The organism is Micromonospora sp. SCSIO 07396, from assembly GCF_053667945.1.
In genome coordinates this window covers 1,112,102-1,227,444 of sequence record NZ_CM132210.1, presented here as the reverse complement: position 1 = coordinate 1,227,444, position 115,343 = coordinate 1,112,102, and the positions used below count along the sequence as shown (strand labels likewise).

97 protein-coding genes and 3 pseudogenes (2 of these 100 running past the window's edge) are annotated in these 115,343 nt (G+C 74.0%); 24 read left to right on the top strand and 76 right to left on the bottom strand.

The window, feature by feature from the left end; translation table 11 throughout:
• Both ACWCHM_RS05535 and ACWCHM_RS05530 read right to left on the bottom strand, forming a co-directional pair.
• A protein-coding gene (locus ACWCHM_RS05535; RefSeq protein WP_454221648.1) for a hypothetical protein crosses the window boundary here: on the bottom strand, nt 1-140 show its 5' portion. The gene continues 196 nt to the left of window position 1, outside the view; the window shows 140 of its 336 coding nt (coding positions 1-140); it begins with the start codon at nt 138-140; its stop codon lies beyond the left edge, outside the window.
• Nucleotides 137-328, bottom strand: a complete 192-nt coding sequence (locus ACWCHM_RS05530) for a hypothetical protein (protein WP_454221647.1) — start codon at nt 326-328, stop codon at nt 137-139. The genes ACWCHM_RS05535 and ACWCHM_RS05530 overlap by 4 nt, the downstream gene beginning before the upstream one ends.
• An 82-nt stretch (nt 329-410) precedes the next feature.
• Between ACWCHM_RS05530 and ACWCHM_RS05525 the strand changes: the two genes are divergently transcribed.
• The gene (locus ACWCHM_RS05525; protein ID WP_454221646.1) at nt 411-626 is read left to right on the top strand and encodes a helix-turn-helix transcriptional regulator; all 216 of its coding nucleotides are present in this window, start codon (nt 411-413) and stop codon (nt 624-626) included.
• Nucleotides 627-888: 262 nt separating this feature from the next.
• Here ACWCHM_RS05525 and ACWCHM_RS05520 read toward each other — a convergent pair whose 3' ends face one another.
• From ACWCHM_RS05520 to ACWCHM_RS05495, 6 genes are all read right to left on the bottom strand, one after another.
• Nucleotides 889-1,224, bottom strand: coding sequence for a DUF6204 family protein (locus ACWCHM_RS05520; protein ID WP_421487811.1), 336 nt, complete (start codon nt 1,222-1,224; stop codon nt 889-891).
• A gap of 187 nt (nt 1,225-1,411) precedes the next feature.
• Complete coding sequence (locus ACWCHM_RS05515; RefSeq protein ID WP_454221645.1) at nt 1,412-2,902, bottom strand: type I restriction-modification system subunit M; 1,491 nt, start codon at nt 2,900-2,902, stop codon at nt 1,412-1,414.
• 5 nt (nt 2,903-2,907) lie between these two features.
• Nucleotides 2,908-4,362: a restriction endonuclease subunit S gene (locus ACWCHM_RS05510; protein ID WP_454221644.1), complete on the bottom strand. Its 1,455-nt coding sequence runs from the start codon at nt 4,360-4,362 to the stop codon at nt 2,908-2,910.
• The gene (locus ACWCHM_RS05505; protein ID WP_454221643.1) at nt 4,359-7,796 is read right to left on the bottom strand and encodes a DEAD/DEAH box helicase family protein; all 3,438 of its coding nucleotides are present in this window, start codon (nt 7,794-7,796) and stop codon (nt 4,359-4,361) included. Before ACWCHM_RS05505 ends, ACWCHM_RS05510 begins: the two co-directional genes overlap by 4 nt.
• Nucleotides 7,797-7,986: 190 nt before the next feature.
• Nucleotides 7,987-8,418: a hypothetical protein gene (locus ACWCHM_RS05500; protein ID WP_454221642.1), complete on the bottom strand. Its 432-nt coding sequence runs from the start codon at nt 8,416-8,418 to the stop codon at nt 7,987-7,989.
• A 404-nt stretch (nt 8,419-8,822) separates the two neighbouring features.
• Nucleotides 8,823-9,044 carry a winged helix-turn-helix domain-containing protein gene (locus ACWCHM_RS05495; RefSeq protein WP_204959217.1) on the bottom strand — a complete coding sequence of 74 codons (222 nt, stop codon included), beginning with the start codon at nt 9,042-9,044 and terminating at the stop codon, nt 8,823-8,825.
• 389 nt (nt 9,045-9,433) lie between these two features.
• On the opposite strand from ACWCHM_RS05495, the gene ACWCHM_RS05490 reads away from it, so the two are divergent.
• Complete coding sequence (locus ACWCHM_RS05490) at nt 9,434-9,793, top strand: hypothetical protein (RefSeq protein ID WP_454221641.1); 360 nt, start codon at nt 9,434-9,436, stop codon at nt 9,791-9,793.
• 70 nt (nt 9,794-9,863) lie between these two features.
• On the opposite strand, the gene ACWCHM_RS05485 is transcribed toward ACWCHM_RS05490, so the two are convergent.
• From ACWCHM_RS05485 to ACWCHM_RS05470, 4 genes are all read right to left on the bottom strand, one after another.
• Nucleotides 9,864-10,541 carry a hypothetical protein gene (locus tag ACWCHM_RS05485; protein WP_454221640.1) on the bottom strand — a complete coding sequence of 226 codons (678 nt, stop codon included), beginning with the start codon at nt 10,539-10,541 and terminating at the stop codon, nt 9,864-9,866.
• Nucleotides 10,542-13,061, bottom strand: coding sequence for an FtsK/SpoIIIE domain-containing protein (locus ACWCHM_RS05480; RefSeq protein WP_454221639.1), 2,520 nt, complete (start codon nt 13,059-13,061; stop codon nt 10,542-10,544).
• Between the two features lie 81 nt (nt 13,062-13,142).
• Nucleotides 13,143-15,824 carry a hypothetical protein gene (locus ACWCHM_RS05475; RefSeq protein ID WP_454221638.1) on the bottom strand — a complete coding sequence of 894 codons (2,682 nt, stop codon included), beginning with the start codon at nt 15,822-15,824 and terminating at the stop codon, nt 13,143-13,145.
• A gap of 107 nt (nt 15,825-15,931) precedes the next feature.
• On the bottom strand, nt 15,932-16,744 hold the full coding sequence (locus ACWCHM_RS05470; RefSeq protein WP_204959221.1) for an SGNH/GDSL hydrolase family protein: 813 nt from the start codon (nt 16,742-16,744) through the stop codon (nt 15,932-15,934).
• A 200-nt stretch (nt 16,745-16,944) separates the two neighbouring features.
• On the opposite strand from ACWCHM_RS05470, the gene ACWCHM_RS05465 reads away from it, so the two are divergent.
• Nucleotides 16,945-18,483, top strand: a complete 1,539-nt coding sequence (locus tag ACWCHM_RS05465; RefSeq protein ID WP_204959222.1) for a M1 family metallopeptidase — start codon at nt 16,945-16,947, stop codon at nt 18,481-18,483.
• 628 nt (nt 18,484-19,111) lie between these two features.
• On the opposite strand, the gene ACWCHM_RS05460 is transcribed toward ACWCHM_RS05465, so the two are convergent.
• Both ACWCHM_RS05460 and gltB read right to left on the bottom strand, forming a co-directional pair.
• Nucleotides 19,112-20,620, bottom strand: coding sequence for a glutamate synthase subunit beta (locus ACWCHM_RS05460; RefSeq protein ID WP_421487801.1), 1,509 nt, complete (start codon nt 20,618-20,620; stop codon nt 19,112-19,114).
• Nucleotides 20,613-25,268: a glutamate synthase large subunit gene (gene gltB, locus ACWCHM_RS05455; protein ID WP_454221637.1), complete on the bottom strand. Its 4,656-nt coding sequence runs from the start codon at nt 25,266-25,268 to the stop codon at nt 20,613-20,615. Before gltB ends, ACWCHM_RS05460 begins: the two co-directional genes overlap by 8 nt.
• 146 nt (nt 25,269-25,414) lie before the next feature.
• Here gltB and ACWCHM_RS05450 point away from each other — a divergent pair, with 146 nt between their 5' ends.
• On the top strand, nt 25,415-26,260 hold the full coding sequence (locus ACWCHM_RS05450; protein ID WP_281895648.1) for a GNAT family N-acetyltransferase: 846 nt from the start codon (nt 25,415-25,417) through the stop codon (nt 26,258-26,260).
• A 434-nt stretch (nt 26,261-26,694) separates the two neighbouring features.
• Here ACWCHM_RS05450 and ACWCHM_RS05445 read toward each other — a convergent pair whose 3' ends face one another.
• The 5 genes and pseudogenes from ACWCHM_RS05445 to trpC form a co-directional block, all read right to left on the bottom strand.
• The gene (locus tag ACWCHM_RS05445) at nt 26,695-27,882 is read right to left on the bottom strand and encodes an FAD-dependent oxidoreductase (protein ID WP_454221636.1); all 1,188 of its coding nucleotides are present in this window, start codon (nt 27,880-27,882) and stop codon (nt 26,695-26,697) included.
• A gap of 11 nt (nt 27,883-27,893) precedes the next feature.
• A pseudogene (gene lgt / locus ACWCHM_RS05440) lies at nt 27,894-29,088 on the bottom strand (prolipoprotein diacylglyceryl transferase).
• A gap of 255 nt (nt 29,089-29,343) precedes the next feature.
• A complete protein-coding gene (gene trpA, locus ACWCHM_RS05435) occupies nt 29,344-30,147 on the bottom strand; it encodes a tryptophan synthase subunit alpha (protein WP_204959228.1) in 804 nt (267 codons plus the stop codon).
• Nucleotides 30,148-30,151: 4 nt separating this feature from the next.
• On the bottom strand, nt 30,152-31,381 hold the full coding sequence (gene trpB, locus ACWCHM_RS05430) for a tryptophan synthase subunit beta (RefSeq protein WP_454221635.1): 1,230 nt from the start codon (nt 31,379-31,381) through the stop codon (nt 30,152-30,154).
• Nucleotides 31,382-31,486: 105 nt separating this feature from the next.
• On the bottom strand, nt 31,487-32,290 hold the full coding sequence (gene trpC / locus ACWCHM_RS05425) for an indole-3-glycerol phosphate synthase TrpC (protein WP_176738808.1): 804 nt from the start codon (nt 32,288-32,290) through the stop codon (nt 31,487-31,489).
• A 478-nt stretch (nt 32,291-32,768) separates the two neighbouring features.
• Here trpC and ACWCHM_RS05420 point away from each other — a divergent pair, with 478 nt between their 5' ends.
• On the top strand, nt 32,769-33,029 hold the full coding sequence (locus tag ACWCHM_RS05420; protein ID WP_204959230.1) for a hypothetical protein: 261 nt from the start codon (nt 32,769-32,771) through the stop codon (nt 33,027-33,029).
• On the opposite strand, the gene ACWCHM_RS05415 is transcribed toward ACWCHM_RS05420, so the two are convergent.
• The 5 genes and pseudogenes from ACWCHM_RS05415 to ACWCHM_RS05395 form a co-directional block, all read right to left on the bottom strand.
• Nucleotides 33,022-33,612, bottom strand: a complete 591-nt coding sequence (locus tag ACWCHM_RS05415; protein ID WP_204959231.1) for a Trp biosynthesis-associated membrane protein — start codon at nt 33,610-33,612, stop codon at nt 33,022-33,024. The two genes, ACWCHM_RS05420 and ACWCHM_RS05415, sit on opposite strands and share 8 nt — an antisense overlap.
• Nucleotides 33,609-35,162, bottom strand: a complete 1,554-nt coding sequence (locus ACWCHM_RS05410; RefSeq protein ID WP_204959232.1) for an anthranilate synthase component I — start codon at nt 35,160-35,162, stop codon at nt 33,609-33,611. Before ACWCHM_RS05410 ends, ACWCHM_RS05415 begins: the two co-directional genes overlap by 4 nt.
• Complete coding sequence (gene hisI / locus ACWCHM_RS05405; protein ID WP_372445994.1) at nt 35,159-35,602, bottom strand: phosphoribosyl-AMP cyclohydrolase; 444 nt, start codon at nt 35,600-35,602, stop codon at nt 35,159-35,161. The genes ACWCHM_RS05410 and hisI overlap by 4 nt, the downstream gene beginning before the upstream one ends.
• Before the next feature lie 126 nt (nt 35,603-35,728).
• Nucleotides 35,729-36,052, bottom strand: a pseudogene (locus tag ACWCHM_RS05400) (phosphoribosyl-AMP cyclohydrolase); the annotation flags it as partial.
• A 683-nt stretch (nt 36,053-36,735) separates the two neighbouring features.
• Nucleotides 36,736-37,722 carry an aldo/keto reductase gene (locus ACWCHM_RS05395; RefSeq protein ID WP_204959234.1) on the bottom strand — a complete coding sequence of 329 codons (987 nt, stop codon included), beginning with the start codon at nt 37,720-37,722 and terminating at the stop codon, nt 36,736-36,738.
• A 192-nt stretch (nt 37,723-37,914) separates the two neighbouring features.
• On the opposite strand from ACWCHM_RS05395, the gene ACWCHM_RS05390 reads away from it, so the two are divergent.
• The 3 genes from ACWCHM_RS05390 to ACWCHM_RS05380 are packed head-to-tail and all read left to right on the top strand — an operon-like array spanning nt 37,915 to nt 40,102.
• The gene (locus ACWCHM_RS05390) at nt 37,915-38,655 is read left to right on the top strand and encodes an ABC transporter ATP-binding protein (protein WP_421487795.1); all 741 of its coding nucleotides are present in this window, start codon (nt 37,915-37,917) and stop codon (nt 38,653-38,655) included.
• Nucleotides 38,652-39,407 carry an ABC transporter permease gene (locus ACWCHM_RS05385; protein WP_454221634.1) on the top strand — a complete coding sequence of 252 codons (756 nt, stop codon included), beginning with the start codon at nt 38,652-38,654 and terminating at the stop codon, nt 39,405-39,407. Before ACWCHM_RS05390 ends, ACWCHM_RS05385 begins: the two co-directional genes overlap by 4 nt.
• Nucleotides 39,408-39,412: 5 nt before the next feature.
• The gene (locus ACWCHM_RS05380; protein ID WP_281895633.1) at nt 39,413-40,102 is read left to right on the top strand and encodes a TetR/AcrR family transcriptional regulator; all 690 of its coding nucleotides are present in this window, start codon (nt 39,413-39,415) and stop codon (nt 40,100-40,102) included.
• Between the two features lie 117 nt (nt 40,103-40,219).
• Here the strand turns inward: ACWCHM_RS05380 and ACWCHM_RS05375 are convergent, their stop codons facing one another.
• The 3 genes from ACWCHM_RS05375 to ACWCHM_RS05365 form a co-directional block, all read right to left on the bottom strand.
• Nucleotides 40,220-40,999, bottom strand: a complete 780-nt coding sequence (locus ACWCHM_RS05375; RefSeq protein ID WP_204959631.1) for a DUF2470 domain-containing protein — start codon at nt 40,997-40,999, stop codon at nt 40,220-40,222.
• Nucleotides 41,000-41,100: 101 nt separating this feature from the next.
• Nucleotides 41,101-42,891 (bottom strand): ABC transporter ATP-binding protein, encoded by a 1,791-nt coding sequence (locus tag ACWCHM_RS05370; RefSeq protein WP_204959238.1) that lies wholly within the window; start codon nt 42,889-42,891, stop codon nt 41,101-41,103.
• 101 nt (nt 42,892-42,992) lie between these two features.
• Nucleotides 42,993-44,870, bottom strand: coding sequence for an ABC transporter ATP-binding protein (locus tag ACWCHM_RS05365; RefSeq protein WP_454221633.1), 1,878 nt, complete (start codon nt 44,868-44,870; stop codon nt 42,993-42,995).
• A 190-nt stretch (nt 44,871-45,060) separates the two neighbouring features.
• Between ACWCHM_RS05365 and ACWCHM_RS05360 the strand changes: the two genes are divergently transcribed.
• The 3 genes from ACWCHM_RS05360 to ACWCHM_RS05350 all read left to right on the top strand — a co-directional run bounded on the left by ACWCHM_RS05360 (nt 45,061) and on the right by ACWCHM_RS05350 (nt 48,894).
• Nucleotides 45,061-45,690 carry a TIGR03085 family metal-binding protein gene (locus ACWCHM_RS05360; protein ID WP_421487794.1) on the top strand — a complete coding sequence of 210 codons (630 nt, stop codon included), beginning with the start codon at nt 45,061-45,063 and terminating at the stop codon, nt 45,688-45,690.
• A gap of 196 nt (nt 45,691-45,886) precedes the next feature.
• The gene (locus tag ACWCHM_RS05355; RefSeq protein WP_204959241.1) at nt 45,887-46,978 is read left to right on the top strand and encodes a terpene synthase family protein; all 1,092 of its coding nucleotides are present in this window, start codon (nt 45,887-45,889) and stop codon (nt 46,976-46,978) included.
• Between the two features lie 89 nt (nt 46,979-47,067).
• A complete protein-coding gene (locus tag ACWCHM_RS05350; protein ID WP_281895625.1) occupies nt 47,068-48,894 on the top strand; it encodes an AMP-dependent synthetase/ligase in 1,827 nt (608 codons plus the stop codon).
• Nucleotides 48,895-48,953: 59 nt separating this feature from the next.
• Here ACWCHM_RS05350 and ACWCHM_RS05345 read toward each other — a convergent pair whose 3' ends face one another.
• Complete coding sequence (locus tag ACWCHM_RS05345; RefSeq protein WP_454221632.1) at nt 48,954-50,258, bottom strand: low temperature requirement protein A; 1,305 nt, start codon at nt 50,256-50,258, stop codon at nt 48,954-48,956.
• A 133-nt stretch (nt 50,259-50,391) separates the two neighbouring features.
• The gene (gene yczR, locus ACWCHM_RS05340; protein WP_421487790.1) at nt 50,392-51,852 is read right to left on the bottom strand and encodes a MocR-like transcription factor YczR; all 1,461 of its coding nucleotides are present in this window, start codon (nt 51,850-51,852) and stop codon (nt 50,392-50,394) included.
• Nucleotides 51,853-51,910: 58 nt separating this feature from the next.
• On the opposite strand from yczR, the gene yczE reads away from it, so the two are divergent.
• Together yczE and ACWCHM_RS05330 are read left to right on the top strand one after the other, a co-directional pair.
• Complete coding sequence (yczE, locus tag ACWCHM_RS05335; protein ID WP_281895622.1) at nt 51,911-52,621, top strand: membrane protein YczE; 711 nt, start codon at nt 51,911-51,913, stop codon at nt 52,619-52,621.
• Between the two features lie 57 nt (nt 52,622-52,678).
• Nucleotides 52,679-53,137, top strand: a complete 459-nt coding sequence (locus tag ACWCHM_RS05330; RefSeq protein WP_204959245.1) for a hypothetical protein — start codon at nt 52,679-52,681, stop codon at nt 53,135-53,137.
• 20 nt (nt 53,138-53,157) lie between these two features.
• Here the strand turns inward: ACWCHM_RS05330 and hisF are convergent, their stop codons facing one another.
• The 12 genes from hisF to hisD all read right to left on the bottom strand — a co-directional run bounded on the left by hisF (nt 53,158) and on the right by hisD (nt 61,487).
• On the bottom strand, nt 53,158-53,925 hold the full coding sequence (hisF, locus tag ACWCHM_RS05325; protein WP_088643065.1) for an imidazole glycerol phosphate synthase subunit HisF: 768 nt from the start codon (nt 53,923-53,925) through the stop codon (nt 53,158-53,160).
• Nucleotides 53,926-54,093: 168 nt separating this feature from the next.
• Entirely contained in the window at nt 54,094-55,092 is a 999-nt protein-coding gene (locus tag ACWCHM_RS05320; protein WP_454221631.1) for an NADP-dependent oxidoreductase, read from the bottom strand.
• Between the two features lie 46 nt (nt 55,093-55,138).
• Nucleotides 55,139-55,570 carry an organic hydroperoxide resistance protein gene (locus ACWCHM_RS05315; protein ID WP_239485624.1) on the bottom strand — a complete coding sequence of 144 codons (432 nt, stop codon included), beginning with the start codon at nt 55,568-55,570 and terminating at the stop codon, nt 55,139-55,141.
• A gap of 5 nt (nt 55,571-55,575) precedes the next feature.
• Nucleotides 55,576-56,022 carry a MarR family winged helix-turn-helix transcriptional regulator gene (locus ACWCHM_RS05310; protein ID WP_204959249.1) on the bottom strand — a complete coding sequence of 149 codons (447 nt, stop codon included), beginning with the start codon at nt 56,020-56,022 and terminating at the stop codon, nt 55,576-55,578.
• Nucleotides 56,023-56,122: 100 nt separating this feature from the next.
• Nucleotides 56,123-56,539 carry a RidA family protein gene (locus tag ACWCHM_RS05305; RefSeq protein WP_454221630.1) on the bottom strand — a complete coding sequence of 139 codons (417 nt, stop codon included), beginning with the start codon at nt 56,537-56,539 and terminating at the stop codon, nt 56,123-56,125.
• On the bottom strand, nt 56,536-57,264 hold the full coding sequence (gene priA / locus ACWCHM_RS05300) for a bifunctional 1-(5-phosphoribosyl)-5-((5-phosphoribosylamino)methylideneamino)imidazole-4-carboxamide isomerase/phosphoribosylanthranilate isomerase PriA (protein WP_204959251.1): 729 nt from the start codon (nt 57,262-57,264) through the stop codon (nt 56,536-56,538). The genes ACWCHM_RS05305 and priA overlap by 4 nt, the downstream gene beginning before the upstream one ends.
• Before the next feature lie 16 nt (nt 57,265-57,280).
• Nucleotides 57,281-57,604, bottom strand: a complete 324-nt coding sequence (locus ACWCHM_RS05295; RefSeq protein WP_204959252.1) for a hypothetical protein — start codon at nt 57,602-57,604, stop codon at nt 57,281-57,283.
• Nucleotides 57,605-57,643: 39 nt separating this feature from the next.
• On the bottom strand, nt 57,644-58,285 hold the full coding sequence (hisH, locus tag ACWCHM_RS05290; RefSeq protein ID WP_204959253.1) for an imidazole glycerol phosphate synthase subunit HisH: 642 nt from the start codon (nt 58,283-58,285) through the stop codon (nt 57,644-57,646).
• Nucleotides 58,285-58,455 carry a hypothetical protein gene (locus ACWCHM_RS05285; RefSeq protein ID WP_204959254.1) on the bottom strand — a complete coding sequence of 57 codons (171 nt, stop codon included), beginning with the start codon at nt 58,453-58,455 and terminating at the stop codon, nt 58,285-58,287. Before ACWCHM_RS05285 ends, hisH begins: the two co-directional genes overlap by 1 nt.
• A gap of 31 nt (nt 58,456-58,486) precedes the next feature.
• Nucleotides 58,487-59,098, bottom strand: coding sequence for an imidazoleglycerol-phosphate dehydratase HisB (gene hisB / locus ACWCHM_RS05280; RefSeq protein ID WP_204959255.1), 612 nt, complete (start codon nt 59,096-59,098; stop codon nt 58,487-58,489).
• Nucleotides 59,095-60,168, bottom strand: a complete 1,074-nt coding sequence (locus ACWCHM_RS05275; RefSeq protein WP_454221629.1) for a histidinol-phosphate transaminase — start codon at nt 60,166-60,168, stop codon at nt 59,095-59,097. Before ACWCHM_RS05275 ends, hisB begins: the two co-directional genes overlap by 4 nt.
• Nucleotides 60,165-61,487: a histidinol dehydrogenase gene (hisD, locus tag ACWCHM_RS05270; protein ID WP_281895607.1), complete on the bottom strand. Its 1,323-nt coding sequence runs from the start codon at nt 61,485-61,487 to the stop codon at nt 60,165-60,167. Before hisD ends, ACWCHM_RS05275 begins: the two co-directional genes overlap by 4 nt.
• 106 nt (nt 61,488-61,593) lie before the next feature.
• Between hisD and ACWCHM_RS05265 the strand changes: the two genes are divergently transcribed.
• A complete protein-coding gene (locus ACWCHM_RS05265; RefSeq protein ID WP_204959258.1) occupies nt 61,594-62,292 on the top strand; it encodes an LON peptidase substrate-binding domain-containing protein in 699 nt (232 codons plus the stop codon).
• Here the strand turns inward: ACWCHM_RS05265 and ACWCHM_RS05260 are convergent.
• From ACWCHM_RS05260 to mraZ, 25 genes are all read right to left on the bottom strand, one after another.
• Nucleotides 62,207-63,178, bottom strand: coding sequence for a DUF2567 domain-containing protein (locus tag ACWCHM_RS05260; RefSeq protein ID WP_454221628.1), 972 nt, complete (start codon nt 63,176-63,178; stop codon nt 62,207-62,209). The genes ACWCHM_RS05265 and ACWCHM_RS05260 overlap by 86 nt on opposite strands.
• A gap of 56 nt (nt 63,179-63,234) precedes the next feature.
• Complete coding sequence (locus ACWCHM_RS05255; protein ID WP_454221627.1) at nt 63,235-64,854, bottom strand: AAA family ATPase; 1,620 nt, start codon at nt 64,852-64,854, stop codon at nt 63,235-63,237.
• A gap of 327 nt (nt 64,855-65,181) precedes the next feature.
• Nucleotides 65,182-65,949 (bottom strand): hypothetical protein, encoded by a 768-nt coding sequence (locus tag ACWCHM_RS05250; protein ID WP_421487785.1) that lies wholly within the window; start codon nt 65,947-65,949, stop codon nt 65,182-65,184.
• 2 nt (nt 65,950-65,951) lie between these two features.
• The gene (locus tag ACWCHM_RS05245) at nt 65,952-66,899 is read right to left on the bottom strand and encodes an RluA family pseudouridine synthase (RefSeq protein WP_204959261.1); all 948 of its coding nucleotides are present in this window, start codon (nt 66,897-66,899) and stop codon (nt 65,952-65,954) included.
• Nucleotides 66,896-67,549 (bottom strand): signal peptidase II, encoded by a 654-nt coding sequence (lspA, locus tag ACWCHM_RS05240; protein ID WP_204959262.1) that lies wholly within the window; start codon nt 67,547-67,549, stop codon nt 66,896-66,898. Before lspA ends, ACWCHM_RS05245 begins: the two co-directional genes overlap by 4 nt.
• A gap of 66 nt (nt 67,550-67,615) precedes the next feature.
• Nucleotides 67,616-68,047 carry a TraR/DksA family transcriptional regulator gene (locus tag ACWCHM_RS05235; protein WP_204959263.1) on the bottom strand — a complete coding sequence of 144 codons (432 nt, stop codon included), beginning with the start codon at nt 68,045-68,047 and terminating at the stop codon, nt 67,616-67,618.
• Between the two features lie 223 nt (nt 68,048-68,270).
• Nucleotides 68,271-69,773, bottom strand: a complete 1,503-nt coding sequence (locus ACWCHM_RS05230) for a potassium/proton antiporter (protein WP_204959264.1) — start codon at nt 69,771-69,773, stop codon at nt 68,271-68,273.
• A gap of 22 nt (nt 69,774-69,795) precedes the next feature.
• Nucleotides 69,796-70,101 carry a DUF167 domain-containing protein gene (locus tag ACWCHM_RS05225; RefSeq protein WP_204959265.1) on the bottom strand — a complete coding sequence of 102 codons (306 nt, stop codon included), beginning with the start codon at nt 70,099-70,101 and terminating at the stop codon, nt 69,796-69,798.
• A gap of 11 nt (nt 70,102-70,112) precedes the next feature.
• The gene (locus ACWCHM_RS05220; RefSeq protein WP_281903398.1) at nt 70,113-70,937 is read right to left on the bottom strand and encodes a hypothetical protein; all 825 of its coding nucleotides are present in this window, start codon (nt 70,935-70,937) and stop codon (nt 70,113-70,115) included.
• 70 nt (nt 70,938-71,007) lie between these two features.
• Entirely contained in the window at nt 71,008-71,808 is an 801-nt protein-coding gene (locus ACWCHM_RS05215; RefSeq protein ID WP_204959267.1) for a DivIVA domain-containing protein, read from the bottom strand.
• Nucleotides 71,809-71,851: 43 nt separating this feature from the next.
• On the bottom strand, nt 71,852-72,157 hold the full coding sequence (locus ACWCHM_RS05210; RefSeq protein WP_088643046.1) for a YggT family protein: 306 nt from the start codon (nt 72,155-72,157) through the stop codon (nt 71,852-71,854).
• Between the two features lie 28 nt (nt 72,158-72,185).
• Complete coding sequence (locus ACWCHM_RS05205; RefSeq protein WP_454221626.1) at nt 72,186-72,884, bottom strand: cell division protein SepF; 699 nt, start codon at nt 72,882-72,884, stop codon at nt 72,186-72,188.
• Between the two features lie 190 nt (nt 72,885-73,074).
• Nucleotides 73,075-73,821 (bottom strand): YggS family pyridoxal phosphate-dependent enzyme, encoded by a 747-nt coding sequence (locus ACWCHM_RS05200; RefSeq protein WP_454221625.1) that lies wholly within the window; start codon nt 73,819-73,821, stop codon nt 73,075-73,077.
• 88 nt (nt 73,822-73,909) lie between these two features.
• A complete protein-coding gene (gene ftsZ / locus ACWCHM_RS05195; RefSeq protein WP_204959270.1) occupies nt 73,910-75,025 on the bottom strand; it encodes a cell division protein FtsZ in 1,116 nt (371 codons plus the stop codon).
• A 240-nt stretch (nt 75,026-75,265) separates the two neighbouring features.
• Entirely contained in the window at nt 75,266-76,090 is an 825-nt protein-coding gene (locus ACWCHM_RS05190) for a cell division protein FtsQ/DivIB (RefSeq protein ID WP_204959271.1), read from the bottom strand.
• Nucleotides 76,087-77,559 carry a UDP-N-acetylmuramate--L-alanine ligase gene (gene murC / locus ACWCHM_RS05185; RefSeq protein ID WP_204959272.1) on the bottom strand — a complete coding sequence of 491 codons (1,473 nt, stop codon included), beginning with the start codon at nt 77,557-77,559 and terminating at the stop codon, nt 76,087-76,089. The genes ACWCHM_RS05190 and murC overlap by 4 nt, the downstream gene beginning before the upstream one ends.
• A gap of 31 nt (nt 77,560-77,590) precedes the next feature.
• Nucleotides 77,591-78,697, bottom strand: coding sequence for an undecaprenyldiphospho-muramoylpentapeptide beta-N-acetylglucosaminyltransferase (murG, locus tag ACWCHM_RS05180; RefSeq protein ID WP_204959273.1), 1,107 nt, complete (start codon nt 78,695-78,697; stop codon nt 77,591-77,593).
• Nucleotides 78,697-80,103 carry an FtsW/RodA/SpoVE family cell cycle protein gene (locus tag ACWCHM_RS05175; protein WP_204959632.1) on the bottom strand — a complete coding sequence of 469 codons (1,407 nt, stop codon included), beginning with the start codon at nt 80,101-80,103 and terminating at the stop codon, nt 78,697-78,699. The genes murG and ACWCHM_RS05175 overlap by 1 nt, the downstream gene beginning before the upstream one ends.
• A 241-nt stretch (nt 80,104-80,344) precedes the next feature.
• Nucleotides 80,345-81,481, bottom strand: coding sequence for a phospho-N-acetylmuramoyl-pentapeptide-transferase (gene mraY / locus ACWCHM_RS05170; protein ID WP_204959274.1), 1,137 nt, complete (start codon nt 81,479-81,481; stop codon nt 80,345-80,347).
• On the bottom strand, nt 81,478-82,890 hold the full coding sequence (locus ACWCHM_RS05165) for a UDP-N-acetylmuramoyl-tripeptide--D-alanyl-D-alanine ligase (protein WP_454221624.1): 1,413 nt from the start codon (nt 82,888-82,890) through the stop codon (nt 81,478-81,480). Before ACWCHM_RS05165 ends, mraY begins: the two co-directional genes overlap by 4 nt.
• Complete coding sequence (locus ACWCHM_RS05160; protein ID WP_204959276.1) at nt 82,887-84,449, bottom strand: UDP-N-acetylmuramoyl-L-alanyl-D-glutamate--2,6-diaminopimelate ligase; 1,563 nt, start codon at nt 84,447-84,449, stop codon at nt 82,887-82,889. The genes ACWCHM_RS05165 and ACWCHM_RS05160 overlap by 4 nt, the downstream gene beginning before the upstream one ends.
• 52 nt (nt 84,450-84,501) lie before the next feature.
• Nucleotides 84,502-86,496 carry a peptidoglycan D,D-transpeptidase FtsI family protein gene (locus ACWCHM_RS05155; protein ID WP_421490373.1) on the bottom strand — a complete coding sequence of 665 codons (1,995 nt, stop codon included), beginning with the start codon at nt 86,494-86,496 and terminating at the stop codon, nt 84,502-84,504.
• A gap of 374 nt (nt 86,497-86,870) precedes the next feature.
• Complete coding sequence (locus tag ACWCHM_RS05150; protein ID WP_204959278.1) at nt 86,871-87,470, bottom strand: hypothetical protein; 600 nt, start codon at nt 87,468-87,470, stop codon at nt 86,871-86,873.
• Nucleotides 87,467-88,576, bottom strand: coding sequence for a 16S rRNA (cytosine(1402)-N(4))-methyltransferase RsmH (gene rsmH, locus ACWCHM_RS05145; RefSeq protein ID WP_281895583.1), 1,110 nt, complete (start codon nt 88,574-88,576; stop codon nt 87,467-87,469). The genes ACWCHM_RS05150 and rsmH overlap by 4 nt, the downstream gene beginning before the upstream one ends.
• Nucleotides 88,577-88,785: 209 nt before the next feature.
• Nucleotides 88,786-89,217 carry a division/cell wall cluster transcriptional repressor MraZ gene (gene mraZ, locus ACWCHM_RS05140; protein ID WP_204959280.1) on the bottom strand — a complete coding sequence of 144 codons (432 nt, stop codon included), beginning with the start codon at nt 89,215-89,217 and terminating at the stop codon, nt 88,786-88,788.
• Nucleotides 89,218-89,571: 354 nt separating this feature from the next.
• Between mraZ and ACWCHM_RS05135 the strand changes: the two genes are divergently transcribed.
• From ACWCHM_RS05135 to ACWCHM_RS05125, 3 genes are read left to right on the top strand one after another with little or no spacing between them, the layout of a single operon-like run.
• Nucleotides 89,572-90,819, top strand: coding sequence for a MurT ligase domain-containing protein (locus ACWCHM_RS05135; RefSeq protein WP_145922959.1), 1,248 nt, complete (start codon nt 89,572-89,574; stop codon nt 90,817-90,819).
• Nucleotides 90,809-91,531, top strand: coding sequence for a type 1 glutamine amidotransferase (locus tag ACWCHM_RS05130; RefSeq protein WP_204959281.1), 723 nt, complete (start codon nt 90,809-90,811; stop codon nt 91,529-91,531). Before ACWCHM_RS05135 ends, ACWCHM_RS05130 begins: the two co-directional genes overlap by 11 nt.
• Nucleotides 91,532-91,547: 16 nt before the next feature.
• Nucleotides 91,548-92,243, top strand: coding sequence for a TVP38/TMEM64 family protein (locus ACWCHM_RS05125; RefSeq protein WP_281895580.1), 696 nt, complete (start codon nt 91,548-91,550; stop codon nt 92,241-92,243).
• A gap of 282 nt (nt 92,244-92,525) precedes the next feature.
• Here ACWCHM_RS05125 and leuS read toward each other — a convergent pair whose 3' ends face one another.
• Complete coding sequence (leuS, locus tag ACWCHM_RS05120; RefSeq protein ID WP_454221623.1) at nt 92,526-95,390, bottom strand: leucine--tRNA ligase; 2,865 nt, start codon at nt 95,388-95,390, stop codon at nt 92,526-92,528.
• Between the two features lie 440 nt (nt 95,391-95,830).
• Between leuS and ACWCHM_RS05115 the strand changes: the two genes are divergently transcribed.
• From ACWCHM_RS05115 to ACWCHM_RS05105, 3 genes are all read left to right on the top strand, one after another.
• Nucleotides 95,831-96,889: an AAA family ATPase gene (locus ACWCHM_RS05115; RefSeq protein WP_088643029.1), complete on the top strand. Its 1,059-nt coding sequence runs from the start codon at nt 95,831-95,833 to the stop codon at nt 96,887-96,889.
• Nucleotide 96,890: 1 nt separating this feature from the next.
• A complete protein-coding gene (locus tag ACWCHM_RS05110; protein ID WP_204959283.1) occupies nt 96,891-98,189 on the top strand; it encodes a DUF58 domain-containing protein in 1,299 nt (432 codons plus the stop codon).
• 84 nt (nt 98,190-98,273) lie between these two features.
• On the top strand, nt 98,274-100,742 hold the full coding sequence (locus ACWCHM_RS05105) for a transglutaminase TgpA family protein (RefSeq protein ID WP_421487775.1): 2,469 nt from the start codon (nt 98,274-98,276) through the stop codon (nt 100,740-100,742).
• Between the two features lie 230 nt (nt 100,743-100,972).
• Here ACWCHM_RS05105 and ACWCHM_RS05100 read toward each other — a convergent pair whose 3' ends face one another.
• The 9 genes and pseudogenes from ACWCHM_RS05100 to ACWCHM_RS05060 all read right to left on the bottom strand — a co-directional run bounded on the left by ACWCHM_RS05100 (nt 100,973) and on the right by ACWCHM_RS05060 (nt 111,774).
• Nucleotides 100,973-101,368, bottom strand: a complete 396-nt coding sequence (locus ACWCHM_RS05100; RefSeq protein WP_088643026.1) for a DUF3040 domain-containing protein — start codon at nt 101,366-101,368, stop codon at nt 100,973-100,975.
• 115 nt (nt 101,369-101,483) lie between these two features.
• On the bottom strand, nt 101,484-102,743 hold the full coding sequence (locus ACWCHM_RS05095) for a DNA polymerase IV (RefSeq protein WP_204959285.1): 1,260 nt from the start codon (nt 102,741-102,743) through the stop codon (nt 101,484-101,486).
• A 61-nt stretch (nt 102,744-102,804) separates the two neighbouring features.
• Nucleotides 102,805-103,992, bottom strand: coding sequence for an alkaline phosphatase family protein (locus tag ACWCHM_RS05090; RefSeq protein WP_454221622.1), 1,188 nt, complete (start codon nt 103,990-103,992; stop codon nt 102,805-102,807).
• Nucleotides 103,989-104,759, bottom strand: a complete 771-nt coding sequence (locus tag ACWCHM_RS05085) for a methyltransferase domain-containing protein (RefSeq protein ID WP_204959287.1) — start codon at nt 104,757-104,759, stop codon at nt 103,989-103,991. Before ACWCHM_RS05085 ends, ACWCHM_RS05090 begins: the two co-directional genes overlap by 4 nt.
• A 40-nt stretch (nt 104,760-104,799) precedes the next feature.
• Nucleotides 104,800-104,973 carry a hypothetical protein gene (locus ACWCHM_RS05080; RefSeq protein WP_232378670.1) on the bottom strand — a complete coding sequence of 58 codons (174 nt, stop codon included), beginning with the start codon at nt 104,971-104,973 and terminating at the stop codon, nt 104,800-104,802.
• A gap of 98 nt (nt 104,974-105,071) precedes the next feature.
• The gene (locus ACWCHM_RS05075; protein ID WP_454221621.1) at nt 105,072-108,482 is read right to left on the bottom strand and encodes an error-prone DNA polymerase; all 3,411 of its coding nucleotides are present in this window, start codon (nt 108,480-108,482) and stop codon (nt 105,072-105,074) included.
• Between the two features lie 192 nt (nt 108,483-108,674).
• Nucleotides 108,675-110,411, bottom strand: a pseudogene (locus tag ACWCHM_RS05070) (DNA polymerase Y family protein).
• Nucleotides 110,408-111,190, bottom strand: coding sequence for a hypothetical protein (locus ACWCHM_RS05065; RefSeq protein ID WP_454221620.1), 783 nt, complete (start codon nt 111,188-111,190; stop codon nt 110,408-110,410). Before ACWCHM_RS05065 ends, ACWCHM_RS05070 begins: the two are co-directional and overlap by 4 nt.
• Nucleotides 111,191-111,324: 134 nt before the next feature.
• Entirely contained in the window at nt 111,325-111,774 is a 450-nt protein-coding gene (locus tag ACWCHM_RS05060; RefSeq protein ID WP_204959291.1) for an SAV_6107 family HEPN domain-containing protein, read from the bottom strand.
• A 502-nt stretch (nt 111,775-112,276) separates the two neighbouring features.
• Between ACWCHM_RS05060 and ACWCHM_RS05055 the strand changes: the two genes are divergently transcribed.
• The 4 genes in view from ACWCHM_RS05055 to ACWCHM_RS05040 are tightly spaced (at most 58 nt apart) and all read left to right on the top strand, a layout consistent with a single transcriptional unit that may run on beyond the window.
• On the top strand, nt 112,277-113,674 hold the full coding sequence (locus ACWCHM_RS05055) for a ferredoxin reductase family protein (protein WP_454221619.1): 1,398 nt from the start codon (nt 112,277-112,279) through the stop codon (nt 113,672-113,674).
• A 19-nt stretch (nt 113,675-113,693) separates the two neighbouring features.
• Entirely contained in the window at nt 113,694-114,194 is a 501-nt protein-coding gene (locus tag ACWCHM_RS05050; protein WP_281895557.1) for an FMN-binding protein, read from the top strand.
• Nucleotides 114,191-115,015: an FAD:protein FMN transferase gene (locus tag ACWCHM_RS05045; protein ID WP_204959294.1), complete on the top strand. Its 825-nt coding sequence runs from the start codon at nt 114,191-114,193 to the stop codon at nt 115,013-115,015. Before ACWCHM_RS05050 ends, ACWCHM_RS05045 begins: the two co-directional genes overlap by 4 nt.
• 58 nt (nt 115,016-115,073) lie before the next feature.
• Nucleotides 115,074-115,343, top strand: partial view of a YbaK/EbsC family protein gene (locus ACWCHM_RS05040; protein ID WP_421487771.1) — the 5' portion only. The gene runs 219 nt beyond the window's last position; only the first 270 of its 489 coding nucleotides appear in the window; its start codon is at nt 115,074-115,076; the stop codon falls past the right edge of the window.

Here is a 115,343-nt window from a genome sequence, read left to right as displayed (position 1 = left end):
TAGCCGTCGAGCCAGGCCCACCCGTCGTACGTGATCCACTCGGTGCGGACCCGGATCAGGCGGAACAGGATCGGCCTGACGAACTGCGGGCTCGCCTTCCGCGTCACCTGCACCAGCACCCCGGCCCGTAGCTCGATCATCGCGGCCCGTCCTCGCTCGGCCAGTGCCGCTGGTTGATCGGGATGCGGTGCCGGTAGCGGCAGGGCATCTCGCTGCCGCAGCGGCAGACGAACCGCCACCGCCGCCACGACCACGCCGGCCGGTGCCGCCGCGCCAACGTCAACGCCGTAGCGAGCAGATAATCCTGATATGACACGGTTCGTCGCATACGAACACGATGCCCGTCAGTCAGCCGGTTAGTCAACCGGCAATATCCTGTTGCCTAGAAGCTACCACCATACGTTCGGGTCATGGATCGTGGCCCTGGGAGCCTGATGGGTCCCTACGAGATCGCCCAGCGGATGGGTGTCTCGCGGCAGCGGTTCCAGCAGCTCACCCGGCATCCCACCTTCCCGCGCCCCTACCAGGAGCTACGCGGCATGAAGGTGTGGCTGACCGTGGACGTCGAAGAGTGGATCACGAAGCACCGGCCGCCGCGCCCCACCGAGGACGACACCCCGGAGTAGGCGACCGCCCTGCTGGAGCGCCGCCAGCCCCGAACCGGTCCACAGACCTGCGCACCACGATCGCGGCGACGTAGCGGGAGTGCGGGACGCGCACCTCTGCCACCCCCGGCGGTCGGCAATCTGCTCCTGGGTGGGTCGCCGGAGCCCAAACCGACAACCGGCCCAGGTTTGTGGAGACTTGTTGCGCCCAGGGCGACAACAACTCTCCACGAAGGAGACAGCAGCTCGCCGCGTGGCGACGCCGTTGAGGGCTGGCCGGCCGTTATGACCGTGCGCGGTGGCGGATCTTGATGTCGTCGAGGTCGGTGGAGACCGACGTGAGGTCCCGGTGGCCGGCACCGAGTTCCGCGACGGCGGTGGCGGCCAGCGCTTCCGCCCTACCGATCACCACCGCTTCCGCCTCCTCCCGGGTGGCCGGGACCAGGCAGCGGAAGGTGAACCCGAGCAGGGAACGCTCATAGGTCACGGTGCCCTCTTCGGTGAACTTCGCCTGGAACACATCGTGCTCGTCCGCCCTGGCGAGCAGCGCGGCACGCTGCACGTCACCGAGCGGCGCGAACCTGCCGCGAACGATGACCTGATAGGTCTTTTCGGCCATGGTGGGGACCTCCGACTCCGGCTGAGCACGACGACATCGAAACGGCGGGCTGGCGGCAACCGGAAAGAAGCCGGGCAGGTCACGGGACGCCCCGCCACCCGACCGGTCGGTACGGCACGCGCTGGCGACCCTACCGGGATGGCCGCCGGCACGCCTGCGCTTTTCCCCAGCGGTGTGCCTCCACTGCTCAGTCGGTGTCGACCCGGGAGCCGGTCGCGCCGAGGGCTTCGGCGATGGCGGCGAACTCGCGTAGGGCCGCCTGGAGGTCCTCGACGATCTCCTGGGCGATCACCTCGGGTGGCAGCAGCGCGTCGGCGTCCTCCAGGGAGGCGTCCTTGAGCCAGGTGATGTCCAGGTTCACCTTGTCGCGGGCGATCAACTCGTCGTACGGGAAGGGGCGGAAACGTTCGGTCTCCACCCGCTCGGCGCGGTCCTTGCCGGGCAGGTAGCAGTCGACGAAGTCCTGGAGGTGTTCCCGGCGCAGCGGGTTCTGCTTGAGCGTGAAGTGCTGGTTGGTGCGGAAGTCGTACACCCAGAGGTTTTGGGTCCAGGGTTCCTCGCGGGCGCGCTTGCGCTCGAAGAACAGCACGTTGGCCTTGACGCCACCGGCGTAGAAGATGCCGGTGGGCAGGCGCAGCATGGTGTGCAGGTCGTACTGCTTGAGCAGCCGGCGGCGGATGGTCTCCCCCGCGCCGCCCTCGAACAGCACGTTGTCGGGCAGGACGACGGCCGCCCGGCCGTCGATCTCCAACAGTGCGGCGATGTGCTGGACGAAGTTGAGCTGCTTGTTGGCGGTGGTGGCCCAAAAGTCGTTGCGTTCGATCTCGCGTTCCTCGCGGGAGGACCGGCCGTCCTCCCCCACCATCCGGATCGACGAGCTGCGCCCGAACGGCGGGTTGGCGAGCACCAGGCTGACCCGCCGGTCAGGCTCCCGACTGAGGGCGTCGCGCACGGCGATCAGCGACGGGCCGTTCGGGGTGCCGATGCCGTGCAGCAGCATGTTCATCGCCGCCAGCCGGGCGGTGCCGTCGACCAGCTCGGTGCCGGTGATCGCACCGCCCGCGAGCCGTCGCCGCTGGTCGGGGGTGAGGGTGCTGCCGTGGTGGCGCTGGATGTGGTCATAGGCGGCGAGCAGGAAACCGCCGGTGCCGCAGGCCGGGTCGGTGATCGTGTCGTCGGCGGTGGGCAGCATGCAGTCGACCATCGCGACGGTCAACGCACGCGGCGTGAAGTACTGCCCCGCGCCGGATTTCGCGTCCTCCGCGCCCTTGGCCAGCAACTCCTCGTAGGCGTCGCCCTTGACGTCGACCCCGGTGCCCGACCACTCCTGCTTGTCGATCAGGTCGACGATCAGCCGCTTGAGCTTCGCCGGGTCCTGGATCTTGTTCTGCGCCTTGCGGAAGATGGTGCCGAGGGTGCCGCCCTCCCGGGCCAGCCCGGTGAGGATGTGCCGGTACTGCACCTCCAGGTCGTCACCCTCGGCGTCCAGCAGGGTCTGCCAGCTCAGCTCGTCGGGCACGATCTGCTCCGGCCGGAACGTCCGCCTGGCCCGCTCGTCGGCCATCTTGAGGAACAGCAGATAGGTCAACTGCTCCACGTAGTCGATGGTCGACACGCCGTCGTCGCGTAGCACGTCACAGTAGTTCCAGAGCTTCTGCACCAGACGGCGCGAATCCACAGTGCTCACAGTGGCAAGGTCTCCTGCTGGTAGTCGTCGCCGGTCACCCTGGTCGGCGGTGCCGCCAACTCCTTCGGGGTACGCCGGGAGCGCGTCCGCTGCTTCGGGATGGTGGCCGAGCGCTCTGCCCTGATCCGGGCGAGCAGCTCGGCGGCCGGCTCGTCGTTCGGGTCCTGCGGCACAAGCCGCCCCGCAAACGCCTCACACAACAACGAGGTACGCAAGGATTCAACACGCTTCTCAGTCCGCGCCACCAGATCGGCTGTCACCTTAACTTGATCGAGGATAAGCTCCACAACATCTGTTATTTTTTTCTGAGCAACGATCGGCGGCACAGGCAAAGGGAGTTCTCGGCAGGTCGACAACGCGACGTTAAACTGACCGGCAGTTGCCTTCGCCGTTCCTTTCAAGAGATTTAGAACAATCGGAGCTTGCAGCACAAGCGCCAACCAGGCTGGTTGCATATCACAACCAGCCCTAAAGGAAACGATAGCCTGGTTGATATTCCACTCTTCATACCGGGACGGCACTACAGCAGTTTTGCCCAGCGGGGGACCGACTATGTTGGTCAGCACATCTCCGGGCACAACCCGTGACCGCCTCAACAATCCCTCATGGGTGGATCGATTCACGAAGGTCGGCCGCACCGAGAAGTCGACCGATCCTTTGCCAGCAAGGTTGTACACCTTTAAGAACGGAATATCACCGGCCCCGGCAGACATAAGCGCAGCAGCAGGCGTACTGCCCGAGAATATCGCACTGCATGCTTCTCGCGCTACCCTCCACTTCCAACTTGGGGGCAACTTGGGCAGTCCACGATAATCGATTTTCTGCCCATTTTTGCCAGCCAACTCAGAGAAGCAGTTTGCAGTATACGTGGCAGAGATCGAGGCCGAGATCTCTCCAAGGACGGCTCGATTGAGGACATCATCGCGAAATCGATCAATCCTCAGAGCAACTTTGGACAACATCGAGCGGATGAACGCCAATCGCGACAATGCCTGCTCGATCGCCTCGACTATTCGGCGCTGCTCGTCGATTGGCGGCAAGCTAACCGGAATTCGATTCATTGCCGCTTGCGTCAACTTGAGGCGGGTCGTTCCATTAGCGAACCCACGATAGTCGAAGGAATTCAAATAGTGGTGGAGGTAGCCGATTTCCAGCATCCCCCTCGGACGCAGCACATGGGCATGGTTGTTGACCCAGGCCGGACCAGCAATCCGGTAAGCCTTGTCTTTGTAGGGATCGAAGAACTGCACACCGTCTTCACCGAGCAGCACCAGATCTTCATCGAAGATGGCAGCATCGATGAACCCGACCTGTCCTGCCGCACCATAATAGGGCACCGATCCAGGCCGTTCCGCGCGTTCCTTGGCACTGACCGGGACTCGCTGACTGTCGAGCACGTCGACAAGCTCGCCCAGAGGCGCGACAGTCCAACCCGGTGGCAGGTCGGTCACGCGGACAGCTCCTGGTTGAGTTCGGTGAGGAGGGGTTCGGCGCGGTTGCCGAAGGCGCCCGCGTACCCGTCGATGCCGCCGCGTTCGGTGAAGGGTGCCCCTTCCAGGTCGTCGGGGGTGATCTCCACGCTGACCGCTATCACGTCCTTGATCCTCTCCAGCCACCACACCTGATCGGCAGTGAAGGTAGCGCCCGCCTGCTGTTGCCGCAGCAGCCACCCACGGAAGCGCTCCTCTGTGGTCGTACGAAATGGACGAAGTTCCTGGTCGTGGCCCAGTTCGTAGCGGATCAGGGCGACCAGGTCGGTCACCCCGCGCGGTCCGGCCTGCTCGACGGTCCGGCCGAGCTGCACGTACGCCTGCCACAGCGAATCCGGGGTCCACGCCTGCGGGGGCCTGGCGATCCGGGCCGCCAGCTCCTTGAGCTGGTCGTAGCTGATCCGGCCCTTGCCCTCGTAGAACACCTGCAACGCGGTGATCTCGTCGCGGTGCTGTTCGAGGTAGTCGTGCCAGCTCCGCACGGTCACCTGGGCGCGTTCGGCGGCGGGCACCCCGGCCGCCGACAGCAGGGTGTCGGCGTTGACCTCGTCGATGGTGACGTCGTGGGTGTGGCGGATCTCCAGGATGCGGGCGCGCAGCTGCGGGTTCGCGGCCAGCGGGCGCAGCGCACCGGCCAGCAGGTCACGGACGGCGTCCGGCCCGGCCAGGGTCGCCGGGTTGAGCTGTTCGGGGGCGACCGCGTCGACCAGGCCCCTGACGATGCCGGTGAGCGGCTGCCCGGCCAGGTCGGCCAGCTCGGCGCGTTCGTCGTCGGTGAGCTGCCGGTCGAGGCGGGACAGCCGGGACGCGAGGGTGGCCACCTCGTTGGCGTCGGCGGTCAACGCGCCGGCCTTGCGTAGCAGGTCACGCAGCGAGATCTGCTGCTCGCTGTGCCGTTGCAGCGGCACCGCCTCGTCCAGGTCGGCCTCGGTCACCCCCACCGCGTCGACGATGACGAACCGGTCCTTCACCCTCGCGTCAGGCGTGACGGACTGGAAGTCGGCCGGGTCGATGGTGCGCGCCCCACGCCCCTTCATCTGCTCGAAGTAGGTGGCGCTGCGCACCGGCCTGAGGAAGAACACACACTCCAGCGGCCGTACGTCGGTGCCGGTGGCGATCATGTCGACGGTGACCGCGACCCGCATCTCCGGGCTGTTGCGGAACGCCTGGATGAGGGTGTCGGGGTTGTCGCCGTCCCGCCGGGAGGAATAGGTGATCTTCCTGGCGAACTGGTTGCCGCGCCCGAACACCTCCCGGACCATGGTGACGATCTCCTCGGCGTGGTTGTCGTCACGCGCGAAGATCAGCGTCTTGGGCACCGTGGAACGGCCGGGGAAGATCTCGGTGAACAGCCGGTCGCGGAAGGTCTCCAGCACCAGCCGCAACTGCCCTTTCGAGATCACCGACCGGCCGACCTGGCGGCCCGCGTACGTGAAGTCGTCCTCCAACTCCTGGTAACGCTCGGCCCGGGTCCGCCGGTCGCGCAGCGGCACGACGGTGCCGGCCTCGATCTTCTGCCCGCCCTCGGTGATCTCGGTCCTGATCCGGTAGACGTCGAAGTTGACGTTCACCCCGTCGGCGACCGCCTGCTCGTAGGTGTACTCCGACACCAGGTTCTGCCGGAAGAAGCCGAGGGTCTGCTTCACCGGGGTCGCGGTCAGCCCCACCACGAAGGCGTCGAAGTACTCGATCACCGCCCGCCACTTGCCGTAGATCGAGCGGTGGCACTCGTCCACCACGATCAGGTCGAACGTCTCCGGCGGCAGCTGCGGCTGGTACGCCACCTCGACCGGGGAGTCCAGGTCGTAGCTGTCGTACGCCTGGTCGTCCAGGTCGACGTCGGGCAGCTCGTCGCCGCGCAACGCCCCGTACAGGCGCTGGATCGTGGAGATCACCACGGTCGACGAGTCGAGCAGGCCGCCGCCGGAGAGCCGGTCCACCGTGTACAGCTCGGTGAACTTCCGCCCGTCGTCGGGGGTCTGGTAGCCGGCGTACTCCCGCAGGGTCTGCTTGCCGAGGTTGTTCCGGTCGACCAGGAACAGGATGCGGCGGGCGCGGGCGTGCTTGAGCAGCCGGTAGCTGGCGGTGACCGCCGTGAACGTCTTGCCCGCCCCGGTGGCCATCTGGATCAACGCCCGGGGCCGGGCGTCGGCCAGCGAGCGTTCCAGGCCCTCGACCGCGTCGATCTGCGCCGGGCGCAGGCCCAGCCGGTCCAGCGCCGGCATCCGGCGCAGCCGGGCGCGCAGCGTCGGCGCGGCCGGCTCGTCGTCGGCCTCCCGCATCCACCGGGCGAGCGTCTCCGGCCGATGGAACGCGAACACCTCCCGGGTACGCGGAAAGGGGTCGAGCTGGTTGACGAACGCGGTTTCGGTGCCGGTGGCGACGTACCCGAACGGCAGCGCCGCCTCCCGCCGCCAGGCGCTGAGCCGCTGCTCGGCGGTCAACCCGTTGAGATAGCGGTCGAGCTGCGCCTCCACCCCGCGCGGGGCGGTGCCCTCCCGCTTGGCCTCGATCACCCCGACCAGCCGCTGGTTGACGTAGAGCAGGTAGTCGGCCCGGCCCGTCGCCAGGGTCACCTCGCGCACCGCGACGCCGACGCCCTCGTACAGGTTGAGTTGGTCCTGGTCCTGGACCTGCCAACCGGCGGCGGTGAGCTGGCGGTCGATCTCGACCCGGGTCTGCACCTCGTTCAACGGCTCGTGCGAGGCCCGGCGGGCGCGGGCGATGAACTCCTCCCGCTTGGCCGCCGACACCTTCACCGGCTTGGCGCTGTCAAATGCCTGCTGCGCCGCCTCGGCGGCCGGTTCCAGGCTGGCGAGCAGCGCGGCGGCCTGCGGCCGTCGGGCGTCGGCGTCGCGCACCGCCTGCTCGGCGGCGACCGTGGCCGCCGCCTGGGCGAGGGCCAGTGACGGCTGACCGTCCAGCAGCAACTTCGTCTCGGCAAGCTCCTGCTTGTAGCGCTCGATCTCGGCCTGGAGGCCGCTCACCAGAGCGGCCGACACCTGCCGTTGCGGCGGGGTGGGTGGCACGAACCCGATCGGCGCCCGGTCGTCGGTCACCGCCCGGTGGAACCAGAGCCCCAACTCGAAGCAGGTACGCAGCAGTTCGAGGGCTTCCCGCACCTCACCCAGGTGATCGTGGACGGCCTGGTTGCCGGTGTCCCGCAGCCGGTCGAACGCGGCGTAGACCTTGGCGGTGAGTGCGCCGTTGGCATACAGCACCTCCACCTGGTGGAAGAAGCTCTTGCCGTGCGGTGTGGCGTCGGTACGGCGGACCAGTTCCCGGGCGAGCACGTCGCCGAACGCGCGAGCCTTGAACATCGCCGACTGGGCATCGACGTAGACGAGCAGCTCGGCCCCTGCGCCGTACCAGACCAGCAGGGGATGGTTCTTCAAGAACCCGAAGTTGGCAGACTGCTCCGCCAAACGGCGTACCTGTCGAGGATCCACGACTCTCCACGTCCATAAGCGACGGTGAACACGTCAGGATATGAACGGGCGTACATCTTCGGTATCCCGCAAGCTATCGGAAACCCGACAGCGCTCGGGAAGCGTCCGGGAGCGCCGGGGTGCCGCCGGCCCAGGGTCAGCCGTGGGGCAGCTCCGTGATGGAGCTGGCGACCTCGATCGCGGTTTCCCCGTCGAACCGCTCGACGTCCACCAGCACGTCGACCGCAAGGCCCGGCCGGACCAGCCAGAACGCCTCGCCCCCGCCGGCCAGCCCGACGCCCTCGGCGCGACCGAACTCGGCAAGCGGCCACTCGGCGGAATCCCGCTCGTGGTAACCGGCCAGGAACTCGCGCACCTGCACCAGCGAGGTCAGCCGATCGCCGCGCAGCACGTGCACCCGCAGGTCCACCCGGTGGCCGTCGTCGACCGCCCGTTCCCAGACCCGGGTGGCGAAGGTGACGTCGTCCCACTCGGAGGCGAAGTCCGACACCAGGTCGCCCGCACCCTCCGGCACCCACCCGACGTGGAAGTCGTCCAGATCGCCACCGTCACGCCCCTGCACCGTCATCGCCCACCGCCTCGATCGTGTCCAACTGGTCGACCGCCAGCGCCGAGGCTGGCGGTGGTACTGACTTTGCGAAGAATCGGCACCACGGAGCCGGCGGGTCACATCGTCGACACGCGTTTACCCACACGGCCGCCCGGTAGGTCGACGATCACACGTACACACGGGTCCGGCCGCCGCCGGGCCGACCACACCGGTCATGAGCGCCCGCTCAGTTTCCCAGCGCGCGTACCGCGCTCACACACACTTCCCCAGGCCTGTCGACACACCACAGTCACCCCGCCGTATCGACGATGACCACCGAGAGCCTACGAGGTGAACACCGACCGCAGCTACCCCCGACGGAACCACATCCCGAACGGCAGGGTCACCGCCACCGACGGCCCGTCGACGGGAAGCCGCCTCGGTCACTCCCGCTCGGCGACAAACACCCCGAGCCCGTGGACACCCTGCACCCATCCCTGCGTCTGTAGGACGAGGATGGCTTGCCGAACGACTGTCGTCGAGACGCCGTGCTCGGTCTTGAGCTGAATGGTGGAGGGTAGCTGATCCCCCGGCGCGAGCTCTCCTGATTCGATCTGACCACGAATGCGGTCCGCCAGTTGTTGCCACTTGGGTTTGACGGGCATGTGTGTACTCCCAGGTCTGCCCCGCCATTCGATCACGTGTCACTACCCGTGACAAGTAACGTGTTGTCGTGCTTGCCATGTGTGACTAGATGTGTAAAGCTCCCCTCGACCGGCTCCCCCAGGTCTGCAAACCCGGAGTTGGTCTGTTCCTCACCCGCACAGAGCGCCCGGTCGGGTCATCCCCCCGGCCCGACCGGGCGCGCGGTCACCCACCAGCACCCACCCACACACCCTGGGCCGCAACCCGCCCGCACCACGCCCTTAACTCAGGGCGAATTCAAGATCAGATTGCAGTTTTGTAGACGACACGCCGAGGCGAGTACGCGAAATCGCAATCCGATCACGGCCGCCCCACCCTCATCAACGGAACTCGACCAGGAGCTGCCCCGATGGACGACCAACCCGACCCGCACCACCCCGAGCGACACCCCACCCGACCAAAGCACGACAACCGCCATCCCCACGACGACAAGCACCATCGGGACAACCAGCACCGGCACGACACCAAGCACCCCCACGACAACCGGCGCCCGTACCACGAGCGCCGCTCGGACGAGGACAGTCCGCCGGAGTCCGGCGGGGACCTCGGCCTGCTCGTGTCCGACCAGGACGTCGAGGACGCCGACGACATCCTCTTCGCCCATCCCCCGCACGTGGTGACCCGCAAGGTGTGCGGTTGCGGCGATGACTACCCGTGCGAGCAGGTGCGGTACGCCCGATTGATCAAGGCCGCCCGGGGGCCTCGCTGATCGTCACCGAGCCACGCCGGTGCCCCGCCGGGCAGACCGCCGTAGGCAGGCCACCGAAGCCGGAGCCCGCTCACCGCGAAAAGCGGAACAGCAGCAGGGTCACGCAGTACGACAACGGCACCAGCAGGGCGCAGATCACGAAGCCGAGCGGGGCGTACCGGGGTGGGTCGGTGTCGGCGAGCGCCGGCCGCCCCCACCGCCCGAGGATCAGCCAGCCGGCGACGAAGGAGATCAGCGGCAGCCCGGCGCAGGTCAGCGCGCCCAGGGTCACGCCGTCGACCACGCCGATGCCGTTGGCGACCAGCAGCACCAGCATGGCCAGCACCCCCACGGCGGCGCAGCCGACGTAGACGGCGACCGCGCGGGCCGTCGGCGACCAGGTGGGCAGCAGAGCGGGCCGCTGAGCCAGCGCCTCGGCCTGCTGCCCCAGCCGGTCGACCTCGTCGACCAGCCGGGCCGCCTCGGCCAGCACCACCGCCGGATCACCGTCCACCCCGGACCCGACAGCCGCACCGGCCCCGGCCTCCACCCCGGACCCGGGAGCGGGGTCGGTCGCCGGGGACACGCCAGCGGCGGCACCGAGCTGGCCGAGCCGTTGCTCCTGGGCGGCCAGCCGCTGACCGAGCCGGGTCACCCCGGTGTGCAGGTCACGGCGGCGTTCCGCCTCGGCGGCGGCACCCCGTTCCCCCTCCCGGATCCGGGCGGAGAGCTGCCGGACCGCCGCCGCGTACTCGTCGTAGCCGGTCACTCAGCGCTCCTCTTCGGGGCGGTACCCGGGGCGGACGAACGGCACGATCAGCGCGGTGCGGTGCGCATGCCTGTCGACGAGCAGCGCCCGGTCCGGGCGCGGGTTCCAGGCCAGGTCGGTCACCCCGAGGTAGAGCCCGAGATCGTCGGCGGGCACGTTCAACGCCACCAGGCAGGCCACGTCGTCGCGGTTCTGGCTGCCGCCGAGGTCGTCGGCGAGCCGACGCAGGCCCCGCCACCAGCCGAGCAGGTGCACCCCGTGCCCCGGCCCCGCCCGCAACAGCGCCCGCAGGTCGTCGTGGCCGGTCCGGTACGTGTCGGGGTCGGCGGCGGCGAGCACCGCGTGGGCCGCGTCCACCCCGAAGACCACCAGGTAGGTCCGGCCGCGCTCCCCACCACCGGCGGCCAGCTCACCGATGCGGGCCCGCAGCCCGGCCGCGTCGACCTGGGTCACCGGGTGCCCGGCGGCCTTCAGCCCGGCGGCGGTGTCGTCGGCCAGCTCGTCGGCGGCGGCCACCAGCGCGGCCAGCACGAACCCGGCCTCCCCGGGCCGGTGCTGCCCGGCCAGGCTCAGCGCGGCGGCCCGCAGCACGTGCGCGCCGGTGACCGAGGTGCCCACCACGGCCAGGTGCCGACCCGGGGAGGCGTCCAGGTCGAACCGGGCGGTGCTGCCGGCCACGTCGACCGTCCGGCCCACCAGCACCGCCGGACGACGGCCGGCCGGGACGGGCGGCGTCGGCTCGTCCTCCAGGTGGGCGGTGGCGTAACCCCGGAAGACCTCGGGCGGGCCGACGTCGTCGGGGCGCGCGTCCCACAGCTCGTACCGCAGCCGGGCGAGCTGGCGGGCGTCGGCGTGCGCATCGGGGAACCGCAGCAGCGTGTCCGCGCCGGCCGCCCCGGCGGCGGTGTTGACCAGCGCCGTGCCGATCCGGGTCGGGCCGGCGACAGTCGCCCGGGGGCCGAGCACCGCCTCACCGCCGGGCAGCGCCACCCGCAACGCGAACTGCCCGAACAGCGACTCGGCCCGGCCGTACAGCGCCTCCACGCCGCTGGTGCTCTGGCTCGCCAGCACCAGGTGTACGCCGTACGAGCGGCCCTTGCGGGCCAGCTCCTCCAGCAGGTCGACGGCCTCCCGGGCCAGCCTGTCGTTGCCGGCGAACAGCACGTGGAACTCGTCGATCACGGCCACCGTGCGGGGTACCGGTTCGGTGTCCGGCAGGTCGGCGAGCTTGGTCACCCCGTGCCGCTTGAACAGCCCGGCCCGCCGGCCCAACTCCCGGCGCAGTTCGCGGAGCACGGCCAGGCCGTACTCCCGGTCGGACTCGACGCCGACGGCCCGCGCGTGCGGCAGGAACGACGGGTCCCGGTCGGTGGGGACGAACTCGGTGAAGCTCACCCCCTCCTTGAAGTCGAGCAGCCACAGGTGCAGCTGCGCCGGGGAGTAGCGGGCCGCCAGGCCGTACAGCACGTCGAGCAGGAAGACCGTCTTGCCCGCGCCGGTGCGGCCACCGACCAGCCAGTGCGGCGTCGCGTCGTCGAAGGCCAGACTGACCGGGGTACGCCCACTGCGCCCGACCACCGTCGTCAGGCCGCCCCGGGCGGAGCCGGTCCAGCGGTGCTCGGGCAGCAGGTCGGCCAGGTGCAGGGCGGTGTCCCGGCGTACCTGCGCGCCGAGCCGGTCGGCCAGCGTCTGGACGGCGGCGGCGGGCGGGTCGCCGTCGAGCAGCACCGGCACCGGCAGCCCGGTGCGGTCGGCGCTGAACGGGTACCCCGGCGGGTCGCCGACCCGGGCGTACCGTTCGTCGAGCCGTACCTCGGTGGTGCCGCCCAGCACGGGTGGGGCCTGGCCGGGCGCGGTCACCGCGCGCCCGGCGAACAGCACGCACACCCCGGCGGACGGCCCGGCGTGGGTGAGCGCGGCGAGCCGGGCCAACTCACGCGGGCCGGGCGCGGACGCGGCCACCACCAGCAGCAGCCCGGCCTCCCCCGCGCGGGCGTGCGCCTCGGCGGCGTCCAGCAACGCGCCGATCTCGGCCTCGGTGGTGGCGACCGTGCCGAGCACCCCGGCGTCGCGCAGCGGACGCAACGGGATGAACGTGGCCCCCCAGGCGGCCGGGTCGATGCCGACCACCCGCACGCTGCCCGGGGCCGCCGTGGTCAACAACCGCAGCACCAGCACCCGCAACAGCACCGCCACCCGGGGATCACGGGCGTCGCCGTCGACCGCCAGGTGCCGGCCGGCACCCAACGGCAGCAGCAGCGGGAACCGGCCGTCCGCCGTGGACGCCTCACCGATGCGCACCGCCGCCGGCCCGTCGCCGGTGCCGCCGGGCAGCGGGGCGGGCGGCGGGGCGGCCAGCGCGTCGGCCAGCCGGGCCAGCCGGGCGACCAGGTCGGCGGTGCGCTCCGGGACGGGCTGCCCGGCCAGTTGGTCCAGCAGGGCACGGGCCGCCGTCCACCGCTGCCGGGCCTGCCGGTGCGCGGCGACCGCCTGCCCGTACGCCGATGCGAGCCTGCCCACCCACTGCTCCCCACCCACGTGCGGACGAATCGAGGGAACCCTAGCGCCCCGGCGGGTCCGCACGCACGACCCGCCCACGGGTCAGACGGGTCGGCAGCCCGGGTCCGGTCCGCTGTCGGCCGCGCCACAGTGGAACACCTCGACCGGCTCGGCGGCCACCTCCGGCACCCGCTCCACCCGCAGCAACGCCAGCCGCTTGGCGACCGGCTCGCCCGAGTCGGGGGCGTACCGGACCACCCCGGCGACCCCCGGGTAGCCGGCGGCGGCGTTCTGCCGCAACACCTCGGCGTGCACGCCGACCGGGTTGACCGAGCGGGGCTCCCAGCGCCGGCCGGTGTCGGCGTGGCGCAGCCGGGCGGCGAGGCTCTCCACCGCCCGCACCATCATCATCGCCGCGTCGTAGGCGAGGCTGACCCGCTCGCCGACGGGTGCGCCGGCACCGTCGCGGCAGCGCGGCGGGTCCAGCAGGTCGTCGGCGCCGACCCAGGTCAGGAAGCTGTCCCGGGCGTCGTCCCGGGCGGCCTGCGCGGCCCGTAGCGCGGCACAGGTGGCCAGCGCCGCCTTCGACACGTACGTCACCGGCAGGTTGCCCGGGGCGCTGGCCCGCAGCCCCGGGTTGGCCATGTAGCGGTTGACCGAGTCGTCGGCGACGAGGTGCCGGGGCGGATCGTTGCCGCACTCCTTCAACGCCCGCAGGAACTCGTCGAACTCCGACCAGCGCCCGGCGAACACCAGCACCCCCCGGTAGCCGCACTCGGCGGTCAACCGACGCCCGGTGTCCCACTCGTCGAGCCGGGTGAGCCGGCTGCCGAACCGCTGGCGCAGCCCGTCGACCAGGGTGCCGACGTAGAGGTCCTCGGTGAGCGAGCTGTCCTCGCCGGTGGTGTAGTAGGCGTGCGCCTCGGTCACCCGCAGCACCTGCCGGGCGTACGTCTCGATCATCGCGGCCTGCGCCGAGTTCGGCGCGGAGATCTGCAGGTAGAGGCTGGAATTCTGGTCCATCCGGTCGGCCGACAGGGTGGGGGCGAGCACCGGCAGGCCGACCCGGTTGAGTTCCCGCAACGCCGCGGCGGTGCTGGTGCGGCTCTCCACCAGCCCGACCACCCCGAGCACTGTCGGGTCGTCGTGGGCCAGCCGCTCCAACATGGCCACCGCCGGCCCGGCGTGGCGCATCTGCCGGCCCCCGTTGGCGACCACCACGTGCAGCAGGGCCGCGCCGTCGGCCGCCGCGGACTCCTTCAGCAGGGCGTACTGGGCGGTCGCCAGGCCCTCCAGCTCCTCGCGTTCGGAGACGTAGGACTCCTCGTCGGCCCGGGTCCGGTTGCCGGTGAGGGTGCCCAGGTAGACCAGGGTGAGATAGGGCCGACGATGGTCGCTGCGCCGCCACACCTCCTCGGCGGCCCGGTTCTGCGCGAAGATCCGCTGCTGCACCGCGCGCAGCCGCTCCTGGCCGGGTTCGCTGTTGAACACCTGGGCGGCGGTGTCGCTGTAGCCGACGCACTCCCCGGCGAGCACCTGCACCCGCACCTGGCCGATCGGCGTCGGATGGCAGTCCAGCGTCCACCTGCTGTCCGCCCACACGACCGTCCCGGCCAGCACGACCACCGCCACCGCCGCCGGCAGGAACCGCCGTGCCCACCACGGCGGGTCGGGGGCGACCAGCGCGGGCGGAACGACCCCCGGGGGCGGGGTGGCGTCCTCGTCGTCGGGGCGCAGCGCCACCAGCCAGGCGGCGGCCCGCCGCAGCCGCCGGGTCTCGGGCAGCGCCTCGGCCCACTCGTCGTAGGCGTCGTCCGCCTCGCGCAGCGGTCGGGTGCCCGGCAGTTCCGGCGGCGGCACGGCGGCCAGCGCCACCACCAGCAGCGGATCGTTGCGGCCCGTCTCGTTACGCACGTCGGTGAGCAGCCGGACCAGGGTGTGCCCGACGCCGTCGACGTCCACCCCGTCGAGCAGCAGCACCGGGTACGCGGTGCGCCGCCAGTCCCCGGGCCGCCACGCCCGTCGCCGGTACGCCTGCCGCAGGTCCTCCAGGAAGGCGTGCAGCAGCAGCTTGTCCACCTGGGCGGGTTGTTCGCCGTCGCGCCAGCCGGCGGTGAGCCGTTCGGCGAACCCGAGGAAGGTCACCGACTGGCGGGGGGCAAGATACTGCTGCCGCATGAACCACCGGTACTGGCCGCCGACGACCGGCACCCGGCCGGAGACGGCGATCCGGAACACCACGCTGGGCACCGCCCGGCGCAGCAGCCAGAGCAGCACCTGAAGCGCCGTACCGACCCCCGACTCCCCGCCGACCTGCGGCTCCTCGACGGGACGCCGGCCCCGCCAGTCGCGCAGCCGACGGACCAGGGTGGCCCGGCCGCTGTCGGCGGCGTCGACGCCCACGTCGAGGGTCTGCTGCATCAGCCAGTCGGCCAGCGGGTAGTGGCGGAACCGCAGCCGGGCCGCCCCGAACGCCTCCAGCGACAGCTGCCGGTGCAGTTCCCGCAGCACCGCCGGGACGTCGGCGAGGTCGGGGCGGGCGGCCAGGTCGAGCACGGCGTGCGGGACCCGGCGACCCGCGCCCCGCCCGACGAAACGGCGCAGCAGGGCACCCGGGTCACCGCCGGTGGCGGCCCGGACCAGCCAGAGCACCGGCAACCGGCGGTCGCCCCGACGCGGCCGGCGCAGCAGCCGGGTGAGCAGGGCGAGCAGTTCGGTGCCGCCGGCCGGGGGGCCGTCCACAGCGGGCGGCCGGGGCTGCGGCGGGGTCACCGGTTCGCGCATACGGGCACCTCCGCCGCCGACAGGAACCAGGAAAGAGTTCCCATTGTCGACGACGGAGGCAACCGAGGGTGTCCGGTGGGATGCCGCCGGTGACCCGGCCGGCCCGGTCAGCCCAGCGCGGCGGTGAGCGTCGGCAGGTAGCCGTACCGGTAGCCGTCGGCGTTCGGGTGGTACGCCTCGATGACGCCGCTGACGTCACGGATCCACGGGGCGGCGGCGCAGACGCCGTGCCCGGCGAAGAACGGGCGGGCGTCGGCGAAGGTGGCGCCGGCCGCGCCGGCCCGGGCGGCGGTGACCGTGGCGAGCACGTCGGCGGCCTCGTTGAGGATGGTCCGCTTGTAGCTGCTCATCGCCAGCGCGCCGCAGGAGCCGGTCTCGAACAGCCGGGGGTAGCCGAGCACCACCAGCCGGGCGTTCGGGGCCCGGTCGCGGATCGCGGCGTAGGTGGCGTCGAGCCGGCCGGGCAGCGTCGAGGTGGCGAAGCTCTTGGCTTTGTCGACCGCCGCGGTGCAGGTCGCCGTGGTGCCGAACCGGCAGCTGGTGATGACGTCGGCGAAACCGGCGTCGTTGCCGCCGATGGTGATGGTGACCAGGCTGGTGGTGGCGCTCAACGAGCCGACCTGCTTGGTGATCACGTCGGCGGTTACCGCGCCGCCGCAGGCGGGGAAGGCGAAGCTGGTCACCGCGTTGGCGGCGGCCCACAGCGGGGCGTACGACTTCTGACTGCGCAGGCAGGTGGAAAAGTCGTACGGCCCGGCACCGACACCGGAGGAGTACGAGTCGCCCAGCGCGACGTAGTGGACGGTGGCGGCCTGGGCGGCGGTCGGGACGAGCAGGACGCCGGTGACGGTGGCGAGGACGGCGGCCAGGGCGGTGACGGCCCGGGCCAGAGCGCGGCGGGGTAGGGCGCGGTGGAGCATGACGATCCTCCAGGGGCAGCAACGGGGGAAGCCTCTGGACCGCGCGCGTGGCCAGGGGGGTGAGGCGTTGTTACTAGTCGGTAATGCTAGCGAAACATCGACGGGATGAGAACAGCCGATCCCTGCCATCCGGGGCGTACGTTTCCACCGCCGTCGATTAGGTTGTCGGTGCGAACACCCCGATGGAGGGAGTCCACCCCGTGCGACGTGTTTTCACGGCGGCCATCGCCGCCCTGACCGTCACCACCGCCGGCACCCTGGTGACCGGCACCCCCGGCCAGGCCGACGCCCGACCGGGCAAGAGCCGGTCGGTCGCGGTCTCGGCCGCCCCGAAACCCGGCAGCCCCGGCCTCGGCGACCCCTACTTCCCCGACTACGGCAACGGCGGCTACGACGTCGACCACTACGACGTCCGGCTGCGTTACGAGCCGGCCACCGACCGGCTCAGCGGCACCACCACCATCCTGGCCACCGCCACCCAGGACCTCTCCCGGTTCAACCTCGACTTCCTGCTCGACGTGGAGTCGGTGCGGGTCAACGGGTGGACCGCCCGGTTCGACCGGGAGGGCGTCCACGAGCTGGTGGTGACCGCGCCGCGCGGCCTCACCACCGGTCAGCCGATGACCGTCGTGGTCACCTACTCCGGGGTGCCGTCGGAGACCCTGGTGGACGGTTACTCCGGGTGGACCCGCACCGTCGACGGCGCGCTCGCCGTCAACGAGCCCGAGTCGGCCTGGTGGTGGTTCCCCTCCAACGACCACCCGCTGGACAAGGCCACCTGGGACATCTCGGTGTCGGTGCCCGACGGCGTCGAGGTGATCAGCAACGGCGTGCAGCCCCGGCCTCCGCTGGCCGAGGCCGGCAACCGGATGCGCTGGGGCTGGCGCAGCACCAAGCCCGGGGCCACCTACCTGGCGTTCCTGGCGATCGGCCAGTACGACATCGTCACCGACACCGCCCCGAACGGGCAGCAGGTGATCAACGCCTACAGCACCACGCTGGGCGACCGGAAGCCGGCCGCCCGGGCCAGCATCGAACGCACCGCCGAGGTCGTCGACTGGGCCAGCGGCATCTTCGGACCGTACCCGTTCGAGGCGCAGGGGGGCGTGGCCGCGCCGATCGACAGTCTCGGCTTCGCCCTGGAGACGCAGACCCGCCCGGTGTACGGGCCCGGCTTCTGGCGACGCGGCAGCAACCCGTACGTGGTGGTGCACGAGAACGCCCACCAGTGGTTCGGCGACTCGGTCTCGGTGGCGAACTGGAGCAACATCTGGCTGAACGAGGGCTTCGCCTCGTACGCCGAGTGGCTCTGGTCGGAGGCGCAGGGTGAGGGCACCGCGCAGGAGCTGTTCGACTTCACCTACGCCGACTACCCGGCCGACGACGCGTTCTGGCAGGTCCTGCCGGGCAATCCGGGTGCCGGCGCGGTCTTCGACGGCGCGGTCTACGACCGGGGCGCGATGGCGCTGCACCAGATCCGGCTGGCCGTCGGCGACGACGCGTTCTTCCGGATCCTGCCCGCCTGGACCGCCGCCCACCGGTACGGCAACGGCACCATCGCCGAGTTCCAGGCCCTTGCCGAGCAGATCTCCGGCCTCGACCTGGACCCGGTCTTCACCACCTGGCTGTTCACCCCCGGCCGGCCCACTCCGGCCGCCGCCACCCGCACCACGACCGCACCCGCGCAGCCGAAGTCGTGGACCCAGATCCGGGCGGCGCACCAACTGCTGGCGCGCTGACCGACCCCGGTTCGGGCTGCCCGCCCCCCGGCACCGGTGCGGGCAGCCCGAACCGGCCCGCAACCGTGACCTTCCGGCACCCGGGCCGGCCGCGGCGCGGCTCGGTCGCGGCGCGGCTCGGCTCGGTCGCGGCTCGGCTCGGCTCGGTCGCGGCTCGGCTCGGCTCGGTCGCGGCGCGGTTTCGGCCCGAGGTCGGGTCCGGTCTGCTCGCGGTCTGGCCGGGCCCGGGGCCGACTCTGGGCTGGTGGGGGCCGGGTCCGGTCGAGCCGGCTCCGGTCGATGCCGATCGGGGCGGCGTCGGGCCGCAACGATGGTTCCGGAGAGCGGTATGCCTGACAGTCATAACTATGCCTGTCAGGCATACCGCTCTCCGTGGTGATACGCACTCCCGGGAGGGCTGGCTCCGACACCCCCGTGACACCACAACAGCAGGGCCGGGACAGGTGACGCAGAAGCGGCTGTGCGCCGGCAGGGCGCAGCGGGCGAGACGGTAGCCGGGCCACACGGCCGGGCCGTCAGCCGACCCGGTCTCCGGGTCGGCTGACGGCCACCGATCGAACTGCCCGATACGGTGGGCCGGCAGGTCAGGCGGGCCAGCCGACCAGACGGACCGGCAGGCGGGCGGGGGTCAGCGGGCGGCGAGGGGTTGGCGGGCCGGGTCGACCGGGGCCGGCAGGTCACCCACCCCACCCAGGTAGGAGTGGATCGCCGCCGCGGCGGCCCGCCCCTCGGCGATCGCCCAGACGATCAGCGACGCCCCCCGGTGCATGTCCCCGGCGACGAACACCCCGTCGGCGTCGGTCTGCCAGTCGGGCCTGGCGTCGACCGCGCCCCGGGCGTTGCGGGTCACCCCGAACTGGGCCAGCAGCGGCTGTTCCTCGGTGCCCTCGAAGCCGATGGCCAGCAGCACCAGGTCGGCCGGCAGCTCCCGCTCGGAGCCGGGCAGCGCGGTGACGATCCGCCGGCCGTCGCGCCGTTCCACCGTCACCTCGGCGATCCGGACGCCCTTGACCTGGCCGGTGCCGTCGTCCACGAACTCCTGCACCGCGACCGCGAAGACCCGCTCGCCGCCCTCCTCGTGCGCCGGGTAGTTACGCAGCACCCACGGCCAGGTCGGCCACGGATCCCGCTCGGCGTCCCGGCCGTGCGGCGGCTCCGGGTAGAGGTCGAGCTGGTGAACGCCGGCCGCGCCCTGCCGGTGGGCCACGCCCAGGCAGTCGGCGGCGGTGTCGCCACCACCGATGATCACCACGTGCTTGCCGGCCGCGTCGATCGGCGTACCGTCGGGCAGCTCCGCCGGGGCGGGCCGGCCGTCCCCGGCCGCCGCAACCACCCGGTTGGCGGCCACCAGGTGGGTCATCGCCTGGTGGATGCCGCGCAGCGGCCGACCGGGCGTCTCCGGGGTGTCCCGGCCCTGGAGCGCGCCGCACGCCAGCAGCACCGCGTCGTGCCGGGCCCGCAGCTCCTCGGCGGTCACGTCGACGCCCACGTTCACCCCGGTACGGAACTGCACGCCTTCGGCGGCGAGCTGGGCCAGCCGCCTGTCGATGTGCTGCTTCTCCAGCTTGAAGTCGGGGATGCCGTACCGCAGCAGGCCGCCGATCGCGTCGTCCCGCTCGTACACGGTGACGGCGTGACCGGCGCGGGCGAGTTGCTGGGCGGCGGCGAGCCCGGCGGGCCCGGAGCCGACCACGGCGACCGACCGACCGGTCGACGCCGGCACCGGACGGGGGTTCAGCCCGCCCCGGGCCACCGCCGCGTCGGCGATCTCCACCTCGACCTGCTTGATGGTGACCGGCTGCTGACCGCCCAGGCCCAGCACACAGGCCGCCTCACACGGGGCCGGGCAGAGCCGGCCGGTGAACTCGGGGAAGTTGTTGGTGGCGTGCAGCGACTCCACCGCGGCGTCCCAGCTGCCGGTGCGGACCAGGTCGTTCCAGTCCGGGATGCGGTTGCCCAGCGGACAGCCGTCGTGGCAGAACGGGATACCACAGTCCATGCACCTGGTGGCCTGCTCGCGGATCAACTCCTCCCCGGCGGGCGGGTAGACCTCACGCCAGTCGGTGATCCGCACCGCCACCGGTCGACGGGCCGGCAACCGGCGTTCGTAGCGCAGGAAACCGTTCGGGTCAGGCACGAGCCACCTCCTGGGCGACCACCCGCGGGACGGGCGGCACCGACGCGGTCAGCGCAGACATGACCGCGTCGTCGACGTCGCGGCCGGCGGCTTCGGCGGCCTTCATGATCTCCATCACCCGGCGGTAGTCCCTCGGGACCACGGCCGTGAACTCCCCGACCGCCTCCGGCCAGCGCTTGAGCAGCTCCGCGCCGACCGCCGAGTCGGTCTCGGCGACATGCCGCTGCACCAGGTCGTGCAGCAGTTCCCGCTCGGCGTCACGCAGCGGGGACAGGTCGACCAGCTCCGCGTTGACCCGCCCGGTGTCGAGCCGGTACACGTACGCCGTACCGCCGGACATGCCGGCGGCGAAGTTGCGGCCGGTCTCGCCGAGCACCACCACCGTGCCGCCGGTCATGTACTCGCAGCCGTGGTCGCCGACGCCCTCGACGACGGCCACCGCGCCCGAGTTGCGGACCGCGAAGCGCTCCCCCACCCGGCCGCGCAGGAACAACTCGCCGCCGGTGGCGCCGTAGAGAATGGTGTTGCCGGCGATGATCTGGTCCTCGGCGCGCTGCCCGGCGGTGGCCTCGGGGTCGACGAACGGCGCGGCGGCGTCCGGGCGGACCACGATCCGCCCGCCGGAGAGCCCCTTGCCGACGTAGTCGTTGGCGTCGCCGTGCAGCCGCAGGGTCACCCCGCGCGGCAGGAACGCGCCGAAGGACTGCCCGGCGGTGCCGCGCAGCACGAACTCGACGGTGTCGTCGGGCAGGCCGGCACCGCCGTGCCGGCGGGTCACCTCGCCGCCGAGCATCGCGCCGACGCTGCGGTGCTCGTTGCGCACCGCCACCTCCACCCGCACCGGGCTGCCGTCGCGCAGCGCCGGCTCGGCCAGCGCGATCAGCTCGTTGTCCAGCGCCAGCTCCAGGCCGTGGTCCTGGGCGCGGACCCCGCGCCGGGCCGCGCCCTCGGGCAGCTGCGGGGTGTGCAGCACCCGGGCCAGGTCGAGGCCGTGGCCCTTCCAGTGCTCGATCGCCGGTACGACATCGAGCACCTCGGTCTGCCCGATCGCCTCTTCGATGCTGCGGAAGCCCAACTCGGCCAGATAGCCCCGCACCTCCTCGGCGAGGAAGAGGAAGAAGTTCTCCACGAACTCCGGCCGGCCGGTGAAGCGTTCCCGCAGCACCGGGTTCTGGGTGGCGATGCCCACCGGGCAGGTGTCCAGGTGGCAGACCCGCATCATCACGCAGCCCTCGACGATCAGCGGGGCGGTGGCGAAGCCGAACTCCTCCGCGCCGAGCAGCATCGCCACCACCACGTCCCGGCCGGTCTTGAGCTGGCCGTCGACCTGCACGGTGACCCGGTCACGCAGCTTGTTGAGCAGCAGCGTCTGCTGCGCCTCGGCCAGGCCCAGCTCCCAGGGGGTGCCGGCGTGCTTGAGCGAGTTGAGCGGGGACGCGCCGGTGCCGCCGTCGTGCCCGGAGATCAGGATGACGTCGGCCTTGAGCTTGGCGACCCCGGCCGCGACCGTGCCCACACCGACCTCGCTGACCAGCTTGACGTGCACCCGGGCGGCCGGGTTGACGCACTTGAGGTCGTGCACGAGCTGGGCGAGGTCCTCGATGGAGTAGATGTCGTGGTGCGGCGGCGGGGAGATCAGGCCGACGCCGGGGGTGGCGTGCCGGGTCCGGGCGATCCACGGCCAGACCTTGTTGCCGGGCAGCTGCCCACCCTCGCCCGGCTTCGCGCCCTGCGCCATCTTGATCTGGAGGTCGTCGGCGTTGACCAGGTATTCGCTGGTCACCCCGAAGCGCCCGCTGGCGATCTGCTTGACCGCCGAGCGGCGGGCCGGGTCGTGCAGCCGGTCGACGTCCTCGCCGCCCTCGCCGGTGTTGGACTTGCCGCCCAGCCGGTTCATCGCGATGGCCAGCGTCTCGTGCGCCTCGGCCGAGATCGACCCGTACGACATGGCGCCGGTGGCGAACCGCTTGACGATCTCGGTGGCCGGCTCGACCTCCTCGATCGGCACCGCCGGGCGCAGCCCGGTCCGCAGGGTGAACAGCCCGCGCAGCGAACCGGCCTGGGCGGCCAACTCGTCGACCTTGGCGGTGTACTGGCGGAACACGTCGTACTGGCGGCTGCGGGTGGCGTGCTGGAGCAGGAAGACCGTCTCCGGGTTGAACAGGTGCAGCTCACCCTCGCGCCGCCACTGGTACTCGCCGCCCACCTCCAGCCGGGCGGAGCCGGCGGTGCCGGGCGTCGGCCACGCCTGCCCGTGCCGGGCGGCGACCTCGGTGTGGATCCCGGCCAGCCCGATCCCGCCGATGGTGCTGGGAGTGCCCCGGAAGTAGCGGTCGACCAGGCGGGTGTCCAGGCCGACGGCCTCGAAGACCTGCGCCCCGCAGTACGACGACACCGTCGAGATGCCCATCTTGGACATGATCTTGAGGACGCCCTTGCCGAGCGCCTTGACGTAGTTGCGGACCGCCTTGGCCGGCTCCACCCCGACCAGCGCCCCGGTGGCGATCATGTCCTCCACCGACTCGAAGGCCAGGTAGGGGTTGACCGCCGCCGCGCCGTACCCGATGAGCACCGCCGCGTGGTGCACCTCGCGGCAGTCACCGGACTCCACGATCAGCGCCACCTGGGTCCGGGTCTGCTCGCGCACCAGATGCTGGTGCACCGCCGCGGTGAGCAGCAGCGACGGGATCGGGGCCAGGTCGGCGTTGGAGTCCCGGTCGGACAGCACCAGGATCCGTACGCCGTCCTCGATCGCCTCGGAGACGTGCCGGCAGATCTCGGTCAGCCGGGCCTTGATCCCGGCCCCGCCGTCGCGGATCCGGTAGAGCCCGGACACCCGGACCGCCTTGAAGCCGGGCAGGTCGCCGTCCTCGTCGACGTCGAGCAGCTTCGCCAACTCGTCGTTGTCGATCACCGGGTAGGGCAGCACGATCTGCCGACAGCTCGCCGCGCCCGGGTCCAGCAGGTTGCCCTCCGGGCCGATGGTCGACGCCAGGCTGGTCACCAACTCCTCCCGGATCGCGTCCAACGGCGGGTTGGTGACCTGGGCGAACAGCTGGTGGAAGTAGTCGTAGAGCAGCCGGGGCCGGGTCGACAACGGCGCGATCGGGGTGTCGGTGCCCATCGAGCCCAGCGGCTCCGCCCCGGTACGGGCCATCGGGGCGAGCAGGATCTTCAGCTCCTCCTCGGTGTAGCCGAAGGTCTGCTGCCGCCGACGCACCGAGTCGTGGGTGTAGACCACGTGCTCGCGGGGCGGCAGGTCGTCCAGCTCGATCAGGCCGGCGTGCAGCCACTCGTCGTACGGCTGGGCGGCGGCCAGCTCGGTCTTGATCTCGTCGTCCGAAACGATCCGGCCGTTGACCGTGTCGACCAGGAACATCCGGCCCGGCTGGAGGCGGCCCTTGGCGACCACCGTGGCCGGGTCCAGGTCGAGCACGCCCGCCTCGCTGCCCAGCACCACCAGCCCGTCGGCGGTACGCCACCAGCGCCCCGGCCGCAGGCCGTTACGGTCCAGCACCGCGCCGACGATCTCACCGTCGGTGAAGGCGACCGACGCCGGCCCGTCCCACGGCTCCATCAGGCTGGCGTGGAACCGGTAGAACGCGCGCTTGTCCGGGCGCATCGCCGGGTCGTTCTCCCACGCCTCCGGGATCATCATCAACACCGCGTGCGGCAGGCTACGGCCGGCCAGGTGCAGCAGCTCCAGCACCTCGTCGAAGTTGGCCGAGTCGGAGGCGGCCGGGGTGCAGACCGGGAACACCCGGCGGATGTTGCCGGGCAGGTGCGGGCTGCGCAGCAGCGCCTCGCGGGCCTGCATCCAGTTCCGGTTGCCCCGAATCGTGTTGATCTCACCGTTGTGCGCGATGAACCGGTACGGGTGGGCCAGCGGCCAGGACGGGAACGTGTTGGTGGAGAACCGGGAGTGCACCAGGGCGATCGCGCTGTCGACCCGCTCATCGGTCAACTCCGGGAAGTACTCCGGCAGCTGGTCGGGGGTGAGCATGCCCTTCCAGGTCATCGTCCGCGCCGACAGCGACGGGAAGTAGGCCGTCACCCCCCGCTCGGCGGTCTCCCGCTCGGCCTGCTTGCGGACGCAGAACGCCACCCGGTCCAGGTCGATGCCGGACAACGGGGAGCCCGCCGGGCCGGCCGGGGTGTCGGTCAGCCGGTGCGCGGCCAGGAAGAGCTGCCGGATCCGGGGCATCGCCGCCAGCGCCGTCTCGCCCAACCCGCTCGGGTCGGTCGGCACGTCGCGCCAACCGAGCACCTCGGCCCCCTCGACGAGGGCGTACTTCTCCACCACCTGACGGGCGCGCGCCTCGCCGCCGTCGTCGTCGGGCAGGAAGACCAGGCCGGTGGCGTACTGGCCGGCCGGGGGCAGCGGGAAGTCCACCACCGCGCGCAGGAACGCGTCCGGCACCTGGATCATGATGCCCGCGCCGTCGCCGGTGTTCTGCTCGGCACCCCGGGCGCCACGATGGTCTAGCCGGCAGAGCGCGCCGAGGCCGTTGGCCACCACCGCGTGGGAGCGCCGCCCGTAGAGGTCGGCCACGAAGGCCACCCCGCACGCGTCGTGCTCGTGCGCCGGGTCGTACAGACCGGTCGCGGAAGGGACCGGCTGCGGGCTGTGCGGGTACGGAAGGGCCACCGGGTCTCCTGTCGTCACTCAGGTTGTTGCATGGTCGGGACGACGTCGGCCCTGGGCGGTCTGTTGAGTCTACGTTAGGGCGACCCGGGCAGGGCCAGTGCAGATTGATCACACCTTCCAGACTCTGGGACGTGTAGTCTCGCGCGGTGGATCCTGCACACCGCGACCTGTTCGACCGGTTGGAACGCTTCTACGACGCGGTGCCCCGGGACGCCGCCCGCGCCGAGGAACACGGCGGTCTGGTGCTGTTCGCCCGGGACGGGGCCGGTTGGCCGTTCTACGCCCGCCCCCGCCTCGACGCCGACGGGCCACCCTCGCTGGCCGACCTGCACACCGTCCGGGAACGGCAACGTGAGCTGGGCCTGCCCGAGGCGTTCGAATGGGTGCACGAGACCACCCCGGACCTGCTCGCCACCGCCCGGGCCGCCGGCCTGAGCGTGCTGGAGGCCCCGCTGATGGTGCTCGACCCGCAGGTCACCCCGCCCGACCCGACGACGCTCACCGACGTACCGGTGCGGGTGCTGGACCCGGACGCGCCAGGCTTCGCGCTCGACGTGGCGGCCCGGCGCGCGGTCGCCGCGGTCGGGTTCTCCGCCGCCGGCACCGTCCCCGGCGACGCCGGCCCGGCCGAACGGGACGCCGCGATGACCGAACTGGACGTGGCCGCGCTGGACGAGGAGCGGGCCGCGATCGCCGCCGGCCGACGCCTGTCGGCGGTCGCCTGGACGCCGCAGGACGGCGCACTGGCCAGCGGGATGGCGATGCGGGTCGACGACGTCGCCGAGATCGCCGGGGTGGCCACCCTGCCGGCTGCCCGCCGCCGGGGGCTCGCCGCCGCGGTCACCGCCACCCTGGCCCGCACCCTGCGCGCCGCCGGCACCGACCTGGTCTTCCTCTCCGCCGGCAGCGAGGACGTCGCCCGGATCTACCTGCGCGTCGGCTTCCGTCGCATCGGCACCGCCTGCATAGCCGAACCCACCGCCCTCATCTGACCCCCGGCCCTCTCCTGCCCGCCCGCCTCGCTCCCCGGCCCCAGCCCTGCCCCGATCGGCGTTGCCCCGGCCCGGCGCTGCCCCGACCCGGCGCCGCCCCGACCGGCGCTGCCCCGGCCCAGCCCTGCCCCGATCGGCGTTGCCCCGACCCGGCGTTGACCCGGCCCGGCGCTGCCCCGACCGGCGCTGACCCGGCCCGGCGTTGCCCCGACCGGCGCTGCCCCGACCCGGTGTTCGCCTTGGTGATCAAGAGGTTTGCGGTTTGATCAAGAGGTTTGCGTCACCTCACGCGCTCACCGTGACGCAAACCTCTTGATCACCACACAAGTGACGCAAACCTCTTGATCACCGCATGGGGGCGGCCACCGCACGGGGGCGGCCACCGCACGGGGGCGGCCACCGCACGAAGGGCGGCGGGGCGGGGGGAGAGTGGGTCAGGGGGTGGGGGGACGCCAGGTGGCGGCGGTGGCGGCGGCGCCGGAGAGCAGGCGGGGGGTGATCGTGCCGAGGGCCGCGTCGCGGGCGCGCAGGGCCAGTCGGCCCCGGGTCTGGAGCACCGCCGACATCCGTCGGGTCTGTCGGACCACGGTGGCCGCGCGGGGCCGCCGCACCCGGTCGTACGCCAGCATCGCGTCGGGGAGCCGGGACTCGCGCAGCAACGACGACAGGGTGACGGCGTCCTCGAACGCCAGGCACGCGCCCTGCCCCAGGTGCGGCGGCATGGCGTGGGCGGCGTCACCGAGCAGCACCACCCCGCCCGGCCCGGCCGGGAAGCCGTACGCCCGGGGCAGCGGGCGCAGCTCACGGATCTCCTGCTGCACCAGGTCGGCGGGGTCGGTGGCGGCCAGCAGCTGACCGATCGGCGCGGGCCAGCCGGCGTACCAGCGTTGCAGCAGGGCGAGCTGGGTCTGCGGGGGTTCCGGCCGGGGCGCTCCGGCGGCGGTGGCCACCCAGTAGACGCCACCCCGGCGCGACGCCCCGGAGGAGCCGCGCTCCCCCAGCGAGGCGGCCACGAACCGGTAGCCGGCGCCCAGCACCTCCCCCCCGACCGGCTGGTCGGCCGGCAGGGGGGCCCGGTACCAGGGGATCACCGCCCGCCAGGCGGCGCAGCCGGAGCTGACCACGGCGGCCTCGGGGGCGAGCTGGCGGCGCAGCACGCTGTCCGTGCCGTCGGCGGCCACCACCAGGTCCGCCTCGACGAACTGGCCGTTCCACCCGACCCCGGGCCGCTCGGTGGCCTCGGCCCGGACGCTGTCCACGGCGACCCCGGTGCGCAGCTCGACCCGGTCACCGAGGCCGGCGATCAGGGCGTCGTGCAGGTCCTCCCGGTGTACGACCACCGGCATCCGGTCGGCCGGGGTGGGCCGGGGCTGCACCAGCCAGTGACCGTCGGGGCGGCGGATACCGCCGTCGGGCAGCGGGGTCGCGATGGCGTCCAGGCCGGCACCGACGCCGAGCACCTGCAACGCGCGTACCCCGTTGGGCCACAGCACCACGGCGGTGGGTTCCGGGCGTACCCGGTCGGCCCGTTCCAGCAGAGTGACCTGCCAGCCGGAGCGGGCCAGCGCGCCGGCCACCGCCAGACCGCCGAGGCCGGCCCCGACCACCACCGCGCTGCGCATGCCGCGCCCGCTCAGCTGTCCCGGTCGACGGACCGGCCAGCGGCACCGGCGGACCGCTCGGCACCGGCGGGCCCGTCGCCACCGCCGGCCCCGGAGGGCCCGTCGTCGGCGTCGGAGAGCCCGTCGTCGGCCGCTGGCCCGGCGGGCCGGTCGTCGGCCGCCGGGACGCCCGGTGCGTCGGGCAGCACCCCGCTTTCCCGGTACGCGGTGAACTGTTCCTCGTCAACCACCCGGTACCCCCGCCGGCGGTGGGGCCGTCGGGGACCCCTTCCCGGTGGCGGCGAGGTCGACCTGGGAGACGTCGCTGCCCGCCCCGTCGGTGACCGGAACGGCCGCGGGGACGTCGAGCGGGACCAGGTACTCGCGAGGGCCCCGCACCCGCAGGAAGTAGATCAAGGCACCGAGGAAGACCAGGCCGGCGGTCCACACGTTGAGCCGGAGACCGAGGATGCGGTTCGCCTCGTCGGTGCGCATCAGCTCGATCCAGAACCGGCCTGCGGTGTAGCCCATCACGTAGAGCGCGAAGGCCCGGCCGCGTCCCAGCTTGAACCGCCGGTCCAGGGCGAACACCAGGCCGGCGACGCCGAGGTTCCACAGCGCCTCGTAGGCGAACGTCGGATGGTAGAGGCCGGGTTCCAGGATGGGCTGGTTGGCGTCGTCGCGCAGCGCGTGGCCCGGGTTGTCCGGGTCCATCCGGTGGATCTGGAGGCCCCACGGCAGGTCGGTCCGCCCGCCGTACAGCTCGTTGTTGAACCAGTTGCCCAGCCGACCCACCGCCTGGGCCAGCGGCAGACCCGGGGCCAGCGCGTCGGCCACCACCGTCAGCGGAATGCCGAGCTGCCGGGCGGCGATCCAGGCGCCGATCGCGCCACCGGCCACCGCCCCCCAGATGCCGAGACCGCCCTCCCAGATGGCGAACGCCTTCCACGGGTCACCGCCGGTGCCGAAGTACTTCTCGGGTGAGGTGACGACGTGGTAGATCCGGGCACCGATGATGCCGGTCGGGACCGCCCACACCGCGATGTCGAGCACCGCACCGGGGGCGACGCCCCGCTGGCGCAGCCGGTGCTCGGTCACCAGGCAGGCGACCACGATGCCGACGACGATGCAGAGGGCGTACGCCCGCAGCGGGACCGGCCCGAGCTGCCAGACGGCGGTGCTCGGGCTGGGCAGCGCCGCCAGGGGCGTCATCGAGACGAGGGTCACGGGTGCACAGGCTACCGCTGCGGACGCCCGCCGTGGCACCCCGGTCCGGTCAGACCCGCCACCGGACCACGCCACCCCGGCGCAACCCGGTCGGCCCGTCGCCCGACGGATGCCACCCGTGCGGCGAAATGGCGGCATTCCGCCGCAGCGGACACCGCCGTTCCACTCCCACCGAGCCGATCAACCCGAGCCGTCGACCAACCCGGGCCGTCCCGCACCTCGGCGACGGACGGCGGGGTGGAACGGGCCGGCGGGTCAGCGGGCCGGGTTACGCACACCCTCGGCGAGCTCGGCGGAGAGGGTACGCAGGGCGGCCAGCCCCGCATCGAGGTCCGACGCGTCCAGCAGCCGACGGATCAGCGCGCTGCCCACGATCACCCCGTCGGCGTACCCGGAGACGGTGGCCGCCTGCGCCCCGGTGCCGACACCCAGCCCCACCCCGACGGGCAGTTCGGTCGCCTCCCGCACCCGGGACACCAGCACCGGCGCGGCGTCGGAGGTCTGCGACCGGGCCCCGGTGACCCCCATGATGGCGGTGGCGTAGACGAAGCCCCGGCAGTGCTCGACGGTCATCCGCAGCCGGGCGTCGGTCGACGACGGGGAGACCAGGAACGTCCGGTCCAGGCCGTACGCGTCCGAGGCGGCCAGCCACTCGCCGGCCTCCTCGGGGATCAGGTCCGGGGTGATCAGGCCGGTGCCGCCGGCGGCGGCCAGGTCCCTGGCGAACGCGTCCACCCCGTACTGCTCGATCGGGTTCCAGTAGGTCATGGTGACCACGGGCGCGCCGGTGGCCGCGACCGCCTCGACGATGCGCAGCGTGTCGGCGGTGCGGACGCCACCGGCCAGGGCGATGTCGCTGGCCTTCTGGATCACCGGCCCGTCCATCACCGGGTCGGAGTAGGGGATCTCCACCTCGATGACGTCCACCCCGGCCTCGACCATCGCGGTCATCGCGGCGATGCTGCCGTCGACGGTGGGGAACCCGGCCGGCATGCAGCCGACCAGGACGGCCCGACCGTCGGCACGGGCCTTGTCGAAGGCCACCCCGATCCGGCTCACGGTCTCACTGCTCCTTGTCGAGGATGCCGAAGTACTCACCGGCGGTGTGCACGTCCTTGTCGCCCCGACCGGAGAGGTTGACCACCAGGACCGGCTCCCGGCCCAGCTCGGCGGCCAGCTGCGGGGCGACCTGCACCGCGCCGGCCAGCGCGTGCGCGCTCTCGATCGCCGGGATGATCCCCTCGGTACGGCAGAGCAGCTCGAACGCGGCCATCGCCTCGGCGTCGGTCACCGGCAGGTAGCGGGCCCGGCCGGTGTCGTGCAGCCAGGCGTGCTCCGGGCCGACCCCGGGGTAGTCCAGCCCGGCGGAGATCGAGTGCGACTCGACGGTCTGGCCGTCGGCGTCCTGGAGCACGTAGGTGCGGGCGCCGTGCAGCACCCCGGGGGTGCCGCCGGTGATGCTGGCGGCGTGCCGGTCGGTCTCCACGCCCTCGCCACCGGCCTCGAAGCCGTACAGCCGCACGTCGGTGTCGGGGACGAACGCGTGGAAGATGCCCAGCGCGTTGGAGCCGCCGCCGACGCAGGCCATCACCGCGTCGGGCAGCCCGCCGGTGAGGTCGAGGCACTGCCGGCGGGCCTCGTCGCCGATGCCGCGCACGAAGTCCCGGACCAGCTCCGGGAACGGGTGCGGGCCGGCGGCGGTGCCGATCAGGTAGTGGGTGTCGTCGACGTTGGCGACCCAGTCCCGCATCGCCTCGTTCATCGCGTCCTTGAGGGTCCGCGAGCCGGTGGTCACCGGGATCACTGTCGCGCCGAGCATCCGCATCCGGGCCACGTTGAGCGCCTGCCGCTCGGTGTCGACCTCACCCATGTAGACCACACAGTCGAGGTCGAACAGGGCGGCGGCGGTGGCGGTGGCCACCCCGTGCTGGCCGGCGCCGGTCTCGGCGATCACCCGCCGCTTGCCCATCCGCCTGGTGAGCAGCGCCTGGCCCAGCACGTTGCGCACCTTGTGCGCGCCGGTGTGGTTGAGGTCCTCCCGCTTGAGCAGCACCCGGGCACCGACCTTGGCGGAGAACCGCTCGGCGGGGTACAGCAGTGAGGGGGTGCCGGCGTAGTCGCGCAGCAGGGCGTCGAACTCGGCGAGGAACTCCTCGTCGGTCATCGCCTTGCGGTATGCGGCGTCCAGCTCGTCGAGCGCCGCGACCAGCGCCTCGGGGACGAAGCGACCACCGAAACGGCCGAAGTGACCGGCGGAGTCGGGGAACCGCCCGGCCGCCTCCCCGGCGCTCATGCCGCCGCTCCCCGGCCGGTCGCGCGCCGACGCACCGTCGCGTCGCCGGTGACGGATCGCTCGTTCATCGCGATGTCCTCTCGCTGCGCGGATCTGCCCGTCGGGTCAGCGCGCCGGGCGGGGCGTCGCCGGGTGGTTCCCGGCGTTGACCAGCTCGGCGACCGCCTCGCGGGGGCTCTTCTGGGTGACCAGCCCCTCGCCCACCAGGACGGCGTCGGCGCCGGCCGAGGCGTACCGGATCAGGTCGTGCGGACCCCGCACCCCCGACTCGGCGATCTTGACGACGCTGCTGGGCAGGCCGGGGGCGATCCGCTCGAACACCGACCGGTCGACCTCCAGGGTACGCAGGTCACGGGCGTTGACCCCGATCACCTGCGCGCCGGCCTCCAGGGCCCGGTCGGCCTCCTCCTCGGTGTGCACCTCGACCAGCGCGCACATGCCGAGCGACTCGATCCGCTCCAGCAGGCCGACCAGGGCGTTCTGCTCCAGCGCGGCGACGATCAGCAGCACCAGGTCGGCACCGTGCGCCCGCGCCTCGTGCACCTGGTAGCTGGAGACCACGAAGTCCTTGCGCAGGACCGGCACCTGCACGGCGGCCCGGACGGCGGCCAGGTCGTCGAGGGAACCGCCGAACCAGCGCCCCTCGGTCAGCACACTGATCGCCCGCGCGCCGCCGGAGGCGTACTCCCCGGCCAGCTCGGCCGGGTCGGCGATCTCGGCCAGCCGGCCCCGGCTCGGCGAGGAACGCTTCACCTCGGCGATCACCGCCACGCCGGGCTTACGCAGGGCCGCGTACGCGTCCAGCGGTGGCGGCGCGGCGGCGGCCAGTTCGCGCAGCCGCTCCAACGGAAGCTGCTCCTGCCGCCGGGCCACGTCCTCGCGGACGCCGGCCAGGATCTCGTCGAGCACGCTTGCGGACGCCGCCGATCCGGCCCCGTCCCCCTCTGCGTGCGCATGCTCAGCAGTCACCAACGGACTCCCCTCTCCGGGTGTCATGGGCCGATGCTAGGGGGCGCCACCTGGCGACAGTCGCCGGGGGTATGGCGCTCCTCACGAGATGGGCTGTGGCATGATGCCGGACCTCCGGTGAACGGAATGTCACGCAGCGCCACCGGGCCCGTCGGTGGGTGTCATCGACACCCGTCGTCCGGGACACCCCGGACCATCGATCGATGCCCATACGCTATGAGATCACGTCCGGGCCCGGAGCGCAGCTCGGCCGGTCCGGCCGGACGGCTGTGACCAAGCTCAAGACCGGCCCTGCCACGCAGGTGGGGGCCGTTGACCGGGCCGTCACCCGGGCGAAACGTGAGCCCGGCAGCATCGGTGTCGGGCAGACTCGACGATGCGCCTGCCCACCATCGGATCTCATCGTGCGGGGTGACCTATGAGCACTGCGGGGCCGAACGCCGGCATCGGACTCACCACCATCTCCCGGACCGTCGCGGCGCTGGCCGTCGAGGTGGTGCACACCGTCGAACGCGTCGTGGTGGGCGAGGGCCGGGTGCGTACCGCCCGGGGCAACGCCTGGGAGGCGGTCTGCGCCGACCGGGCCCGCGCCGACCAGCGCGCCACCCTGGACCGGCTGGTCGCCGAGCTGGCCACCCGGGACCGGCAGGCCGCCCGCACGCCCCAGCCGGTCAGCTGACCGTCGGGTCCTCACCCCGGTCGAGCGCGTCCCACGCCTCCCGGTTGCCCCCCTCCGCGATCGGCCGGCCACCCGGCCGGGCCGGCCCGTCGGCGCGCACCGGCCGCTCGTAGCGGGCGCCCATCGCCGGCCAGGTCGCGCCACGCCGCGCGGTGAACAGCCCACCGCCGGCCGCCACCAGCCCGCCGAGCAGGCAGAGCGCCGGCCACTGCCGGTGCGCCCCGACACCGCCGGTGGCGACCAGCCCGTAGCCGCCGCCGGCCGCGACCGCCAGGCCGAGCAGCGCGACCAGGCCACCCAGCAGCCGTCGCACCCGCCCCCGGGTGGCCAGCACCGCGCCGCCGCCGGCCAACGCGACGAGCGCCAACGCCGACAGCCACGGCAGCAGGTCCGCCCCGGACCGCTCCTGCCGGCTCGGCGGCAGCGCACCCCGGGCGAGCACCTCCACCGACCAGGTCCGGGTCGCCGCCCAGGCCGCCAGGCCCGCGCCGGCCAGGCAGAGCAGCACCGCGTACGTCAGCTCGCGCCGGCCGGTCGACGGGCCGTCGGTCGCCGTCGTCGCGGTGGCCCCGGCGTCGCTCACCGCGCCGGTCGCAGGGTCTCGGCGGCGGCGATCGCGGCCAGCACGGCGGCGGCCTTGTTCCGGGTCTCCTGGTCCTCGGCGGCCGGCTCGGAATCGGCCACCACCCCCGCCCCGGCCTGCACGTACGCCCGGCCGTCGCGGATCAGCGCGGTCCGGATCGCGATCGCCATGTCGAGGTCGCCGCCGAACCCGAAGTAGCCCACGGTGCCGCCGTAGAGCCCCCGGCGCACCGGCTCCAACCCCTCGATGATCTCCATGGCCCGCACCTTCGGGGCCCCGGACAGGGTGCCGGCGGGGAAGGTCGCGGCCAGCGCGTCGAACGCCGTCCGGTCGTCGCGCAGGGTGCCCACCACGGTGGAGACGATGTGCATCACGTGGCTGTACCGCTCGATGGTGGCGAACTCCGGCACCTGCACGGTGCCCGGCCGGCAGACCCGACCCAGGTCGTTGCGGCCCAGGTCGACGAGCATCACGTGCTCGGCGCGTTCCTTCGGGTCGGCCAGCAGCTCGGTGGCGAGCCGGGCGTCGGCGACCGGGGTGGCCCCGCGCGGCCGGGTGCCGGCGATCGGGTGCAGCATCGCCCGCCGCTGCCCGTCGGCGTCGGTGTTGACCTTGAGGTGCGCTTCCGGGGACGAGCCGACGATGTCGAACCCGTCGAAGCGGAGCAGGTACATGTACGGGCTCGGGTTGGTCGTGCGCAGCACCCGGTAGACGTCGAGCGGGTCGGCGTCGGTGGCCCGCTCGAACCGCTGGGCCAGCACGATCTGGAAGCACTCGCCGGCCCGGATCGCCTCCTTGGCCGCCTCGACCGCCTTGGGGTAGCCGCCGTCCGGGGTGCGGCTGACCACGTCACCGGCCGGCGGCCGGCCCACCGTCGAGATCATCGGCGGAATCGGTCGGGACAGCGCGGTGGTCATCGCGTCGAGCCGCCCCACCGCGTGGTGGTAGGCGGCGGTGACCCGCTCGGCCCGGTCCGGGTCGTCCAGCGGCGGCAGGACCGCGTTGGCGACCAGGATCGCCGAGCCGTCGTAGTGGTCGAGCACCACCAGGTCGGTGGCGAGCATCATGCCCAGCTCCGGCACCCCGAGGTCGTCCTCGGTCAGCTCGGGCAGCCGCTCGAACCGGCGGATCAGGTCGTACCCCAGGTAGCCGACCATGCCGCCGGTCAGCGGCGGCAGGCCGGCGGCCGGGTCCGGCGTCCCGCCGGCGAGCGCCGCGACGGTCTCCCGCAGCACGTGCACCGGGTCGCCGGAGACCGGCACGCCGGCCGGCGGGGTGCCGGTCCACTGCGCGACACCGTCCCGTTCGACCAGGGTGGCGCTGCTGCGCACCCCGATGAACGAGTACCGCGACCAGGCCATCCCGGCGGAGCCCACGCCCTGCTCGGCGGACTCCAGCAGGAAGGTGCCCGGCCCACCGGCCAGCTTGCGGTAAACCCCCACCGGGGTCTCCGCGTCGGCCAGCAGCCGACGGGTCACCGGCACCACCCGCCACCGGGCCGCCGCCTCGACGAAGCCCGCCAGGTCGGGGCTGAGCGCACCGTCGGTCACGGTCGGACCCCCTGCACCACCGGGAGTTCGGTGAAGAAGCAGGTGCGCTCGCCGGTGTGGCAGGCCGCGCCGACCTGGTCCACGCCGACCAGCAGCGCGTCGCCGTCGCAGTCCAGGGCGACCGAGCGGACGTACTGGTGGTGGCCGGAGGTGGCGCCCTTGACCCAGTACTCCTGCCGGCTGCGCGACCAGTAGGTGGCCCGGCCGGTGGTGAGGGTGCGGTGCAGCGCCTCGTCGTCCATCCAGGCGACCATCAGCACCTCACCGGTGTCGTGCTGGCGCACGACTGCGGCGACCAGGCCGTCCGGGGTGCGGCGCAGCCGGGCGGCGACGGCCGGGTCGAGACGGGAGGGGCGGACCGCGCCGCCGGGTCCGCCGTCGCGGGGGGAAGATTCAGGTACGGGCACAGTTACCGATTGTCTCGCACCCGGCGCGGGCACCTGCGGGGCGTCCCCGACCGCCCGGGACAGCTGAGCGACGTACCGCTCCAGCCGACCGTCGCACAGGGCGCGGGCGAGGTCCGGGCCGGCGGTCTCGGCGACCCGGTCGGCGTACGGGCGCACCAGCGGGAGCACCCCGCTGACCAGGCGGGCGGCAGCGACACCGACCTCGACGGTGCCGCCGGGGCGTACCCCCAGGCAGAGCAGCATGTCGTCGCGGTAGCCAGCCGGCGCGACCGGCAGGTCCAGGGCGGCGGCGAAGGCGGCCCGGCGGGACGCCACCCGCACCCCCGGGTTGGCCGGGCGCAGCACGGACGGGCAGAGCCGGGCCAGGTCGGCGGCGGCCAGCCGGACGCCGAGCGGGTCGTCGGCGGCGAGCGCCCCGGCCACCTTGCCGAGGGTGGCCACCAACTCCTCCAGGCGGGGCTGGTCGGCGGGCTGGCAGAGCACCGGCAGGTCGATCCGGCGACGCCAGGTCGGGTCGGCCCAGAGCAGCCGGGTGGGGGTGGTCACCGGCAGCCCGAACGCCCAGTCGGCGGGTTCGCCGAGCCGGTCGACCCAGGTGCGGACGTCCCGGGCGGCCACCGACACGTGCACGATCCGCCCGTCGACCTCGGCCAGGTAGGCCCGGCGGGCGTCGTACGGCGTCCCGGTCGGCCACCGGCCGCGGGTGGAGCCGGCCGGTGGGTCGACCGGGCCGGTCGTCGCGCCGCACCGCGCGCCGCCCGCCCGGCCCGACGGCCCCACCGGCGCGGACCGGCCCGCCGCACAGGGCTGCCCGGGTGCCACAGGCGGGGTCGACGCGCGGCACGGACCGGGCCCGCCCGACGTCGTCACCGGGGTGGGCCCGGTCGTGCTCACCAGGACGTCGAGGTCGACGTCGCTGTACGCGGTGGCGGCCCGCCGGGCGTGGCTGCCCCGCAGCAGGATCCCGACCACCGGGCGCTCGGCGGACGCGCGCAGCCGGTCGGTCCAGTCGGCCAGGAAGGCGGCCTCCGGCAACGGAGCGTGATCCACCGCGCCATCGTGCCGTAGGCCCGATCGGGGCGCAATGCCCGAAGGCGGACTTCCTGTCCGGTCCGAAGGCTGACGCCCGGTCCGAAGCCAAGTGTCCGAAGATGTCGATCGATGGGCTAGTGCCCGACCGTCCGCATCCCGGCCGCCGGATACCGCTCGCCGGCCACCGCGTCGACGGGGACCGCCTCCCGCAGCCGGGCCTGCTGGTCGGCGGTGAGCCGCAGGTCGGCGGCGGCGGCGTTCTCCTCCAGGTAGCGGACCCGCTTGGTGCCGGGGATCGGCAGCACGTCCTCGCCCTGGGCGAGCAGCCAGGCCAGGGCGGCCTGGGCCGGGGTGCAGCCGATCTCCTCGGCCACCGCCCGGACGGCGGCCACCAGCCGCAGGTTGGCGTCGAGGCTGTCCGCCGCGAAGCGGGGTGCCGCCGCCCGCCAGTCACCCTCGGTGAGCTGGTCCCGGCCGGTGATCGCCCCGGTGAGCAGCCCTCGGCCGACCGGCGAGTACGCCACCAGCGCCACCCCGAGCTCCCGGCAGGTGTCCAGCATCTCCCCCTCGACGTCCCTGGTGAACAGGGAGTACTCCATCTGCACGGCCGCGATCGGGTGCACCGCGTGGGCCGTGCGCAGCGTCGCCGGGCTGACCTCCGACAGGCCGAGCAGGCGTACCTTGCCCGCCGCGACCAGCCCGGCCATCGCCGTGACGGTCTCCTCGATCGGGGTGCCCGGGTCCCGGCGGTGCAGGTAGTACAGGTCGATGGTGTCCACGCCGAGCCGGCCGAGGGAGGCGTCGCAGGCTTCGCGGGCCCAGCCGGCGCTGCTGTCGACGTACGCTCCGGAGCCGTCGGCGTGCGGCCGGTTGCCGAACTTGGTGGCCAGGAAGACCTCGTCGCGGCGGGCCCGCACCACCGGGGCGAGCAGCCGCTCGTTGGCGCCGAAGCCGTACATGTCGGCGGTGTCGAGGTGGTTGACGCCCAGGTCGAGGGCGCGGTGCAGGGTACGCGTCGACTCGGCGTCGTCCTGCCCGCCGTAGGCGAAGCTCATGCCCATGCAGCCCAGTCCGATGGCGGACACCTCCGGGCCGTTGGCCCCGATCCGTCGACGGATCATCGTCCCTCCCCCTGGCGACGGCACGTGTCGATCCCGTGGTTACGCACTTCGAGTCCTCCTTCAGTGGGTCCGCCCGGGTCAGTACCCCGACCGGTGCGCCTCGAACAGCCCCGGCCGCAGGGGTGTTGCGCGGCGGCGGATAATTCAACTACCGTTGATTTCAACAAGCGATGAGTTAATGGGAGGTGGGCGATGGACCAGGCCATCGCCGTCCGCGACCTCGTCGTCGACCGGGGTCGACGACGGGTGCTGGACGGCATCGGGTGCACGGTGCCGCGCGGCACGGTCACCGGGCTGCTCGGCCCGAGCGGCAGCGGCAAGACCACCCTGATGCGGGCCGTCGTCGGGGTGCAGACGATCAGCTCCGGCACCGTCACCGTGCTCGGCCATCCGGCCGGCGCGGCCGAACTACGCCACCGGGTCGGCTACCTGACCCAGGCCCCCAGCGTCTACGCCGACCTGACCGTCCGCGAGAACGCCCGCTACTTCGCCACCCTCCAGGGGCGCAGCGCCGCCGACGCCGACGCGGCAGTCACCGACGTCGGCCTGGCCACCGCCGCCGGCCAGCTCGTCGGCACCCTCTCCGGCGGGCAACGCAGCCGGGCCTCGCTGGCCTGCGCGCTGGTCGGTGAGCCGGAACTGGTCGTCCTCGACGAACCCACCGTCGGGCAGGACCCGGTGCTGCGGGCCGACCTGTGGGCCCGGTTCCACGCCCTCGCCGCCGCCGGCACCACCCTGCTGGTGTCCAGCCACGTGATGGACGAGGCGGCCCGCTGCGACCGGCTGCTGCTGATCCGCCACGGCCGGCTGATCGCCGACGACACCCCCGACGCGGTCCGCGCCGCCACCGGGGTGGACGACCTGGAGGAGGCGTTCCTGCGGCTGATCCGGGCCGGCGGGGCCGACCCGGCGGGCACCGGGGAGGCGGCGTGAACCCGACGATCCTGGCCGCCACCACCGGCCGCATCCTGCGTCAGCTGCGGCACGACCGGCGTACGGTGGCGCTGCTGGTGGTGGTGCCGACGGTGCTGCTCACCCTGGTCTACTTCATGTACGCCGACCAGCCGGCCCCGCCCGGTGCGCCGTCCCCCTTCGACCGGGTGGCCCTGGTGATGCTGGGCTTCTTCCCGTTCATCATCATGTTCCTGGTGACCAGCATCGCGATGCTCCGGGAACGCACCAGCGGGACGCTGGAGCGGCTGCTCACCACCCCGCTGGGCAAGCTCGACCTGCTGTTCGGCTACGGCATCGCGTTCGGGTTGGCCGGGGTGGTGCAGTCGACCGTCGCCGCCGCCGCGGCGTACCGGCTGCTCGGGTTGACCACCGCCGGATCGGCCGGGCTGGTCGTGCTGATCGCCGCGGTCAACGCGGTGCTGGCCGTCGCGCTCGGGCTGTTCTGCAGCGCCTTCGCCCGCACCGAGTTCCAGGCGGTGCAGTTCATGCCGGTCGTGGTCGCCCCGCAACTGCTGCTGTGCGGGCTGTTCGTGCCCCGCGACCAGATGGCCGGCTGGCTCCAGGCGGTCAGCGACGTGCTGCCCCTGTCGTACGCGGTGGAGGCCCTCCAGGAGGTCGGCGCGCACTCCGCACCGACCGGCCTGATGTGGCGGGACGTGTCGATCGTGGCCGGCGCGGCGGTGCTGGCCCTGGTGCTGGCGGCGGCGACCCTGCGCCGGCGCAGCGGGTGAGCCCGGTGGCCCGACGCACCGGTCGACGCCCCGGCAACCAGGACACCCGGGAGGCGATCCTCGCCGCCGCCCGGTCGGCGTTCGCCGAGCGCGGCTTCGACGCGGCCTCGATCCGGCAGATCGCCGCCGCCGCCGGGGTCGATCCGGCCCTGGTCCACCACTACTTCGGCAGCAAGGAGGAGCTGTTCCGGGCCACCGTCGACATCCCGATCGACCCGGCCGTGCTGCTGCCCGCCGTGCTGGCCGGCGACCCGGACGGGATCGGGGAGCGGCTCGTGCGCACGTTCCTCGGCGTCTGGGACTCGCCGGCCGGTGGGGCGGCGGTGGCCCTGCTGCGCTCGGCGACCAGGAGCGAGTGGACGGCCCGGCTGATGCGCGAGTTCCTGACCACCCAGGTGCTGCGCCGGGTGCTCGACCAGCTCGACCTGGACCCGGCGGAGCTGCCGCTACGCGGCGGGCTGGTCGCCACCCAGATGATCGGGCTGGCCATGATGCGCTACGTCATCCGCCTCGAACCGGTCGCCTCCGCCACCGCCGACACCCTGGCCGCCACCCTCGGCCCCACCATCCACCGCTACCTCACCGCCCCCCTCCCCCACTCCCCCACCGAACCTCCCGCCGCGCCTCCCACGCCTCCCGCCGCGCCTCGCACACCTCCCGCTGCGCCTCCCACGCCTCCCGCTGCGCCCCGGTGATCAAGAGGTTTGCGTCATGTCGGGAGATCGAATTGGCGCAAACCTCTTGATCACCGGGGCGGGACGGGGTGGGTGGGTGGGTGGAGGCGGGACGGGGGTGGGGTGGGGGTGGCGGGGCTAGTCGCGGTCGGGCCGGGTGTTGGCGGGATGGCGGTGCGGACGGGAGTGGGGGTGGGCGGCGGAGCGGGTGCAGAGCAGCGGGTGCAGCAGCCGGGACAGCTCCGCCAGGTCGGTCACCGGGTGCGGGAACGGCAGGCGGGCGCGACGCCTGTCGCCGGGGCCGCCGAGTGCCACGACCAGCCCGTACCGGTCGAGGCGGACCACCCGGGGTTCACCGTCGGCCAGACCGAGCCGGCGGCGCAGGTACGCCGTCACCTGCGGCCCGTGGTGGTCGGCGAGGTCGGCCAGCAGGGCGGCCTCGTCGGGGTGCACCGGGTCCGGTTCGGCGGCGGCGTACTCACCCGGGTCGACCCGGTGCACCACGCCGGCGGTGTCCAGCCGGGCCTCGGCCACCTCGAAGCGGTGCAGCCGGAACCGGCTCCCGACGTCGAGCAGGTCGCCGGTGGGGTCCACGGCGGCGAAGTCGACGGCCGCCCGACGGGCCGGGTCACCGGTCAGCGGCACCGCCCAGCCGGACACCCAGGCCCGGCCGGCCGACGGCGCACCGGCGGCCGGGGGCAGGTCGAGCACGTCGAGCACCACGGCGACGTCCCGCGCGGCGGCCGGGTCCAGCTCGGCGGCGAGGTCGCTGAAGACCGGGACGAGCAGCAGCACCCGCCCCTCCGCGTCGGTGGCGTGCCGGACGTGGAACGGGCCGGGCCGGTGGGCGAGGTGCACCAGGCCGGGTAACCGACCGGCCACCAGGGTACGAATCAGCTCAGCAGGGGTCGGAGCCACGGGCACCTCCGATAAAGGTTAGCCTTACCTAACCCGCAGAGTAGAGCACCCGGGCGACCACGTCCACCAGATGTGACTCCTACCGGTGGGCAACAGGTGGTTCAGCGGGTCTGCTCCAACCACGACGCGTAGAGCAGGGCGTACACCGAGTCGGGATCACGCAGCAGCTCCTCGTGCGGGCCCCGCTGGACGATCCGACCCCGGTCCACCACCACCACCTCGTCGGCGGCCTGCGCGGTGGACAACCGGTGCGCGATCGCCAGCGTCGTACGCCCCCGGGTCACCGCGTCCAGGGTGCGTTGCAGGCGTACCTCGGTGGCCGGGTCGACCGCGCTGGTCGCCTCGTCCAGCACCAGCAGGTCCGGATCGGCCACGTACGCGCGGGCCAACGCCACCAGCTGCCGTTCCCCGACGCTCAACGCCTCCCCCCGCTCCCCCACCGCAGTGGCCAGTCCGCCGGGCAGGCCGTCCAACCAGTCGGCCAGGCCCAGCTCGGTGAAGGCGGCCGTCAACTCCGCATCGGTCAGCTCGGGACGGGCGAAACGGACGTTCTCCCCGACCGTGGCGTCGAACAGGAACCCGTCCTGCGGCACCATCACCACCCGGGAACGCAGCGAGTCGAACCGCACCTCGTCAAGCGGCACCCCGGACAGCAGCACCTGCCCCTGCGTCGGGTCCATCAGCCGGGTGAGCAGCTTGGCGAAGGTGGTCTTGCCGCTGCCGGTCTCACCGACCACCGCCACCCGGCTCTTCGCCGCGATGTCCAGGGTGACGCCGTGCAGCACCGGCGGCCCACCCGGATAGGCGAACGTCACGTCGGCGAAGCGGATGTCCAACGGGCCGGCCGGCAGGTCCCGGCCCTGCTCCCCCGGATCGGCCACGTCCGGCGTGAGGTCGAGCACGTCGAGCACCCGCCGCCAGCCGGCGATCGCGTTCTGCGCCTCGTTGAGCACCTCGGTGGCGATCTGCACCGGCTGGATGAACAGGGTGACCAGGAACAGGAACGCGGTGAGCTGGCCGACCGACAGCGTCCGGTCCACCCCCAGCGACACCCCGACCACCACCACCCCGGCCAGCGCCACCCCGGCCGCCAACTCCCCCACCGAGCTGCCCATGATGCTGATCCGGATGGCCCGCTGCTGGGCCAACCGCTGCCCCTCGATCGCCGCGTCCAACCGTCGGGCCGTCCGCCCGGAAACCCCGTACGCCCGGATCACCGGCGCACCCACCACACTCTCGGCGATCGTGCCGAGCAACGTGCCCGTCCGCTGCCGGACCACCCCGTAGGCCCCGGCCAGCCGACGCTGCAACAACCTGATGATCATGACCGCCGGCGCGAAGGCGACCAGCACCACCAGCGTCAACTGCCAGGAGTACGCCAGCATCACCGCCGTGGTGACCGCGAGCTGGCCCAGGTTGACGATGAGGATGACCCCGCCCCACTGGAGGAACTGGGTGATCTGGTCGACGTCGCTGGTCACCCGGGAGACCAGCGACCCGCGCCGCTCCGACTGCTGGTGCAGCATCGACAGGTCGTGCACGTGCCGGAACGCCCTGGTCCGGACGTTGGCCAGTGCAGTCTCGCTGACGGTGAACAGCCGCCGCATCATCAGGTAACCGCAGACGGTGGTGAGCACCAGGACCGCCGCCGTGGCGGTGACCACCGTGACGATCACCCCGAGATCCGGCCCGTCGGGGACGGCGATCCCCTGGTCGATGCCGCGCTGCACCGCCACCGGCACGGCCACCCGGCCGACCATGTAGACCAGCGCCAACGCCAACGTGCCGGCCAACCCGGTACGCAGCTCCGGCGAGAGCGCCAACCCCCGCCGCAACGTCTGCCAGGTCCCCTCGGTCCGCTCGACCGGCTCGTCCCCGCCACCCTCGCCCACCGACGTCGACCTTCCGTTCCCGACTGCGGGGCTCCGCTGCGCTGCACTCCTCGCGCTCACCGGATTGCCTTTCCGTTCGCGACTGCGGGGCTCCGCTGCGCTCACCGGTCCACCTCGATTTCCAGGCCCGACGGCAGCGGGGCGACCTCGTCGTACGTCCGGTTCTGTTCGCGTTCCTGTTCGGCCTGCTCGTAGGCGGTGACCAGGTCGACGTAGCCGGGCACGGTGGCCAGCAGCTCGGTGTGGGTGCCCCGGGCCAGCACCCGGCCCTGCTCCAGATAGATCACCTCGTCGGCGAGCGCGATGGTGGCCCGCCGGTACGCCACCACCAGGATCGACGCGGCGGCCGGCTGCCCGGGTGCCGGGCCGCGCAGCCCGGCCAGGATGGCCGCCTCGACCCGGGGGTCGACCGCGCTGGTGGCGTCGTCGAGCACCAGTAACCGGGGCCGGCCGGCCAGCGCGCGGGCCAGGGTGAGGCGTTGCCGCTGGCCGCCGGAGAGCGAGGTGCCCCGCTCACCGACCATCGTGTCCAGCCCGTCGGGGAGGGCGGCGACGAAGCCGTCGGCCTCGGCCAGCCGCAGCGCCGCCCAGACGTCCTCGTCGTCGATGCCCGGCCGGTCCAGGCTGATGTTGGCCCGGACGGTGTCGTCGAAGACGAACGGCACCTGGGCGACCAGCGCGGCGGTCGAGGCGAGCGACGCGGCGGTGAGCCGGCGCACGTCCACCCCGTCGACGGTGACCGTGCCGGAGTCCGGGTCGACCAGCCGGACCGCCAGCGAGGCGATGGTGGACTTGCCGGCGCCGGTCGGCCCGACCAGCGCCACCGTCCGCCCGGCGGGCACGGTGAAGGCGACCTCGCCGAGCACGGACGTGCCGGGCAGGTGCGCCTCGGCGGGCTCGTAGCCGAAGTGGACACCGTCGAAGGCGAGGGTCGCCGGGCCGGCGGCGTCGTCGTCGAGGGTGACCTCGCCGTAGGGCATCTCACCGGTGGCGTCGAGCACCCGGCTGACCCGGTCCCACCCGGCCACGCTGCGCGGCAGCTCGGCCAGCACCCAACCGATCGCCCGCACCGGGAAGGCCAGCACGGTGAAGAGGAAGGCGACGCTGACGAGTTCGGTGACGGTGATCGCGCCCTGCCGCAGCCGGATCGTGCCGACCACCAGCACGGCCAGGGTGCCGAGGCTGGGCAGCGTCTCCAGCAGCGGGTCGAAGACGCCGCGCAGCCGGCCGACGGAGATCAGCGAGTCCCGCAGCTCCCGGGCCCGGCCGGCGAACCGGGCGGTCTCCTGGGCCTCCCGGCCCATGGTCTTGACCACCAGCGCGCCGTCGAAGCTCTCGTGGGCGATGCCGCTGACCTCGGCCCGCAGCCGCTGGGCGCGGGCCTGGCGGGGGGCCATCCGGCGGGAGTAGACCACGTTGAGCGCGAACAGGGCGGGGAACACTGCCAGCCCGACCAGGGCGAGCGCCCAGTCGGTGACGAACAGCGAGCCGACCGCGCCGACCAGCATCACCAGCGTGCCGACCGCGAACGGCAGCGGCGCGATCGGGTACCAGGCCGCCTCGACGTCGGAGTTGGCGTTGGACAACAACGTGCCGGTGGCGTTGCGGTGGTGCCAGGCCAGCGGCAGGTCCAGGTAGCGGCGGGTGACCCGGCGACGGTAGGCGGCCTGGAGACGGAACTGCATGTAACCGGCCCCGAGCCGACGGCCGAAGATGCCGACCACCCGCAGCACGCTGATCCCGAACAGCGCCACGGCGGCCAGGGCCACCGTGCCGGTGCCGACCTCGCCGGCCTCGACCGCCGGCACCACCACGTCGCCGACGACCGCGCCGACCACGTACGCGCTGGCGATCACCAACCCGCCGAAGAGCACGCTGCCGGCGACCGCGACCGCGAAGATGCGCGGTTGTTCCCGGATCGCCCGGCCGAGGACCCACAACCCCCGGCGGATCACGTCCCGACTCGTCCCGCTCGCCACGCTCTCCCCCGCCGTAAGCCGCAATTATCTCCCTTATCCTTACCGGTCCCGGCCACCGCCGCCGCCCGGCGGCCTATGTCCACCGTCACGTCCCGGCCGCGCCCGCGACCGGGCCCGACTGGCCTACCGCAACCGGGCCCGGCTGGTCTCCCGCCGCGCCGATGGCGGCCCGCCGACCTACGATCGCTGCATGCCGCGGTACGCCCGAGCGGAGCGCGAGGCGCTCGCCGACCTGATGCTGGAAGTGGGCCCGGACGCCCCCACGATCAACGAGGGGTGGACCGCCCGGGATCTCGCCGCCCACCTGGTGGTGCGGGAGCGCCGCCCCGACGCCGCCGGCGGCATCCTGCTGCCACCCCTGCACGGGTACGCCGAGCGGGTGCGGCTGCGGGTCGCCGCCCGCCCCTGGCCGGACCTGGTCGCACAGGTGCGCCGGCCCCCGGTGTGGAGCCCGGTCAGCAACCCGCTGACCGACGAGCTGGCCAACACGATGGAGTTCTTCATCCACCACGAGGACGTCCGGCGGGCCCGCCCGGGCTGGCACCCCCGGGACCTCCCGGCGGGGCTGGCCGACCGGCTGTGGAAGCCGGTGGCCCTGCTGACCCGCACCCGGGCCCGGCGTTTCCCGGCGGACCTGCTGGTGCAGGCCCCCGGCCACGGCGAGCTGACCGCGGGGCGGGGCGGTGACCGGGTACGCCTGGTCGGGCCCCCCGGTGAGCTGGTGCTCTTCCTGTCCGGCCGGCAGCGGGTGGCCCGGGTCCAGCTCGACGGCCCACCGGCGCTGACCGAACGGCTGCGCACGGCCGCGCTGGGGTTGTGAGCCCGACCGCGCGCCGGGTTCCCACCGGCGCGGACACCCTGCGCGGCCGGTTGATCACGTGAAGCACTGAAGGACGTCGCTCTTGGCGACAGGGGTGGAATCGGTCACCCCGGCCGCTTCAGTAACGACCAGTGTCGATCTCCTTGCCGTACTCTCCGGCGACGCCGCTCGTGGGGGGTGGCCGACTGGGGACGCCATGCGAAGCTTCGACGTCTCGGCGCTGTACGAGCCACCGTTCGTCAGCCGCCGGCACGTCGCCACCGACCGGGTGGCGGCGGAGAGTCTGGAGTGGGCCCGCCGGCACGGCCTGGTCGGGGGCGGCCCGTCGGCCTCCCGGCTGCACCGGGCCGGCGCGGCCGAACTGGCCGGACGCGCCTGCCCGCAGGCGTCGGTGCCCCGGCTGCGCCTGCTCACCGACCTGTTCTCCTGGCTGTTCGTGATGGACGACGTCTGCGACGACGACGGCCTGGGCAGCGCGCCGGCCACCCTCGCGCCGACGGTCACCGCGCTGCTGGACGTCCTCGACCGGCACGGCGGCCCGGCCGGCACGGCGGCCTGGTGCGTCACTCCGACGGCGGACGCCACTCCGACGGCGGGCGGCCACGGCGGGCCGGCCGGCGACGGTGCGCCCCGGGCCGACCGGGACACCCCGGCCGGGGCGCTCGGCGTCGCCCTGGCCGACCTGTGCCGGCGGGTGCTCGACCAGCGCCGGCCCACGCTGTTGCTGCGGCTGGTGAGCCAACTGCGGGAGTACCTGCTGGCGCTGCTGTGGGAGGCCGCCAACCGGGAGCGCCGACGGGTCCCCGGGCTCGCCGAGTACCGCCAGATGCGCCGGCACACCGGCGGCGTACGCCCCAGCCTCACCCTGACCGACCTGGCGTACGGACGGCCGCCCGGCCCGGCCCGGCGGGTCGACCCGGCGCTCGTCGCGTTGGACGACCTCGCCGTCGACCTGGTCTGCTGGTGTAACGACCTGTTCTCCTACCGCAAGGAACGGGACGCGGTGGCCGACCCGCACAACCTGGTGACGGTCCTGGCCGCGCAGCACGGGCGGGACGAGGCGTCGGCCTTCCAACTGGCCGCCGGCTGGTTCAACGACGGGCTGGCCGGCTACCTGGTGCGGGAGGCGGCGCTCGTCGCACACGCCGGGCCGGCGGTGACCCCCTACCTGGCGGCCCGCCGCGCGTGGCTGCGCGCCACCTACGACTGGTCGATGCGGGCGGACCGGTACGCCACCCCGCCCGGGGCGTCCGCCGGGACTCAGCCGCCTCACAGGTTCGAGGGCTAGCCGATGCCCGGGTGCAGGCAATACTCTTCGGTAACCGCAGAGCGACGTGACCCTCGTCACGTCATCCACCCCCGAAGGCGGCAACCTCGATGGCTCTCGATGTCCCATACCGTTCCATCCCCGATATGTTCCGCAAGCGGGTGGCCGCCACCCCCGACCAACGTGCCTTCGCCCACCCGGCGGCGGACGACTCGGGGCCGGTCTGGTTGACCTGGGCGCAGGTCGGCCGGCGGGCCGACGCGGTCGCCGCCGGCCTACACGGGCTCGGGGTCGGGCTGGAGGACCCGGTGGCGATCCTGGCCAACACCCGGCTGGAGTGGATCCTCGCCGACTTCGGCATCATGTGCGCGGGCGGCGCGACCACCACCGTCTACCCGACCACCGAGCCGCAGGACGCGACATACATCATCGCCGACTCCGGCTCCCGGGTGCTGTTCGCCGAGAACCCGGTCCAGGCGGCGAAGGTGGCCGGCGCGCAGCTTCCCGCGCTGACCCACGTGGTGCTCTTCGACGGCACCCCCGACCCGACCGCCGCCGTGCCCCAGCTGACCCTGGCCGAGTTGGAGGAGCAGGGCGCGCGGGCGCTCGCCGCCGACCCGGGCCTGGTGGACCGGCTGATCGCCCCGGTCGGCCCCGAGCACCTGGCCACCCTGATCTACACCTCGGGCACCACCGGCCGGCCCAAGGGGGTCGAGCTGCTGCACGGCGGCTGGTGCTGGGAGGGGGTGGTGCAGGCCGAGACGGGCCTGCTGCGCGACGACGACGTGCACTACCTCTGGCTGCCGCTGTCGCACTCGTTCGGCAAGACGCTGCTCTGCGGCTCGACGCACGTCGGGCTGCCCACCTACGTCGACGGCCGGGTGGACAAGCTCGTCGACCTGCTCGGGGTGATCCGCCCGACGCTGATGTGCGGCGCCCCCCGGGTCTACGAGAAGATCTACAACAAGGCGGTCACCACCGCCCAGGACGCCGGGGGCGTCAAGGCGAAGATCTTCGCCTGGGGGGTCGCGGTCGGCAAGCAGAAGGTCGCCCTGGAGCAGGCCGGCCGGCCGGTGCCCGGCGGCCTGAAGCTGCGGTACGCGCTGGCCGAGAAGCTGGTGTTCAGCAAGCTCCAGGCCCGCCTCGGCGGCCGGATCAGGGTGCTCGTCTCGGGCGCGGCCCCGCTGAGCGCCGAGATCGCCACCTTCTTCGCCGCAGCCAACCTGCCGATCTCCGAGGGGTACGGCCTGACCGAGACCAGCGCCGGCAACTTCATCAACCCGCCCGACGGGCTGCGGATCGGCACGGTCGGCCGGGCGATGGGCGACCTGGAGTGCCGGATCGACACCGACGGGGAGATCCTGGTCCGCGGCCGGCCGGTGATGCGCGGCTACCACAACCTGCCCGAGGAGACCGCCGCCGCGTTCACCGAGGACGGCTTCTTCCGTACCGGTGACATCGGCAGCCTCGACGACGACGGCTACCTGCGCGTCACCGACCGCAAGAAGGACCTGGTCAAGACGTCCGGCGGCAAGTACATCGCGCCGTCGCACATCGAGGGCCTGTTCAAGGCCATCTGCCCGTACACCTCGCAGGCGATCGTCATCGGCCAGGCCCGCAACTACTGCACCATGCTGGTCAGCCTGGACCCGGACGCGATCCGGGACTGGGCGGCGGGCGGCCCGCTCCAGGGGCGTGACTACGCCGAGATCGTCGCCTCGCCCGAGGCCCGCGCGATGGTCGAGGAGCACGTGGCCCAGCTCAACACCAGGCTCAACCGCTGGGAGACGATCAAGAAGGTGACCGTGCTGTCCCGGGACCTGACCATCGAGGACGGCGAGATGACCCCCTCGCTGAAGATCAAGCGGCGCGGTGTGGAGAGCAACTTCGCCGCCGAGATCGACCGGATGTACGCGGGCAGCCTCGCCGAGATCTGACCCCCCGCCGACCGGCCGGTGTCCGTGTCCTCCCGTCCCGGGACACGGCCACCGGCCGGTCACAGGTGTTCGCGCCGCCACCGGCTCTGCGCCTCCTCGACGGCCTCCTCCTGCGCCAGCGCCAGCCGGCGCACCCGCCGCCGACGCCGGCCCTGGCCGCTGGTCTGCACCGCGGCCAGGGCGACGCAGACCAGCGCCAGCAGGGCCAACGCGCCCACCTCGGGCACCCGGGCCCCGGCCGGGGCGAGCGCCGCCAGGGCCAGCACCGCCAGCACCGGCGGCCAGCGCAGCACCTGGGCCGCCCGCAACTCGCAGGCGACGAGGCTGAGCAGGTAGAGGCCCACCCCGCCGTAGAGCACCAGGACCCAGTAGCCGCCCAGCGGCACCCCCCAGAGCGGGGTGTCCGGGTCGGCCACCTCGGCGAGCAGGTCCTTGAGGCCGAGGGCGAAGAAGATCACGCCGGCGATGATCGGCAGGTGCAGGTAGGTATAGGCGTCGCGGGCCAACCGGGCCCGGCGCACCGGGTCGCGGCTGCGGTGCAACGCCTGTTCCAGGGCGAGCGCCAGGGTGTCGAAGTAGGCCCACCACAGCACCGACGCGATGGCGATGCCGAGCACCGCGGCGATCACCACCGGCCAGGTCAGCGGCAGGCCGGTGACGAACTTCGGGCCGACGCCGAGCGCGATGATCGACTCGCCGAGCGCGATCAGCACCATCAGGGCGTGCCGTTCGGCCCAGTGCCCGGCGGAGAGCACCGCCCAGTACGTTCCGCCGAGGCGTACCCCGGCCACGTACTCCAGCAACAGGGCCAGCGTCCAGAGGGTGAGTTGCAGGGCGGTCGCGGTGCCCTCCGTGGCGACCCGGCGGGTCAGCAGCGCGGAGGCGACCAGCAGCGCCGTGGCGGCCACCGGCAGCAGCGCGAGCCGGGTCCACCGCCGCCACCGGTCCGGGTCGCCCCGGGCCAGCACGCCGAAGACCGCCAACTGACAGGCCCGGACGAGGAGGTAGCAACCGGCGAAGACCAGCGGGCCGTCCAACCCGCCCGGCTCGTCGACGAACGCCCCCGGCATGCTCAGCGCCAGCAGGAAGGTGGCGGTGACGGTGAAAAACCCGAGCAGCGGCAGCGGCCCCTGGTCGGCGCGGACCGCGTTGCCCAGGCCGGCGAAACCGGTCCAGCACCACCACAGCAGGCCCAGCACCAGCAGGCAGCGCAGCAGGTTGACGCCGGTGGGCTCCTGCGAGGTCAGCGCGGTGACGGTGAAGAACGCGAAGACGAAGACCAGGTCGTAGAAGAGTTCCAGCCGGGTGGTCCGGGAGCCGGGCGCACCGGGCCGGACCCCGTGCCAGCTCGTCGGGCCGCCCACACCGGCAGTCTCCCAGCCGGGGTCGCCCGGTCAGGCCGGTTCGCCCCGACCGGCGACCCGGCCGACGGGGCGGGCACCCCGCCCGGTGCGGCGGCCTGCGGCCCGGCCACCGTCACGGCCCGACCGGGCCGGCTCAGGCGATGACCGCGGGCTCCCGCCAGCGCGGGCGGCCCGCGCCCCGGTCGAGGTCGTAGCGGATCGCGGCCAGCCGGCCGACCGCCTCCACCAGGTCGGCGGCGGGCAGGGTGAAGGGCAGCCGCAGGAACCGTTCCAGGGTGCCGTCCAGGCCGAACCGGGGGCCCGGCGCCAGCCGTACGCCGACCTCCTCGGCCGCCCGGGCCAGCGCGCTGGAGATCGGGCCGTCCAGCTCGACCCAGAGCGTGACGCCGCCCCGGGGCACGTCGAAGCGCCAGTCCGGCAGCCGTTCGGCGAGTGCGGCGAGCAGCGCGTCACGTTGGGTGACCAGTTGTGCCCGGCGGGCCGCGACGATGGCCGGGGCCTGGGCGAGCAGGTGCACCGCCACCAGTTGGTCGAGCACCGGGCTGGCCATGTCCACCCCGACCCGGGCGGCGGCGAGCCGCTGCACCTGCGGGGCGGAGGCGCGGACCCAGCCGATGCGCAGGCCACCCCAGAAGGGCTTGCTCATCCCGCCGATGGAGATCACCCGGGAGTGCCTGTCGAACACGGCCATCGGTGGGGGCAGCGGTGTGTCGTCCAGCGGCAGGTCCACGAAGGACTCGTCGACGACCAGGTCCGTGCCGGCGGCGTGGGCGGTGGCGACCAGCCGCTCCCGCAGTTCGGCGGCCATCAGGTGCCCGGTCGGATTGTGGAACTCGGGGATCAGGTAGGCCAGTTTGGGCCGGGTCTGCCGGACGCTGCCCAGCAGCAGGTCGGCGTCCCACCCGATCCCGTCGACGGCGAGGCCGTGGGTGGTGATCCGGGCCCGCCGGGCGGCCAGCGCGGCCAGCGCGTTCGGATAGGTGGGCGATTCGACCAGGACGTTCCCGCCGGGCACCAGGGCCAGCCGCAGCACCAGGTCCAGGGCGTGCTGAATGCCGTTGGTCACCATGATCTGCTCGGCGCTGGTGGGCAGCCCCCGCGCGGTGTACGTCCGGGCGACCGCCTCGCGCAGCTCGATGATGCCGGTGGGGTGGTAGCCCGCGCCGGACAGGTACCGCGGCAGGTCCTCCACGGCGGCCCGGGCGACCGGGACCAGTTCGGGCGGGGCGCCCAGCGCGGCCACCCCGAGGTCGAGCATGTCGCGGTCGTCCATCGGGGTCCACAGGCCGGTGCTGGCGACCCGGTGGGTGCCGGGCAGCATGGTCCAGCTCCCCGCGCCGCGCCGGCTGGCCAGGTGGCCCGTCTCGCGCAACTGCCGGTACGCGGCGGTGACCGTGGTACGGCTGATCCGCAGCGCCTCGGCCAGCTCCCGTTCGGCCGGGAGGCGTACCCCCAGGGGGAGCCGGCCGTCGGCGAGCAGGCCCCGGACGGCGGCGGCGAGGGCGGCATAGTCGGGACTGCGGCGGCGACCGGGCAGAGCGTGCCACTGCCCGAGCAACCGCGCCAATTGGACCCCTCGCACCTGGCTGGTCACGGCCACCCCTTCGGAATTGGCTCTTCAGTGGGCGATATTGGCCCCTAGAGTGGCATGCATGGCTCCGATTGGCAATCTCCGGCACCGGCCCGGCCGCCGGCTCACCCAGCTCTACGCCGGGCTGGTCCTCTACGGGGTCAGCATGGCCATGATGATCCGTTCCGGGCTCGGGCTGGACCCGTGGGACGTCTTCCACCAGGGGCTGTCCCGGCAGACCGGCCTGTCGTTCGGCACCGTGACCATCGCGGTCGGCGCGGTGGTGCTGCTGCTCTGGATCCCGCTGCGGCAACGACCCGGGCTCGGCACGGTGAGCAACGTGCTGGTGATCGGATTGGTGGTGGACGCCACGGTGGCCCTGCTGCCCGCCGGGTGGCCGCTGCCCGCCCGGATCGCCCTGCTGCTCGGCGGAATCGTCGCCAACGGCGCGGCCACCGGCCTCTACCTCGGCGCCCGGCTCGGCCCCGGCCCCCGCGACGGCCTGATGACCGGATACGTCGCCCGCCGGCCGGGCCGCTCCGTCCGGCTCGTGCGCACCGTGATCGAGGTCACCGTGCTGGCCCTGGGCTGGCTGCTCGGCGGCACGGTCGGCGTGGGCACCGTCGCGTACGCGCTCGGCATCGGCCCGCTGGCCCAGTTCTTCATCCCCCGCTTCGCCCTCCCCGATCCGCCGGCGACGGCCCGCACCACCCCGGCCAACGGTGCCCCGCCACCGGTTTCCACCCCGCCGTGCGGCGCTGCGTCCGGAACCGGGCACGCTGAGCTGCGCTGACACGACAGGGGGAAAGTAGGTGTTTCCTCAACGGACACCTACGGGCATCATTCGTGCATGGGGGAGAACGCGTGGCGCTGGACGGACGCCTGGATCTTCGTGTCACTGGTGATCGCCAGCGGGGCCGGACGGCACCGGCGGGCGGCGGACTCCCGCCGCCCGGAGGGGGTACGACTCACCGACGTGCTGTCCACCGCCGACCACCTCAACCAGGCGATCCCCGAACGACAGGACGTGGAGACAGCGGTCCGGCGACTGGTCGGCGCGGGGCTGGTCACCGTCTCCGACGGCTGGTTCCGGATCACCCCGGACGGTGAGCAGCTCTGGCGTACCCGCCCCCGGGCCGGGGTGGGTGGCACGGTCGACAGCATGCAGGGGGTGCTGGTGCGGCGGCACGCCCCGGGCAGCGCGGACTGGCACCTGGCCGAGGAGGAGCACGCCGCCGCCGTCCAGGAGTACGTGGTGCGGTCGATCCCGGCCCCCCGCCGCTCCCCGGAGGGGCAGAGCGGGCGCTGAACCACCCGCGCGGGCGCGGGTCAGCGCACGGGGTGGCCCGCGTCGCGCAGGGCGTCCTTGACCTCGCCGACGGTCAGCTCGCCGAAGTGGAAGACGCTGGCGGCCAGCACCGCGTCGGCACCCGCGCCGATCGCGGGCGGGAAGTGCGCCACCCGGCCGGCGCCGCCGCTGGCGATCACCGGCACGTCGACCACCGCCCGGACCGCCTCGATCAGGGTCAGGTCGAAACCGGCCTTGGTGCCGTCGGCGTCCATCGAGTTGAGCAGGATCTCCCCCGCGCCCAGCTCGGCCCCGCGCGCCGCCCACTCGACCGCGTCGAGCCCGGTGCCCCGGCGGCCACCGTGGGTGGTCACCTCGAAACCGCTGGGGGTGGTGCCGGCGGGCGCCCGCCGGACGTCCAGTGAGAGCACCAGCACCTGCCGGCCGAACCGGTCGGCGATCTCGGCGATCAGCTCGGGACGGGCGATGGCGGCGGTGTTCACCCCCACCTTGTCGGCCCCGGCGCGCAGCAGGGTGTCCACGTCGGCGACCTGGCGTACCCCGCCGCCGACGGTGAGCGGGATGAAGACCGACTCGGCGGTGCGGCGCACCACGTCGAGCATGGTGCCCCGGTCGCTGGAGGAGGCGGTGACGTCCAGGAAGGTCAACTCGTCCGCGCCCGCCCGGTCGTACGCCGCCGCCAGCTCCACCGGGTCACCGGCGTCGCGCAGGTCGAGGAAGTTGACCCCCTTGACCACCCGCCCGGCGTCCACGTCCAGACACGGGATCACCCGCACCGCCACCGTCATACGCCGAGCCTATCCAACGCCCCACCCCGCCACCCCCACGCGGGTGCGCCGGTGCGCCGGTGATCAAGAGGTTTGCGTCATCCTTCGAGATCGAACTGACGCAAACCTCTTGATCACCACTGTCAACGGGCGGGCGGGCGGGACGGGACGGGGTGGGGGTGGGGTGGGTCAGAGGCGGACGAGCATCTTGCCGAGGTTCTCGCCGCGCAGCAGGCCCAGGAAGGCGTCGGGGGCGTTCTCGATGCCGTCGACGATCGTCTCGTCGTAGGAGAGCTTCCCCTCGCGCAGCCAGCCGGCGACCTCGGTGACGAACTGCTCGCGCAGGCCGCCGTGGTCGCCGACCAGGAAACCGCGCAGGGTGAGCCGCTTGCCGATGACCAGCGCCAGGTTGCGCGGCGCGGCCGGCGGCTCGGCCGCGTTGTACTGCGCGATCATCCCGCAGATGGCGGCCCGGCCGTGCAGGTTCATCGCCCCGATCGCGGCCTCCAGGTGCTCGCCGCCCACGTTGTCGAAGTAGACGTCGATCCCGTCCGGGGCGGCGGCCTTCAGCGCGTCGCGGACCGGGCCGTCGTGGTAGTCGAAGGCGGCGTCGAAACCGAGCGCCGTCAACCGCTCCACCTTGGCCGGCGAGCCGGCGCTGCCGACCACCCGGCCGGCCCCCTTGAGCTTGGCGATCTGGCCGACCATGCTGCCCACCGCGCCGGCCGCACCGGAGACGAACACCGTCTCACCCGGCCGCATCGCCGCCACGTCGAGCAGCCCGGCGTACGCGGTCAGCCCGGTCATCCCGAGCACCCCCAGGTAGGCGGAGACCGGGGCGAGGTCCGGATCGACCCGGCGGGCGGACCCGGCGTCGAGCAGGGCGTACTCGCGCCAGCCGAGCCCGTGCAGCACGGTGTCGCCGACGTTGATCCCGTCGCCTCCGCCGGCCACCACCTCGCCGACCGCGCCACCGTCGAGCGGCGCGTCGAGGGCGAACGGCGGCACGTAGGACTTGACGTCGTTCATCCGGCCCCGCATGTACGGGTCGACCGAGATGTACTGGTTGCGGACCACGATCTGCCCCGGCCCCGGGGTGGGCACCCCGGCGTCGACCAGGCGGAAGTTGTCGGCGGTCGGCCAGCCCTGTGGGCGGGAGGCCAGGTGGATCTCACGGTTGCTGCTCATGCGGTTTCGTCCTCTCGTACCCGATGGTCGTGGCCCGGTGCGGCGGTCAGGCCGCAGCCGCCTCGCGCACGGTGAGGGTCACCTCGATGTTGCCCCGGGTCGCGTTGGAGTAGGGGCAGACCTGGTGGGCGGCCTCGACGAGCTGCTGGGCGGCGGCGCGCTCGACGGCCGGCAGGTCCACCACCAGGGTGACGGCCAGACCGAAGCCGCCGCTGCCGTTCGCACCGATGCCGACCTCGGCCTCGACGACCGAGCCGGTGACGTCGGCCTTGGCCCGGCGGGCGACCACGCGCAGCGCGGAGTGGAAGCAGGCCGCGTAGCCGGCGGCGAAGAGCTGCTCGGGGTTGGCCGCGCCACCGACGCCGCCCATCTCCTTCGGCACGGCCAGGTCGAGGTCGAGGGTGGCGTCGGAGGTGCGGACGTGGCCGTCGCGCCCGTCGCCGGTGGCCGTCGCGGAGGCGGTGTAGAGCACCTGCATGGGGATCACTGCTCCTTCTGTCGGTGGATCGTCTCGGTGACCCGGGTGAGGGTGTCGCGCAACGCGACCAGCTCGGTCTCGTCGAGGCCGGTGGAACAGGCCACCCGCAGCGGCACGTCGGCCATCCGCTGGCGCAGGGCCGCGCCGTCGGCGGTCAGGCCCACCTCCACCCGCCGCTCGTCGAGCGCCGAGCGGGTGCGGACCACCAGGCCCGCCGCCGCCAGCCGCTTGAGCAGCGGGGAGAGGGTGCCGGAGTCGAGCCGGAGCGCGGCCCCCAGCTCGGAGACCGTGGGCGGGTCGTCGCCGCGCTCCCAGAGCACCAGCAGCACCAGGTACTGCGGGTAGGTGAGCCCGAACTCGTCGAGGAGGGGCCGGTACACGTCGGTGAGCGCCCGGGAGGCAGCGTAGAGCGCGAAGCAGACCTGATCGCGCAACACCAGATGGTCACTCACCCGGCAAAGGTAGCCCGCAATTCAATTGTGCACAACTCATCTGGGCCGGGAGTGACAGCCGTCTCCCGGTCCCGACCGAGCCTGGCCGGGATCGGGGCGGTCAGGACGGCGGGAGATGCGCCTCCAACTCGATCTCGACCAGATGGTCCGGATCGAGCAGGCCGACAACGACGACCATCGTGGCGACCGGCCGGACCGCACCGAAGACCGCCTGGTGCGCCCGGCCCACCACGTCGACGAAGAGCCGGTCGGTCACGTACATCCGGGTCCGCACCACGTCGGTGGGACCCGCACCCACCTCGGCCAGCGCGGCCAGGCCGATCCGCAGCGCCTGGGCGGTCTGCGCCGCTGCGTCACCGACGTGCGTCACCACCCCGTCGACCGTCGACGTGCAACCCGACGTCCAGGCCGAGCGGCCGGCCCGGACCACCCGGGAGTAGCCGTAGCGGGCCTCCCACGGGCCGCCCGAGCCGAGCCGGGTGACGGTCCCGTCGTCCGGGTCCGCCGCGTCGGTCACCCCGCGGCCCGCAGCGTCGCCAACGCCTCGGCCACCGTGAACGCGCCCGCGTACAGCGCCTTACCGGCGATCACACCCTCCACGCCGGCCGCCTCCAGGGTCGCCAGGGCGCGCAGGTCCTCCAGGGTCGACACGCCGCCCGAGGCGATCACCGGGGCGTCGGTACGGGCACACACCTCACCCAGCAGGTCCAGGTTCGGCCCGCGCATCGTGCCGTCCTTGGTGATGTCGGTCACCACGTACCGGGACGCGCCGGCGGCATCCAGCCGGGCCAGCACCTCCCACAGGTCACCGCCGTCACGGGTCCAGCCCCGCGCCGAGAGGGTACGACCCCGCACGTCCAGGCCGATCGCCACCCGGTCGCCGTACTCGGCGCAGATCCGGTCACACCACTGCGGGTCCTCCAACGCGGCGGTGCCGATGTTCACCCGGGCCGCCCCGGTGGCCAGCGCGGCGCGCAGCGACGCGTCGTCGCGGATGCCACCGGACAACTCCACCCGCACGTCCAGCTTGCCGACCACCTCGGCCAGCAGCGCGGCGTTGGAGCCCCGACCGAACGCGGCGTCGAGGTCGACCAGGTGGATCCACTCCGCGCCGTCGTTCTGCCAGGCCAACGCCGCGTCGAGCGGGTCGCCGTAGGCGGTCTCGCTGCCGGCGGCGCCCTGCACCAGCCGGACGGCCTGGCCGTCGGCGACGTCCACGGCGGGCAACAGGGTCAGGGTCACGTTTCCTACTCCTCGTTCAGATCCGACGGTCCAGGGCGATCACCACGATCGCCGGCAGGACCAGAAGCAACAGCACGACCAGCGCCACCCGCAGCGCGAGATCGTCGACGAAAACCCAGATCAGCGCCAGCGCCGCCGCGGTCAACCCGATGATGGCGGCCCGCTCGCCCCGGGTACGCCGGGCCAGCCGGCCCGTCCGGCCCCGCCGCCACTGCGGGGTGACCCGGCGGACCAGGGCACGCCGACGACGACGCCGGGCCATCCGACGTTCCCGAACGACCCGTTCCCGGGCGGCCTGCGCCTCCCGGGCGGCCCGCCGCCGGGCCCGCTCCTTGCTCACCGCGCACCCGGCCCGCGCCGGCCGGCCCCGCCCCGGGTCTCAGCCAACCGTGGCCAGCCAGTTGCGCAACAGCACCGCACCCGTCTCGGCCGACTTCTCCGGGTGGAACTGGGCCGCCGACAGCGGACCCCACTCCACCGCCGCGACGAAGTCCGTGCCGTGGTGGGCGGTGGTCACCCGGGCGCCCACCTCACGCAACGACGCCTGGTCGAGCACCCCGTAGGAGTGCACGAAATAGAACCGGCTGTCGGCGGGCAACCCGGCGAACAACACCGACCCGTCCGGCGGGGCGACGGTGTTCCAGCCCATGTGCGGCAGCCGCTCGGCGGGCAGCCGGGTCACCCCGCCCGGCAGCAGCCCCAGCCCCTTGGTCACCACGCCGTGCTCGTCGCCGTGCGCGAAGAGCACCTGCATGCCGACGCAGATGCCGAGCACCGGGCGACCGGCGGCGACCCGTTCGGCGATCACCGGGCCGGCACCCAGCGCCTCGATCCCGGCCATGCAGGCCGCGTACGCGCCGACACCCGGCACCACCAGGCCGTCGGCCGCGGCGGCGGCGGCCAGGTCGGCGGTGACCGTCACGTCCGCCCCGGCGTGGGCCAGCGCCCGCTGCGCCGAACGCAGGTTGCCCGAGCCGTAGTCGAGCACCACGATCCGCTTGCCGGTGCCGTGCGCGCCCATCAGCCCTCCCCGGGTAGCAGCCAGAGCACCCCGCCGGCGGTGGCCAGCACGGCGAGCAGCCCGGTGACCACGATCGCACCACGCGGCGCGTCCTGCCGGTACAACGACCAGGCCCCACCGACCAGGATGCCGGCGAGGATCAGCAGCAGGGTCGGCAGCACCGGGCCCATCAGCGCCGCCCTCCGCCCCGGGCCGGGCCGCTCACAGCGCGCCCTTGGTGCTGGGCACCACACCGGCGTTACGCGGGTCGAGCGCGGTGGCCTCCCGCAGCGCCCGGGAGACCGCCTTGAACTGGGCCTCCACCACGTGGTGCGCATCCGGGTGGCCGCCCGGCCGGGCCGCGCGCAGCACGTCGACGTGCAGGGTGACCCGGGCCGCCTGGCCGAAGGACTCCCAGATGTGCCGGGTCATGCTGGTCGGGTAGACCGGCCCGATGTACGGGGCCAGCGCCGGCTCGTCGTGCACCACGTACGGACGGCCGGACAGGTCCACGGCGGCCCGGACGAGCACCTCGTCCATCGGGACGGTGGCCGAGCCGTACCGCCGGATGCCGGCCTTGTCCCCCAGCGCCTGGTCGAACGCGGCCCCCAGGGCCAGCGCGGTGTCCTCCATCGTGTGGTGGGCGTCGATCTCCAGGTCGCCGACGGTACGCACGGTCAGGTCGAAGCCGCCGTGCCGGGCGATCTGGTGGAGCATGTGGTCGTAGAAGCCGACCCCGGTGCTGATCTCGGCCCGGCCGGTGCCGTCGAGGTCGATCTCGACGAGGACCTTGGTCTCCTTGGTGATCCGCTCCACCCGGGCGGTGCGACTCATGACAGTTTCTCCATCGCGGTGAGGAAGGCGTCGGTCTCGGCGGGGGTGCCGGCGGTGACCCGCAGCCAGCCGGGCAGACCCACGTCCCGGACCAGCACCCCGGCGTCGAGCAGGGTCCGCCAGGCCACCGACTGGTCGTCGCCGACGGCGAACAGCACGAAGTTGGCGTCGCTGTCGGCCACCCGGTGCCCCCGGGCCCGCAGGGTCGTCACGATCCGGTTCCGCTGCTCCTTGATCGCGTCGACGGTGCCCAGCAGGACGTCGCGGTGGGCCAGCGCCGCGCGGGCGGCGGCCTGGGTGAGCGCCGAGAGGTGGTAGGGCAGCCTGACCAGCTGCACCGCCGCCACCACCGCCGGGTCGGCGACCAGGTAGCCCAGCCGGCCACCGGCGAACCCGAACGCCTTGCTCATCGTCCGGGTCACCACCAGCCGTGGGTGCCCGGGGAGCAGGGCCAGGGCGCTGGCCGTGCCGGGTCGGGCGAACTCGGCGTACGCCTCGTCGAGGACCACCATGCCGGGGGCGACGTCGAGCACGGCGGCGACCACCGCCGGGTCGAGCGCGGTCCCCGTCGGGTTGTTCGGGGAGCAGAGGAAGACCACGTCGGGGCGGTGCGCCCGGACCTCGGCGACGGCCTCGTCGGCGGTCAACCCGAAGTCCACCCCCCGCTGCGCCGGCACCCACCGGGTGCCGGTGCCCAGGGACAGCAACGGGTGCATCGAGTACGCCGGCACGAAGCCCAACGCGCTGCGCCCCGGCCCGCCGAACGCCTGGAGCAGCTGCTGCTGGATCTCGTTGGAGCCGTTGGCCGCCCAGACCTGCTCGGCGGTGATCCCGTGCCCGAGGTAGCCGGCCAGGTCGGCGCGCAACGCCACCGCCTCCCGGTCCGGGTAGCGGTTGAGGCCGCGCAGCTCGGCGGCGAGCGCCTTGCCGATCGCCGCCACCACCGGCTCGGGCACGGCGTAGGAGTTCTCGTTGGTGTTCAACCGGACCGCCACGTCCAGCTGCGGCGCCCCGTACGGCGAGCGGCCCCGCAGGTCGTCGCGGATCGGCAGGTCGTCGAGGGTGGTCACGACGCCTCCCCGGCGAAGCGCGCGGCGACCGCCTGGCCGTGCGCCGGCAGGTCCTCCACGGTGGCCAGGGTCACCACGTGCGGCGCGACGTCACGCAGCGCCTCGCGGGTGTATTCCACCAGGTGCACCCCGCGCAGGAAGGACTGCACGGACAGCCCCGACGAGTGCCGGGCGCAGCCCCCGGTGGGCAGCACGTGGTTGGAGCCGGCGCAGTAGTCGCCGAGCGACACCGGCGCCCACGGCCCGATGAAGATCGCCCCGGCGTTGCGCACCCGCAGCGCCCAGTCGCGGGCGTCGCGGGTCTGGATCTCCAGGTGCTCGGCGGCGTACGCGTCGACCACCCGCAGCCCGTCGGCCAGGTCGTCGACCAACACGACGCCGCTCTGCTCCCCGCCGAGCGCGGTGCCGACCCGCTCGGCGTGCTTGGTCGCCGGCACCTGCCGGGCCAGCTCCCGGTCGACCGCGTCGGCCAGCTCGACCGACGGGGTGACCAGCACGCTGGCCGCCAACGGGTCGTGCTCGGCCTGGCTGATCAGGTCGGCGGCGACGTGCGCCGGGTCGGCGGTGTCGTCGGCCAGCACGGCGATCTCGGTCGGGCCGGCCTCGGCGTCGATGCCCACCACGCCGCGCAGCAGCCGCTTGGCGGCGGTCACCCAGATGTTGCCCGGCCCGGTGATCATGTCGACCGGCGCGCAGCGCAGGGTGCCCGCGGCGTCGACCGTCGACCCGTACGCCAGCATGGCGACCGCCTGGGCACCGCCGACGGCGTACACCTCGTCGACGCCGAGCAGCGCGCAGGCGGCCAGGACCCGGGCGTCGGGAAGGCCGCCGTTGTCCTGCTGCGGCGGGCTGGCCACCACCAGCGAGCGGACCCCGGCCGCCTGGGCCGGCACCACGTTCATCACCACGGTCGACGGGTACATCGCCAGCCCGCCGGGGACGTAGAGGCCGACCCGGTCGACCGGCACCCAGCGCTCGGTGACCGTGCCGCCCGGCACGACCTGGGTGGTGTGGTCGGTGCGGCGCTGGTCGTCGTGCACCCGGCGGGCGCGGGCGATCGACTCCAGCAGCGCGGCCCGCACGTCGGGATCGAGCACCCCCTCGGCCGCGGCGATCGCCTCGGTCGGGACCCGCAGCACCGGCGGGCAGATGCCGTCGAACCGCTCGCTGGCCTCCCGGATCGCCGGGTACCCATGATCCCGGACCGCCTCGACGAGCGGGCGGATCCGCTCGACCGCCACGGAGACGTCGAGCTGGGCACGGGGCAGCAGGCGACGCGGGTCGGAAACCCCGCCGCGCAGGTCGATCCGTTTCAACACGCCCCCGAGTCTAGGCGGCGGCCCGGAGGGCGACCCGGGCCGCCCGTACCGCGGGACGGTGAGCCGGGACACGCCGACCGCGCCGGATCGGGCTACGCTCGGACGCGTGACCGCACGGCTGCCGGTGTTTCCCCTCGCAACGGTGCTCTTCCCGGGTCTGGTGCTGCCGTTGCACATCTTCGAGGAACGCTACCGCCACCTGGTACGGGACCTGGTCGGGCGCCCCGAGGGGATGCCCCGCGAGTTCGGTGTGGTGGCCATCCGCTCCGGCTGGGAGGTCGCCCCGGCCGGGGGCCGGGCCACCCCGGGCGGCGGCGAGGTGACCCTGCACGAGGTGGGTTGCACCGCCGAGCTGCGTCAGGTCACCGAGCTGGACGACGGTGGCTTCGACATCGTCACGGTGGGCCGGCGGCGGTTCCGGGTCGCCGGGGTCGACCGGGAGGCCGCCCCCTACCTGACCGCCGACGTCGAGTGGCTGCCCGAGCCGACCGGCCCGGACGAGGCCGCCGAGCTGCTGGCGGCCCGGGTGATCGCGGTGTTCCGGCAGTACCTGGGCCTGATCCGGGACGACCCGCAGGAGCTGTCCGAGCAGCTCCCGGAGGACCCGACGGTGCTGTCGCACCTGGTGGCGGCCACCGCCGTGCTGACCGTGGCCGACCGGCAACGGCTGCTCGCCATCGACGACACCGCCGCCCGGCTGCGCGCCGAGCTGCGGCTGCTCAACCGCGAGTCGGCCCTGCTGCGTCAGGTGCGGGCGGTTCCGGTGCCGCTGTCGGAGCTGGCGTCCCCGCCGGCCCCCAACTGACCCCGCCCGCCGGGCCGACCTCGCCCGGCGGGCCGACCGCACCCGGCGTGCCGCCCCCGTCGGGCGCACCGGCCGCGCCCGACGCGTCCGGCCAGCCGGGTCCGCCGGGCTCCGGCTCCGGGCGCAGCGACGGCCACCGCGACCAGCCGGCCAGCAGGGTGTACGCGACGGCGGCGGCGAACGCGGCCAGCAGCAGGTTGCCGTACGGCACGGGTAGCACGCCGAAGAGCCGGTCGATGCCCCCGGCCCGCAGGTCGGCCGGCTTGTCGAAGGACGTGCCGGCGGGGGCGGTGGCGAGCAGCCGCTGGTAGCCGTCCAGCCCGACCCGGCGGCCCACCTGCCAGGCGACCAGGGCGGTGCCGAGCGCGCCGACGGTCAGCGCGACCAGGTTCACCGGGCCCCGGCGGCGACGCAGCAGCATCCACACCGCGATCGCGGCGAGCACCCCGAACCCGAGCCCGAGCAGGCTGAACCAGCCGTCCGCGGCGATCGGCTGCTCCGGCTGGGGCTGGGCGTAGACGGCGCCCTCGGCGGTCTTGAGCACCGGGGTGTCCGGGGCCAGCGCGGCCCAGAGCAGCCCCAGCGGCACCCCCAGCGCGGTCAGGCCCAGCACCAGGCCGGCCGCCACCGCCGGGGTGTGCCGGGGCCGCGGCTCCCCCGGCTGCGCCGGCCAGCCGGACGGCGGCGGCCACGGCAGGTACGACCCACCCGGGTCGTGGCCGGGCCCGGCCGGTGCTCCGGCGGCAGACGACTCGTCGCCGCGCGACTCAGCGGCAGCCGACTCGGCGGCGGGCGGCCCATCGGCGGACGGCCCGGCGGGCGGGGTGGGCGCGGCACCCGCCGGGGTGTCGGCGGGGCGGTACGGATCGGGGGTGTCCGGGCTCACCCGATGATCCTCTCAGGCGTGGTGGCACGGCGGGGCGGCGGAGCCCGTACCACCCCTCACCGGGCGAACGGTTCCAGCATCACCGAGGCGGCCCGCAGCCACGCGGCCCGGGTCTCCGCCTGGAGCTGGTGGTACTCGATCGACGAGCCGGTCTCCAGCACCGGGTCGTACGGCACGACGGCGACGGCCCGGGTCCGGGTGGCGAAGTGCCGCTCCAGGTCGTCCTGGAGGGTGGACCGGCCGGGGGTGGGGCAGGAGATCAGGGTGACCGCGTTGTCGGCCAACTCGCCCATGCCCTCCTCGTGCAGCAGGTCCAGCATCCAGTCGGCGCTGAACGCGGCGTCCTCGCGGGGCACGGTGGTCACCACGAGCTGGTCGGCGGCGTGCATGACGGTGCGCCAGTTGGGGCTCTCCACGTTGTTGCCGGTGTCCACGCAGACCACGTCGTGGGTGCGGCGCAGCAGCTCCAGCACCCGCTTGACGGTGAACTGGTCGAGCCGCTGGGCGAACCGGGGGCTCTCCTCCCCGGCCAGCACGTCGTACGAGCCGTCGGAGGCGTGCCGCAGATAGTCGTCGAGGGACTCCAGCAGCTCCGCGCCGTCCCGGATCTCGATGTGCGCCAGGTCGCTGATCAGGTGCCTGATCGTCCGGGCGTGTCGGGCGCTGCCGGCGCGCAGCCCGAGGGTGCCGCGCAGCTCGTTGTCGTCCCAGGCGAGCACCCCCCGGCCCCGGACGCTGCCGACGGTGGCGGCGGCGAGCACCGTGGCGGTGGTCTTGTGCACCCCACCCTTGGGGTTGGCGAAGGCGAGCACCCGGGGGGTGCCCAGGTCGCGGCGGAGGATGCCGGCGGCCCGTTCCTGCTCGTCCTGGGGACCCTGCTGACGCCACTCGATGCGGGCCGGCTCGATCCGGGCCGGATAGCCCCGGTCGGCGGTCACCGCCGGCGGGTACGCCACCGGCTCCGGCTGGTAGGCGGGCTCGGGCTGGTACGTCGGTTCGGGCTGGTAGACCGGCTCCGGCTGGTACGTCGGCGTCGCCGGGTATCCGGGCTCGGGATACGCCGCCGGCTCGGGGTAGGCGGGTTGCGGCGGCTGGTACGTCGGCTCCGGGGGCGCGTAGCCGGGCGTGCGGTAGCCGTTGTCCAGCAGCGCGTAGCGGGACTCGGTGGGCGGCGGCTCGGCCCGGTAACCGTTGTCGAGCAGCGCGTAGCGGGACGGGACGACCGGCGGCTCCGGCGGCCGGGCCGGCTCCGGCAGGTAGCCGGGGTCGGCCGGGTAGCCACCGGGGGCACGGTAGCCGGGATCGGCCGGATAGCCCTGGTCGGCGGGACGGCCCGGGGCGGCCGGATAGCCCGGGGCAGCCCGGTAGCCCTGGTCGGTCGGACGGCCCGGGTCCACCGGGTAGCTGACGCCGGGGCGGTAGCCCGGATCGGGGCCGTACCCGGGATCGGGGCCGTAGCCCGGGTCGGGCGGTGGCGGCACGGCGGCCGACCCCCGGCCGGACCAGCCGCCACCGGGCGCCCGGCCGGGCAGCGGCTCCCGGGGCGCGTCGCCGCCACGGCGGTCCGGCTCCGCCGGTTCGGCGGCGCGTCCACCGAGGCGGGCGCGCTCGAAGAGCGTCCGCCATCGCGGTGCCGGTTCGGCCGACCGGCCCCAGCCGGTCTCGGTGCCGTCCAAGGCTCGCCCTCCCGCGCCGTCGATCTCCGCCTGACAGGCTACGAACGAAACCCTATTCGGACCACACCGGTCTGCACACATCTGCCGGGGACAATACTTACCGCGACCGGACGGGCGACGCACCGCGACGGGAGTCCGGGGAGGTGGGAGCGGGGGTCGGCACCAGCCGGCCCGGTCCCACCCCGGTCGGTGCGGGTACCGGCACGATCACACGGGGTGCTCCTTCCGACGAATCGCCCACCGCCGCGCCCACCGCCGGGACCCGCCGCCGGACGTCCGGGCCGGGCGGACCGGTCCGGGCCGGGCGGCCGGCGGGCGGGAGCGGGGTCAGGCGGGTGGTTGGTCGGTGTCGGCGGGGGGCCGGGCCACGTCCCGCTGCTCCGGCAGCGGCGGCAGGAAGACCGTCCGGTCCAGCCGGGTCACCTCCGGGGCCGGGTCGACCGTACGGACCCCGTCCCGCCCGGCCGTGGCACGCAGGGCGGCCGGCTCGGCCCGGACCACCGCCGCGTAGACGCAGGCGCACGCCGACCGGTAGCCGGCCGCCTCCCGCGCGGCGACCTGCGCCCCGGTCTCGTACTCTCGGCGGGTCGTCGGGTCGTCGGCGGCGGCGGCCCGGCTGCGCCGGTCGGCGGCCTCCCGGTCCTTGCGGTCGGCGAGACCGGCCATCCCGGCGGTGACGTCCTGCGGCAGCCGCTGCGCCGGCAGCCGGACCACCTCGGTCTGCCGGTCGGGCAGCGGCACCCGGACCACCACCGCCGCCACCTCGACGCCGGCCAGCAGCGCCGGCAGCCGGTCCGGCGCGACGTACCCGTCGAAACTCACCAGGGCGTACGCCCCGGCGGTGAGCGCGGCGAGTTCGGCCCGGCTGGCGGTGGCGTAGCCGGGCAGCGAGTCCCCGGGCAGCACCCCGACCCGGGTCACCTGCCCGACCGTACGGTCACCGACGGGTGCCGGCCGGCGGGCCGACCAGCCGGCGGCGAGCAGCACCGCGCCGACGGCGAACACCGCCGTGGTGACCAGCCACCGGGCCGGCCGGGGCGCGCCGGCCGCCGGGGCGTCGGTCGGCCCGGGGTCGTCCGGCGGATCGTGCCGCACGGTCAGTCGCGCAGGATCGTCAGCGCGCGGGCCAGGTCGTCCGGGTACTCGCTGACGAAGGTCACGTCGTCGCCGGTGCGTGGGTGGGCGAAGGTCAACGACCTGGCGTGCAGCCACTGCCGGCGCAGTTCGAGCCGGGCCGACAGGGTCGGGTCGGCCCCGTAGGTGAGGTCGCCGACGCAGGGGTGCCGCAGGGTCGAGAAGTGCACCCGGATCTGGTGGGTACGCCCCGTCTCCAGCCGGACGTCGAGCAGGCTGGCCGCCGGGAACGCCTCGATGGTGTCGTAGTGGGTGATGCTCGGCTTGCCGTCGGAGACCACCGCCCAGCGGTAGTCGTGGTGCGGGTGCCTGTCGATCGGGGCGTCGATGGTGCCGCGCGACGGATCGGGGTGCCCCTGGACCACCGCGTGGTAGCGCTTCTCCACCTCGCGGTACTTGAACGCCCGCTTGAGCGCGGTGTACGCCTGCTCGCTCTTGGCCACCGCCATGATCCCGGTGGTGCCCACGTCGAGGCGGTGCACCACACCCTGCCGCTCGGCCGCCCCGCTGGTGGAGATCCGGTGGCCGATCGCGGCCAGGCCGCCGATGACGGTCGGGCCGGTCCAGCCGGGGCTGGGGTGGGCGGCCACCCCCACCGGCTTGTCCACCACGACGATGTCGTCGTCGGCGTAGACCACGGTCAGCCCGGGGACCGCCTGCGGCACCACGGTCGGTGGCGCGACCGGGGCGGGCAGCGTCACCTCCAGCCAGGAGCCGGCGCGTACCTTGTGCGAGTTCTGCCGGGCCGCGCCGTCGACCAGGGCGTCCCCGGCGTCGACCAGCGCGGCGGCAGCGGTCCGGGAGAGCCCGAACAGCCGGGACACCGCCTGGTCGAGCCGCATGCCGTCGAGGCCGTCCGGGACGGGCAGCGAGCGGTGGTCGCCACCGGTGGCGGTGGAGGTGGAGGTCATGCCCGCTCCCGGGGTTCGGCGTCGGTCGGTGCGGTCTCGGCGGACACCGGACCGGTGGGTGGTCCGGTCGTCGCCGGGGTGGCGGTGTCGCCCTTGGCCCCGACCCGCCGCCCGTCGCGCTGCCGGCCGGTCAGCTCCAGCAGCACGGCCAGCAGCACCCCGGAGACCAGGCAGCTGTCGGCCAGGTTGAACACCGGCCACACCTGGCCGTACGGGTCGAAGAGGCTGACCATGTCCACCACGTGCCCGACGAAGTGGCCGGGCGCGCGGAAGATCCGGTCGGTGAGGTTGCCCAGCGCGCCGCCCAGCACCAGCCCCAGCGAGACCGCCCAGGGCAGCGAGCGCAACCGCAGCGCCATCCAGGCGATCCAGCCGACCACCCCGATGGTGATCAGCGGGAACACCCAGGTGTGGTCGGCGCCGATGCTCCACGCCGCGCCGCTGTTGCGGGTCAGGGTGAGGTAGACCGCCCCGCCGAGCAGGCGCACCGGCGGGCGGTCGTCGAGCAGTTGCAGGGCGAGATGCTTGGTGAGCAGATCCGTCAGCAGCGCGAGCAGCGCGATGCCCACGAGGAGCACGACCGCCCTGCGGCGGGGCGTACGGCCGGCCGGCTCGGTGGTGCCGGATCCGGCGGTCGGTGCTGTGGTCATCGACTCCCCATCGACTGTCCCGACGACGCAGGTCCGCCGTCTCGCGAGGTCACCGGGGAGCGGACGTCAGCGCCGTTCCTCCAGCTGCTTGCAGGTCACGCAGAGGGTCGCCGACGGGAAGGCGGCGAGCCGCTCGACCGGGATCGGGTTCCCGCACCGCTCGCACCATCCGTAGCCGCCCTCGTCGAGCCGCTCCAGGGCACGCTCGACCTGGGTGATCCGTTCCCGGATGCTGTTGGCGAGGGAGATCTCCTGCTCGCGCTCGAACGTCTTGGTGCCGGTGTCGGCCTGGTCGTCCCCGGCCGAGTCGGTCAGCCGGTCGCGCTGCAGCTCGGTGATCTCGCTCAGCGTCTGATCGTACTCGGCACGCAGCTCGTCCCGTCGGGCTGCCAGGGCCGCCCGGATCTTCTCGGTCTCCGCCGCGCTGCGGGTGGCCTGCGCGGTGGCCTTCGCCGCGGGTTTGCGACCGGCGGTCCTGGTGTCGGCTGGCTTCGCCATCGTCAGCTCCCTCAGCCGCGGGACGCGGCGCTCGGCGGTGCCCGGACAGGGTCCGCCGACGTGGCGTCCCCGGGTAACAAAACGGGCGCACGGCAACGGTGGCCGCGCACTCCGGAGGTTGGCAAGAATACGGAACGTACAGGCGTCCGACAACGTGCCGCACTGTCGTACCGCTATTCAGCCCCTAATAACCGCTAATTGGGGCAAAACGAAGACTAGCAGATCAGCCCTCCCGATCCTCGCCGTACTCGCCGAACCACCTCGCCAGGCGACCCCGCCGACTGATCGCCCGCAGCCGCCGCTCCGCCTCGTCCCGCACCCCGGCGGTCGCCACGATCAACATGCTGTCCCCGGTCTTGAGCCGGGTGTCCGCGCCCGGCACGAACCCCACCCCGTCGCGCAGCACCAGGGTCACCGACGCGCCCACCGGCAACCGCAACTCGTCCACGTGCACCCCGGCCAGCCGGGACCCCGCCGGCACCTCCAGCTGGAGCAGATCCGCCCGCATCCGCTCCAGCGGGGCGGTCTCCACCCGGATCTCGGCCGGCTCGGCCGGGGCGGTCACCCGCAACCGGCGGGCGGCCGGCGCGAGCGTGCCCGCCTGGAGCACCGTGAAGATCACCACCAGGACGAAGACCGCGTCGAACAGCCGGTCCGCCCCGGGCACCCGGGCCGACAACGGGATGGTGGCCAGCACGATCGGCACCGCGCCACGCAGCCCCGCCCAGGACAGGAAGAGCTGCTCGCGCAGGCCCACCCGGAACGGCAACGCCGACACCAGCACCGACAGTGGCCGGGCCACCAGCAGCAGGGCCAGCCCGGTGACCACCGCCGGCACCAGCGCGGTGTGCAGCCGCTCCGGCGTGGCCAACAGCCCGAGCAGCACGAACAACCCGATCTGGGCCAGCCAGGCCAGCCCGTCGGCGAACCCCAGGATGGCCTGCCGGTGCGGCAGCCGGGCGTTGCCGAGCAGCACCCCGGCCACGTAGACGGCGAGGAACCCGGAGGCGTGCAGCACCGCGCCGGCCGCGTACGCCAGCACGGTGAACCCGACCGCGGCGATCGGGTACAACCCGGACGACGGCAGCGCCGCCCGGCGCAGCGCGAACCGGCCGGCCAGCCCGGTGGCCAACCCCACCGCCGCACCCACCCCCAGCTCGTAGCCGACCAGGAAGACCTCGAACCACCACGGGTGCTCCACCGGCCCGGTGCGCGACAGCAGCACCACCAGGATCACCACCGGGGCGTCGTTCATGCCCGATTCGGCCTCCAGGGCGGCCACCAGCCGGGGCGGCAGCCGCAACCGGCGCAGCGTGGCGAACACCGCCGCCGCGTCGGTGGAGGAGAGCACCGCGCCGTAGAGCAGCGCCAACCGCCAGTCCAGCCCGAGCAGCAGGTGCACCACCAGCCCGACGACGACGATGCTGACCAGCACCCCGACGGTGGACAACGCGCCGGCCAGCCCGAGCACCGGGCGCAGGGTGCTCCACCGGGCGGTGAGCCCGCCCTCGGCGATGATCACGATAAGGGCGCAGAACCCCAGCACCCGGGTCAGCTCGGCGTCGTCGAACCGGATGCCCAGCCCGGCCTCGCCGATCGCCACCCCGAGCGCGAGATAGACCAGCAGGCTCGGCACGCCCAGCCGGGTGGAGAACCGCACCGCGCCGATCGCCACCAGCAGTACGGCCGCCCCCAGGAGCAGAGCCAGATCCAGTCCCGGCGTCACGGGCGCCCCACCCGGGGCACCGTCACCCGGCCGATCCGTCGCGCAGCCGCCGCAGCAGCGCGGTGACCTCCGGCGTCACCCCGTCCACCAGGAAGAGTTTGTCCCGGCTGGCTGCGCCGGTACGCAGCGCCACCGCCGCCGGGCGGACCCCGAGCGCCCCGGCCAACGCCCGACGGGCCGCCTCGGTGGCCCGGCCGTCCACGGCCGGCGCGGTCACGGCGATCACCAGGGCGGGCCCGTGCGGGCCGGTGAAGCAGCCGCCGACCCGGGGCCGGGACGCGCCGGGCTTGACCCGCACCGCGACGGTCACCGTGTCGTCAGTGGGCATCGACGCCGACCTCAGCGGGGGTAGGTGTCGGCGAGCAGGGCGGTGTCCGGGTTGCACAGGCCGCACGGGGTGAAGCCGAGGGAGACCGCCTCGTGCACCGGCAGCGGCTCGTGGTCCCGTTCGATCAGGTGGGCGCAGGAGAGCAGGTGGTAGCGGGGATGCCCGTCGACCACCCGCACCTCGGCGTCGAGCTGGGCCACCCGGGCGGCATCGGCGGGCGGGACCCGTTGGGCCGGCGGGTCCCACGGCGACGCGGCGTCGTCCGAGTGCTCCCAGGGCGGCGCGAGATCGTCCCCGGCCGCCCAGGCCGGGTCGTCCGCCGGGTCCCGACGCGGGTCGTCCGGGTCGGGCAGGTGAGGGTCGGTGGCCGGGTCCGCGCCGGGCCCGGCCACCGGGTCGGGGCCCGTGCGGCCCGGCACGGAGGACACGACGACGGGCTCCCAGGGGGCCTCCGCGTCGGGCTCCCAGGCACCGGCGTCGGGGCGGGTGGAAACGTCGACGGGATCGCCGGTCACCGGTGTGCCGGGTGGTTGCCGCCACCCGGCGTCACCGGTGCCGAACGTCGTCGCAGGGTACGTCGTCGGTTCGTCCGACGGCACGGACGCGGCCGGCGGGGTGGTCGGGTGGGACTCCGTCGCGCCCCGACCCCGCGCCTGCGCCCGGTCCGCCGTCCTCGCCCGGGTGACGGCTGCCTGGCGGGCACCGGCCACCAACGCGACGGCGGCCAACAGACTGGCCGCGATGGAACTGGTCAACAGCGTGCTGGAGCCGTCGACGAGACCGAACGCCAGCAGGACGACCGCGACGAGGATGAGCAGCAGACTGGCGACTAGCACGGCTCACCCCCGCCGCGTCGTGGGTCGTGGCTGGGTCGGCGACCGTCGGGGGACGGCCGCCGACCGTGGATCAGCGACCTGCTTCGAGGGCGCCGGAGCGACCGCCGCCGTACGAGCCGGCGAGGCCGGCCGCGGCGAGGCCGTTGCCACCGACGGCACGGGTGCCCTCGGCGCGGGTCATCTCGGCTTCGAGGCCCTGGCCCCGACCGTCGAGGTCCCGCAGCTGGCTCTCCAGGTACGCCTTGAGCCGGGTGCGGTACTCACGCTCGAACTGCTTGAGCTCCTCGATGTGCTTCTGCAACGCGGTCCGCTTGGCGTCCAGGCCGCCCATGGCCTCCTGGTGCCGCTGACGGGCGTCGCGCTCCAGCGCGTCGGCCTTGGCCCGCGCCTCGCGGGTGACCTCCTCGGCCTTGGAACGCGCCTCGGAGAGCAGCTGGTCGGCCTCCCGACGGGCGTCGGAGACGTGGTCGTCGGCGGTGCGCTGGGCCATCATCAGCACCCGCAGCGCCTGCTGCTCGCCGTCGCCGCCGACGGCCGGGCCACCGGTGCTGCGGACCTGCTCCAGCTCGGCCTGCATGGCGCGGGCGGCCTGCTCGGCGGCGGCCTTGTCGCGCTGCACCCGGTCGAGCTGGGCCTTGACGTCGTTGAGCTCCGCCGCCAGCCGGGCATCGCCACCGGGGCCGGCAGGGGCCCCACCACGACCGCCGCGCTCCACCTGGGCGCGCAGCTCGTTGTTCTCCTCGATCAGACGGGCAAGCTCACGCTCGACCTCGTCCAGGAAGGCGTCGACCTCCTCCTCGTCGTACCCCCGCTTGCCGATCGGCGGCTTTTTGAAGGCGACGTTGTGCACGTCGGCCGGTGTCAGCGGCATCGAAACTCCTCGGGTCAGTTGCGGCCGCGAAAGCGCGCGCTGGTCAGGAGAAGTTCCTGATCAGCGGATCTAACACAAACCTCATCAGCACGAACAGGATAACCAGGAGCACAAGGGAGGCCAGGTCGATGCTCACGGTACCAATTCGCAGTGGGGGGATCACCCGCCTCAACGCCTTGAGAGGCGGATCAGTGACGCTCCACACGGACTCAAGTCCGGCGGACGCGCCACGCCCCGGTTGCCACCGACGACCGTACTGGAGGACGGCACCGAGAACGAATCGGGCCAACAGCACGATAAGAAAGACGTACAAGATCAGGTAGAGCAGCTGGAACATGATCGACAACACGGCAGCGACGTCCCTCGGTCGGGTGGACTTAGCTCAGGGAGAAAAAGCCGCCCTCAGCGATCTTGGCTTTGTCCTCCGCGGTGACCTGGACGTTGGCCGGTGAGAGCAGGAACACCCGGTTGGTCACGCGCTCGATCGTACCGCGCAGCCCGAACGCCAGCCCGGCGGCGAAGTCCACCAGCCGGCGGGCGTCGGCCTCGTCCATCTCGGTGAGGTTGATGATCACCGGGACGCCGTCACGGAAGTGCTCGCCGATGGTCCGCGCCTCGCGGTAGGTGGTCGGGTGCAGGGTGGTGATCTGGTAGCGCTGCTCCTCCTCGGCCACCACCGGCCGCTCCCGGGGCGACGCCTGCGGCGCCAACGCGAGATTGTCCCGGGTGTGGTAGCTCAGCGCGCCCGAGGTGTCCGCGCCACCCGACCGGGTGATCGACCGGACGCTGGCCCGCTCCGGACGCTCGGGGCGCTCCGGACGCTCGTCGTCGGCCCGGTCGGCCTCGGCGAGCCGGCTCGACCGGTCCGTCAGCCGACCCCGGTCACCGAGGCGCGGACGCGGTGCCGGTGGCTCCTCCGCGTCGTCCTCGTCGTCGTCGGCGAACTCCTCGGCGTACCGGCTCGACCGGTACCGCGACTCGCGGTAGCCGGGCTTGTCGTAGCCCTCGTCGTAGCCCCGCTCGTCGTCCTCCTCGACGAGACCGAGCCAGACCCCCGCCTTGCGCAGTGCACCCATCCCGCGCCCTTCCGTCCGCCGTGCGGCACGCACCCCCGTGCCGTGTCGCCATGATCGCGAGTGGACTCCATGCCCACCGGATCAGAGCGGCAATCCCCGACGTGCGATTCGCGGCTCGCCCGTCGCGGCCCCCGACCGGGGGCGCCACCCCTGAACAACACTGATGTAATTTGCTTCTACCGCGGTCAGGCTACCGCAGCGTGGAACGCATTCCGAGCAACGCGCTGCCGACGCGGACATGTGTCGCGCCGTATCCGATGGCCGTTTCCAGGTCGCCGCTCATCCCGGCGGAGAGCACGGTGGCCGTCGGATACCCGACCCGGAAGGCCGCCGCCACCTCGGCCAGCCGGGCGAACGCCCGCTCCGGTTCCCAGCCCAGCGGCGCCACCGCCATCAGCCCCGCCAGCCGCACCGCCTCCGCGCCGGCCAGCGCCTCGGCCACCTGGCGCAGCCCCCGCTCGGGGTCGGCCGCCTCCGGCAGGGCACCGCCACGCGCCGGGTCACCGTCCAGGCTGACCTGCACCAACGTCTGCAACGGACGGTCCCGTGCGGACTCGGCCGCGGTGGCCAGCGCGCGGGCCAGCCGGACACTGTCCACGGAGTGCACCACGTCGGCGTAGCGCACCACCGAGCGGGCCTTGTTGCGCTGCAACTGGCCGATGAAGTGCCAGCGGACGTCCGCGCCGGCCGCCGCCACCTCCGCCGCCTTCGGCGCGGCCTCCTGGTCCCGGTTCTCCCCCAGGTCGGTGACCCCGAGCCCGGCCAGCGCGACCGCGTCGCCGGCCGGGTACGTCTTGGTCACCGCGATCATCGTCACCCCGGCCGGGTCCCGGCCGGCGGCCGCGCAGGCGTCGGCGATCCGGGCCCGTACCGCGGCCAGCCCGGCCGCCAGCGCGGCGCGGCGGTCCGCACCCACCGGATCGGGTGCCGCCGTCATCGGCCGGGCCGCCCGGTCGGCGACGCGGTGACGCGACCAGCCGGGGACCCGCCCGACGGGGTGGCGTGGTTGTCCGTCATCGGCGGGCTCAGGAACCGTTCTTGAGGAAGTCGGGCACGTCGACGTCGTCGAAGAGCACCCGGCGCGGCGACTGCTGCGGCGGCGGCATGGCGGCCGGCGTGGTGACCGCCGGAGCCTGCGGGGTGGGCTGGTTCTGGTTGCTCTTGCGCGGCGACTCGGAGGCCTTGTACGCGGGCGTGCCGCCGTCGAAGCCGGCGGCGATCACGGTGACCCGCACCTCGTCGCCGAGCGCGTCGTCGATGACCGCACCGAAGATGATGTTGGCGTCCGGGTGGGCCGCGTCGGTGACCAGCTGCGCGGCGTCGTTGATCTCGAACAGGCCCAGGTCGGAGCCGCCGGCGATGGACAGCAGCACGCCCCGCGCGCCGTCCATGCTCTGCTCCAGCAGCGGGCTGGAGATGGCCGCCTCGGCCGCCTCGACCGCCCGGTTCTCGCCCCGGGCGCTGCCGATGCCCATCAGCGCGCTGCCCGCCCCGCTCATCACGCTCTTGACGTCGGCGAAGTCCAGGTTGATCAGGCCGGGCGTGGTGATCAGGTCGGTGATGCCCTGGACACCGGAGAGCAGCACCTGGTCGGCGGTGCGGAAGGCGTCCATCATGCTGATCCCCCGGTCGCCCAACGCGAGCAACCTGTCGTTCGGGATGACGATCAGCGTGTCGCACTGGTTGCGCAGTTCGTCTATCCCCGCCTCGGCCTGCACCTGGCGGCGCTTGCCCTCGAAGGAGAACGGCCGGGTCACCACGCCGATGGTCAGCGCGCCGAGCTTACGGGCGATGTTGGCCACCACCGGCGCTCCGCCGGTGCCCGTGCCACCGCCCTCGCCGCAGGTGACGAAGACCATGTCGGCGCCCTTGAGCACCTCCTCGATCTCGTCGCGGTGGTCCTCGGCGGCGTTCTTGCCGACGTCGGGGTTGGCGCCCGCGCCGAGCCCCCGGGTCAGCTCCCGGCCGACGTCGAGCTTGACGTCGGCGTCACTCATCAACAACGCCTGCGCGTCGGTGTTGATCGCGATGAACTCGACGCCCTTGAGCCCAACCTCGATCATGCGGTTGACGGCATTGACGCCGCCGCCGCCGATGCCGACGACCTTGATGACCGCCAGGTAGTTGTGCGGAGGTGTCATCTCCGGTCCTTTCCCTTCGAGATTGGCTCGCAGCGCCCCGGTACGGCGTGGCCCCGACCGGTGGTCGACGAGCTGTCACCAGCGAGGATCAGCGGTGAACCCTAACCCTCTACTAGAGGCTTACAGTTATGTCAACCACTGATCCTCTTCGGGGCAACGTAAGCGCCCCCACGCCGAGAGCCAAGGACCTCACCGGCGTGTCGCCGCCGGGAGCGTAACGACTCACGTTCGCTGCGGACCTCACCGGAAGGTGACCACGTCAGGCGCGCTCACGTCGATCGTGTCGGCCTTCCGACCGAGCAGCGCCGTGGCCACCCGCGCCTTGTCCTCGCCCCGGGTCGCGTCGCCCCACACCACCGTCCGCCCGTCGCGCAGCCTCAACCCGATCCGGGCCAGCCCCTCGACGCCCACCTCGACCAGCACGGCCCGCAACTGCGGGGTGAGGACGGCCAGCACCTGCAACGCCGCGCGGGTGCCCGGGTCGTCCGGCCCCGGCGTGGCCAACCGCACCAGCGGCAGCCCCTGCGGGGCGCGGGGCAGCTCGCGGAACACCACCCCGCTGGCGTCGAGCACCACGAACCGGTCGTCACGCGGCACCGCCGCCACCCCGGTGCGCTCCACCACCGTCACCACCAGGGTGTCCGGCCAGTCGCGGCGGACCGTGGCCCGCTCCACCGGAGGCAGCCCGCCGATCCGCCGGGCCGTCGCCGCCAGGTCCACCCGGGCCAGCGGCACCCCGTCCGGCACCGCCGCCGCGTCGCGCACCTCGACCGGGGTGACCAGCCGGGCCCCCTCCACCCGGACCTCGCGCACCCCGAACAGGCCGGAGCCGAGCACCGTCCAGGCCGCCAGGGCGGCCAGGACCAACACCCCGGCCAGCACCGCCCAGGGCAGCGCGGCCCGCATCCGCCGCTGCCGGGCCCGCGCCATGAACCGCCTGGTGGACGGCGGGACGGCGTCGCTGCCGGCCCGCACCAGCTGCCAGCGCCGCGCCGGGCCACGTCGGGGGCCGCCGTCCGCGCCCGTGGCACGGCCGGTCCGGCCCCGGGCCGGGCCCGGACTCATCCGGCGGTGGAGGCCGTGCCGTCCCGGCCCGACACCGTCGCCGGCCCGGTGGCCCGTGCGGTCAGCGCGTCGAGCAGCTGGTCACCCAGCAGCGAGATCGGCGGAGCGCCCATGGTCACCACCACGTCGCCGGGGCGGGCCCGGCGGGCCACCTCCACCGGCGCGTCGTCGAACGAGTCCACGAAGACCTTGTGCGCCGGGTCCAGCGCCACCGCCGCCAGCAACGCCGCCGACCCCTCGCCCGGCTGGCGCAGCTCACCGGGGCCGAAGACCTCCAGCAGCACCAGTTCGTCGGCGATGCCCAGGGCGGCGGCGATCTCCGCCTGGAGGTCGCGGGTGCGGTAGAGCCGGTACGGCTGGAAGACCACGATCAGCCGGCCGTCGCCGGCCACCTCGCGCAGCGTCTGCAGAGCCAGCGTCATCGAGGTCGGGTGGTAGGCGTACTCGTCGTAGACCAGCACCCCGTCCGCGACGCCCTTGCGCTCGAAGCGGCGGCGTACCCCGGGGAACGCGGCCAGCGCCGCCTCCGCCGCGGCCACCGGCAGGCCGAGCAGGTGGGCGGCGAGCACCGCCGCGGCGCTGTTGAGCCCCATGTGCCGCCCCGGCACCGGCAGCCGGATCTCGCCCAGCGACCGGCCGTCGAGCGCGGCCAGGTACCGCACCCCCTGGGCGGACGAGGCCATCCCGGACAGCCGCAGGTCGGCGTCGGCCGCCTCGCCGTACGTCCAGACCCGCCGGCCCTCGGCGCGCAGCGTCTCGGCCAGTCGCCGTCCGCCCGGGTCGTCGGCACAGGTGATGACGTACCCGGCCGGGTCGGTGAGCCTGGCGAACTCGGCGAAGGCCGCCTCCAGGGTCGCCAGGTCGCCGTAGGTGTTCAGGTGGTCGGCCTCGATGTTGGTGATGATCGACACGTACGGGCGGTAGATCAGGAACGACCTGTCGCTCTCGTCCGCCTCGACCACGAAGTGCTCGCCGGTGCCGTGGTGCGCCCCGGAGCCGACCTCGGAGATCTCCCCGCCGATGACGAAGGACGGGTCGACCCCGGCCTGCTGGAGCACCATGGTCACCATCGAGGTGGTGGTGGTCTTGCCGTGGGTGCCGGCCACCGCGACGGTCCGCCGGCCGGTCATCGCCGCGGCCAGCGCCTCGGAGCGGTGCAGCACCCGCAGCCCGCGCCGTCGTGCCTCGACCATCTCCAGGTGGTCCTGCGGAATGGCGGAGGAGTAGACGACGGTGTCCACCCCGTCGAGGTTGGCCGCCTCGTGGCTCATGTGGATGGTGCCGCCCAGTGCCCGCATCCCGGCCAGTGACGGCCACTCGCGCAGTTCGCTGCCGGAGACCGGCAGGCCCCGGGTGAGGAAGAGCCGGGCCAGGCCGCTCATGCCGACCCCGCCCACCCCGATCAGGTGGATCCGGCCCAGGTCCTCAGCGGTGAGCGTGCCGGCCGGGGTGAACTGCGCGGTGTTCATGCCAGGTACCTTCCCGTCGCGCTGGACCGGCTCACCGGGCCACCGCCTCGTAGACGAAGTTGAGCAGGGCCACGTCGCCGTCGCGTCGCCCGTACGCGGCGGCGGCGGCACCCATCGCGTACAGCCGCTGCGGGTCGCGCAGCAGGGGCAGCACGGTGCGCTCCAGCCAGGCCGGGGTCAGCTCGGCGTCGTCGACGAGCAGCCCGCCGCCGGCCTCCACCACGGGCAGCGCGTTGCGCTTCTGCTCCTGGTTGGAGTGCGGGTACGGCACGTAGATGGTGGGCAGCCCGATGGCGGCCACCTCGGCGCAGGTCATCGCCCCGCCCCGGGCCAGCATCAGGTCGGCGGCGGCGTAGCCCAGCTCCATCTCGGACAGGTAGGGCAGCGCCACGTACGGCACCGGCAGGTCGGTGGGGACCGGCACCGGCTCGTTGCGGGCACCCATCACGTGCAGCACCTGCACGCCGTTGCGGGCCAGTTCCTTGGCCGCGCCGGAGACCGCCAGGTTGATCGACCGGGCGCCCTGCGAGCCGCCGGCGACGAAGAGCACCGGCAGGTCGGGACGGAGTCCGAAGTGGGCGCGGGCGGCGGCCCGCATCGCGTTGCGGTCCAGCCCGGCGATGCCCCGGCGCAGCGGCACCCCGACCACCCGGGCGTCGCGCAGCGCCTCGGCCTGGGCCGGCTGGTGCGGGAAACCGACGGCGATGTTCTTGGTGAACTTCATGCCGAGCCGGTTGGCCACCCCCGGGGGGACGTTCACCTCGTGGATGACGATCGGCATCTCCCGCCGCCACGCGGCCAGGTAGCCGGGGACGGAGACGTACCCGCCGAAGCCGACGACCACGTCGGCGGCGACCTCGTCGATCACCTTGCCGGCGGCGCGGGCCGCCTTCCACATCCGGTCCGGGGTGCGGACCAGCCCCATGTTGACCGAGCGGGGCAGCTGGTATGCGGGGATCTGCCGCAGGTCGTAGCCGGCCGGCGGGATCAGCTCGTTCTCCAGGCCCTTGGGGGTGCCGAGGCAGGTGATCCGGACGCCCGGGTCGTGTCGGCGCAGGCAGTCGGCGAAGGCGAGCAGCGGGTAGATGTGCCCACCGGTGCCCCCTCCACAGAGCACCACCGAACGCAGCGGACCCATCAGCGTCTCCTCTCGCTCGCCGGCCCGCCCCGGGTCCGGTCCTGCCGGACGCCGCGCGGTACGGCCTGATCGTCGGGCCGCCGCCCGCGCGCCCGGGGTACGGACCCCGGGGCAGCCGGTGGCGACGCCGGTCGGCTCCGCGCACCGGGAAGCGGCGGCAACGGGGCCCAGACTAGTCGGACCCATCGGGCGGGCGGACGGGCGTGCAGGGCTCGGGCCGCGTCGGGTTCGGCGCGGGCGAAGGAGGCGAGCATGCCCACCGCGGCCAGGGTGACGACCAGGGCGCTGCCGCCGTCGGAGATGAACGGCAGCGGCACCCCGGTCAGCGGCAGCAGCTTGGTCACCCCACCGACGTTGATCACCGCCTGGCCGACCAGCCAGGCGGTGACGGCGGTGGCGGCGAGCCGGCGGAACGGGTCGGCGACCCGGCGGGCGATCCGCAGCCCGGTGTAGGCCAGCACGGCGAAGAGCACCAGGATGACGGTGCAGCCGACCACGCCCAGTTCCTCGGCGATGACGGCGAAGATGAAGTCGTTGTGGGCGGCCGGCAGCCAACCGAACTTGAGGCTGCCCTTGCCCAGCCCGACGCCGAACCAGCCGCCGTGCTCGATGGCGTTGCGGGCCTGGACCATCTGCCAGCAGGCGTCCTCGACGCACTTGGCCGGGTCGGGCGTGTCGAGGAACGAGGTGAGCCGGGCCAGCCGGTAGTTCTCCTGCCCGCGTGCCCCGGAGCCGGCCCCGAGGGAGGCCACCGCGACGAGCAGGCCGACGCCGACCAGGCCGACGGCGGAGAGCGCGGCGAAGACCCGCAGCCGCACCCCGGCCGCCCAGAGCAGCCCGACCACGATCGCCAGCAGGCAGAGCATGCTGCCCAGGTCGTTGTAGCCGACCAGCACGAAGAGCAGGCCGACGACGGGGAACAGCGGGGTGGCCAACTCCTTCCACCAGCCGAGCGCGGCACCCTTGCGGGCCACCACGTGCGCGCCCCACAGCACCAGCGCCAGCTTGGCCAGCTCGGCGGGCTGCACCTGGATCGGCCCGAGGTAGAGCCAGAGCAGGTTGGCCCGCAGCGGGCCGAGCGACGCCAGGCCGAACAGGGCGTTCAGGGCCACCAGCAGGTTGAGCACCAGCAGCAGCACCACGGCCCCGCCGAGCAGCGGCCGGCCCAGCGAGCGGAAGGTGGTGGCCGGCAGCCGTTGGCAGGCCCAGAACGCGACGATGCCGATCACCGCGAAGATGGCCTGCTTGGTCACCGAGGCGGCGGCGTCCCCGGCCTCGGCGTAGTCGCGCACGCTGGTGGCCGAGAAGACCATGGTCAGGCCGATCAGCAGCAGCAGGCCGGCGCTGGACAGCAGCAGGTAGTAGGAGGTCAACGGGCGGGCCAGCAGGCCGCGCAGCGCCGCCAGGCCGCCGGCCGGGCCCAGCCCGGACAGCCCGCCGGGCGGGTCGGCGGTACGCCCCGTGCCCGCGGCCCGCCGCGGCTGGGTCTGCGTCGTCGTCCCGGTGCTCGTGCCTAGGTCCTCCCCCACCCGCCCATCATCGCCGCTGCGGGCGGCCCGTTCCGGCCGTTCCCCCCGGTCGGCGTGTCGAAATACGAAACGGGGGGCCCTCCGGTGGGAGGGACCCCCGTCCGGCACGCCCGGCCGGTCAGCCCATGCTGGCCAGGAAGTCGCTGTAGAACAGGCCCAGCGCGATGGCCACCCCGATCCCCGCGATGATCCAGAACCTGACCACGATGTTGACCTCGCTCCAGCCGGCCAACTCGAAGTGGTGCTGGAGCGGGGACATCCGGAACACCCGCTTGCCGGTGGTCCGGAACGAGATGATCTGGATCACCACGGACATCGTGATGATCACGAAGAGCCCACCGAGGATCGGCAGCAGCAGCACCGTACGGGTGGACATCGCCATCCCGGCGATCAGCCCGCCGAGACCCAGCGCGCCGGTGTCACCCATGAAGATCCGGGCCGGCGAGGTGTTCCACCACAGGAAGCCCACGCAGGCCCCGGCCGCCGCCCCGGCGATCAGCGCGATCTCCAGCGGGTCCCGGACGGCGTAGCAGTAGTTGTTCGGGTTGGCGGTGTACGTCGGGTCGGCGCACCAGTGCCGGTACTGCCAGAAAGCGATCAGCGCGTACGCCGCCAGCACCATCACCGAGGCACCGGTGGCCAGCCCGTCCAGCCCGTCGGTGAGGTTGACCCCATTGGTCGCCGCCATCACCACCATGATGATCACGACCACCGAGGCGATCTTGCCGATCTCCAACGCCGGGATGTCCCGGATGAAGCTCAGCGTGGTGCTGCCCACCGTCTCGGTGTTGGTCGTCGCGCCGCTGGCGTCGGTCATGCTGCTCGGGAAGTACAGCGCGACCACCCCGAAGACCGCGCCGACCAGGATCTGCCCGAACAGCTTGCCGCGCTTGTTGAGCCCGCCGCTGTGCCGCTTGCGCACCTTGAGGAAGTCGTCGATGAAGCCGACCGCGCCGGAGAAGACCATCAGCCCCAGCAGCACCAGGGCGGTGATGGTCGGCTCGACCTGGGCGATCTGGGCGTCCGGCAGGGTGGTCAGGGCGAGGTGGCCGGCGACGTACGCGATCACCGTGGCCAGGATGAACACCACGCCGCCCATCGTCGGCGTGCCCTTCTTGCCCTCGTTGCTGGCCAGCCCCAGGTTCGACCGGATCGGCTGACCGGCCTTGAGCCGGGCGAACACCTTGATCGCCAGCGGGGTCGCCAGCAACGACACCAGGAACGCCACGCCGATGGCGACGATGACCGCCCTCACGCGGCACCCCCCGCGCCGGCACCGTCACCCGGGACGTCGGCCCGCAACGCGTCGGCGACCTCCCAGGTCCGGTACCGGGAGCCCTTCACCAGGACGACGTCGCCCGGTCGTAGCTCGCTGCGCAGCACCTCGACTGCCGCCGCCTGATCGGTGAGCAGCACCGACTCTCCTCCCCAGTCACTTACCGCTGTCGCGCCCTCGTGGATCGGCGCGGCCGGCTCACCCACCACGAGCAGCCGGTCGACACCGAGTTCGGCCGCGAGCCGGCCGACCTCCCGGTGCCCCTCGTCCTCGTACGCGCCCAGCTCGGCCATGTAGCCCAGCGCGGCGAACGTCCGCCCACCCCGGTGCATCCCGGCCAGCGCGCGCAGCGCCACCGCCGTCGAGGCCGGGTTGGCGTTGTACGAGTCGTCGATCACGGTCACCCCGTCGGGACGGGTGAAGACGTCCATCCGGCGGGTGGAGACCAGCCCCAGGTCGCCCAGGGCCGCCGCCAGCTCGGCCAGCGGCATGCCCAGCTCCCGGGCGACCGCCGCCGCGGCGAGCGAGTTGGAGACCTGGTGCCGGCCGGTCAGGCCGAGCCGCACCGGGGCGGTCCCCTCCGGGGTGACCAGCGTGTACGCCGGACGGCCCTGCCCGTCCAGGGTGACGTCCACCGCGCGGACATCGGCGTCGGCCGACTCGCCGTAGCGGACCACCCGGGCGGCGGTGCGTGACGCCATCGCGGCGACCAGCGGGTCGTCGGCGTTGAGCACCGCCAGCCCGTCGGCCGGCAGCGCCTCCACCAGCTCCCCCTTGGCCAGGGCGATGTTCTCCACCGAGCCGAACTCGCCCAGGTGCGCCACCCCGACGTTGAGCACCACCGAGATCCGCGGCGGCACCACGTCGCAGAGGTAACGGACGTGCCCGACGCCCCGCGCGCCCTTCTCCATCACCAGGTACCGGGTCTGCCCGGTGGCCTGCAACGCCGTGTACGGGTGCCCCAGCTCGTTGTTGAACGATCCGGGCGGGGCGACCGTCGGGCCGAGCCGGACGGCGAGCTGCGCGATCAGGTCCTTGGTGGTGGTCTTGCCCGACGACCCGGTCAGCCCGATCACGGTGAGCGCCGGCAGCCGGTCCACCACGGCGCGGGCCAGCCGGCCCAGCGCGGCCAGCGCGTCGTCCACCAGCACCATCGGCACCCCGGGCAGTTCCCGGGTGCCGAGCACCGCCACCGCGCCCTCGGCGACGGCACCGGCGGCGTAGTCGTGCCCGTCGACCCGCTCGCCGGGGAACGCGACGAACAGCGCACCGGCGGCGAGCCGGCGGGAGTCGAACTCGACCGGGCCGGTGACCCTGGTGTCGGGGTCGGCGGCGTGCAGCCGGCCGCCGACCGCCGCGGCCACCTCGGCCAGGCTCAGCGGGATCACCGCTGACCCGCCAGGTCGCCGAAGCGGACGCGCAGCGCCTCCGCCAGCTCGGTCCGGTCGTCGAACGGGTGCACCTCGCCGGCGATCTCCTGACCGCGTTCGTGTCCCTTGCCGAGCAGCGCCACCACGTCACCCGGCCCGGCCAGCCGGACCGCCTCGGCGATCGCCTCCCGCCGGCCCGGCACCTCGACGATCCGGGCGGCGGCGTCGGCCCCGTACGCCCCGGCCAGCACCTCGGCCCGGATCGTCGCCGGGTCCTCGGTGCGCGGGTTGTCGTCGGTCACCAGCACCACGTCGGCGCCCCGGGCGGCGGCGGCACCCATCGCCGGGCGCTTGCCCCGGTCCCGGTCGCCACCGGCGCCGATGACGCAGATCAGCCGGCCGGTGCCCGAGTCCCGCAGCGCGGCCAGGGCGGCCACCACGGCGTCGGTCTTGTGCGCGTAGTCGACCACGCCGCGCACCGGGGCGTCCCCGCTGACCAGTTCCAGCCGGCCGGGCACCCCGCCGCAGGCGGTCACCCCGGCGGCGGCGGTGGTCGGGTCGACCCCGGCGGCGACCAGGCAGGCGATCGCGAGCAGCGCGTTGGCCACGTTGTGCCGGCCGGGCAGCGCCACCCCGGCGGGCAGGACCAGGTCGTCCGGGCCGTGCGCGGTGAACCGCTGGGCAAAACCCTCGCCGCCGACCCGGTCGGCCCACCAGGTGGCGGTCGGGTCGCCGGCCGCCGAGTAGCTGACCGTGGCCGGCCGGTACAGCGGGCGCAGCGCCGGGTCGTCGTGGTTGAGCACCTCGACCCGGCAGCGCCCGTCGAACAGCTTCGCCTTCGCCGCGAAGTAGTCGGCCGAGTCGGCGTGGAAGTCGAGGTGGTCGGAGCCGAAGTTGGTGTAGCCGCCGACGGTGAACCGGACCCCGCCGACCCGGCCCATCGCCAGGGCGTGGCTGGACACCTCCATCACCACCGCGGTCACCCCGCGCTCGCGCGCGGCGGCGAGCAGGGCATGCAGGTCGGTGGCCTCCGGGGTGGTCCGGACGCTGTCGGTCACCAGGTCGCCCAGCCGGGTCTCCACGGTGCCGATCAGGCCGGTGACGTGGCCGGCGGCGCGCAACCCGGACTCGATCAGGTAGGCCGTCGAGGTCTTGCCGGCGGTGCCGGTCACCCCGATCACGGTGAGTCCGTCGGTGGGGTCGCCGTAGACGGCGGCGGCCAGCTCGCCGAGCACCGCCCGGGGGTCGGGCGTCACCAGGACGGGCAGCCCGGTCGCGCCGGCCGTCGCCGCGCCGGCCGGGTCGGTCAGCACGGCCACCGCGCCGGCCGTGGCGGCGGCGGCGGCGAACTGGGCGCCGTGCCGGTGGGCGCCGGGCAACGCGGCGTACAGGTCGCCGGGGCGGACCTCCTGGCTGGCGTGGGTCACCCCGGTCACGACCAGCGCGGCGGCGTCGGCCGCAGGCGTCACGGCGAGCCGGTCGGCGAGGTCGCCGAGCCGGACTCCGGGCACGGTACGGGGGCGTGGATTGCCGGGCACGGCGTCAGACCCTACCCGGTCGTCCGGTTCCGGCCGCACAGCCGCCCCGGTGGTTCGTCGGCACTCACCGATGATGTCCCGCCGTTCCCGGTCAGCGCGGAAAGACCTCGAAGTTGGGGGATTTCCCGCGCGACGGCGGGACCCGGTAGTGACGCAGCGTGAAGCCCATCATCTCGCGGAACGCCGGGGCGACGACCGCGCCGCCACCGCCCTCGGGGTTCCACACGAAGACCGCCACCACGTACCGGGGGGCCTCGGCGGGGGCCATCCCGATGAACGAGCCGACCTCGCCGGGTTGCTGCTTGCCGTCGAGGTAGCGCAGCCCGGTGCCGGTCTTGCCGGCGATCCGGTAGCCGGGCACGGCGGCGGCCAGGCCGGTCGCGCCGTCGACCGTGGTCACCGCCTCCAGCAGGGTACGCAGCGCGGCGGCGTTGCCCGGGCTGAGCACCGAACGGGTGACCGGGGCGGCGGCCGGGGTACGCCTGCCGTCCGCCCCGACCACCTCCTTGATCAGGTGGGGCTGGACGTAGGTGCCGTCGTTGGCGATGGTGGCGTACGCGGCGGCCATCTGCAGCGGGGTGGCGTCGACGCTGTGCCCGATCGGCACCGAGCCGTACGACGAGCCGCTCCACCGGTCGGCCGGGAGCAGCCGCCCGGACGCCTCGCCGGGCATCCCCTCGCCGGTGGGCTGCCCCAGCCCGAACCGCTTCTGGTAGTCGATCAGCCGGTCGGGGCCGAGCCGGTCGCCGATCTCGATGGTGCCGACGTTCGACGAGTAGGCGAGCATCCCGGCCACGCTCAGCTTCTTGCCGTCGGCGGGGTGGGTGTCGCGGAAGGTGACGTCGCCCCGGGTGATGGTGTTGGCGACCGGCCAGGCGCTGTCCGGGGTGATGACGCCCTCCTGCAGGGCCGCGCCGTAGGTGATCGCCTTGTGCACCGACCCGGGGTCGACCACGAAGCTGGTCGCGGCGTCCTCCCGGTCGGTGGGTCGGCTCTGCTCCGGCGACGCCGCGTTGTAGGTCGGGTTGCTCGCCTGGGCCAGCACCTCGCCGGTCCTGACGTCGAGCACCACCGCCGCGCCGATCGCGCCCCGGGTCTGCGCCATCTGCCGGCTGAGGATCTGCTGCACCTGGAACTGGAGGTCCCGGTCGATGGTGAGCACCAGCGAGCTGCCCGGCTTGGGTTCGGTGGTCTGGCTGTAGCCGCCGGGGATGGGCGCGTTGAGGTCACCGAGGCCGGCCTCGTACACCCGGCGGCCGTCCTGCCCGCGCAGCACGTCGTCGTAGCGGGCCTCCAGGCCCTCCAGGCCGTCCATGTCCTGGCTGGTGAAGCCGACCAGGTTGGCGGCCAGGTCACCGCCGGGCACCTCGCGGCGTTCGTCTCGGTGGGTGCCGATGCCGGCCAGGTCGAGGGCCTCGATCTGCTTGGCCCGGGCGACGTCGACGCCCCGGGCCAGGTAGCGGAACTGGAGGCCGCCCTGGCGTTTCATCTTCTCGGCCAGTTCGGAGACCGGGAGGCCGAGCAGCGGGGAGAGCAGCTTCGCGGTCTCCGTGCGGTCCTTGACCATGGTGGGGTCGGCGAAGACGTACCGTGCCTCGACGCTGCGGGCCAGCGGTGCGCCGGTGCGGTCCTCGATCGACCCGCGCGGGGCCAGCAGGTCGACCCGGGTGAGCCGGCCGCTGACGCCGCCGCCGGCATACGCCGGGGTGTCCACGGCCTGGAGGACGACCAGCCGGATGCCGATCACCGCGAACATCGCCAGCACCAGCACGGTGCCCAGCCGCAGCCGGCGACGCGGCTCGGCGAGCTTCGGCGGGCGGCGCGGCTTGCGCACCGGCCGTCGCCCGGCCGGCCGGTCGGTACGCCGGGGCGCCTCGGTCCGGCGCGGGGCGCCCCGGCCGGGGGTGTCGGTACGGCGGCCGGGGCGGCGGCGGGGCGTGGGCGGCTCGGCGAACTCGTCGTCGTCGGGGGCGGCCCTCGGCGGCACGGTCCGGATGACGGCGGTGCGCCCGGTCGGGGCGGCCTCCCGCCGGCCGGCCCGGTTGGCGGCGGCCCGACCGGGGGCGGCCCGGCCACCGTCGAGCACCTGCAGGGCGGGGCGGAACGGGTCGCCGGAGCGGCCGGCCCGGGGGGTACGCCGCTGTCCGCCCCGGTCCTCGCTGCTCTCCCGGATGGTCCGGCCCCGGGGGGTGTACGCCCGTGCGTCGGAGATCCCCCCGACGTCCCCGGTCCGGGGCTGCCCGGTGCGGGGCTCACCGGCGCGGCCCTGTCCCCGGGGCTCACCGGCGCGGGGTCCGGCGGCCGGGGGTTCCCCGCCGCGCGGCTCGGGGGTGCGTGGTTCCGGGGTGCGTGGTTCCGGCGTCCGGGGCCCGCCGCCCCGGCCGGCCCCGCCACGAACCGATCCGCGCCGGGAGCCCGTGGGGTCCCGGCGCGGATCGTCGGATCTCGGTGGCACGGGCCTTACCCCCCGTTGCCCTGCTGGCTGGTGATCGCCGGCTGCCCGTCGGCCGGCTGCGGGACGCCGATCAGCCGACCGTCCGGCAGCCGGATGTACGCCGGTTCGCCGGCCTCGACCAGGCCCAGCTTGCGGGCCTCCGCGGTCAGGTTGCCCGGCTCCTTGGCCTCCTCGATCTCCTTCTCCAGTTGCTGCTGGTCGACGTCGAGGCGGGCCTGCTGCTGCTGGAGCTGCTGGAGCTTGAACGCGTTCTCGTTGATCTTGGTGTTGACCGCGAGGATGCCCAGCACCCCGCCGACGACCAGCACCACGATCAGCGCCGCGAACGGAGCCCGGGGCACCCGGACCGGCGGCGGCGGCGCCACCCGCAGCCGGGGCGACCCGGCGGCGGTGGCGGTACGGGTGGCCGGCTGCTCCGCCGGCCGCAACGCGGCACTGCCCTGGGTGGGGAACTCGCGCGCCCCCCGGCGCGTCTCCCCCGCTCGACCGGCGAGGTCCGCCGGCGTCGTGGTACGGGTCGTGCGCTGCGCCGTGGTCCGGCCCCCCGACCGCGGTGCGCGCTGCCCGACGACCGCGTCGCGGCCGTCACGCTTGTTGACGTTCATGTCCCCTCCCCCTGTTCGTCCGTCCTGCCGTCCCCCGGAGTCGACTCCAGGTCCACCGTGGAACCCCGCGTCGACCCCGTGCCCGGTTGGTGCATCGCCCTGACCCGTCGGCCGGACCGTTCGCGGTCGGTCCGCCCCTGCTGCCCGGTGGCCGGGTCGAGTCGCTCCGCCGCCCGCAGCCGCACGGACGCGGCCCGCGGGTTCGCGGCGACCTCGGCCTCCCCGGCCAGTTCGGCACCCCGGCTGAGCAGCCGGAACGTCGGACCCGACCCGGGGAGTTCCACCGGAAGGTCGACCGGGCCCTTACTGCGGACCCGGTCGGCGAGCGCCTGCTTGGTGAGCCGGTCCTCCAGCGAGTGGTAGGACAGGACCACCAGGCGACCGCCCACGTGGAGCTTGTCGAGGGCAGCCGGCAGCGCCGTCTCCAGCACCGCCAGTTCCCTGTTTACCTCGATGCGTAAAGCCTGAAACGTTCTCTTGGCCGGGTGTCCCCCGGTTCGTCGCGCTGGTGCCGGAATGCTCTCCCTGACCAGCTCCGCCAGCCGGGCCGAGGAGGTGATCCGCCCCCGCTCCCGCTCCCGCAGGATCGCCGAGGCGATCCGGCCGGCGAACTTCTCCTCGCCGTAGACCCGCAGCACCCGGGCCAGCTCCGGGTGGGAGTAGCTGTTGACCACCTCTTCGGCGGTCACCCCCCGGGTCTGGTCCATCCGCATGTCCAGCGGCGCGTCCTGGGCGTAGGCGAACCCGCGGTCGGGCGCGTCGAGTTGCAACGACGAGACCCCCAGGTCGAACAGCACCGCGTCGACGCCCGGATAGCCCAGCCGGTCCACCACCTCGGGCAGCTCGTCATAGACGGCGTGCTCCAGGTGGATCCGGTCGGCGAACCGGGCCAGCCGGACCCGGGCGTGCGCCAGGGCCTCGGTGTCCCGGTCCAGGCCGATCAGCACCGTGTGCGGATGCCGTTGCAGCACCGCCTCGGCGTGGCCGGCCAACCCCAGCGTGGCGTCGACGTGGACCGTACGGCCGCCCCGGTCCAGCGCGGGGGCCAGCAGCTCGAGACACCGCTCAAGCAGCACCGGCACGTGCGTGCCGCGTAGCTCCCCCATGTCGACCCCCACTGTGGAATATGTCTCGTCGTGTCGCGCTCTGCTCGTCGGACGACGCCGTGCCGTCGTACCGCCAGATCCCCATCCGCTCCCGCCCCGGCCCCCGGGCCGACGCCCGGAGTGGAGATCGTGCCCCTGGCACCGGGGAAGGGGCGCCAGGAACTCGAAAGCGGCTGGAGATCTCGCAGTACGTCGGGCGTCGCCGCGCCCTACAGACCGCCGGGCAGCACCCCCTCCTCGATGTCGGCGAAGTCGTCTTCGCTGTCGGCGAGGTAGGTCTCCCAGGCCGTCCGGTCCCAGATCTCCACCCGGGTGGACGCCCCGATCACCACCAGGTCCCGGTCGAGCGCGGCATAGGACCGCAGGTGGGACGGGATGGTGACCCGGCCCTGCTTGTCGGGGACCTCGTCGTGCGCGCTGGCGAAGAAGACCCGGCTGTAGGCCCGGGCCGCCTTGTTCGTCATCGGCTGCGCGCGCAACTGGTCGGCGATCCGTTGGAACTCGGGGGTGGGGAAGACGTAGAGGCAGCGATCCTGCCCTTTGGTGACCACTACACCCCCCGCAAGCTCGTCCCGGAACTTGGCCGGAAGGATCAAACGGCCCTTTTCGTCCAGGCGCGGAGTGTGGGTGCCGAGAAACACCGGCCCAACCCCCTTGCCCTGAGCGGCGTTCGCGGCGCCGCTGACCCCCTGGGCCGGTGGGCCCTCCCGGCCTCACCACTGCGCCCCACTCTACTCCACTTCCCTCCACCTGCAACCAGAATCGCCGCCCCGGCGCGTCGCCGTCCCGGCTAAAACCGCACGTCAGAGCGGGTGGAGCGGAGTGGAGGGGCGCGCCGGGCCGGGACCGCGTCCGCTACCCGACATAGATCGACTCCATCCGGTGGAGCGCCCGCCGACCGGATGCCCGGCCCGCCCCGACCGAACGGTTCGCCGTCGGCGGCGATCTGGCGGGCGCGGAGGTCCGGTAACCTCGCTCGCGTGACGGACGCGAAGATGCCCCTGCGGGCGAAGGTGGCCAGCTCCGTGTCGAGGACCGCCGCGGCGCTGTCGCGCGCCGCCGGCCGGGGCGACGGCTCGGTGATCGGCGGTTGGATCGGGCTGAAGATCGACCCGGACCTGCTGGCCCACCTCTCGGCCGGACGCGCCATCGCGCTGATCTCCGGCACCAACGGCAAGACCACCACCACCCGGCTCAGCGCCGCCGCCGTCGGCGTGCTCGGCCGGGTCGCCACCAACTCGTTCGGCGCCAACATGCCCACCGGGCACACCTCGGCGCTGGCCAAGGCCGGCAGCACCCCGTACGCGGTGCTGGAGGTCGACGAGCACTACCTCGCGCAGGTGCTGGAGGCCACCGAGCCGCACGTGGTGGCCCTGCTCAACCTCTCCCGCGACCAGCTCGACCGGGCCAAGGAGGTCGCCATGATGGCGCAGCTCTGGCGCGCGGCGCTGGTCCGGCACACCGACGTACGGGTGGTGGCCAACGCCGACGACCCGATGGTGGTCTGGGCGGCCACCCCACCGGCCGACCCCGCGCAGGGCGTCCGCCCGCCGCACGTCACCTGGTTCAGCGCCGGCCAGCGCTGGCACGACGACTCCTGGGTCTGCCCCGAGTGCGGCTCCACCATCCAGCGCTCCGGCGAGCAGTGGTGGTGCACCGGCTGCCCGCTGCGCCGCCCGGACGCCCAGTGGACGGTGGAGGACGACGGTGTGCTCGACCCCACCGGGGCCTGGCACAAGGTGACCCTCCAGCTCCCCGGCAAGGTCAACCTCGGCAACGCGGCCACCGCGCTGGCCGTCGCCGCCGAGTTCGGGGTACGCCCCGTCGACGCCGTCTCCCGGCTGCACACGGTCACCTCGGTCGCCGGCCGGTACGCCCAGGTCGACCGGGACGGACGCAACATCCGGCTGCTGCTGGCCAAGAACCCGGCCAGCTGGCTGGAGGCGTTCGACATGGCCGACGAGGCGCCCACCCTGCTGTCCATCAACGCCCGGGACCCCGACGGGCTGGACACCTCCTGGCTGTTCGACGTCGACTTCGCCCCGCTGCGCGGCCGGCAGGTGCTGATCACCGGCGACCGCGCGTACGACCTGGCGGTCCGGCTCGACGTCAACGGGGTGCCGTTCCAGCACGTCCGGGCGTTCGGCGAGGCGGTCCGGGCGGTCCCGCCGGGCCGGCTGGAGGTCATCGCGAACTACACCGCCTTCCAGGACATCCGAGCGGAGTTGGACCGTGTCAACTGAGAGCCTGCGTATCGTCTGGATCTACCCCGACCTGCTCTCCACCTACGGCGACCGGGGCAACCTGCTGATCCTGGCCCGCCGGGCGCAGCAGCGCGGGATGCCGGTCGAGGTCATGGAGGTCCGCTCCGACCAGCGGCTGCCCGCCACCGCCGACATCTACCTGCTCGGCGGCGGCGAGGACGGCCCGCAGGCGCTCGGCGCGCAGCGGCTGCTCGCCGACGGCGGCCTGCACCGCGCGGTCGCCCAGGGTTCGGTGGTCTTCGGCGTCTGCGCCGGCTACCAACTGCTCGGCACCTCCTTCTTCGCCAAGGGCACCCGGTGCGCCGGGCTGGAACTGCTCGACCTCTCCTCCGACCGGGGGCCCACCCGGGCGGTCGGCGAGCTGGCCGGCGAGATCGACCCCCGGCTGGGCGTACCGGCGCTGTCCGGGTTCGAGAACCACGGCGGTCGCACCCACCTCGGCCCCGGCGTGTCGCCGCTGGCCCGGGTCAGTGCCGGGGTCGGCAACGACGGCGTCACCGAGGGCGCGTGGCGGGGCAAGCTGCTGGGCACGTATTCGCACGGGCCGGCGCTGGCCCGCAACCCCGCCCTGGCCGACCTGCTGCTGCGCTGGGCCACCGGCGCGCACCAGCTGCCGCCGCTGGACGACACCTGGGCCGAGCGGCTGCGCACCGAACGCCGCGCCGCGGTGGCCGCCGCCGCCCGCCCGTGATGTCCGCCGCCCGCCCGTGACCTCCGCCGTCCGGCGGCTGCTGCGCCAGCCGTCGGCACGTCGGTTCGCCCTGCTGCTGGTCATGCTGGCGGGGTTCGTGGTGCTGCTGCTGGTGACGCCGCACCCGGACGTCGCCGAGCTGCCCCGGCTGGCCGACGCCCTCGGCGGGTACGCCCCGGTCGCCGGGATCGTCGTCGGGGCGTTGCTGCTGGTGGCCCTGGTTCCCCGTACGTTCGTCACGCTCGTGGCGGGGGCCGTGTTCGGCCCGCTGGAGGGGGCGGCGTACGCACTCGGCGCGGCGCTGCTGGCCGCCGCGCTCGGCTTCGCCGTCGGGCGGGTGCTGGGCCGGGAGTTCGTCGCCGAGCGGGTACGCGGCCGACTGGCCCGGCTCGACGGCTGGTTCGCCAGGCAGAGCGTGCTCGGTGTGGTCACCGTACGGATGCTGCCGATCGCCGGGTTCGGGCTGGTCAGCTACGGCTACGGCACCACCGGCGCGCGGCTGCTGCCGTTCCTGGTCGGCAGCGTGCTGGCCTCCGCCCCGACCGCCTTCGGCTACGCCGCGATCGGCGCGGCGGCCAGCTCCCCCGGCAGCATCAACTGGTACGCCGCCGCCCCGGCCAGCCTCGGGCTGATCGCCAGCGCGGTGCTGGCGTACCAGTGGTGGCGGGCGGAGCGCGCCCGTCGGTCCGCAGTCGCCGACCCCCGCCCCTGACCGGACGGAACCGGCCCGCCGGGGCGCGCGCGACGGGTGGCGGCTCGGGCGACGGGCGGCAACCCGGGACGGGTCCCGCCGGAATGGTCGGGCCGGGTGAGCGGTATGCCTGAGCGTCATCAATATGACTCTCAGGCATACCGCTCACGTCGACAGTTGTCCCGGCCCGCCGTCACCGCGCGCTACCGCGGCCCCACAAACCGGCCGGGCCCGGAAACCGGCCAGGCGCGCGACCGGCCGCGCCGGCCGCGTGAGCCGCCCCGCCACGGGCGGACGGCACCGTCAGGCGACGACCGAGACCAGCCGGCCCGGCACCACGATGACCTTGCGCGGTTCCTTGCCGGCCAGCGCGGACGCGACCGCCTCCAGGGCCGCCGCCCGGACGGCCTCCTGCGCCGCGTCGGCCGGCACCTCGATCCGGCCCCGGACCTTGCCGTTGACCTGCACCGGGTAGGTGACCGTGTCGGCGACCAGCAGCGCCGGGTCGGCGGCCGGGAAGTCGGCGTACGCCAGCGAGGTGTCGTGGCCCAGCATCCGCCACAGCTCCTCGGCCACGTGCGGGGCGAACGGGGCCAGCATCAGCACCAGCGGCTCGGCCACCTCGCGCGGGGTCTGCTCCAGCCGGGTCACCGCGTTGGTCAGCTCGATCAGCTTGGCGATCGCGGTGTTGAACCGGATGCCCTCCATGTCGGTCCGGACCCCGTCGATCACCCGGTGCAGCAGCCGTCGGGTGGCCTCGTCGGCCGGCGCGTCGGTGACCCGCAGCGTGCCGGTCTGCTCGTCGACCACGGCCCGCCAGACCCGTTGCAGGAACCGGTACGACCCGACCACCGCCCGGGTCTCCCAGGGGCGGGACACCTCCAGCGGGCCCATCGACATCTCGTACACCCGGAAGGTGTCCGCGCCGTAGGCCGCGCACATGTCGTCGGGGGTGACCACGTTGCGCAGCGACTTGCCCATCTTGCCGTACTCGCGGGTCACCTCGTGCTCGCCGTGGAACCAGCGGCCGTCGACCTCGACGACCTCCTCGGCCGGCACCGGCGTGCCCCGGGAGTCGCGGAACGCGTACGCCTGGATCATGCCCTGGTTGAACAGCTTGCGGAACGGCTCGAACGACGACACGTGGCCCAGGTCGTACAGCACCTTGTGCCAGAACCGGGCGTACAGCAGGTGCAGCACGGCGTGCTCGGCGCCGCCGACGTACAGGTCGGTGCCGCCGCAGTCGCCCTCGGCGCGTGGGCCCATCCAGTACGCCTCGTTCTCCGGGTCGACGAACCGCCCGGAGTTGGTCGGGTCCAGGTAGCGCAGCTCGTACCAGCAGGAGCCGGCCCACTGCGGCATCACGTTGGTCTCCCGGGTGTACCGCTGCGGCCCGTCGCCCAGGTCCAGCTCCACCTCCACCCAGTCGCGCCGCCGCGACAGCGGGGTCTCCGGGTTGCTGTCGGCGTCGTCCGGGTCGAACGTCTTGGGCGAGAAGTCGTCCACCTCGGGCAGTTCGACGGGCAGCATCTCCTCGGGCAGCGCGATGGCCGTGCCGGTGGCGTCGTAGACGATCGGGAACGGCTCGCCCCAGTAGCGCTGCCGGGAGAACAGCCAGTCCCGCAGCCGCCAGGTGACCGCGCCGACGCCGTGGCCGTTGGCCTCCAGCCAGGCGATGGTCGCCGCCTTGGCGTCGGCCACGCCCAGCCCGTCGAGGTCCAGGCCGCGCTCGGGCGCGGCGCTGTTGATCGCCGGCCCGTCCCCGGTCCACGCCTGCCCGTCGAACCCGTCGGCGGGCTGCACGGTCCGCACGATCGGCAGCTCGAACACCTCGGCGAAGGCCCAGTCCCGCTCGTCCTGGGCGGGCACCGCCATGATCGCGCCGGTGCCGTAGCCGGCCAGCACGTAGTCGGCGATGAAGATCGGAATCTGCCCGCCGGTGACCGGGTGGGTGGCGTACGCGCCGACGAAGACGCCCGTCTTCTCCTTGGTGTCGGCCTGCCGCTCCACGTCGGTCTTGGCCGCCGCCGCCTTCCGGTACGCCTCGACGGCCGCCCGGGGGTCGGCGTGCCCACCGGTCCAGGCGTCCCGGGTGCCGTCCGGCCAGGCGTCCGGGGTCAGCGCGTCGACCAGCTCGTGTTCGGGGGCCAGCACCAGGTAGGTGGCCCCGAAGATGGTGTCCGGCCGGGTGGTGAAGACTCTGATGCGGGCTCCGCCCGCGACACCGGAATCAGTGGTCCCGGTCGGGAAGTCGATGTGCGCGCCGGTGGAGCGGCCGATCCAGTTGCGCTGCTGGAGCTTGATCGACTCGGGCCAGTCCAGCGTGTCCAGGTCGTCCAGCAGCCGGTCACCGTACGCGGTGATCCGCATCATCCACTGCTTCAGGTTGCGCTTGAACACCGGGAAGTTGCCCCGGTCGGAACGGCCGTCCGGGGTGACCTCCTCGTTGGCCAGCACCGTGCCCAGCCCCGGGCACCAGTTCACCGGCGCCTGCGAGACGTACGCCAGCCGGTGGTCGTCGACGATCCGCCGCTGCTCGGCCGGGCTCAGCTCGGCCCAGGCCCGGCCGTCGGGGGTGGGCCGGTCACCGGCGGCGAAAGCGGCGGTCAGCTCGGCGATCGGACGGGCCCGCCGCGCCTGCGGGTCGTACCAGGAGTTGTAGACCTGTAGGAAGATCCACTGCGTCCACCGGTAGAAGTCGGTGTCGATGGTCGCCACCGAGCGCCGGTCGTCGTGGGCCAGCCCCAGCCGGCGCAGCTGCGCCCGGTACCGCTCGATGTTGGCCACCGTGGTCGTGCGGGGGTGGGTGCCGGTCTGCACCGCGTACTGCTCGGCCGGCAGGCCGAACGCGTCGAAGCCCATCGCGTGCAGCACGTTGCGCCCGGCCATCCGCTGGTAGCGGGCGAAGCAGTCGGTGCCGATGTAGCCCAGCGGGTGCCCGACGTGCAGCCCCGCCCCGGACGGGTACGGGAACATGTCCAGCACGTACAGCTTCTCCGCGCCCGCCCGGGGGTGTCCCGGGTCGGCCAGCGGACCTGTCGGGTTCGGCGCGTGGAAGGTGCCCTCCCGCTCCCAGGTGTCCTGCCACCGACGCTCGATCTCGTCGGCCATGGCCGCGGTGTACCGGTACGGGGGGATGTCGCCCGCCGGTGCGGCTGTCTCACTCATGCCTTCTCCTTGGCGGTCGTCGCGGTCATGTCGGGTCGGGTAAGCATCGGGCCCGGGAGACCCTGCCGTGGGCACGAAAAAGCCCCCCGCACAGGAGGGGCCGCCGTGCTGTCACGCGTCAGCGCATCAGCACGGCCCGGTAAGAAGCAGGAAGACGCTGGCCATGTACTGCAGTTTACCCCGTGGCGTCGGTCGACCGCCCGGCACATCCACCGCACGACGGTCACCTTCCGTGGTCGCCCGGCCGCGTCCGGTCCCCCGACCTGACGAATATCCGCTGCGTGACCGGCCGACTTCCGGCAGGGTTCGGCGTTCACCGTAAACATGGTTAGCCTGAGAGACCAGTGCGATTCCTGCGGCAGACGAGGCTTCCCGTTGCGAACCGAACGACGGGTCCAGGTGCTCTTTACCGAGCTGCCGTCGCGACGAGGAGAAGGCCCGTGACACAACAGACCTGGGACGAGGTGGGCGGCGTGCTGCCGCACGACGAGTTCCGCGCCGCCAGCGAGGCCATCGTGGCCAACATCGAGCAGGTCATCGAGGGCAAGACAGCGACCGTCCGGCTCGCCCTGGCCGTCCTGCTGGCCGAGGGGCACCTGCTGATCGAGGACGTCCCGGGCGTCGGCAAGACCAAGCTGGCCAAGGCGCTCGCCCGGTCCATCGACTGTTCCGTGCGGCGCATCCAGTTCACCCCCGACCTGCTGCCCAGCGACGTCACCGGGGTCAGCGTCTACAACCAGGAGACGCACGACTTCGAGTTCCGCCCCGGTGCGGTCTTCGCCAACCTGGTGGTCGGCGACGAGATCAACCGGGCCTCGCCCAAGACGCAGTCCGCGCTGCTGGAGTGCATGGAGGAACGCCAGGTCACCGTCGACGGCGTCACCTACCAGCTCCAGACCCCGTTCATGGTGATCGCCACCCAGAACCCGATCGAGATGGAGGGGACGTACCCCCTGCCGGAGGCGCAGCGCGACCGGTTCACCGCCCGGATCGCGATGGGCTACCCCGGCCCGGACGCCGAACTGGCCATGCTGGACGGGCACGGTGCCGCCGACCCGCTCCAGGAGCTGCGTCCGGTCTCCGACGCCGACACGGTCCGCCGCCTGATCGCCACCGTGCGCAACGTGCACGTCGCCGACGCCGTCAAGCAGTACGCCGTCGACCTGGTCACCGCCACCCGGGAAGCCCCCGACCTGCGGTTGGGCGCGTCCCCCCGGGCCACCCTCCAGTTGCTGCGCACCGCCCGTGCGGTGGCCGCCCTGGAGGGCCGCGACTACGTGCTCCCCGACGACCTCCAGGCGCTCGCGGTGCCGGTCCTGGCCCACCGGATCATCCCCACGGCCGACGCCCAGCTCGCCCGCCGCACCACCGACGCGATCGTCGCCGAGCTGGTGCACCGGCTGGCCCTGCCGCCGGACCGCAAGCGCCCCACCGGGTACGACACGCCCCGCCCCGCCGCCGGCAACGGCCGCCCGCCGTTCGAGCCGCGGAGGCCGTGACGTGCGGGACGGGCTGCGTGGCCTGACCACCCGGGGCCGGTCGTTCCTCGCGGCGGCCATCGCCGCCGCGATCTCGGCCGGCATCCTCGGCGAACGGGACCTGCTCCGGGTGGCGGTGCTGCTCGCCGTCCTGCCGTTGCTCGCCGCGCTCTACGTCGGCCGGACCCGGTACAAGCTGGCCTGCAACCGCTCGCTGGACCCGCACCGGGTGCCGGTCGGGGCCAGCTCCCGGGTGGTGCTGCGGTTGCAGAACATGTCCCGGCTGCCCACCGGCACCCTGCTGCTGGAGGACCGGCTGCCGTACGCGCTGGGCAGCCGGCCCCGGGTGGTGCTGGAACGGCTCGGCGCCCACCAGGCCAGCTCGGTCGCGTACACGGTGCGTGCCGACGTGCGCGGCCGGTACGAGGTGGGTCCGCTGGTGATCCGGATGACCGACCCGTTCGGGTTGTGTGAGCTGAGCCGGGCGTTCCCCAGCACCGAACAGCTCACCGTGATCCCGCAGGTCACCCCGCTGCCCTCGGTCCGGCTGCCGGGCGAGTACGCCGGCAGTGGCGACAGCCGGGCCCGGTCGGTGGCGGTGCACGGCGAGGACGACGCCGCCACCCGGGAGTACCGCAGGGGCGACGACCTGCGCCGGGTGCACTGGAAGTCGACAGCCCGTACCGGTGAGCTGATGGTGCGCCGCGAGGAGCAGCCCTGGGAGAGCCGGGCCACGGTGGTGCTGGACACCCGGGCGCACGGGCACCGGGGCGACGGCCCGACGGCCAGTTTCGAGTGGGCGGTGTCCGCCGCCGCCAGCATCGCCGTGCACCTGCGCCAGGCCGGCTACAAGCTGCGCCTGGTCACCGGCGACGGGGTCGACGTCGACGCCAGCGAGGCCACCGGGGACGGCCTGCTCCTCGACCACCTCGCCGACGTCCGGCTCGACCAGCGCGGCGACGTGGCGACGCTGGTGCAGCGGGTCCGCCAGCGCGCCGACGGGGGCCTGATCATCGCGTTGTTCGGGTCGCTGACCACCAGCGAGGCGGAACTGCTCGGCGGGTTGCGCGGCAACGGGGCGACCTGCGTCGGTTTCGTGCTGCACAGCTCCACCTGGCTCAGCCTGCCCGAACGGGCCCGGTACGAGTCCGAACAGGCCCACGCCGCCGCCGCGCTGTCGCTGTTGCAGGGCGGCTGGCGGGTCATCGGGGTCGACCACGACGGCCAGCTGCCGGCGCTCTGGCCGCAGGCCGGGCGCGGGTCGCAGGGCTTCGCGCTGCGCGCGGCGCTCGCCGAGACGGTCGCCGGTGCCGTCCGGTGACCCGACGGCGCACCGGCACCGTCCCCGGCCGCCGCACCGCCGACGGCCCCGCCACCGACGCCCGCCGACAGAGAGGGTGACGTCGTGATCGCGTCCCGGAACATCGGCTTCGTGGCCGCCACGGCGACCCTGCTCGCCGCGGCCCCCCTGTCGTCGATCTTCCAACAGTGGACCTGGCTGATCCAGTCGACCATCGCGGTCGCCGTGGTGGCCGGCGCGGCGGCGCTCACCCGGCTGGTCCGGGCCCCGCTGTGGGGTCAGGTGCTGGGCATGCTCGCCGGTCTGCTGCTCGCCCTGACCTGGCTCTTCCCGGGCGGCGGCGAGCTGATCGCCTTCCTGCCCACCCCGGCGACGCTGGCCCACTTCGGTGAGCTGGCGCAGGGCTCGTTGCAGGACATGCGCTCCTACGGGGTGAAGGTGCCGGACACCACCCCGCTGCTGTTCATCAGCGTGCTCGGGGTGGGCGCGGTGGCGATCGTGGTCGACGTGCTCGCCGTCGGACTGCGCCGTCCGGCCCTGGCCGGGCTGCCCATGCTGGCCATCTACTCGGTGCCGGTCGCGGTCTACGTCGACAGCGTCCCCGCGCTGCCGTTCGTGGTCGGCGCCGCCGGCTACCTGTGGCTGCTGGTGACCGACAACGTCGACCGGGTCCGCCGGTTCGGCCGCCGGTTCACCGGCGAGGGCCGCGACGTGGACGTCTGGGAGTCCTCCCCGCTGGCCGCCGCCGGGCGTCGGCTGGCGGTGGTCGGGGTGGTGCTGGCCGTGGTGCTGCCGCTGGCCGTGCCGGGGATGACCGGCGGGCTGCTGGACCAGTTCAACACCGCCGGCACCGGCACCGGCAACGGACGCCCCGGGCAGGGCGGCGGCCCCGGCCGGATCGACCTGTTCGCCGCCCTCAGCGGGCAGCTCAACCAGTCCGAGGTGGCCGACATGGTCACCGTCACCACCACCGAGGAGAACCCGTTCTACCTGCGCTTCGGTGTCGCCGACGAGCTGCGCCCGGACGGTTTCCGGGTGCGCCCGCCCAACGGTAGGCCGGTGAACCGGGACCTGCCCGACCCGACCGACCGGGCCCAGGCGGGGGTGGAGCAGCAGACCTACCGGGCGACGGTCGAGGTGAACCGGTCGCTGAACATGCCCTTCGTGCCGGTCTACACCGACCCGGTCAGCTTCGACGGGCTCAACGGCAACTGGTCGTACGACCAGAACCTCGGGGTGGTCTTCTCCAACCGGGACAACTCCCGGGGCAAGCGGTACTCCTTCGAGTACGTGCGCTCGACGTACAGCCCGGCGGCGCTGCGCCGGGCCCGCCCGCTGCCGGCCGAGCACCCGATCCGGCTGCAACAGACCCGCACCCCTGAGGTCCGCGAGGTCAGCCTGCTGGTCAACCGGCTGGTGGAGGGGAAGTCCAACGACTACGACCGGGTCCGGTCGCTCTACGACTACTTCTCCCGGGAGAACGGCTTCAGCTACTCGCTGAGCACCAAGGGCGGCACCAGCGGCCAGGAGATCGTCGACTTCCTCACCAACAAGGTCGGCTACTGCCAGCAGTACGCGGCGGCGCTGGCCTGGCTGGTGCGGGAGGCGGGCATCCCGGCCCGGGTGGCGTTCGGCTTCACCAACGGCAGCAGCGTCGACGGGGACACCGCCGTCCTGACCAACCGCAACCTGCACGCCTGGACGGAGGTCTACTTCGACCGGTTCGGCTGGGTGCCGTTCGACGCCACCCCGGCGTACGGCGTCCAGGGGTCGACCCGGTCGGCGTGGGCGCCGGACTCCGACGCCCCGGACCCGGAGCCGTCGGACACGGCCGCGCCCGCCGCGCCGGAGGACCCGGGCGCCACCACCGGTCCGCAGCGCGACGAGGCCGCCGACAAGGACACCGACGCCGGGTTCGACCCGACCACCGGCGCCCCCGTCGAGCAGGCCCCGACCTGGCCCTGGTGGACGGTGGGTGCGCTGCTCGTGTTGTCGGTGCTGCTGGCGCTGCCGGCGCTGCGGCGGCGCGCGCTGCGCCGGCAACGGCACCATCGGGCAGTCCCGGTGGCGGCCGGCGTGGCCCCCGACGACGGGGCGGGCGCGAGCATCCCGATGACGGTGCTCGGCGCGGACGCCGAGCGGGCCCGCGCGGACGCCCACGCCGCCTGGGACGAGCTGCTGGACACCCTGGTCGACTACCGGGTCCGGATCGACCGGACCGAGACGCCCCGGGCGACCGCCGAGCGGCTGGCCCGGGAGGCCGTCGGTGCGGACGCCGGCCCCGCCACCGCGGTACGGCTGCTCGGCCGGGCCGAGGAACGCGCCAGGTACGCCCGGGACCCGCTCACCGGCGAGCCCCTGCACCCGGCGCTGCGGACGGTACGCGACACCCTCGCCGCGCGGGCCGACCGGCGTACCCGGCTGCTCGCCGCCGTGCTGCCGCCGTCGGTGCTGCTGCGCTGGCGTACCTCGCTCGGCGACAGCTCGGCGCGGCTGGTGGCGGCCTCCGGGCGGCTGCGTCGCCTGCTGCTGCGCTGGAACCCCCGCCGCCTGCTGGCCACCCGCCGCGCCTGACCTCCCGGCCGAGGGGCTGGGAGGTCAGGCGCGGCGGGACGCTCATGGGGCGAGGTGGCGGTATCAGTCGTTTCGGATACCGCCACCTCGCCCCACATGCGTGGGCACCTCGCCCTGTCCCGGGCGTGGTGATACGACTCCCGGGCGTGGTGATACGACGGAGGTGGCCGGACTGTGTCCGGCACCTACCGTCGTCGGTGTCGCCCGTCCACCTCAGGGGTGGGCGGGGTTCAACGATGTCCCTCCGGGCGCTGCCGCCACCTGTCCTCCATGCGGTCCAGCAACGACGGCCGCCGGCCGCCGCGGCCACGCGGACGACGACGACTCGTCGTGCCGCCCACCACGTGCAGGTCAGGTGACTGCCCCCGCCGGTGCGACTGCACCGCATAGCCCAGCGCGGCCAGCATGACGACGAACCCCGCCACTGCCAGTGGCGGCGTCTTGATCACCGCGCCGTAGACCAACAGGGCCAGGCCGACGACCACCACGCCGGCAGCGACGAGCAGGCGACGCCGCGTGTGGAAACGCGGGTCGCTGGCGCGCACGGCCGAGGCGAATTTGGGGTCCTCGGCAAGCGACCGCTCGATCTGCTCGAACAGCCGCTGCTCGTGCTCCGAGAGCGGCACGGCACTCCTCCCCGGTCACGTTGGTCGGCCCGGTCGGGCCGACAGACCGTGGCAGCCAACCGGCTGCTTGCCGCCAAGTCTACGAGGGGGGTCGCGCGTCGGAAAGCGGGACGACCTATGGCCGACTGCTATTTTCGCCGGGGCGGGGATCACGTCTGCCGAGCAGACTGGCCGGACCTATGACGGACCGCCCGAAACGGGCAGCCGCGGCGTCGGCGGCGGTCTCCGCCTCCCGCCAGCCCCGCTCGGGCGCGCCGAGGGCGAGTTGGCGCGGAGTGTCGGCCGCACCGGCCAGACCCTCCACCCGTACGCCGACCAGCCGGACCGGCTCACCCGGGTCGAGAACCGTCCAGAGGCCCCAGGACGTGTCGAAGATCTCCCGGGCCACGTCGGTGGCCACGCCGAGCGTCCGGGACCGGTTGACGGTGCGGAAATCCGACAGTCGCACCTTGAGCGAGATCGTCCGGCCGACCTGACCGGCCCCGCGCAGCCGGCTGCCCACCTTCTCGCTGAGCGCGAGCAGCGACCGCCGGATCTGCTGCGGGTCGACCACGTCGACGTCGAAGGTCACCTCGGCCCCGATCGACTTTTCCACGTGCTCCGGGCTGACCGGACGCGGGTCCCGCCCCCGGGCCAGCTCGTGCAGGTGGGTCGCGGACGCCGCACCGAGCGCCTTGCGCAGCATCCCGACGGGCGCCTCGGCCAGATCGCCGATGGTCCGCAGGCCGAGCCGGCGCAGCGTCTCGGCCGACCGCTCCCCCACCCCCCACAACGCGTCGACGGGCAGCGGGTGGAGGAACTCCAGCACCCGGCCGGCCGGCACCACCAGCAGACCGTCCGGCTTGGCCCGGGTGGAGCCGAGCTTGGCCACGAACTTGCTCGGGCCCACCCCGACCGAACAGGTCAGCCCCTGCTCGGCCGTCACCCGCTCCCGGATGCGCCGGGCGATGGCGGCGGGCGGGCCGAACAGCCGGCGGGCGCCCGCCACGTCGAGGAACGCCTCGTCGAGGGAGAGCGGCTCGACCAACGGGGTGACGTCCCGGAAGATCCGCATCACCGCGTCGGAGGCCGCCCGGTAGCGGGCGAAGTCGGGGGGTAGGTAGACCGCGCCGGGGCAGAGCGCGCGGGCCCGCGCGGTGGGCATCGCGCTGCGCACCCCGAAGCGCCGGGCCTCGTAGCTGGCGGAGCTGACCACGCCGCGCGGCCCGACCCCGCCGACCACCACCGGCCGGCCGCGCAGCTCGGGCCGGTGGCGCACCTCGACGGAGGCGAAGAAGGCGTCCATGTCGACGTGCAGGATCGGGCTGGCCGAGTCGTCGGCGTCGGGCCCGAAACGCGGGTCACCGCCGCGCGGCAACGACTGGCTCCGACCCATCCCGGCAGGCTAACCGCCAGGTACGACAACCGGCCCGCCCGCCCCACGGGCGACGGCCACGTCAGCCCCGGACCACCAGCAGCGGAACGGTCATCTCCGCCGCGGTGTCCGCCCCGTGGTAGGCCACCAGCCGGGACACCGCCGGCGGCTCCGACCGGGTGGCCAGCACCGCGTACGTGTCGCGGCAGGTCACCACCACGTCACCGACCCGGGACAGGTGCTCCTCGGCGACCGGGCCGAACCACCCCTCGGCCACCATCTCCTCCCGGGTGCACACCCGGGCGGCCGGCCCGAGCACCGCCGACCAGGCGGCCACCACGTCGTCCACCGCCCCCGGGGCGACGTGCAGGTAGCGCACCCGGGGCTCCCCGGCGACCACCCGGACGCCGGCCCGCAGCCGTGCGTCGGTGTCCAGGTCGAACCGGTGCCCCGCCGGCACGTCGAGCTGGCCGTGGTCGGCGGTGACCAGCAGCGCGGCGTCCGCCGGCAACCCGTCGACGAGGCGGGCGAGCAGGGCGTCGACCTCGGCGGCGGCGATCCGCCACGGGGCCGAGTCGACCCCGCTGAGGTGACCGTGCCGGTCCAGGTCGGGGTGGTAGCCGGAGACCAGGGTGGGGCCGGCCCCGGCGGACAGCGCCGCCAGCATCGTCCGGGCCAGCGCGTCCACCCCGCCGGCGCCCCGGTAGTCGCCGCCCCGGTTGGCGGCCAGGGTGAGCCCGCTGCCGGCGTACTCGGGGCGGCTCACCACGCTCACCGCGACCCCGGCGGCGCGGGCCCGCTGCCACTGGGTACGCACCGGCTGCCAGTGCAGCGGGTCCGGGTCGCCGGGCCAGTCGATGTGGTTGAGCACCCGGTCGGTGCCGGGCACCCGGACGGTGAAGCCGAGCACGCCGTGCGCGCCGGGGGCCGCACCCGCCCCCAGGGTCACCAGGCTGGTCGGGGTGGTGGACGGGAAGCCTGAGGTCAACGGGCGGCCCACCGTCGCGGCCAGCCCGGTCAGGGTCGGGGCGTACCGGGCGGCGGTGGGCAGTTGGTACCAGCCGAGACCGTCGACGAGCAGCACGGCGACCCGACGTACCCCGGCCAGGGCGGGGACGAGCCCGAGCAGGTCGACGGCGCCCGGCACGCCGAGCACCGCCAACGCGCTGGGCAGCACGTCGGCCAGGCTGCCTCCGCCGTAGCGCGGTGGCAGCACCGCGAGCGGGTCCGCCGGGGGCACCGGTGCGCCGGCCGGGGCCACCCCGGTCATGCCTGGCGGCGGGCGAACAGGTGCAGTTGGGCGGCGAGGTCCCGGTAGGGCGGCCGCCCGGCCAGCACCTTCTCCAGCTCGACCAGGGCACCCGGCTGACCGTCGGCGACGGTGGCGGGCAACAGGTCGGCGAGGACGCGTACCCCGTGGATCTCCTCGACGGTGAGGCCGGCGACGCGCAGCAGGGCGGCGGCCTCCTCGGCGTCGAAGCGGCGGCGCAGGGTGTCCCGGGGACCGGCGGCCCCGTCGGGCGCGGCGGCCAGCGCGGCGGCGACGTCGAGGTGACCGTTCATGGCCCGCCCCAGCACGGCGGCGGCCCGCCCGGCGACCAGCACGCTCGCCGCGCCGCCGGGACGCAGCGCGGTCGCCAGCGCGGTTGCCACCGGCGTCGGGTCGTCGACCACCTCCAGCACCGCGTGGCACAGCACCAGGTCGACGGTGGCCGGTTCGACCAGCCCGGTCAGCGCGTCGCCGTCGCCCTGCACGGCGTGCACCCGATCGGCGACCCCGGCCTCGGCGGCCCGTCGGGTGAGCGCGGCGAGCGCGTCGGGGCTGGCGTCGACCACGGTCACCCGGTGGCCGGCCTGGGCGAGCGGCACGGCGAACCCGCCGGTGCCGCCGCCCACGTCGAGCACGGTCAACGTGTCATCGGCCCGCCGCTGCAACTCGGCGGCGAGCACCGACCAGATGACGGCGGTACGGGGGGTCAACGGCGGCTCGGCGAACCGGCTGCGGGTGCTCTGTTCCACCCGGTCGAGCCTAGTCACCCACGCCACCCGACCCCCCGTCGGCGGTGCCGTCGCCGGCTCAGATCTCCCCGCCGCCGGCCGGGTCCTCCTCGGCGCGGGACCGGCGGGTGTTCGCCACCGGCCCCTCGGTCACCTGGTACTCCCGCGGCTCGGCGTCCTGGGCGGGCGTCCAACCGGCACCCAGCCGGGTGCGCCGGGCGTTCGCCAGTCCACCGGTGTAAGTGCTGTCCATCGTCACTGGCCTTCCCCCTTGCCGCGCGCGGGCCGCTCTGCCCGCGCGTGCCGGAATTCTCCTGTCTCCCGGCCGGGAAAACCGTAATGTGGATCACTTCACCGGAAGTCGCGGGAGGCGGGTTCCACCGGCGGCGTGATCGGGTCCAGCCGGTCGGCGGTGAGGTTGGTGACCCCCTCGTGCCGCTGCAACCGACCACGGACCACGAGCGCGCTGCTGGTACGGGCGATTCGACGGTAGCGCTGCCACAGCCCCGGGGAGCATGTGACATTCAGCATCCCGGTCTCGTCCTCCAGGTTGAGGAAGGTGACCCCACCGGCGGTCGCCGGACGTTGCCGGTGGGTGACGATGCCGCCGACCCGCACCCGCCGACCCGGCTCCACCCGCCCCAGCCGGGCGATCGGCACCGCACCCAGCGCGTCGAGCCGGTCCCGGACGAACCGGGCCGGGTGGGTCTCCGGGGACAGCCCGGTGGCCCAGACGTCGGCGACGAGCCGGTCCACCGCCTCCATCCCGGGCAGGGTGGGGGCCGCCGCGCCGGTCACCGTGCCGGGCAGCCGGCCCGGCCGGTCCTGGGCCGCCGCCCCGGCCGCCCAGAGCGCCTGCCGCCGGGTCAGCCCGAAACAGGCGAAGGCGTCCGCGGTGGCCAGCGCCTCCAGCTGCCCCGCGGTCAGACCGACCCGCCGGGCCAGATCCGGCATGTCCCGGTACGCCCCGTGCGCCGTCCGCTCCGCCACGATCCGCCCCGCCAGGTCGTCGCCGAGGGTACGGACCCCGCCCAGCCCGAGCCGGACCGCCGGACCGCCCAGCCCCCAGGCGTGCGGCGGCTCCCCCGGCACGCTCCCCCAGCGCGTTTCCGGCGTGGACTCCAGCACCGCCCCCGCCCCGCTGGCGTTGACGTCCGGCCGGCGGACCTCGACGCCGTGCCGGCGGGCGTCGTCGACCAGGGTCTGCGGTGCGTAGAACCCCATCGGTTGGGCGTTGAGCAGGGCAGCCAGGAATGCCGCCGGATGGTGCCGCTTGAGCCAGGAGCTGGCGTACACCAGGTAGGCGAAACTCATCGCGTGGCTCTCCGGGAAGCCGTAGCTGGCGAACGCGGTGAGCTTGCGGTAGACGTCGTCGGCCAGCTCCCCGGTGATCCCCCGCCCGGCCATCCCGGCGTAGAGCCGGTCGGCGAGCTGCGCCATCCGCTGCACCGACCGTTTCGCCCCCATCGCCCGGCGCAACTGGTCGGCCCCGGCGGCGTCGAAGCCGGCCAGGTCGATGGCGAGCTGCATCAGCTGCTCCTGGAACAGCGGCACGCCGAGGGTCTTCTCCAGCGCGTTGCGCATCAGCGGGTGCGGGTACGTCACCGGCTCCTGGCCGTTCTTGCGCCTGATGTACGGGTGCACCGAGCCGCCCTGGATCGGGCCGGGCCGGATCAGCGCCACCTCCACCACCAGGTCGTAGAACTCGCGCGGTTTCAGCCGGGGCAGGGTGGCCATCTGGGCGCGGCTCTCCACCTGGAACACCCCCACCGAGTCGGCCCGGCAGAGCATGTCGTAGACCTCGGGGTCGTCCAACGTCATGTCACCCAGGTCCAGGGACTGGCCGATCAGGTCGTAGCCGTAGTGCAGGGCCGACAGCATGCCCAGGCCGAGCAGGTCGAACTTGACCAGCCCGACGGCCGCGCAGTCGTCCTTGTCCCACTGGAGCACGCTGCGGCCGGGCATCCGCCCCCACTCCACCGGGCACACCTCGATCACCGGCCGGTCGCAGATCACCATCCCGCCGGAGTGGATGCCCAGGTGCCGGGGGAACGTCTGCAACTCGTCGGCGTACGCCACCACCTGCTCGGGGATGCCCTCGACGTCGACCGCCGCGACGGAACCCCAGCGGTCGATCTGATTGCTCCAGGCGTCCTGCTGGCCTGGTGAGTAGCCGAACGCCTTCGCCACGTCCCGCACCGCCGACCGGGGCCGGTAGGAGATGACGTTGGCGACCTGGGCGGTGTGCTCCCGGCCGTACCGGGCGTAGACGTGCTGGATCACCTCCTCCCGCCGGTCGGACTCGATGTCCACGTCGATGTCGGGTGGCCCGTCGCGTTCCGGGGCGAGGAACCGTTCGAACAGCAGCCGGTGCCGGACCGCGTCCACGTTGGTGATCCGCAGCGCGTAGCAGACCGCCGAGTTGGCCGCCGAACCCCGGCCCTGGCAGTAGATGTCCTGCGCGCGGCAGAACGCCACGATGTCGTAGACCACCAGGAAGTAGCCGGGGAAGCCCAGCTCGTCGATCATCCGCAGCTCGTGTTCCAGCTGCGCGTACGCCTCCGGGTGCGCCCCGGGCGGGCCGTAGCGCTCGTGCGCCCCGGCCAGCGTCAGGTGGCGCAGCCAGCTCATCTCGGTGTGCCCCGCCGGCACCGGGTACGCCGGCAGCCGGGGCGCGACCAGGTGCAGGTCGAAGGCGAGTTCCGCGCCGAACTCGGCGGCCCGGGACACCGCACCCGGGTACCCGGCGAACCGGGTCGCCATCTCCGCGCCGCTGCGCAGGTGGGCGGTGGCGGCGGCGGGCAGCCAGCCGTCGATCTCGTCCAGGCTGCGCCGGGCCCGGACGGCGGCCAGGGTGGTCGCCAACCGTCGTCGTCCCGGGCTGGCGTAGTGCACGTTGTTGCTGGCCACGGTGGGCAGCCCGGCGGTGGCGGCCAGTTCGGCGAGCGCGTCGTTGCGGTCGGCGTCGACGGGATGCCCGTGGTCGGTCAGCTCCACCGCCACCGTCTCCGCGCCGAACAGCGCGGTGAGCCGGTCCAGCTCCCGGGCCGCCGCGTCGACCCCCTCGGTGAGCAGCGCCGCCGGCACGTGCCCCTTGCGGCAGCCGGTCAGCACCAGCACGTGGTCGCGCAGCTCGGCGGCGACCTCCTCCAGTTCGCCGTAGACCGGCCGGCCCTTCTCACCGCCGCGCAGCTGGGCCCGGGAGATGACCGACGCGAGCCGGGCGTACCCCTCGTGGCCGTGGGCGAGCACCAGCAGGTGCCGGCCCAGCGGGTCGGGTTCGCCCTGCTGCGGGCCGGGCAGCCCCAACGACAGCTCCGCCCCGAAGACCGTGGGCAGGTGCAGCGTACGGGCCGCCTCGGCGAACCGGACCACCCCGTAGAACCCGTCGTGGTCGGTCACCGCGAGCGCGGTCAACCCCAGCCGGGCGGCCTCCTCGGCCAGTTCCTCCGGGTGGCTCGCCCCGTCGAGGAAACTGAAGTTGGTGTGCGCGTGCAGCTCGGCGTACGGCACCGGGTCGTCCGGACGGGTCAGCTCCGGCGGTGCGTACCGCTCGCGGTGCCGGGTCCAGGCCGGCGAGTCGCCGCCGTCGGCCTCGGCGAGCGGGTCCACCACGTGCAGGTGCCGTTCCCCGCGCCGCCGCCCGCCCCGTCCCCCGTCACCCCGGGACCCACCGGGGCCCGCGCCGCCGTCGGTGGTGGACCGTCCGGACAGCACCCGCTCCAGTTCCGACCAGGGCAGCTTCGGATTGTGGAAGCTCATCCGGATCTCTTCCCGCGGCCGGCTGCGTGGTGCGGCAGGGGCGTCGCGGACGGGAACGGATCGCTCGGTGAGCGGTATGCCGCTGAGTCATATTTATGACCGCCAGGCATACCGCTCACCCGGAAACATCGTCGGGACGCGGGATGGCCCCGGACGGAACGCCACACCGACCGGACCAGCGCGGACCACCGGTCAGTCATAGATCGCCTCCACCAGCCACCGGCCCGCCTCGACGGCCAGCAGCAGGGCGGCACCGTCGGCCAGGCAGACCTGGAACCGGGCCCGGCGGCGGGCCTCGGCGGGGGCCCACCACCGCTCGTCCACCGGCCACGGACCGGTCCAGCCGACGATCTCCATCGGGGCGGCGCCGCCGACGGCCAGCCGGGCGGGCGCGGCGCTGACCGCCAACCGGGCGCTGACCAGCACCGGCTCCCCGGCTGCGTCGTGCACGGTCGCGGTGAGCGGGACGGGCAGCACCACGGCCGGCGCGGGTGGTGGCAGTCGCCCCGGCCACGGCGGCACGGGACTCCCCCGCCGCCCGGCCCGCGCGGCACCGCCCCGACCCGTCACCTCAGCACCACCCCGACCCGCTCCGGCCGACGGCGGCGGCACGACACCCGACGACCCGTCCACCGGCGGCGTGACGGATGCGCCCGGCAGCGGTGGCTTGGCCGGTGCGCCCGGCAGTGGTGGCGGGCCGGGGCGGGCCAGGAGCCGTTCGTCCCCCCACGGGACCAGCCTGGTCTGGTCGGCCGGGGACCGACCGCCCCCCAGCACGGCGGTGACCACCGCCTCCGGGCCGAGGATGCCCTGCACCCGGCTCAACGCCCGGTGCGCCCGGTCGCGTTCCTCGCCGGCCTCCCCCCACAGGCCGGGTTGCAGCCCACCCCGGGCCAGCAGCCCGTCGGGCACCAGCCGCAGCCGGACGATCCCGGCGGTCGGCCGGGCCGGCCGGGCACCGGCCCGACCGGTGCTGCCGGAGAGCCAGCCGTCGAGCTGCCAGCGCACCCGGTCGGCGATCGCGGCGGCGGTGAGCAACCCGTCGTGCCGCCACACCCGGTGCAGCTCCTGGCCGTGTGCGGTGACCGCCTCGATGCCGAGTCGGGTGCAGGCCAGCCCGTGCCCGGCCAACCGGTCGTGTAGCCGTTCGGCGAGCATCCGGGCGGCGAAGGCCGCCGCGTCGACCCGGTCGAGGGGCTCATCGTGGTGGGCGGTGACGGTCAGGTCGACCGGGGGCTGCCGGACGGCGAGCGGCCGGTGGTCGTGCCCGGCGGCGAGCCGGTGGGCGAGGGCCCCGTCGAAGCCGAACCGGGCCAGCACGTCACCGGCGGGCAGTGCCGCGAACCCGCCGAGCGTGCGTACGCCGAGCCGGCGCAGCAGGTCGGCCAGGGCCGGCCGGCCGATCGCCTCGACGGGCAGCCCGGCCAGGAACCCCGGGGTCCCGCCCGGCGGCACCACCTGTCCGGTACGCGCGGCGAGACCGGCGGCGAAGACCCCGTCGGCGATCCCGACCTGGCTCTCCACCGCGCAGGACTCGGCGACCTGTTCGATGATCCGCTCGGCGGCGGCCTCCTCACCGCCGAGGTAGCGGGCGGGCCCCCGGGCGGCGAGCGCGCAGACGCCGGGGCGGACCACCTCGACCCCGGCGGCGACCTCCTCCACCGCGGCGACGACCGGTTCGAAGGCGCGGGCGTCCCGGCCGGGGTCGTGGTCGACGACGGTCAGCGCGGGGCAGCGCCCCTGCGCCTCCCGGCGGCGCAGGCCCCGGCGTACCCCGGCGGCGCGGGCCGGTGCGGAGCAGGCCACCACCCGGTTGGCGTGCAGCACGGCCACCGGGCCGGTGGCGGGCACCCCGTCGACGATCTCGGCGGCGAGCACCGGCCAGTCCGGGCACCAGAGCAGCAGGGTGCGGATGGGCGCGCCGGTCACCCGGACCCGACCACGGTGAATCCGCCCGGCCGAGGCCCGACGGGGACGGCCGGCGCGACGGGGACGGCAGGTCCGACGGGGACGGCAGGTCCGACGGGGACGGCCGGCGCGGCGCGGGGCACGACCCGGGTGAGCCCGTCGCCGGGCAGCCACATCGTGATCTCCTTCGGGCGGGCCGCCGCGCCGCGCCCGCGTGCCGACACGGTGACCTCGCGTCGGCGCAGCCGACCCCGTCCCGGCCCGAGCCCCTCCCAGACCCCCCGGACCACCTGGAGCGTGACGTCCGCGCCGGTCCACCGGCCGTACGGCACGAGCACGCAGCCGCGTTGTCGGGCCCGGGCGGCCAGCCGGTCGGCCACCGGGGCGGAGACGGTGTGCGGTACGGCGGTCACCACCACGTCGACCCCGTCGATCAGGGCGGCGACCACGGTCGGCCACTCCGGACCGGGGTGCGGGACGAGGGCCAGCCGGTCCAGGGCGATGCCGACCTCGGCGGCGGCGCCCGCCCCGAACGTGGGCACCCCGACCACCGCGCACCACGACCCGGCCCGGGACGCCTCGGCGAGCAACGCCAGCACCAGGGAGGTGCCGCCGCTGCGCCGGGGTTGGCCGACGGTGACGGCGACCGTGCTGCCCCGACGCAGCCCCCGGTGCGGCAGCAGGCCGGTCAGCTCCGGTGCCACCGGGAGCACCCGGTGGCTGCCGGCCGGGTCCGGGGCGCTCGCCGGGCGGACCAGATCGGCCAGTGCGGCGGAACCGACCACCATGCGGCCCGCCATCGGACCAACCCCCCGTCGTGTCGTTGCGTGGATCAGATGCACTGCGTGCTCGCCCCGGACGCGGTGGGACGCTGCGTCGAGGTGCCCGTGCCCGGCCGGATCAGGTGCCCGGCGGGGACCCGGGCACGGCCGGGTCAGGCGGCGAGACCGTCGAGGGCGGGCTGGTGGGTCACTCCGAGCGCCTGCTCCACCACCGTCACGAACTGTTCGGCGGCCCGGAGCAGGTCGTCGGCCTCCCGGGCGTTCACCACCCGGGGTATGCCGGCCTCGGCGGCGGCCCGCTTGCCGGCGGTGGCGGCGAAGTAGCGGGACCACTCGTCCAGTTCGGGGGCGACCCCGGCGAGCAGCACCCAGACGCTGGTGATCCGGCGGCGGCGGGCAGGCGCGGGCCGGGCCCGGGCGGCGAGCAGGGCGGCGGCGGCGCGGAGCGCGGCCAGGTGGGCGGCGGCGTAGCGCAGCCCGTCGGGACGGGTCTGGGCGGCCTCGGCCAGCCCGTGGCGGGCCGCCGCGAGGAGTTGGGTCGGGGTGCGGTGCGGCAACACGTGCGCGGGCACCGTCGGCGCCTGGGCCGGGTTGGTCGGCATGACTGTCTCCTCCGCGTGACCGGGTCGGGCGGGACGCCAGGTGGAGAGGCTCCACCGGCGCGACGCCCGGGGCGGGTGGTGCGGAGGAAGACGCACCGCTGGGGGCCGGCCGGGTGCGGATGCTTCCCCACACCACACCCGGCCGGCGAACCGGCGGGTTCGTCGCCCGCCGCCCGGGGGTCGAGGGCGGCGGGCGACGACCTGCCTTGACGGGACCGGGCTCGCGACTGCCCGGAACCCGGTGCGGTCCGCGAAACCGCACCTGCCCGGGTCGACGCCGCGAAACACCGCCCCGGGGGCGTTGGAACGGGTGTGCGAGTGAATCGAACACTCGTTCTAACTGCCCTGACAGTACACCCTGCCCCCGACGAAAACGCAACGTCCGGCGTACGGCGTGCCAGCGACGATTCCCAGCCGGCGCACAGTGACGGCAAAGCCTGACCCGAGGTCGCCGCCGCAGGGTGGAACGCATGAGTGAAGGACCCGCCGGAACCACCCGTTGATGAGCACCACCGTCCTGGGCCGGGACACCCCGCGCCGACCGTTGCCCACCGCCCCCGGCTGGTGGGCCGACCTGGCCGGCAGCGCGGCGGTGCTCAGCCTGCTGGTCGTCGTCGCGCTCTGGACCGCCGACCGGGGAGTGCAGGAACTGCTCTCCGGGGTGGCCACCGGCCTCACCTCCGCCGGCCGGCTCACCGGCCTGCTCAGCGCCGACCTGATGCTCGTCCAGGTGGTGCTGATGGCCCGGGTGCCGCTCGTCGAACGGCGCTTCGGCCAGGACCGGATCGCCCGCTGGCACCGGCTGGCCGGCTTCACCTCGTTCCACCTGCTGCTGGCCCACGTGCTGCTGACCACCCTGGGGTACGCCGGCACGGCCCGGGAGAACCCCGTGACACAGCTCTGGTTGCTGGTCACCGGGTACCCGGGGATGCTGCTGGCCACCGCCGCGCTGGCACTGCTGGTGCTGGTGGTGGTCAGCTCCGTCCGGGCGGCCCACCGTCGGCTGCGCTACGAGTCCTGGCACCTGCTGCACCTGTACGCGTACCTGGGGATCGGGTTGGCGCTGCCGCACCAGTTGTGGACCGGCGCGGACTTCGTCTCCTCGGCCGCCGCGCGGGCGTACTGGTGGACGGTGTACCTGGGGGCGCTGGGCAGTGTGCTGGTGTTCCGGCTCGGGCTGCCGGCGTACCGCTCGCTGCGGCACCGGGTCGAGGTGGCCGCGGTGGTCCCCGAGGCGCCCGGCGTCACCTCGGTCTGGTTGCGCGGGCGGGACCTGGACCGGCTGCCGGTCCGGGCCGGGCAGTTCTTCGGCTGGCGTTTCCTGGCCGGCCCCGGTTGGTCCCGGGCGCACCCGTACTCGCTATCCGCCCCGCCGACGGGCGACCTGATGCGGATCACCGTCAAGGACCTCGGCGACGACAGCTCCCGGGTGGCCACCCTGCGACCGGGCACCCGGGTGCTGCTGGAGGGCCCGTACGGGCGGCTGACCGGGGAACACTGGCGTGGCGGCGGGATCACCATGCTCGCCTGCGGGATCGGCGTCACCCCGCTGCTGGCCCTGCTCCGGGAGCTGCCGTACGCACCCGGGCAGGCGGTGCTGCTCTACCGCGTGCGTACCCCGCAGGAGCTGGCCTTCCGGGCGGAGCTGGAGCGGCTCGCGGTCGACCGCGGCGTGTCGGTCCACTACCTGGTCGGTCCGCGCGGCCGACAGCCCGCCTGGCTGCCCGGCTACGCGGCCGGGCTGCCGGACGCCGAGGCGCTGCGCCGGCTCTCCCCCGACATCGCCGACCACGACGTCTACCTGTGCGGCCCGGACGGCTGGGTCGACGCCGTGCAGGCCGCGACCCGGGCCGCCGGGGTGCCCGAGCGGCACGTCCATCACGAACGCTTCGCCTGGTGACGGGCGGGAAGGGGGAACCGTGCGACGGATCACCATCTGGCTGCTCTCCACGGTGACCGCCCTGGTGCTGCTGTTCAGCTACCGGACCAGCACCATGGGCGTCGGCGGGGGGAGCAGCGCCGTCGCCGTCGACCGCGGCGGCACCACCCCCGGCTCCGGGGACCCGTCCACCGAACCGCCCACCGGCGGCAGCGGCAGTGCCGGCAGCACCGGCGACAGCGCAAGCACCGGCGGCGACAGCGGCGGAAGCTACGACGGGTCGGTGGCGCAGACCCGGTGGGGGCCGGTGCAGGTCCGGATCACCGTGGCGGGCGGGCGGATCACCGACGTCACGGCACTCCAGGTGCCCGACGGCAACTTCCGGGACCAGCAGATCAACGACTACGCGGTGCCGGTCCTGCGGCAGGCGGCGCTCACCGCACAGAGCGCCCGGATCGACACCGTGTCCGGGGCGACCGTCACCAGCGACGGTTACCGCGAATCCCTCCAGGCCGCCATCGACGCGGCGCACCTGAGATGAGCACCCCGACGGGCCGGACGGCGGAGCTGGACCGGCGGGCCTGGGTGGTGCAGGTGATGGGGCTGCCGGTGAGCGTGCACCTGCGCGGCCCGGACGTGCACGACGACGCCGTCGCCGCCCGGGTGGAGCGGTTCTTCACCTGGCTGGGCTCGATCGACGCGACGTTCAGCGCCTACCGGCCGGAGAGCGAGATCGGAGAGCTGGCCGGGCGGGAACCCGATCCGGCCACCGCGAGCCCGCTGGTGCGGGAGGTGGCGGAGCTGTGCGAGCTGGCCCGGACGCGCACCGGCGGCCGGTTCGACGCCAGGCGGCTGCCGCTGCCCACCGGCGGTGCCGGCTATGACCCGTCCGGACTGGTCAAGGGCTGGGCGGTGCAGCGGGCGGCCGGATGGCTGGCCGATCTGGCCGGGCACGACCTCTGTCTCAACGCCGGTGGGGACGTGCTGCTGCGCACCGGGGCGGACCGGCCGGCCTGGCGGGTCGGCATCGAGGACCCGGACCGCCCCGGCCACCTGCTGGACGTGCTGGACCGGCGCGACGGCGCGGTCGCCACTTCGGGCACCGCCAGGCGCGGCGCGCACATCGTGGACCCGCGTACCGGCCGACCGGCGACCGCGCTGCGGTCGGTCACCGTGGTCGGGCCGGAACTGCTCTGGGCCGACGTGTACGCCACCGCGGCGATGACCCGGGACGCCGACGACGCGCTGACCTGGCTGACCGGCCTGGCCGACCACGAGGCGCTGCTGGTGACCGCCGACGGCCGGATCCGGGCCACCGGGCACTGGCCCGGCACCCGGCCCGGGTCGCCGCCCGCCCGCTGACCCGCCACGGTGGGCGGCCGGCTGCGGGGCGTCGGGGCGTACCGGGGACAATGGCCGCATGCAGTCACACCCGAACGTGCAGGCGGTGCAGCGGGCGCTCGACGACGCGGGCGCGCGGGACGCCTCCGGCGTGGCCAGCCGGGTCCGTCTGCTGCCCGAGGCGGTGCACACCGCCGCCGCGGCGGCCGACGCGTTGGGCGTCGCCGTCGGCGCGATCGCCAACTCGCTGGTCTTCGAGGCCGACGGCACGCCGCTGCTGGTGCTCACCTCCGGCGCACACCGGGTCGACACCGCCGGCCTGGCCGCCTGGCTCGGGGTGACCCACCTG

Excerpts from the sequence above, each read along its gene's own strand:
- ACWCHM_RS05530 (WP_454221647.1), bottom strand. The coding sequence starts at position 328 with ATGCGACGAACCGTGTCATATCAGGATTATCTGCTCGCTACGGCGTTG.
- ACWCHM_RS05525 (WP_454221646.1), top strand. The coding sequence starts at position 411 with ATGGATCGTGGCCCTGGGAGCCTGATGGGTCCCTACGAGATCGCCCAG.
- ACWCHM_RS05520 (WP_421487811.1), bottom strand. The coding sequence starts at position 1,224 with ATGGCCGAAAAGACCTATCAGGTCATCGTTCGCGGCAGGTTCGCGCCG.
- ACWCHM_RS05500 (WP_454221642.1), bottom strand. The coding sequence starts at position 8,418 with ATGACGGTGCAGGGGCGTGACGGTGGCGATCTGGACGACTTCCACGTC.
- ACWCHM_RS05495 (WP_204959217.1), bottom strand. The coding sequence starts at position 9,044 with ATGCCCGTCAAACCCAAGTGGCAACAACTGGCGGACCGCATTCGTGGT.
- ACWCHM_RS05490 (WP_454221641.1), top strand. The coding sequence starts at position 9,434 with ATGGACGACCAACCCGACCCGCACCACCCCGAGCGACACCCCACCCGA.
- ACWCHM_RS05475 (WP_454221638.1), bottom strand. The coding sequence starts at position 15,824 with ATGCGCGAACCGGTGACCCCGCCGCAGCCCCGGCCGCCCGCTGTGGAC.
- ACWCHM_RS05470 (WP_204959221.1), bottom strand. The coding sequence starts at position 16,744 with ATGCTCCACCGCGCCCTACCCCGCCGCGCTCTGGCCCGGGCCGTCACC.
- ACWCHM_RS05445 (WP_454221636.1), bottom strand. The coding sequence starts at position 27,882 with ATGCGCAGCGCGGTGGTGGTCGGGGCCGGCCTCGGCGGTCTGGCGGTG.
- trpB (WP_454221635.1), bottom strand. The coding sequence starts at position 31,381 with ATGAGCGCCGGGGAGGCGGCCGGGCGGTTCCCCGACTCCGCCGGTCAC.
- ACWCHM_RS05420 (WP_204959230.1), top strand. The coding sequence starts at position 32,769 with ATGAGCACTGCGGGGCCGAACGCCGGCATCGGACTCACCACCATCTCC.
- ACWCHM_RS05395 (WP_204959234.1), bottom strand. The coding sequence starts at position 37,722 with ATGATCCGTCGACGGATCGGGGCCAACGGCCCGGAGGTGTCCGCCATC.
- ACWCHM_RS05390 (WP_421487795.1), top strand. The coding sequence starts at position 37,915 with ATGGACCAGGCCATCGCCGTCCGCGACCTCGTCGTCGACCGGGGTCGA.
- ACWCHM_RS05360 (WP_421487794.1), top strand. The coding sequence starts at position 45,061 with ATGCCGCGGTACGCCCGAGCGGAGCGCGAGGCGCTCGCCGACCTGATG.
- ACWCHM_RS05355 (WP_204959241.1), top strand. The coding sequence starts at position 45,887 with ATGCGAAGCTTCGACGTCTCGGCGCTGTACGAGCCACCGTTCGTCAGC.
- ACWCHM_RS05350 (WP_281895625.1), top strand. The coding sequence starts at position 47,068 with ATGGCTCTCGATGTCCCATACCGTTCCATCCCCGATATGTTCCGCAAG.
- yczE (WP_281895622.1), top strand. The coding sequence starts at position 51,911 with ATGGCTCCGATTGGCAATCTCCGGCACCGGCCCGGCCGCCGGCTCACC.
- ACWCHM_RS05330 (WP_204959245.1), top strand. The coding sequence starts at position 52,679 with ATGGGGGAGAACGCGTGGCGCTGGACGGACGCCTGGATCTTCGTGTCA.
- hisF (WP_088643065.1), bottom strand. The coding sequence starts at position 53,925 with ATGACGGTGGCGGTGCGGGTGATCCCGTGTCTGGACGTGGACGCCGGG.
- ACWCHM_RS05320 (WP_454221631.1), bottom strand. The coding sequence starts at position 55,092 with ATGAGCAGCAACCGTGAGATCCACCTGGCCTCCCGCCCACAGGGCTGG.
- ACWCHM_RS05315 (WP_239485624.1), bottom strand. The coding sequence starts at position 55,570 with ATGCAGGTGCTCTACACCGCCTCCGCGACGGCCACCGGCGACGGGCGC.
- hisH (WP_204959253.1), bottom strand. The coding sequence starts at position 58,285 with ATGGGCGCGCACGGCACCGGCAAGCGGATCGTGGTGCTCGACTACGGC.
- ACWCHM_RS05285 (WP_204959254.1), bottom strand. The coding sequence starts at position 58,455 with ATGGGCCCGGTGCTGCCGACCCTGCTGCTGATCCTCGCCGGCATCCTG.
- hisB (WP_204959255.1), bottom strand. The coding sequence starts at position 59,098 with ATGAGTCGCACCGCCCGGGTGGAGCGGATCACCAAGGAGACCAAGGTC.
- ACWCHM_RS05245 (WP_204959261.1), bottom strand. The coding sequence starts at position 66,899 with ATGACCTCCACCTCCACCGCCACCGGTGGCGACCACCGCTCGCTGCCC.
- lspA (WP_204959262.1), bottom strand. The coding sequence starts at position 67,549 with ATGACCACAGCACCGACCGCCGGATCCGGCACCACCGAGCCGGCCGGC.
- ACWCHM_RS05235 (WP_204959263.1), bottom strand. The coding sequence starts at position 68,047 with ATGGCGAAGCCAGCCGACACCAGGACCGCCGGTCGCAAACCCGCGGCG.
- ACWCHM_RS05225 (WP_204959265.1), bottom strand. The coding sequence starts at position 70,101 with ATGCCCACTGACGACACGGTGACCGTCGCGGTGCGGGTCAAGCCCGGC.
- ACWCHM_RS05215 (WP_204959267.1), bottom strand. The coding sequence starts at position 71,808 with ATGCCGCTGACACCGGCCGACGTGCACAACGTCGCCTTCAAAAAGCCG.
- ACWCHM_RS05205 (WP_454221626.1), bottom strand. The coding sequence starts at position 72,884 with ATGGGTGCACTGCGCAAGGCGGGGGTCTGGCTCGGTCTCGTCGAGGAG.
- ACWCHM_RS05200 (WP_454221625.1), bottom strand. The coding sequence starts at position 73,821 with ATGACGGCGGCACCCGATCCGGTGGGTGCGGACCGCCGCGCCGCGCTG.
- ftsZ (WP_204959270.1), bottom strand. The coding sequence starts at position 75,025 with ATGACACCTCCGCACAACTACCTGGCGGTCATCAAGGTCGTCGGCATC.
- ACWCHM_RS05190 (WP_204959271.1), bottom strand. The coding sequence starts at position 76,090 with ATGAGTCCGGGCCCGGCCCGGGGCCGGACCGGCCGTGCCACGGGCGCG.
- murC (WP_204959272.1), bottom strand. The coding sequence starts at position 77,559 with ATGAACACCGCGCAGTTCACCCCGGCCGGCACGCTCACCGCTGAGGAC.
- murG (WP_204959273.1), bottom strand. The coding sequence starts at position 78,697 with ATGGGTCCGCTGCGTTCGGTGGTGCTCTGTGGAGGGGGCACCGGTGGG.
- ACWCHM_RS05150 (WP_204959278.1), bottom strand. The coding sequence starts at position 87,470 with ATGAACGTCAACAAGCGTGACGGCCGCGACGCGGTCGTCGGGCAGCGC.
- rsmH (WP_281895583.1), bottom strand. The coding sequence starts at position 88,576 with ATGGGGGAGCTACGCGGCACGCACGTGCCGGTGCTGCTTGAGCGGTGT.
- ACWCHM_RS05135 (WP_145922959.1), top strand. The coding sequence starts at position 89,572 with ATGCCCCTGCGGGCGAAGGTGGCCAGCTCCGTGTCGAGGACCGCCGCG.
- leuS (WP_454221623.1), bottom strand. The coding sequence starts at position 95,390 with ATGAGTGAGACAGCCGCACCGGCGGGCGACATCCCCCCGTACCGGTAC.
- ACWCHM_RS05095 (WP_204959285.1), bottom strand. The coding sequence starts at position 102,743 with ATGGGTCGGAGCCAGTCGTTGCCGCGCGGCGGTGACCCGCGTTTCGGG.
- ACWCHM_RS05090 (WP_454221622.1), bottom strand. The coding sequence starts at position 103,992 with ATGACCGGGGTGGCCCCGGCCGGCGCACCGGTGCCCCCGGCGGACCCG.
- ACWCHM_RS05080 (WP_232378670.1), bottom strand. The coding sequence starts at position 104,973 with ATGGACAGCACTTACACCGGTGGACTGGCGAACGCCCGGCGCACCCGG.
- ACWCHM_RS05075 (WP_454221621.1), bottom strand. The coding sequence starts at position 108,482 with ATGAGCTTCCACAATCCGAAGCTGCCCTGGTCGGAACTGGAGCGGGTG.
- ACWCHM_RS05065 (WP_454221620.1), bottom strand. The coding sequence starts at position 111,190 with ATGGCGGGCCGCATGGTGGTCGGTTCCGCCGCACTGGCCGATCTGGTC.
- ACWCHM_RS05060 (WP_204959291.1), bottom strand. The coding sequence starts at position 111,774 with ATGCCGACCAACCCGGCCCAGGCGCCGACGGTGCCCGCGCACGTGTTG.
- ACWCHM_RS05055 (WP_454221619.1), top strand. The coding sequence starts at position 112,277 with ATGAGCACCACCGTCCTGGGCCGGGACACCCCGCGCCGACCGTTGCCC.
- ACWCHM_RS05045 (WP_204959294.1), top strand. The coding sequence starts at position 114,191 with ATGAGCACCCCGACGGGCCGGACGGCGGAGCTGGACCGGCGGGCCTGG.